This is a genomic window from Flavobacterium sp. EDS, assembly GCF_020991525.1.
Taxonomy (GTDB): domain Bacteria; phylum Bacteroidota; class Bacteroidia; order Flavobacteriales; family Flavobacteriaceae; genus Flavobacterium.
Map to the genome: position 1 here is coordinate 519,044 of NZ_JAJMOZ010000001.1, position 115,343 is coordinate 634,386.

Here is a 115,343-nt window from a genome sequence, read left to right on the forward strand (position 1 = left end):
GTGAGTGGTAAAAAAAATAAGCAGAGAGACAAATATACATTTAAATTTTCATCTTTAAATAAGCCAATCTAAAGCAATACTATTCACTTCAGATTTTTCTTATTTTGAGTATTTGGATTTAATGTAGTGTTATATTCCTTAGCCGAAATTTTATATTATTGAGATTGATGTTTTCTTTAAATGCACGTTGGCTTATTAGATAAATATAGTGTTTTAATGTAGTTTTTTTACGACGTATATGAAAAAATGAATGAGTTTTAGGATTAAAATAATAACGAATAAATAATAATCTATGTATTTGTTTGGTTTTTAATGATTTATTGCTGGTTTTTAGAAGGATAAATTATGTTAAATATAAATCTTGCATTATAAATTAATGAAGTTTGTACATAAAAAGAGAACAGAAACATATTAATTATCAAATCATGGAAGAACTAAATTTTACTTAAATTGAAATAAATGATTCGATATTTAATAAATAGCAACTATTCTTATAAGGGCTTGAGAATTTATTGTTGCGATATAACCATAACGTATGGTTAGAAACTGTATAAAAAAAATGCTTAAGAATTTAATTCTTTATAAACAGCCCCCATAATTTTTAATCCTTCAGTAAGTTCCTCCTTGTTTAGAGAACCATAACCAAGTCTTAAGGAATTAGAAGATTGGTTGTTTATATAAAAACTTCCTGGAGGTACAATTTGAACTCCTTTTTGCTCAAGTAGCGCAATATATTGGATGAGGTCTATCGGCTCATTAAATTTTACCCAAAAAGCGAGTCCTCCTGTTGGTTTATTAAAACTAATGGCATTTCCAAAATTTTCATGTAAACAAGATTCCATTAAATCACGCCTTTCTTTGTATGTAGCTACTACTTTGCGAGCATGTCTTTTTATGGTTCCGTCTTCCATTAATTCAGCTATAGCATGTTCAAGAATAGTATCTCCTTGACGATCAATTTGCACACGCAGGTTTACTAGAGATTCCATAAAGGTTGCAGGACCTGTAACGTAACCCACACGTATTGCAGGTGCTATGAGTTTACTTAGCGAACTAATATATATGACATTAGCTGATTTCTCACTACTGGCTAATGCGAGTTTGTTTCCTGCACCAAAATGATATTCGTGGTCATAATCATCTTCGATTATAGCAAAATGATATTTTAAAGATAGTTCAAGTAATTGTATTCTTCGTCCCGCTTTCATAGTAATTGTAGTGGGGAATTGGTGGTGAGGAGTGACATATACTGCTTTGATTCTTGTCTTGAGGCATAATGCTTCAAGTTCCTCAATATTAATTCCATCATTATCTATTTCGACTGTTTTTAAAATAGCTCCTGTTTCTCGAAATATCTTTTGAACGGCATAATAAGAGGGATTTTCGACTACCACAGTATCGCCAGATTTAATAAGAACCTTGGCAACAAGATATATCGCCATCTGACTTCCTCTGGTTACACATATCGTTTCTGGGTTTACATTAAGGCCTCTATCTCTCGAAAGCATTAGTGAGAGCATTTCTCGGAGTTTATGATCTCCTTTTTCGCTGCTATAACCAAGTAATCCCCATTTTCCTTTGCGTTGAAAGATACGTTTGTATGCTCTCGATAATTCTTTAAGCGGGACCAGTCGGGTATCTGGAGCACCTTCATTAAAAACAATGCGACTTCCTTCAAGTGTACGGTCGGTAAGATAAAAAGGATTGTAATGTATGTGTTCAAAAGTGGCTGCTTTTTTTTGAACTGCAGGTTGCTGTTTTTCTATTAATGGTAAATTCTCGGATACAAATGTTCCAGATTTGTATTTACTCTCTAACCATCCTTCCTCGATGAGGGCTTCGTAAGCAAAAACAACAGTTTTTCGGTTTACTCCAATATCATCAGCTAAAATTCTGGTGCCCGGTAATGGTGCTCCTCTTTCAAGCCTTCCTTTAATAATTTCTTTTCGAATTACGTTGGTTATTTGTTCTACCAAAGTTTGATCGGAATTAAACGAAATATTGAAAATTGTTTTCCAGGGTCTTAACATTGGTGTTTTTATTTTATTAGAATATCCTTTGGATTCAAATTTAGCCATTTTATAGTGACTTACTTTATCTGGACCTATTTGTTTGTAAAAACTGGATTAATTAAACACTCCTGTAATGCAAGACATTTGCTCTTTTATAAATCATTAATTAAAAATATTAAATTATGAAACACATTGAAATTGCTACATTAGATCATTTGGATGAATTTGCTGAATTATTCAATAGTTACCGCGTTTTTTATAGACAGCCGTCTAATGTCGAGATAGGGAAAGTTTTTCTTAAAGAACGAATCAGTAACAATGAAACAACTACTTTCTTAATTAAAGCCGATGGTAAATTTGTAGGATTTGCACAATTATATTCATTATATCACTATAAGGCATTACAACGACAATGGCTATTAAGTGATTTATTTGTTGCTCCCGATTTTAGAGGCCGAGGTTTTTCTAAGGACTTAATTGATAGATGCAAACAATTTTGTGATGAAACGGATGCTTGCGGTTTGTTATTAGAAACAGAAAAGACAAACGAAATCGGTAATATTTTATATCCTAAATGTGGTTTTGAATTAGATCAGGATCATAATTATTACAACTGGTGGAAGAATGCTTAATAAGCTTAAATAAAATACCACAATAAATTGTAGATTAAAAGAGCTGTTCAAATTATGTTGAACAGCTCTTTTGGCTTTGAATTGATTTGAGGTTTTATTTATAACGTCAAGGTTATTTAGTTGCCTGTTGATTATCTTTCATAAACTTCTGGAAGTTTTCTTCAGAGGCAAAATAAGCGACATTGCCTTCTTCGTTTAAGGAGACAATATATGCCGAGGCTTTATCTATTTTTTCTCCTGTAAATGGGTCTGTTGCTTTACGAACGCTTTCGTCGGTTGGGATACGCTCTACACACATGGCGCAACAGCCATAGTACATTTTTCCATCAAAGGGAACTTCCATTTGCTTTTTTTCCATGTGTTTGTCATTGACCATGCATACCTCATCAGTAGGGACATGTTTTGCAATGTTAGGAGTATTTTGTTGTACAGGTAACTCTTGCGGAGTTTGGGCTACAGTTTGTTCTTTGGCTTCTTTGTCTTTGCAAGAAATTAATACCGCTGCAATTGCGGCTATAATTAGGTATTTGCTATATGTTTTCATTGTTTTATTTTTTAATTTTTGTTCCTTCTACTATTTCTTCAGTTGCTTTTAGGAGTATGTTATCGTCTTCATTTAATTCGCCAAATACTTCTATTTTATCCATTAACGGACGTCCTTTTGAAACGGGTATGTTTTTTGTCATACTGTTTTCGATGCGAATTACATACATACCGATATTACTTTCGACTAAGGCTGTTTTTGGAATGAAAAATGTTGCTTCTTTTGCTTGCAACGGAATCATTGCTTCAACTACCATTAATGGTTTTAGCTCTGGATATACTTTCATTAAATCGGCTTCGATGCGTTCAGAACGAAGTTTGAAATCTAATACTCCTGATTTTCGAGATATTTTTGCCATATACTTTTTCTGAGGAATCGAATTTACTTTGAAATGTATCGAATCTCCTAAGTTTAAATACCCAGTATTGGCTTCAGGAACGGAAAGGGAAACTCTTAATTTCTTGTTATCCTGAAGTACCAATAAAGGTTTGTCGGAGCCTTTTCCTATTGGGCCAACATACGAACCTAAATCGATGTTTCTTTCTGCAATGATTCCGCTAAACGGCGCTCGAATTACCAAATAGTCATTCATAATTTGTATTTCCTGATAAGCTGATTTGGCTGCTTCTAATTGTGCTTGGTCGGCTAGTTTTCTTGCTGTAATCTGGTCTAAAGCATCTTTGGCAATGGCGCCTTTGGTTTCATTGGCTTTAAACATTCGGTCGTAATTGGATTTTGTCGCAATGTATATTGCTTCCTGTGCTTTCCACTTTGATTTTGCAGATGCTAATTGTGCCTGAATCTCTGGTGCTTCGAGTACAAGAATAACTTGTCCTTTAGTTACTACCGAACCAATATCTACAGGAAGTTTCTTAACATAACTGTTTACTTTAGCATAAATAGCCGTTTCCTGATCTGAGACTAATTCTCCAGCTAGTTTTAATGGTACTAGTGGATTGCTTTTTTTGATGGCTATTGTTTCAAAATTTGGCATCATCATCATTGGCATCGCGTCTGTTTTTTCGGCCTTTTTAGTTTCTGAATTGCAGGATGCAAATACAATTCCGATAAGGATATAATAGATTAGTTTCATATGTATTTTATTTTTTTAATGTTAACCGTTGAGTGTAATTAATTTTAACACATAGAAACATAGATTTTATACTCTCAAAAAAGTCGTTCCACTTAGTTAAAAGACACATAGCTATGTTAAAGAAATGTGTTTCTTTTTGTATTCTTTTAATACATAAAAATCTATGTTTCTACGTGTTAAACAATATTTTATAAATTACATCGAAGGGTTTGTTGTTATATAATGTGTACTGTTTTCGTCCTCAGGATCTAATGATGGGGATTGTGTCGATGCTTTGCCTTGTATCCATACGAATACTAATGGTAATAATAGTAATACACTAAAAGAAGACGCGATTAATCCGCCAATTACGGCTCTCCCTAGCGGTGCAACCTGATCGCCACCTTCGCCATGACCAATAGCCATTGGTAACATTCCTGCAATCATTGCCAGTGAAGTCATGATAATAGGGCGAATACGAAGTGATGCTGCCTGAATTGCGGAGCTTAATGCATTTCCGTTTTGCATGCGCAATGTTTCGGCATTACTTATTAATAATACGGCATTGGCAATAGAAACTCCTACGGACATAATGATTCCCATATATGATTGTAGGTTTAAGGTTGAGCCCGTAATTTTCATTAATAGCAACGATCCTAAGATTACAAATGGAACGGTTGTTAGGATTACAAACGAAACTTTGAACGACTGATAATTGGCAGCCAACATCAAAAAGATAACCATAATGGCAATTAATAATCCCAATGCTAAGCTGCTCATGGTTTCATCTAGCACAGGAACCATTCCTGAGATTTGAATGTTTACTCCTTTTGGTAATTCTCCCAAGGATGCAATCGCTGCTTGTACATCTTTTTGCGCACGACCTAAATCGGCATTATGAATATTTGCTGTAACAGGTGTGTAACCCATTGTCCCTAGATTGTAACTTTCTCCCAAAACTTTTGTTGGAGTTATGGTAGCTACATCGCCAAGAACTGGTCGATCAGAGTTTTTTCCTAACGGTACATTAAGCAATTCGTCTTTGCTGGTTAATATATTTTGAGGTGTTTGCACTTGCACATCGTAAGCAATTCCCATCATTCCACCTACCCACATATTTTTGCTTGTATAGCGTGAAGATGCTGTAATTGGCACTAATGAACGGGCAATGTCTTGTGCATCGATTCCTAATTGTGCGGCTCTTAATCTGTCGATATTAATTTCGAAAGCAGGGTAGCTCAACGATTGCGGAATTTGCTGGTCTCTTAAATAGTCAATTTCTTTTAGTTTTGCCAATAATTTATTGGCATACATGATGTTCATTTTTTTCATCATTCCAGAAAAGCGAACTTCAATAGGCGTATTGGTTCCTTGACTAAGAATTTTTTCAGTAAGTTCTATCGGTTCGAAAGAAAAATGCAATTCAGGCATTTTTGTTTTCATATGATGACGGATTTTTTCTTTTAAATCATTGGTGTTTCCGTCAAAATCTTTTAATGCAATTTGCATCAACGCTTCGTGTGGTCCTGCATTGTATAGGTAAATTGGGCTTACCGCAAATGACGATGGGTGCTGACCGATAAATACTGAAGAAATTGCGATATGGTCTTTACCAATTACAGTTTCTAATTCGCGTAATACCTGTTTGATTTTTAGCTCTGTTTTTTCGATTCGAGTTCCTTCAGGCGCTTTTATACGTACCTGAAACTGACTTGAATTTACGGTTGGTAATACATCTTTTCCTGTATTACTATACATTACAAAAATACCTAAGGCAACTACAACAAAACTGGCAATTAAAATCGTTTTACGTTTCTCCATTATAGATTGTAAGAACGTTACAAAACGATTTTTAAATCTATCGAATTTATCTTCTTTGTGTTCGTGATCTTCTTCTTTGGCCTTCATTAACCAGTTTGCCATTACGGGAACAAAGGTTTGTGATAGGAGGAATGATAAAATCATTGAGAACCCAATAGCAAGTGCCAATGGCATGAATAATGAACCTGGAATTCCTGTCATCATAAATGCTGGAGCAAATACTGCCAAAATGCAAAGCAGAATCAATAATTTAGGAAAAGCAATTTCACGACAAGCATCTAAAATGGCTTTGGCTTTTGTCTTGCCCATTGCAAGATGCTGGTGAATGTTTTCTATCGTAACCGTACTTTCGTCAACCAAGATTCCTATGGCTAATGCCAATCCTGATAAGGACATAATATTGATACTTTGTCCAAATAATTTCAGGAATAATACGCCTGAGATAATAGAAATTGGAATCGTTAGTACAACAATTAAAGCGGCTCTTTTATCACGTAAGAATAGCAATACCATTAATCCGGTTAATAAAGCACCTAATACGCCTTCGAGAATTAAACTTTTTACGGCATTGATCACATATACCGATTGGTCAAACTCATAAGAGATAGTAACATCATCCGGTAAATTGTTTTGAATCATTGGGATGGCTTTCTTTAAATTTCTCACCACATCCCAAGTCGATGCATTACCCGATTTTGCAATATTGATATATACTGAGCGTGCTCCGTTAATCAAAGCATAACCTGTTGTAATATCAGCACCATCTTTTACAGTTGCCACATCGCGGATATAAACGTTATCGACTGCACCTTTAAAAATTGGAATATTTCCAAAATCGGCAACTTCTTTAATTGTATTGTTCGTCGGCGTTAAATAATTAATATCATCAATGTATATATTTCCTGAAGGTGAAGTAATATTATTGCGGCTAATAGCCTCTACAATTTGCTCAGGAGTTAATTGGTGGGTACGTAATTTATTCGGGTCGATGTTTATTTCGATTGTTCTTGGGCTTCCGCCAAAGGGAGGTGCGGTGGTTAATCCAGGAATTTTAATCAAAAATGGTCGAGCCGTAAAGTTGGCAATATCTTGCAGTTCGTTATTTGTTTTTGAATTACTCTTGAAAACCAATTGTCCAACAGGTTGCGACGATGCATCAAATCGGATGATGAATGGAGGCGGAGCACCCGGTGGTAAAAATACCTGAGAACGATTGGACAATGCATTGATTTCAGCAATAGCCTGTCCCATATCTGTACCTTCATAAAAGTTTATTTTCATTAGGGTAAGTCCTTGAGTATTCTTGGTTTCGATGCTTTCAATTCCGCTTGTAAACAACATCATGTTTACGTACATCTTTGTAAAATAGCCTTCCATTTGTTGCGGTGTATAGCCATTAAATGAATGGGCAATATACACGACAGGAAGATTCATATCTGGCAGAATATCTACCTTTATATCTTTGGTAGCTTTAATTCCGAAGAATAAAAGCCCTAGCACCATCACCATAATCGAGATGGGCTTGCGCAAGGCAAAACGTATTAAATTCATAATTTATGCTTTAGTAAATGGCGTTTAATAAAATAGACAGATCCCCTTTGGCAGCAGCTTTAATCCATAAGGCTTGCCAGATGTTGTTTTGTGCTATTTCATAGTCTATTTCGGCTCTGTTGAGCGCATAGAAAGATTGTGTCAGATCTACAATAGTCGTTAATCCGTTATTGTATAATGCAGTATGTTGCTGGTAAGCTTTTGTAGCAGCTTTTACTTGCGTTTTGGTTTCTTCAAAATTTTCAAATGCATTTTTTAATTTGTCATCTGCCAATTTTTGTTGCGCCACAAGTTCTTGATTCATATACTCATATTCCTTTTGCAAGGATTGTGTGATGAATTTTTGCTCTTTCTTTTTGGATGACTGACGGTATATATTCATCAGATTCCAACTGATACCAATACCTACAAGATAATTGCTGCGGTCTATGCCAACTCCATCTGAGTAAGATTTAGAAAAAGCGGAATTGTCTTGTACATAATTCCAATCGAAGCCTGAGCCACGACCTTGTATGACTCCAAAGGATGAAATAGTAGGAAGCCCCAGTGTCGATTGTAATTTTTCTTGTTGTACGCTTTTTTGAACCGCACTGTTTTGCCATTCCAAAATAGGATGTTTGCTAGTTTCTAATGAAGATTCAAGAAGCAGCATAGGAGTTTTGTTGGTAAAAAGGCTATCGAGTTCGTACTTACGATATTCTTCGCCCATCATAACAGCCAGTGCTTTGGAGTAATCGAGTTCTAAATCATTGGCTTTTATTACTGCCGATTTAGCATTGGCAACTTCGGCTTTCGCCAAAGAAAAATCGACTTCTGGAATCAAACCGCTATTCGAACGGCTCTCGGTAGTTGTAGCGACAACTGCAGCACGTTCCAGGTTTTTGTCCTGCACAAACTTTACGCGTTGTGCGGCTAAGAGGTTCAAATAAGCAGCGCCAACTTTTACCTGATGTTGGAATTTTAGTTGATCTAAGTCTTTTTGAGCAACAGTTTCATCGGCTTTGGCAATAGCAACCTGATTTTTTATTTTACCAAAAGTAAATAGGTTCCAATTGATATTTGCTAGGTAAAGCGAGCCAAAAGCGGCATTCCAGTTTTGTTCCTGCAAAGGCATAGAAGTCGATGCAACACCCAAACCACCAAAGCCATACATAGGTCCGTTTTGAGCATTTATAGTTCCATAGCTCTGTTGTGCGATCAAGGTAAAATCAGGCAAATATTGACTTTTTTGATATATCACATTTTCTCTCGAAGCAAGTACCATTGCTTCTTTGGCTTTTATTTTTTCAAAATTCTGAACAGAACGTTCAAGAGCATTTGGTAAAGTTACAGTCTGCGCCAAAAGATTACCTGAGGCAAGACCGATGAATACCAATGCAAAGAATTGCATTTTCATACATTTATATTTAAAATTAAACAATAGAAGTCCCATGCTATTCTTTAGAAATAGCACAGTTTATCAATTGAATAAAATCAAATACGGTACACGCAATAGTAGATGTAGAGTAGGGTATTCCTAATAGGAATCGTCGTAAAGACGTATGAGAATCCAGAAGTTTTTAGCTGTGGAAGTTCATAGCCAAAGACCACTTTAAAGAAGTGAAAAGGCAAGGCAACCCCCAAGTATTTTAAAGGAGGATTATCAGAAGCTACTTTCTGGGCCTTTTCTGTTATTTTTAATAATTTGGTTTCATGCTTACAGCAGTCCTTACGTATTTTTTTGTCTTTAAAAGCACATTTGGTACAAGGCTGTCCCTCTTTGTTTTGTGCAAAAAAATAAGTTTCCTGTTGTACTCCTTTGCAGATATGAGTATTCTTGGTAAAGCCACAAGACAATACCAAGTAAAAAAAGGCGAGGAATAGGATTAATGCTTTTTTCATATCAGGGAACAAAGGTTGCTATCTTCTTGCAAATCGTTGTTGCATAATTTTGGTAGATATTTGTAAGATTTACAATTTTATTACTGAAGATGTTTTTACCATTAAGGGATTAAGGGAAATTAAGTTTTAATTGGAACGAGGATTTAAAAATTTACCGCAAAGTGCGAAAGGGTTTACGCAAAGTTTCTCCACGATATTGTCATTCTGAGCGGAGTCGAAGAATCACACGCAGGACGCTATAATCTGTGGTAGAAAATTTAACCGCAAAGAGTGCAGTCCCGATAGCTATCGGGATACACAAAGAGCGCAAAGTTTCTCCACGATATTGTCACCCTGAGGAACGAAGGGTCTCCGCGAGTAACTCGATAATAATAGGACAAGTTTGTGAGAATATGGAGTATATACTCTATGCATACGTTTTTCTCTATTAAGGAGTTAAGAAAATGTAAGTTTAGCGTAATGAAACTTAATCTCTCAAGGATTAGATTTTATTTTGAGATTATCGTTCCAAATAGGTGCTGAGAAAAGTACTTAAATCAACTCGATGGATTTGTTGAGGTGTATTAAGTACTGGTTTTCTAACCAAAGATTCATTAGTTAAATAATAATGCAAACCATCTTCGGTTGCAATACCTTCAATTTGATGAAATGGCAAAGCAAGTTTTATCTTTCGTTTATTCCCCGATAGAAAATCATTGTTTTTATAATCATATAAAAGATATAAAAAAGGCTTCCCAATTTTTGAATGTCCACAAAGGACTATCAGTTTCTTGGAAGGCAAATAAGCAGCACCAGTTACCAATCCTTTTACATCGAGGGTTTCTTTTAGTTGTGCAATATGATTTCCGGGTTTGCTGGGTAAAGCATAAATGCTGGTTTTAGTTTGTTTCCATTGTTTTGTAAACAAATAAATACTGTCGTTTGTAACGATAAAAGCTTCGCAATCAAAGTTGGTTTTGTTTGGACTTTCCTTGGCAAAATTAGTTTGATTGGAATAAGTAAACAAAATGGTATCGATAACAGGTTTTCCTGCTAGAAATGATTCTTTCTCGATTTTAAGGATATGCAAATTGCTTCTGTTTCCCGTATAATTATTTCCAAAATCGCCGATGTATATATGTGTGCTGTCTTGTGAGATTTCTTCCCAGTCGGTATTTATCACTCCCTCCAGTATGATTTTCTTTCTAATCTCTCCTTGATGATTTAGCCCATAAATGGTTTTGTCATGGTCATCATTATGTGTCCACAACAACGAATTAAAAGCTATTAATCCCGAGGTTTCTTTTATAGAATCACTTAGCTTATTAGAATATTCAGGTTTTATTTTTGCTGATTTGTAAACACAACTTCCATCGTTCTCAGTAGCCTTTGGATTGTAGTTTTTAGACAACGGATCGGTACAACCTAAGATTTGCCCATAAGTTGAAGTAATGCATAAAAAGAAAAGCAAAAGGGCTTTTTTCATTGGGATGAATTGTGGTTATCAAAAGTAAAGGAATATTTTTTGATTGTTGGTGTTCAGAAATCTTTCGTAAAATAAAAAACTACAACTTTTTGGGTTGTAGTTTTATGGGGCTTTAGGTTATTTTATAATTCTAAAGGTACTTTGTTGGATTTTAAATTGTAGTTAAAAAAAATGTAATCTGTATTTTTAAGAGAGCATACCTTTTTTTGAAATGTTTTTTTTTCAATAATATTTTCAAACGTAAAAAATATTTTATGATTAAGATTCTTGACCAACAGAAGTTTTTAGATTCCGTTTTTTAAGACAAATAATTTTACTCTCCTTTTCTTTTTATGTTGGATCAAACCATTCTTTTTTCTTGACTACTTCAATTAAATGTTTTATCGTAAGCTTAGATTTTAAAGGATATTTAACTTTATTAAAAAAGAATCGGAAGAAAATTAAACTTTTCCAAGAATAATCAGGATATATAAAATATTTGCTGACAGTGAAATTTGAATAATTAATGTTATATTTCTTAAAAAAAGTTTCCATTAAATTTTCAGCATCTAAGTCAAATATTTTATATTCCTCACTTCCTATGTTTGTGTCTAAATCTATATTTTTTAGACCTGTAGACGATTTAAAGAAATTTATTATTTCTGTTTCTAATTGTGTCATATTTTAAGGGGTAAATCCATTATAAATTATACTACTTCCATGAACCATCATTCCAGCTCCAATTACGGAAGAATTTCTCCCTAAAAACACTCCTAGATTTTTTGTAGGAACCCCCATAACAGTTGGTAAACGAATTGGCATTTTAGCTGTAATACCTAATGTTTTTTGAAAATATACGGAAGATTTCAATGTTGTTTCAGATCCTCCCAAAGCTACTCTTATGCCTAAGCTAGATTTAGATACAGTCGTAAGGCCCATTATTGTTAGTTCTTGTTTTATCATATGTCTTAGAGATTTTATCTCTGTTTTTATTCGCTCCGATTACAAATAAAAAACTAAGAATTATAATAAATAGAATTATCAAAAAACCTCCTTTCTTATCTTTTTTAAAATCTTGTTTTAAAAAACGCATTGGTTTGATAAATAAAAAATAGTTAATTACATGAATAATTAACATTATGAATATGGTTTTCAGTTTGTCATTTGATAAAAAAGATGGAGCTTGGTTTTCTTGAAAAAAATATAAGAATCCAAATATTGTAATTAAAATTACATACAAAATTAAAGAACTTATAAAAGATGTAGTAATCAGAGCTCTTTCATGGCCTTTTTTTGGTGAATCTCTATAATGCCAATACACACGATATAAAAAATAATAATAAGCTTTCATAAATTTAATGTTTAAAAGGTACTGGAAATAATGGGGTTTGAGGGGAACAAGAATTATAAATTACTTTTCCTAAAAAGTGTTTCCATGTACTAAAAAAATGAGAGATATTTTTTTAATGTATTTATATGCTTGCTGTTTCTTTTGAGATTTGTCAAACGTAAGGAGGTAGATTGTGAGTATTCTAAGGTTTTGTTAAGTTGTAAAAAATAGTATTTTATTAATTAAACAACTAAAACAGCATTTTCTATTTTAGTTGTCTAGTTAGTTCTAAAATTCAATTCTTAAACCTATTTGATTTGTACTTGCTAATAAGGTTGTTTTAGGAGCAGGTTTATAATTTTCTACCAAACCATCATTATATTTTGAAAGAGCTGATTTGATTTTTTTAGGATAACCAATTTTAATAGGGATAGAAGCAACAATCAAAGCTCCACCAATAATGGCTGCAGTCATATTTGTTCGTTCAGATTTTACCGAAGGGTTATATCCATTTCCAGGGTAAGATGTAGAACTATTATCTGTATTCATACCGATAATTAAGTTCGTTGCCACAAGACCTATTCCTCCATAAAAAAGAACATTTCCCCATGTTTTTTTGCTTCTCCCTGCATTATAAAGGCTTAGTGCTTCACTATTATTAGCTAAAAGTTGTCGAACTTCATCGGATGATAATCTTTTGTTTTCTGCATTATAAACGGTTCCTCCACTTTTATAAGTAAGCTGTTGCGAAAAGGCTGTTAATGATAATGTTAAAAAAAGACAGGTAATAATTTGTTTCATGAGTTTTTTGTTTGTTATTGGTTTTGTAAATATTTTATTGTTGTGGTTATGATTTTTTTTTTGTGCTATCATTATGTTGATATCTTTATAAAGATACTTTCAAGAGGAATTTCGGTTTTTGTATCACTGATGCAACCAATGATTAAGGGAATTATTGTAGTATATATTAACCTGTTTTCATACTTAACTTTCCTTTGGTTTTATTTTCTTACTATTTAGATGATAGTGAGAGTGTGACTATAAAGGCCATGCGTTTTTAATGATTTTAGATATAAATTCCTGAAATAATGCCGTAAAGATAATTTTTTGAACCAAATAAAAAAATCCCACTTTTACCGATATTTAACATAAATAAACAAGTTTGTCAGTCTTTTAAAATCTCCTTTGATTTCTCGTTGAATATTTTATATTTGTTAGTATTAATACTGTAATAGATATGAAAATAAAAGAAGATTTATTCAATAAAAGAATTATTTCTATAGATGCTTTTCGTGGGATTACCATTTTTGTTATGATTTTTGTCAATGAGTTGGCAAGTATAAAAAATGTACCACAATGGATGAAACACATGCCAGCGGATGCTGATGCAATGACATTTGTTGATTTGGTATTTCCTGCATTTTTATTTATTGTAGGAATGTCTATTCCATTTGCATTTAATGCAAGATTAATTAAAGGAGATACGCCTAAAACAATCTGGACACATACCTTGAAAAGAGCATTGGCGCTAATTATTATCGGAGTTTATATGGTAAATGCCGAATATGGTTATGATGCATCCAAGATGGTAATTTCGGCTGCTTTTTGGGGGCTTTTGGCATATACTATGCCAATTCCTATTTGGAATAAATACGATAAATCATTTCCTAAAATTACTAAAAATATATTGCAATATGGCGGAATGTTGGTTTTGGTATTGTTGTATTTTTTATATGTTCAGGAAAATGGAAATATAGGAATCACGCCAAAGTGGTGGGGGATTCTTGGGCTTATAGGTTGGGCCTATTTAATTTCTGTAGTTTATTACTGGCTGGTTAACGGAAAGTTGATAGCAATGATTGCATTTCTTTTTATTTGTCTTATGGCAAATGTTTTAAATCAAATTCAAGGATCTTTTGTTCATGAAATAAAGTGGATTGGTTTTATTGCTGGGCATATGACGCATGCTACATTGGTTTCAGCAGGAGTAGTGATATCTCTTTTGTTTTTTGAAGGGAAAATATCTGAGAAAATCAATTGGAAAGTAATAGGTTTTGGAGTGTTGTTTTTCGTGCTAGGATATGTATTAAGACCCTATTATGAGGTTTCAAAAATAAGAGGAACACCATCATGGGTATTGTATTCAGCAGGTATTTGTACAGTAGTATTTTATTTCTTGTATTGGTTAATGGAAGTCAAAAAACAAACCAAGTGGAGTAATTTTTTTATGCCAGCTGCCGCAAATCCACTTCTTATTTATATACTTCCTGGAATAATATATTATTTCAATTTAGCATTTAAAATACATATAATTCCAGATTATTTTCGCGAGGGAACCCCAGGAATTATCTGGTCTTTAGTATTCTCAACGATTATGCTATTTGCTATGCGAATTTTTAATAAATACAAGATTCAACTGCATTTGTAAAGTTTCAATTGAATGAGTTTGTATTGAAAGAAATTATTTATATTTTCGATTATATTTTTGAAAATTACATTATGACTGAAGAACAACGCAGACAAATAAAAATTGATAATGACACTATCATAAAACAAAAAGAATACCGAGTAAATGATTGGTTGCCAATTTTGGATGTACCAAAGCTAAGAACTCTAGAAGAGATAAAAGGGAGAATGTCAGTTATGAACGCTTTGATAAACATTGCTTTTGAAGCTCCAACTTATATTATTAAAGAATGGATTGAGAATCATGATTTGACTAAATATTTATCCGATTCAGAAAAAGAAATAATAGAAAAAGAAAATGATGATTTAACTGAATACGAAGTTAATTCCCTAAGATGGTATTTAGAGTCTTTATGGGCTTTTATGTGGGTAACAGAGATGATTTCTGGGCTAGAAGCAGAGGATTATATTGGAGATAATATGGCTTCACTCTTACCAAATCTGGAAAATGGAGATAGTAATCAGAAATTAGAAAGTTTGCAGCGTCTAAAATCAGAAGTTGAGATTTACACTATGCTTGATTATTATTACCGAATTCATTGGTATTGTGTAGATGAAAGGCTAAATGGTCGACAAGCAAAACTTAATGAAGGATTAGTATATGAAAGACGAAAATCATTAGAGTGGATTTATAATCGAGCCGATGATTGGGATAATGTAGAAATGGGTACATAAAACAATAACAAAAACGGGTTTAATCATAGTATTAAATCCGTTTTCATTTTTTTACAAAAAATCATCTCACAAATTATAGTTTTAGGTTTTGAATCTGTACTGATTTGATTTCTAAAATAGCGCCAGAAACAGGATTGTAATTCACGAAATTAAATTTGCAAAGATTATGGATATTCAATGGTTTATCGTTTAGTTTAAAATCTGACCAAGGAATCTTTATTGTAGAAAATTTATCAGGTGAAGCAGGTAAATCTGCCATTGCGTGTGTTCCTCCATGTACACAGCCAGTTCCAGAATCATTTCCTTCGCGAGCCTGTAATTTAATGGCTTGTGATGATTTATAAGTAATGCTTACAAAACTAGAATTGCTAGGTAAATTGGTTGGTTTTCCATCATTAGATTCAGAAGGAGTGATCGTTACATTTAGCTCAATTTCACCAAGAGGAGAGTCTTTTGCAGTTACACGAATAATTCCTTCTTTGTCCCGAATGGTATTAATCATTTCCTGATTTTCTTTGGTGGGCCCTGCAATATACCATGTGTTTGAAATAACTAAATCTGAACTATTAGTAGCGTGTTGAAGTGAGGAAGTTTTGCAACTTGAAAAAAAATAAGAGATTGCAATAAAAATTATAGGTAAAATTCGATTAGTGATTGTTCTATATTTCATAAAGATTAATCTTGTTTTTTTGCTAAAATAAATAATTAACTAATAAGTGGTTATATTATTTTAGAGCCAGTAATAATATTTAGTCTTTGAGGTTGGGATTAGCAGAAAATTTTTAACTTTCCCCAAAATATATAGCTCAATTTTTTCATGCAATTATCAGTAATCATACTTAATTACAATGTGCGTTATTTTCTAGAACAATGTGTTTTAAGTGTTCAGGATGCTCTTTCTTCAATAGAGAGTGAAATCATAGTCATTGATAATAATTCTTCAGATGATAGTTGTGAGATGATTCGCAGTCGTTTTCCCAATATAAAACTGATTCAGAATTCCGAAAATCTAGGTTTCCCAAAAGGAAATAATATAGGAGTTTCTCAGGCTAAAGGCGATTATATATGTATTCTAAATCCAGATACAGTAGTCGCCGAAGATACATTCACAAAAGTATTGGTCTTTGCCAAGGAGCAGCATGATTTAGGAATAGTAGGAGTGAATCTTATTGATGGGGCAGGTAAATTTCTTCCAGAGAGCAAGCGTGGTATTCCAACGCCTTGGGTAGCTTTTACTAAAATTGCAGGATTGTATAAGATTTTCCCCAATTCAAAATACTGCAATAAATATTATGCGCAACATTTACAAGAAAACCAAACAGGAAAAGTCGAAATACTCGTGGGTGCTTTTATGGTAATGAAACGAGATTTATATAATGAAATTGGAGGTTTCGATGAAGATTGCTTTATGTATTCTGATGATATTGATTTATCATATATGGTTTTGAAAAATGGAAAAACGAATTATTATTTTTCTGAAACTACTGTAATTCATTATAAAGGAGAAAGTACAATAAAGGATGAGAAATACATGAAACGCTTTCAGGATGCAATGAATTTCTTTTATAAGAAGCATTTTAAAGTGTCATTTTTATTTTCCCTTTTTATGAAAATAGGGATTGTCTTTTTTTCAATTATCAAAATGATTCAGGGAAATGCAACGGTAAAAACAACTCCTAAAGAGTATTTTTTGTATAGTTCAAATGATAATTTAGCCGAAAAATTGCGTTTAACTTTACAAAATAAAGTTACATTTTACGATTTAAAAAAAGAAAAAATGGTAAATTCGTCCCTGATTTATATAGTAAAAGGAGCTGAAGTAATTTTGGATAATCAATACATATCATTCAAGAAATGTATCGATATCATAAAAACGGAGAGGCATAAGAAGATTACTTTTAAAATTTTACCCAAAACCACTGCTTTTTTAATCGGAAGTGATTCTAGTAATGACAGAGGTAAAATCGTTAAAATCATATAAAAATTATATTTAATGTAATTTATATTTAAAAATTTCAGTAATTTCGCAATCTGAAAATCAAAATCACCTTTGAGGTTAACAATATGGCAAGATTTGAATTAAAACTTCCTAAAATGGGAGAAAGTGTCGCTGAAGCAACAATCACGAACTGGTTGAAAGAAGTTGGAGACAAAATTGAAATGGATGAAGCAGTGCTTGAAATCGCTACCGATAAAGTAGATAGCGAAGTGCCAAGTGAAGTTTCTGGGATTTTGATTGAGCAATTGTTTGGTAAAGACGATTTGGTACAAGTAGGGCAAACTATTGCTATTATTGAAACAGAAGGTGGTTCTTCATTTTTGGTTGATAAAGTAGCAGAAGAAGCAGTTGTTCCAGCAGAAGTTGCAGCTATCGAAAAAACAATCGAAATTGCTAAAGAAGCGGTTGCTCCGACAGATTATACTACATCGGATAAATTCTTTTCGCCTTTGGTAAAAAACATTGCTAAAGAAGAAAATGTCTCTATCGCGGAGTTAGAGAGTATAAATGGTTCAGGAAAAGACGGTCGTGTGACCAAAGAAGATATATTGACTTATATTGCAGGTAGGAAAGACAAACCGGAAGCTCCAAAAACGGAAGCCAAAGTTGCTGTTGCTGCATCAGTTAAAGTGCAGGAGCAGGTAGTTTCAAAAGCAGCGCCAGTTTCTGTGAATGGAGGCGATGAAATCATAGAGATGGACAGAATGCGTAAGCTTATTTCTGGTTATATGGTGGCTTCAGTTCAAACATCAGCACACGTACAATCGTTTATTGAGGTGGATGTAACTAATATTGTAAAATGGAGAGAAAAAGTTAAAACTGCTTTTGAGAAAAGAGAAGGAGAGAAGCTAACTTTTACACCAATTATGATGGAAGCCGTTGCAAAAGCATTAAAAGACTTCCCGGGAATGAATATCTCAGTTGATGGTGATTATATCATTAAAAAGAAAAATATAAATTTAGGGATGGCGGCTGCGTTACCAAATGGAAATTTAATTGTTCCGGTAATTAAAAATGCAGATCAGTTAAACCTTGTTGGAATGGCAAAAGCGGTTAATGATTTAGGTAATCGTGCAAAAGCAGGAAAATTAAAACCAGATGACACACAAGGAGGTACATATACAGTAACTAATGTGGGAACATTTGGAAGTGTTTTTGGAACACCAATTATTAATCAACCACAAGTAGGTATTTTAGCTCTTGGGGCAATTCGTAAAGTACCAGCGGTTATAGAGACTCCAGAAGGAGATTTTATCGGAATTCGCCAAAAAATGTTCCTTTCGCACAGTTATGACCACCGAGTTGTAGATGGGGCATTAGGGGGAAGTTTTGTGAAGAGAGTAGCTGAATATTTAGAGGCTTTTGATGTAAACAGAGACTTCTAGAAAATTCAATCTTATAAATAATTAACCCTTTTAACGTTTTAAATGTTGAAAGGGTTTTCTTTTTGCTGCATTCTTGCGTTACAGATGGTAATCGGCAACTTTCTGAAAAAAACAAGTGAAATTCGGCTTTAAAAATTATATTTGTAAACTTATAAAATTAAAAAATGGAACTGAAACTCAACAAACCAATTTGCTTTTTTGATCTTGAAACTACAGGAATTGACATCGGAAAAGATAGAATAGTAGAAATTTCAATATTTAAAGTTTTTCCAAACGGAAATAAAGAAAGTAAAACTTGGTTGGTGAATCCTACAATTCCAATTCCACCACAAACTACCGCTGTTCATGGTATTACCGACGAAAAAGTAGCCAATGAGCCTACATTTGCAACATTGGCTCCGCAGGTTTATAATATGATAAAAGATAGTGATTTGGCTGGATTTAATTCAGATCGTTTTGATATTCCATTATTGGCAGAAGAATTACTGCGTGCGGGAGTTGATTTTGACATGAAAAATAAATGTTCTGTCGATGTGCAAACTATTTTTCATAAAATGGAAGAGAGAACATTAAGTGCTGCTTTAAAATTTTATTGTGGGAAAAGCTTAGAAAATGCGCATTCGGCAGAAGCGGATACAATGGCGACATATGAAATTCTTAAAGCGCAATTAGATCGTTATCCAGAATTGGAAAATGATATGAAATCATTGTCGGAATTTACAACCAGAAAAAAAATAGCTGATTTTGCAGGAATGATTGCTTTTGATAAAGATGATGAAGAGGTTTTTACTTTCGGAAAGCATAAAGGAGCAAAGGTGGAAAAGATTCTTGAAACAGAGCCAGGATATTTTAGCTGGATACAAAATGCTGATTTTCCTTTGTATACTAAAAAGGTATTAACAGCTATTAAATTAAGAAAGTTAAATACAAAATAAGGTTCTAAGAAAATAAGGTTCTAAGGTTCTGAGTTTTTATGCTTGATTCTCTTAGTGGCTTAGCGACTTAGTGGCTTAATAACTTAAATAGAATGAAGATAATCTGTATCGGTAGAAATTATACCAATCATATCGAAGAGTTGCAAAACGAACGCCCAACGGAGCCAGTTGTGTTTATGAAGCCTGATTCGGCAGTTTTATTAAAGCAACATCCATTTGTAATACCTGAATTTTCTGAGGATATTCATCACGAAATTGAGTTAATTGTTAAGATTAACAAGGTGGGAAAGTATATAGAGCCGAAGTTTGCGCATAAATATTATGATGAAATTAGTGTGGGAATCGATTTTACTGCTAGAGATTTGCAAGCTAAGCTGAAAGAGAAAGGCTTACCTTGGGAGAAAGCAAAAGCTTTTGATGGTTCGGCAGTAATAGGTGAATTTTTGCCTAAGACGCAATTTAGTTCGTTAGAAAATATTACATTTGAGTTAACAAATAATTCTAAGAGCGTTCAGAAAGGAAATTCTAATATGATGTTGTGGAAAATTGATGAGCTTATTTCGTATGTTTCTCAGTATTTTACATTAAAAATTGGAGATATTATTTTTACAGGAACTCCAGAAGGAGTTGCGGCTGTAAAACCAGACGATGTTTTAGAAGGATTTTTAGAGGGAAAAAAATTATTCAGAATACAAGTAAAATAATGGCTTTAAAATACAACCTTTCAAAAGTGTACGCACTTTCAGATAACGATCCGGAATTTGTAAATGAAATTCTTAATTTGTTTGTAACCGAGGTTCCAGAGGATTTAAAACAAATTAAAGAAGGGATAAAAAAGAAAGATCATAAGCATGCCTATGCGTATGCACATAAAATAAAACCAACACTTGATTTATTAGGTCTTAATATGGCTTTTGAGGAGATTCTTCAGGTTGAAGCCTGGACAAAGGCAGAGGGTAAAAAGAAAGCTATTGAAGAGACTTTTAAGAGTGTGAAAAATCAAGTAAAAGAAGCGATTAAAGAAATTAAGAAAGACTTTGATCTGTAAATTTTCCTGAAGTTTCAGGTTAGATTATCTGTTATGTATAAAATTCACTAACCGTATAATTGAATATAAAGGTTAGTGAATTGATTTTCTTTCTTCGTATTACTTCGCGATAAAAAGGATGTCTATTGCTACTCCCTATGCAACTCCTTGCGAGAAATAATCTAATGTAGTAATTTGAACTTCACATACATGAAAGCAACAATAATAACAATTGGTGATGAAATCCTAATAGGGCAAATTGTAGACACAAATTCAGGTTTTATAGCTAAATCTCTAGATAAAATTGGAGTCGAAGTCCATGAAATGATTTCGATAAGCGATGATAAAGAGCATATTTTAAATACATTTTCTCAATTACAAAACAAAGTCGATTTAGTAATTATCACGGGAGGTTTAGGACCGACTAAAGATGATGTAACTAAAAAAACATTCTGTGATTACTTTGAGGATGAATTAGTGGTTGATCTTGGGGTTTTGGAGCATGTTACGGCTATAATCGAAGGCTTTTACAAGCGACCGATCACTCAGATGAATAAAGATCAGGCATTGGTCCCTTCAAAATGTACCGTGCTTCATAATGAGATGGGGACGGCACCAGGAATGTGGATGAAAAAAGAAAATACTGTTTTTGTCTCTCTTCCGGGTGTTCCTTATGAAATGAAATATCTGGTAGAAAGTGTTATAATTCCAAAGGTTGTAAAAGAATATGAACGGCCATATATTATTCATAAAACGATACTTACATACGGTCAAGGCGAAAGTTTAGTAGCGGAGCGTATTGAGGAATGGGAGAATAATTTGCCTGATTTTATAAAATTAGCTTATTTGCCAAATCCAGGAAGAGTGCGATTGCGACTTTCGGCACGAGGTACAGATAAAGAAATGCTAGAAGCGGCTATTGAGGCCAATGTGCAATCGCTAGATGCAATCATTCATGATATTATTGTAGGTTTTGATGATAATGAAACCATCGAGGTAGTGGTTGGGCAGTTACTAGCTAAGAAAGGAAAGACGATAGCAACAGCAGAAAGTTGTACGGGAGGGAAAATCGCGTCACTTTTGTCAGCGGTTTCTGGTGCTTCGAGCTACTTTAAGGGAGGTGTTGTGCCGTATTCAACTGAACTAAAAACTACTATTTTAGGCATTTCAGCGAGTTTGATAGAGGAAAATTCTGTAGTAAGTTCAGAGGTGGCTTCGGCGATGGCTTTGAGTGTAAAGCGCCTAATGAAAACTGATTACGCAATAGCGACAACTGGAAACGCCGGACCGACAAAAGGAGACTCAAATGCAGAAATAGGTACGGTTTTTATTGCAATTGCAACTCCGAGTGATATAATTGTTGAAGAATTTAACTTTGGGCAACCACGTGAAAAAGTGATAGATAGGGCTGTAATTAAAAGTTTAGAAATGTTACAGAAAGAAATTTTAAAAAATGTGCGATAATTTTTTGTTTCAATCGTTTATTTTTCTTTTCTTTGCACCCTGATTTTGAATAACGATAAAACATAAGTATAATGTCAAGAGTTTGTGACCTTACAGGTAAAAGAGCGATGGTAGGAAATAACGTTTCTCACGCTATGAACAAAACTAAGAGAAAATTTTCTGTGAACTTAGTTAAAAAGCGTTTTTATCTTCCAGAAGAAGATAGATGGATTACTCTTAGAGTAGCAGCATCTACGATAAAAACAATTAATAAAAATGGAATTTCTGCAGTTTTGAAAAAAGCGCAGTCAGAAGGATTTATCAAATAATCTTTTCCAAAATAAATATATAGCAAGATGGCAAAGAAAGGTAATAGAATCCAAGTAATTTTAGAATGTACTGAGCACAAGACTTCTGGTGTAGCAGGAACTTCAAGATACATTACAACAAAGAACAAAAAAAATACTCCAGACAGATTAGAGATTAAGAAATTTAATCCAATCTTGAAACGTGTAACTGTTCACAAAGAAATTAAGTAATAATTAGAGATTTTATAAATCTCAATGGTTTTCCATTAGAGCTTTATAAGAACTTCAAATAACATTTGAATCATGGCAAAGAAAACCGTAGCATCGTTACAAACAGCTTCTAAGAGATTATCAAAAGCCATCAAAATGGTGAAATCTCCAAAAACTGGTGCATATACATTCGTAGAATCTATTATGGCTCCTGAAGAAGTTGATACTTTCTTGAAAAAGAAATAATTAACAATTACAATATATAGAAAAGCTACTTTCATTCGGAAGTAGCTTTTTTATTTTTTATATTTGTCTCGAGATATAAGAGAAGCCCAACATTAGTCCTTTTTTTAAGCAATGTACCCGCTTTTGCTTCAATCTTTTGGTTCTGAAACCCAGAACAAAAGGATTTTATCGCAATCGGGGCTAATTAAAGACATTTGTCCTTTTTTAAACTCAAGGATTGTTGTAGATTGTGAGAAGATCTAAATAATTCAAAAAACTAACAACCTATATAAAATGAGTTTTTTTAAAAAAATATTTTCATCCGATAAAAAAGAGACATTAGACAAAGGTCTTGAAAAATCAAAAACCTCTTTCTTTTCTAAATTAAGCAAAGCAGTAGCTGGAAAATCTAAAGTCGATGACGACGTTTTAGATAATTTAGAAGAAATTCTTGTTTCTTCGGATGTTGGAGTAGAGACAACTCTAAAAGTTATTACCCGAATTGAAAACCGTGTAGCGGCAGATAAATATCTTGGAGTTGATGAGTTAAACCAAATCTTGAGAGAAGAGATTGCAGGTTTGTTATCAGAAACCAATACAGGTGAAGCAACCGAATTTGTAATTCCGATTCAGACAAAACCATATGTTTTAATGGTTGTTGGAGTAAATGGAGTAGGGAAGACTACAACTATTGGTAAATTAGCTTATCAGTTTAAAAAAGCGGGCTATAAAGTAGTTTTAGGTGCTGCAGATACTTTTCGTGCAGCAGCGATTGATCAATTGCAAATTTGGGCAGATCGCGTAGATGTGCCTATTGTAAGACAGAATATGGGTAGTGATCCTGCATCAGTAGCATTTGATACCTTGCAATCTGCAGTAGCTCAAAATGCAGATGTAGTAATAATTGATACAGCAGGGCGTTTGCATAATAAAATCAACTTGATGAATGAACTTACGAAAGTAAAACGCGTAATGCAGAAAGTTGTAGCCGATGCACCACACGATGTACTTTTGGTTTTAGATGGTTCTACAGGTCAAAATGCTTTTGAACAAGCCAAACAATTTACTGCAGCAACGGAAGTAACCGCTCTTGCAGTTACTAAACTAGATGGTACTGCCAAAGGTGGTGTTGTAATAGGTATTTCGGATCAGTTTAAAATTCCTGTAAAATATATTGGTGTTGGAGAAGGAATTGAAGACTTGCAGGTTTTTAATAAGTATGAATTTGTTGATAGTTTCTTTAAATAATTTCAAGATGAGTTTTAATACTATTCCCCCAATATATTTTTATTTTGGTAGCATTCTTTCTTTTGTTTTGTCTAATATATTTAGAGAGCAAAATCTAACCGTATATTACATTTTATTGATAATAGGTGTGATTTTGTTTCTTCTTGGTCTTCTTAGAAGGATTCAAACAAAAAGATAATTTAATAAGCAGATATTTTTTAATATCTTTTTATAATATAAAGCCTTTCGTTATTAGGATAAGCTTTGTTTAATATATAAAAAACCAAGGAAAACTTATCGTATTCGTTGGTTTTTTGCTTTATAAATAAGTCTGAATAAATAGAATTGTTTATTGGGTTTTGGCATTTTTTTTCTTCTTTATCAATTTTATAAAGTTAACTTTGTGTTTAACAAAAAACATCCATAATTACCGTGAAGCTTTAGCCTTGATAGAAGCGGTATCCTTTATTATGATTTTTTTTCATAATAAAGATATAGCGAATAGCAAGAAGTAGCTTCTCAAAAAAATTAACTATAATGAAAAACGTATTTAAAATTCTTTTTGTGTCGCTTTTGTTTGTCGCTTGTCAACAAAAAATAGAACCCGCCGATATTGCAAAATTAAATGGATATTGGGAGATCGAAAAAGTTGTTTTTGATAAGGGTGAGGATAAAGATTATGGTATGAACGAAAGCTATGATTATTTTATGATCGGAGCCGATAATACAGGGACACGTCAAAAAGTAATGCCGCAGTTGGATGGAACTTTTGTGACAAATGATGTACATGAGGATGTAAAAGTAAGATTTAAAGACGGTAAAGCTTTTTTAGATTATTCAACACCTTATATGAAATGGAGCGAAGAGTTGATTGCTTTAACAGACAGTGAGTTAGTGTTGTTGAATGCCGAGAAAAAAGAATATCATTATAAGAAAGCAGGACCAATTAATATCAAAGACAATGGCAAAGAGACTAAATAATCAGAGTACCGTTGGGGATATTTTACAAAAAATTATTGAGGTAAATAAACTTCAGTATGGAATGGATGAAATTGATGTAAAGGACGCATGGAGACAACTGATGGGAAATGGTGTGAATAGTTACACAAGAAACGTTATTTTAAAAGGAAGTACGCTTTATGTTGAGCTTACATCTTCTGTTTTAAGAGAGGAACTTACACATGGAAAATCTAAGATTATTACAATGATAAATGAAGAATTACGAAGAGATGTGGTTCGAGATGTAGTTTTGAGATAGATTTTTTTGAAATTCTAAGTTTTTGAGCTTTTGATTAATCTTTTCAAGCTGGATAAAGTTGAAGTAAGATGCAGTAACATGAGTTCAAAGGATCTGAGTTAAATGGTTTTAAACCGACACTATAAAAAAAACAAAACCCGCTTCATTGAAGCGGGTTTTGTTTTTTTATGAATCTTAGAATCTAAAAAGTCTAAGTGTCTAAAATTCTAAGCTAGTCTAAAATTAGAATTGCTCTCTTCCAGCAAAATGGAATGCACCTTCGATAGCAGCATTTTCGTCGCTATCAGAACCGTGAACTGCATTTTCTCCGATAGAAGTTGCATATGCTTTACGAATTGTTCCTTCAGCAGCTTCGGCAGGATTTGTAGCTCCGATTAAAGTTCTGAAATCTTCAACAGCGTTGTCTTTTTCTAAAATTGCAGCAACAATTGGTCCACGAGACATGAATTCTACTAATTCTCCGTAGAAAGGTCTTGCAGCGTGAACAGCATAAAATGCTTGAGCATCAGCTACAGTTAATTGAGTTAATTTTAATGAAACGATTTTAAATCCTCCATTAGTAATCATTGCTAAGATATTTCCGATGTGTCCGTTTTGAACAGCATCTGGCTTAATCATTGTAAAAGTTCTATTTGTTGCCATTTTTGTTTTTATTAAATTTTGTGCAAAAATAGACTTTTTTTGTGAATTGAATTTAATAAATTCATAATTAAAACTACACAGGCTGTCTTTATGATAATTAATATTTAAAAATGTTGTATCGATTAGGATGTACTAGTAGAGACAGACTGTAATGCATCTACATTTTACATATAAACTCAAGGCAAATTAAACCTTAAAAATAAGTTTGTTCTTGTAGAAAATCCATAAAATAAATGTCCAAATAGCAACATATGTGAGTGCTCCAGCTAATGAAGCCGTCATAGGGTTACTGAAAAATGGTGCAATCCCAAAACTATATAAATAATCTAAAAGATTGATTTGTTGATCTGGACTATGTGGATTCTTAAATTGAATCATTACTAATCCTTGTGGGATTATTTGAGAAAAGAAAAAAACGATCATTGGATTTACTCCCCAAATCAAGAATAATTTAATTCCTTTTTTTAAGTTCAGAATGTCAATAAGATAATATAACAATGCTAGACAAACTGTTGCTAATCCTGCAGTATATAATACATATGTACTTGTCCATAAGGATTTGTTTATTGGGAAAACGATACTCCAAATCTGAGCAACGATGATTAGGACTATACCTGCAATTGCCATTTTTTTAGCAATCTCTATTTTGGGTATAGAGCGGTGTAATAACTGACCAATAAGTAAACCAATAATTCCAGTTGCAATTGATGGAATTGTACTTAAAATTCCTTCAGGATCCCATGTTACGGTTCCGCGGTACGTATGGTCTTTTAACAAGACACTATCTATCCAGGAAGCCAGATTAGTTCCTTTATCAAAATTAGCTTCTCCAATTCCAGGAACTGGGATTAATGCCATTACTGCCCAATATCCCAATAATAGGAGAGAAGCAACTAGTATTTGTGTTCTTTGATTTGATTTTAAATACAAAAGGGAGACTACAAAATAGACTATTGCAATACGTTGTAAAACTCCAGGTAATCTCACGTCTTGATATGCTTCGATACCACTATAAGCCAAAAAGAGGTAAATAAATAGAATCGAAAAGGCTAGGATATTTTTTACTTTGGAACTAAAATTCCCCATTAATGCATATCCTACCGCAATAGTTATGATTAATCGACCAATAAGCAACGGAATTCCTTCGAGTCCAAAAAGTTGTATTTTGGCAAAGAAATTAAAGAAAATTCCAAGGCAGAACATTCGTAACGAGCGTACTAGTATTTTATTAAAAGTTGTGCTGTCAAAGGTCTTTGTAGGCATTGCAAAAGAAACGGCGACTCCCATAATGAAGATGAAAAATGGAAAAACCAAATCGGTTGGTGTGCAACCATGCCACTCAGAATGTAATAGAGGAGGATAAATAGCGCTCCAGCTTCCTGGATTGTTGACGATTGTCATTAATAAAATAGTTAATCCTCTGAAGACATCTAGTGAAATCAAGCGCTCTCTGGTCATAATGTTTTGGTAATAGGTTAGTTTTTGTTTTAAAAGTTAATAATTTGGTTTAGTGTGTAATAATCTCAGAAGTAAGCGGTTATTTATTTTCGTATGATTATTACTTTATTGTTTTGTTTTTAAGAAGCTGCCTAAATTTTGAGGAGGTTCTTATATCGTTATAATATTAAAATTAGATTCTAATGGTTTTAATTCTTTAATTAAAAGCGGAATTAATTCTTCACCTTTTTCCATATAAAATTCTGAAAAATTGATTTGACGTTCCTGTAAGCTTTTGTTAGGGAATAATTCATTTTGCAAGTTGGTTATACGTTGCAAAATGTCATTTAGCTTTCTCTTTTGAGCTTTTAATAATCTTTTTTCAAGGTTGTCTAATCCTTTTATTTGTTTGATTTCCTGTGCTTTTACTGCTCCTGTAAACGATTTGTCGGTTTGATTTGCCAATTCATAAAGATATTCGAATTGCTTCTGTAAAATTTCTTTTTGAGGAGTTAAATCAATAGAAAAAGGAGATAATTCTCGTGTGCTTTTGTTAATTAAATTCTCTTGTTTTGAGAATAGATCGCTCCAAGATAAATTTAATTGATCCGCTTTTTTAGCTTGTTTTTCGGTTGCTAAAAGTACCGAGTTTCTAATTAAAAGCATTGGAAAAGTAATCTTAACAGTGTCAAAAAAGGATTTTAATTCTAACCAATAAGCGATTTCTCCACCTCCGCCAATATAGCATAAATTAGGTAAAATAATCTCCTGATATAATGGACGCATAATCACGTTGGGGCTGAATTTTTCAGGATTACTTTCTAATAAATCGAAAATTTCTCGTCCTGTAAATTCAATTCGGGTGTTGTTTACTCTGTATTTTCCATTTTCAAAAACAATACGTTCACGTAATTCATCTTCGATGTAAAATAAATTAATCTCACGCGGATTTACTTGTATCGTATAATCTTTTAGTTTTTCAATGGTTTCCTGAACAGCTTTGTAGGAAGATTGAGATTCTAATTCTTCTTTTATATAAGGGATAAAGGCGCGTTTTAAATCGGCATTATCGGCATCTAAAATTACTAAGCCTTGAGAAGCAAATAAACTATTTGCTAAATAACGAGTTGCATCTGCCAGATTATCATGTTTTAAATAAGCTTCCTTGAATATTTTTTTTAAGACATTAGCATTAGTGCTAGAACCTAATTCTAAAGCATATATTTCGAAAAAATCGTCAAGCCCTTTTGTTGATAATCTGCCTACAGGCCCACTACTTTCAGCATTCCATCTGAATTTTTTACCTTTAAAATTGAAGTAATTAATTTCTTCAAAATCATGATCTTCAGTCGCCATCCAATAAACGGGAACAAAATTATAAGAAGGATATTTTGACTTTAATTCGGTGGTAAGATTAATTGTAGAAATTATTTTATACAAAAAATATAGAGGTCCACTAAATAAGTTTAATTGATGACCAGTAGTAACAGTAAATGTATTTGGGAGAGCTAATGCTTCAATATTTTGCTTGGTTGAATCTGAAAGGTCAATCGTAGCATACTGTTTTTTTAAGACTGAAACTAAAGGTGTTCTATTGTTATCATCAAAATTTTGTTGTTTTTCAATGATTTGTTTTTCAAAGTTTTCCAGTGTTGGAAAATTATTATATAGCGGTTTTAAATCTGATTTTTGCTCTAAATAATCATGTATCAATGTTGAAAAATATCCTGAGGTCTGGTAGCTGATACAGTCGGTTGGCATAAGTATTGGTTTATTTTTGATAGCTGTAAATTTAATCAAAATTTATACTTAAAAATGGATTTAACGATTGCTTATGATTTGATTTTTAAAATTTGTTTCAATTACTTAAAAATCAGAAAGTTAGTTGGTGCATAGGAAAATACTTGTTTTTAAATTTGTTTATTCAAAAAATAATTCGCAAAATTTGCATCAGAAAATAAATCATTAACCAATTAATAACGAAGACAATGTTTGTATTAAACTTTACCTCTCAAAACATCGCATCAGGATTAGATTCTGTTGTCATGTGTCTTCGTGGCTTTTCGCAATCATAGCAAATCAATTTTAGATATATGAATAAGCCCGAAGGAAATTAACTTTCGGGCTTTTTTTATTCTAGACACTTCAAAAAATTCCCGATACCCCGCACTCAATTTATCTATTTGAGATAAAATGCTTTTGTCTTGTATTTTTTAATACTTGACAGGAAAACTATAATTTAAATTTTTTTAAATGGACAATTATCTTTTAGATGATTACATCCAATGTAGTCGTTTAAAGACAAAAAGACAAAAAAAGAGATTAGTTAAAGAGGATTTCGAAAAACAATTAATTCAGTTGAATAAACTCCAAGATGAACTTTGGGAAAAGAAAAGATGTTTGCCTTTAGTTCCCTTAGCAATGCCTTATCAAAAAGGATGGCAACGCTATTTTGTACTAAGGGAAGATATAGCAAGATCTAAAGAGGCATTGTTCTATAAAACAGTATTAGAAAAGATAAATACAGTGCAATATTCTCCTGATAAATCTTTTAAGAAAAAGAAAAAGAGGAAAAGAAAGCATGTATATGTTGAAAAACTTCAGATTATAAAAGAGTTTTCAGAATCGGAATGGAGAAGTCCAAAATTAATATTGACAGAGAAAGAAAAAATACATTTTTATAAAAGGGAACGCTGGTGTCCTAATTGTAAACGCTATAAAGTACATTATATATTTAATGAACCTTGGCGTTATGTATTACGTGTTAGACCCAATATGATAACACATACTAGAATGGTTGATGCAGTTTTGGAAAGTGAAATAGATAGATTAGAAAATTATCTAACAAGAAATTTTCTTAGATATACGATGATGAAAATGAAACATGGAAGTTTGGACAATGGGCAATGGAGAGTGGTCAAACAATTGAAATATATAAATCCTTTAGACTACAAACAAATTCATACCGTAATGGATGAATATTATAAAGAAAAAGAATATCTAAGTAATGGGGGAAGAGACCCTAAAGATAAATAATACAATGGGAAATAAATTATCCGGAAAAGACCTGATTAAAATAGGCTTTCCAAAAAATAATAGTATCAATATCGCCTTGGGGCAGATAAATAGATACCGCAAACGAGAAAAAAAAGAGAGTATATTAAACGAAGCCAAAGAAGTTTTACTGTCACCTGAAAAATTTACAGGACATGGCACTTGGGGTAAAGTTGCTGAAGGATTGGTTAATCCGGTACAGGTAAGAATGCACCAGTTAAATAATACTCGTGCACCATTTTCCATATTTGGAGAAAATGAAATTGATGAGCAGGCTAAGTATCAGTTATATGATGCTTTAAAATTGCCAATTTCAGTTGCAGGTGCGTTAATGCCCGATGCACATTCTGGCTACGGATTACCAATAGGTGGCGTGCTTGCTACAGATAATGCGGTTATTCCGTATGGAGTAGGAGTGGATATTGGCTGTCGGATGAGTTTGTCAATTTTTGATATACCAGCATCTTTTTTTAAAGGAAAAGAGCATCAGTTGCAAGCGATTCTAAAAGACCACACGAAGTTTGGAATGTACGAAACGCATACCATACGAGCAGACCACGAAGTGTTTAGCCGAAGCGAGTTTCAGGATATTCCACTTATAAAAAACTTATTAAGTAAAGCATATAAGCAACTTGGCACATCTGGTGGAGGGAATCATTTTGTTGAGTTTGGGATTGCCAAAATTACCGATCCACTTAATGAATGGAAAATTGGAGTAGGTGAGTATTTTGCAGTGCTTTCGCATAGTGGGTCAAGAGGTTTGGGAGCTAATATTGCCAAACATTATACGTATCTGGCAACCAAACAATGTCCGTTGCCTAAAAATGTGCAGCATTTGGCTTGGTTGGATTTAAATACACACGATGGACAGGAATATTGGCTGGCTATGAACTTAGCAGGAGATTATGCCAAAGCTTGCCATGATGATATTCATCGCCGAATTGCCAAAGCAATTGGTAAACGTGTGGTTGTAACAATCGAAAATCATCACAATTTTGCTTGGAAAGAAATGGTAAATGGTAAGGAAGCTATTGTACATCGTAAGGGGGCAACTCCTGCAAATGTAGGTGAACTTGGAATTATTCCGGGTTCGATGACTGCGCCTGGATTTATTGTTCAGGGTAAAGGAAATGCATCCAGTTTAAATTCTGCATCACATGGTGCAGGACGCCTTTTTTCTCGTAGAAAATGCAAGGAATCGTTTACGCAAAGTGAGATTAATAAAGTCTTAAAAGCAAACGATGTGAGTTTAATTGGTGGAAACATTGATGAAGCACCAATGGCGTATAAAGATATTAATAAAGTAATGGCTAATCAAACAGAATTGGTGGATGTTTTAGGAACATTTACACCAAAAATCGTTCGAATGGACAGATAATTTAAAAAAATAAAAAAGATGAAACGATTTCAAGATGAAAATAAATTTTTAGGAAATTTTGCTAATGAAATTTTGGTAAAATGTCCGAAATGCGATTCAAAATCAGCTGTTAAAAGAGAATATAAAGAAGGATGTAATTGCGGACGTTGTTATGCTGCAGTTTTTGAATGTAAACACTGTTTTTATAAACTCAATGAACCAGTTTATCAATACATTGCCTATGGAAAATCATATTGCAATCATTGTTTTGAAAAATATGAATTTGAATCGCAACCTTTAAAAGAAAAGCCTGAAAAATATAAAGCTAAATGCCCACATTGTAACTTTCAAGAAGAATGGAAACCAAAAATTAAAGCGGTTTTACAAAACTCAAAAGCAAATGATGGTTTAGTAACAGATACATGGTATAATTTACCTCTTTGGTTTCAAAAAGAAGTAGATGGAGAAATATTTTGGGCATACAATCAAGAGCATATCGATTATTTAGAAAGGTATATTGGAGCAGATTTGCGAGAACGAAATTCAAAGATAAATTACAGTTCAAGTTTAGTAGCTCGTTTACCAAAATTTGTAAAAGAAGCTAAGAACAGAGAAAAACTGTTGAAAATTATAGAAAGATGGAAAAAATAATTCAAATAACATCAGGTCGTGGCCCAGCAGAATGTAGCTGGGTTGTGGCTCAGGTTTTAAAAACATTCCTAGAAGAAGCAAATGACAATAAAATAAAGACTACTTTGCTTCAAAGAGAAACAGGAATAGAAAATGGTACAGTAGAAACAGCAACAATTTTACTAGAAAGTAATAACCTTGATGAGTTTGTAAACTCCTGGATTGGAACAATTCAGTGGATAGGACAGAGTCAGTTTAGAAAATTTCATAAACGTAAAAACTGGTTTGTCGGAATTTTTGAAGTAGATAAAAAGACTACAACGCAAATTTCTGAGAATGATATTCAGTATCAGGCAATGCGAAGTTCAGGTGCTGGGGGGCAACATGTAAATAAGGTAAGTTCTGCCGTAAGAGCCACTCATCTTCCTACTGGAATAAGTGTTGTATCTATGGATTCGCGTTCGCAGCATCAGAATAAAAAGTTGGCTACCGAGAGACTATTACAGAAATTTAAGGATGAAACAGTCAAACAATTCAAAGCTGAATTTCAGATGCAATGGATGAACCAATTGCAAATTCAGCGAGGTAATCCGATTCGGATTTTTCAGGGTTCAGATTTTAAAAAACAAAAACAAGCAAAAAATTACAAACAAGAAAGACAAAGATTAAAAAGAGAAGATTATTTAGATAATGATTAATCTTTAGAATCTTGAATTCTTAAATAGAATAAATTATGAAAACAGTAGATAAATATCTTTTTCAGGCATTAGATAGTTATCCATATTCGCTGGAAGAAACCATCGAATCACTGGATTATGCCTTGTCTTATGATGATAAAAACACAATGGCTCTATGCTTATACGGACAGGTTTTAAGCGATCAGTTATTTAAATATGAGGAAGCTAAAGAGTATTTTCAGCAGGCGATTTCGATTAATATTAATTCAATCGAAGTATATCCTTTTTATATTCATACTTTAATTTTGAATGAAGATTACAAAGAAGCAAAGAAACTGATTGACTTTGCATTGACTATTAAAGGGATTAACAAAGTAGAGCTATTTCTTAAGAAAGTAATGCTCTTGGAGAGTCAACAAAAGTTTAAAAAAGCTTTGAAGACTTTGAAAAAAGCAAAACTTGTAACTATAAATTCAGCTTACAATTATGATATTGAAGAGACTGAAAAAAGAGTAAACAAAAAAATAAAAAAAGGTTCTAAAAAAGAGGAACCTGTTAAAAATAAAAAGAAATAATACTAGAAAAGGATGTCATAATAGATATCCTTTTTTATTTCTAGAAACTTATATCTATTAAAAGAATATTTTGAATAACAACTAAGTAGAGTGCTATGTTTTTGTATTAAGTTTTTCACAAACATACTTTAATTTTAAAGATAAATATTTGTTACTTTTAGGAATTAGCCTCATTTTTACATTCTATTTTCTTAAAATACATATAGAATCATATGAAAAATAATTCCAAAAAAATAAATTCTACAAAACACGTTCTTTTTGGTAGCTTAATAGGTACTACAATCGAATTTTTTGACTTTTATATTTATGCCAATGCAGCAGTCTTAGTTTTTCCGCAGTTATTTTTTCCAAGTTCAGATTCGACTATGGCAACATTAGAGTCGTTAGCTACTTTTTCAATTGCTTTTTTATCACGCCCTTTGGGTTCAGCATTTTTTGGGCATTATGGAGATAAAATAGGGCGTAAATTCACTTTAGTTGCTGCCTTGTTAACTATGGGGATTTCGACAGTAGCCATAGGTTTTTTACCAAGTTATGCCAGCATTGGTGTTGCAGCTCCTTTATTATTGATGTTATGTCGATTTGGACAAGGAGTCGGGTTGGGTGGAGAATGGGGAGGAGCAGTTTTGCTAGCAATCGAAAATGCACCACCAAATAAACGGGCTTGGTACGGGATGTTTCCGCAATTAGGTGCGCCAATTGGCTTGCTACTTTCAGGAGGCACTTTTTTATTACTTACAGATTCAATGAGTAATGAAGATTTTATGAATTATGGATGGAGAATTCCTTTTATTGCCAGTTCACTTTTGGTAGTAGTTGGTTTTTATATCCGAACTAAAATTACAGAAACACCTTCTTTTGAAAATTCTAAAAAGGAACAAGAAGAAGTGAAAATTCCATTTTTAACTTTGGTTAAGTCGTATAAAAATCAATTAATTTTTGGAACACTCGCAGCTGTAACAACCTTCTTGGTGTTTTATTTAATGACTGTGTTTACGTTGAGTTGGGCAACTTCTGATTTGGGTTATGCAAAAAGAGATTTCTTATTGATCCAGTTGTTTTCAGTATTGTTTTTTGCTTTATTTATCCCTATTTCTGCTGTAGTAGCAGATAAAATCGGACGCCGTAAAATATTAATTTTAACTACGGGAGCTATTGCTGTTTTTGGTTTTTTCTTTTCCTATTTTCTAAATTCAGGAAATGCAGCGATGGTTACTTTCTTTTTATGCCTTGGAATGGGCTTGATGGGCTTTACTTACGGTCCTTTAGGAACCTTTCTGTCTGAATTGTTTCCCACTGCCGTTCGTTATTCAGGAGCTTCATTAACCTTTAATATGGCAGGAATCATCGGTGCAGCATTTGCCCCAATGATTGCGATTTGGCTAGCAAGTACGTATAATTTAACCTACGTAGGTTTCTATCTTAGTATTGCAGCTTTTATTTCGATGTTATCATTATTAGTAATTAGTAAAAAAGAACATAAGTTTTAAGAATTTAATCCTAATAAAAAAGGGTCGTCTAATTATTTAGACGACCCTTTTTGTTTTATCGTTTTAAGCTAAAGTGGCTTTTGAATTCGGCTCCGTTTAGACGAGTAACTACAAACCAATAGTCTGATGAAGGTTGATTTTGACCAATGTATGTTCCATCCCACGAAGTATTAGTTGCTAATTCTTTAATGAGTTTTCCATAACGGTTAAAAATTTGTATTCTCGTATTTGGCTTTAAATAGCGAAAATCAATTGTCCAAGTATCGTTGTAACCATCATTATTTGGAGTGAAAAATTTTGGAAAAGGAAGTTCGTCGACATAATTAATGCACTCTGTGGTGGTCGGTTCAAGGATATTAATTGTTATTGAAGATCTTTCGCTTTCGCATCCATTAATTGTTTGGGAGGCATAATAAATGATTCCATTTTCTAATGGAGTCGATTCCGATAAATCTGTTCCAGTTGTAAACGAATCGTACCACTTTATGTTTTGACCATTTATTTTTATATCGCTAATTGTAGCATTTTGCTGTGCACAAAAACTTTGATTCCCATTAAGAATTGGAGGTTGAGTATCTTGAATTTTCACATTTACTGCAAGTCTTTCGCTTTCGCAACCATTTATTGTTTGTGTAGCGTAATACGTATCGTTTTGTAGTAAAGTAGTATTTGGTAAAATATTTCCATTCGTTACAGCATCATACCATTTTATGTTGTTTCCCGTAATTTGAATATTGTTTAAAGTTGCATTTTCTTGAATGCAAAAGATTGTAGGATTTAAATTTTCAGGAGTTGGTATAGAATTAACAAAAGGTATTATAGTAGCTTTTATCGCTTCAGAAATACATCCTTTGGAATTTTTTATTTTTAGAGAATATTCTCCTGGATTTAAAAGTGTTGATGTTGCATTATTAGTCCAGGTTAAGCCATTATCAAAACTGTATTTAGATGCTATAGAAAGAATGGTTATTTTTCCTTGACTATTATTACAATTAGGTTGAGTTATACTATTTGTTGGGATAGTTGGGTAATCTGTTGGTGTATTTATGTTGATTGAAATAGCTTCGGATTCACATCCTGCTGCATTTTGAATCTTAATTTTATAATTTCCTACAGCTAAATTCCCAGAATCTGAACTTGTTTTCCATGTTAATCCATTATCAAAACTATACTTTGATGCTACGGTTATAATTGTAATAGTTCCAAAAGGATCAACACAACTATCAGGTTGAGAAATCGTATAAGCAGGGATTTTTATGGCGTCTAAAGGAGGATTGATTGTTGTTTTAGCAGAAAGTGAGGGACAGCTGGTTGTACTGTTTTTAATTTTAACAAAATAAGTGCCGGGATCTAAATTAACAGCTTTAGCATTTGTAGTCCAGGTAAGTCCATCGTCAAAGCTGTATTGATAAGCATTTGTTGATACTGTAATAGTTCCTTTTGTATCCGTACAACTACTTGGCTGTTGAACAGTAACATTTGGTTGCTGAGGCGATGGGTTCGGATTATTTAGTGAAATGTATGTTGAATTCGATTCACATCCTAAAGCATTTCTTATTTTTAAAATATAATTATCAGGAGTTAAATTAGGAAAAGTAGAGTTGTTTTTCCAAGTTTTACCATTATCTATACTATATTCTGAAGCAACTGTAGTGAAAGTTATGGTACCTAAAGATTCACAATTGGGCTGTATTAGTGAGTATAATGGGGAACTAAGGTGAAATTTTGGAATATAAACACTTTGCGTGTACGATTCACACCCTAATTCATTTTTTATCTTTATTGTGTAATATCCTTCATCTAAATTTGTAGCCGTTGGAGTAATTGTCCAATTTACTCCATTATCAAAACTATATAATGAAGCTGGAGTTGTTATTGTAATACTTCCCCCAGTTCCACATATAGGTGGATTTGTAATGTAATTTGGTTTGGGTAAATAAAAAGGATAAAGTGTTTCAACTCTCCACCAGGACTCACAACCTAAATTATTTTTTACTTTTATGGAATAATTACCAGGAGATAAATTTGTGGCTGTGTTGTATTGACTCCAGGTTCTACCATCATCAAAGCTATATTGATCAAATAGGGGATCTATAGTAATGCTCCCTTTATTCTTTGATTCACAAGTAGGTTGAATTACTTGTATATTAAAATTAGATAAATATTCTTCAGTGAAATTTACAGAATAAAGTGTTTCTGAGATACATCCAGATTCATTTTTTATTTTAGGATAATAAAAACCAACAGGTAAATTTGTAGCGGTTGGACTTGTACCCCATGTTTCACCACCATCAAAACTATAAAATGGTGCCGGTGTAGTAATTGTAATAGAACCTCCTTTACCACAGGTGGGATTAGTAACTTTATATTCGGCTGCTTTTATTTTAAAAGGAGTGAATTCAATTATAAGGTTTCCTGACTCACACCCTTCTTTATTTTTTATTTTTAGTTGATATTTAAATCCTATAGGAAGATTTGAAGCAGTAGGATTAGTACTCCAATTTAAGCCGCCATCAAAACTATATAAGGCGGCGGATGTCGTTATGGTAATACTTCCAGTAGCATTACTGTCACAAGTCCTTGGTTGCACTATTGTATAAGTAGGAGTATTAAGGAAATTGAGGTTAAGACCAAACCAATTATGATCACTTATACAGCCTGATTTATTTTTAATCCTAAGATAGCCACTTACGCCACCATTTGGATATTTAGTAAGATTTGGATTCGTACTCCATGTTGCCCCATCATCAAAACTATAAAATGCGGCAGGAGTGGTTATGGTAACACGTCCTGGAGTGGTACAGGTGGGTTCTGTAGCTAAAAATTCGGGAGGACCTAAATAATGAGTATTATTTATATTGGCAATTGCGTAATTGGATTCACAGCCTAAAGAATTTTTTGTTTTTAAGAAGTAAGTCCCATAATCTAAATTAGAAATATTTGGACTTGTACTCCATGTTACTCCTCCATCAAAACTATAAGATGTAGCTGGGCTTGTAATTAAAATACTCCATTTTGATTCCGTTTCACAATTGGGATTTATTATTCTGTATGTAGGCTCATTAAGATAGAAAGCAGGTAAATTGACATATAAAACATCGGATTCACAGCCTACTTCATTTTTAATTTTAATATAATAATAACCCGAAGTTAAATTAGCTGCCGTTGAATTTGTTGTCCATGTTTCTCCATTATCAAAACTATATTCGGATGCGGGGCTGGTAATCGTAATACTTCCGTTTGTTGTACACGCAGGATTTATTGTGGTATAAGTTGGTTTAGATAAATAAAAATTTATTTTAACTGGATAAACATCGGATTCACAACCTAGTTCATTTTTCGTTTTCAGTATGTAATTGCCAGGTTTTAAATTATTAAAAGTAGGTGTTTCCTGCCACGTTAATCCGTTGTCAATGCTATATTTATGTGAAAACTTTGAAAAAATAATACTTCCGGTATTGCTACAAGTATTTGGTTGAGTAACTTTAGTTTCCGGGTATGATTTAGAAAATGGATCAAAATAAATTTGATTAAAATAAGGTTTCGATTCACATCCAAATTTATTTTTAATTCTAACATTATAATAACCAGAAGGTAAATTAGTTGCCGTTGGATTTGTTGTCCATGTTTTTCCATTGTCAAAACTATATTCAGATGCGGCGCTGGTAATAGTTATACTTCCGCCTTGATTACAGCTGGGTTGGATTAAAGTATAGGTTGGAGAATTAATATATGACGGAAAAAGTAAGACGCTTTGAGAATAGGATTCGCATGCGGTACTGTTTCTTATTTTAAGTAAATAATTTCCAGTAGGTAAATTTGTTTTGGTAGCGCTATTTTCCCAAGTCAAACCATTATCAAAACTAAATTGTGACCCTGGGGTTGTGATAGTAATAGTTCCACCAGAACTACAAGTTGGCTGAATAATTGAAAATGTTGGGCGGTCTAATAATATTGGGGGATTAATTGTTACAATCGTAGGTGTAGAAATACAGCCAGAAGCGGTTCTTGTTTGAACATAATATTTGCCATATTCTTTTGTTACAAAGTTGGCATCTGTTTGCCATACTAAATCTTTTGTAACATAATTGTCATCTGAAAGGAAGGCCAGGCCTTTATCAAAACTATATTCTATTCCTAGGTCGTTAACTTTTATATAACCATTTGTATCTTGACATGTAGGCTGAACTACTGTTACAGAAGGATTAAGTATTGAATTGTTTATAGTTAATTTTGAACTTATGAAGCAATCATTTGCATCTTTAACTTTTACAGCATATTCTCCCAAATTTGTTTTAACTGAAGGAATTGGATAAGTTTTATTCGTTGCTCCATTTATCGCTATTCCATTTATATACCATTGAAAAGTTGTTGCTAAATTCATGGTTTTATTCAGATTAGCAGTCAATATTAAATCATTATTGCAGAAATTGCCGCTTTGAGTAATAGTAACACCAAAATTTTCAGCAGTATTTAATCTTAAATTATCATATAAGAAAGAAGGTTCATAATCAGTATTAAATGATGCAGGCAATATCTTTTCTGGCCCTAACATTATTGCGTTAATAGCAGTATTTGTAGTAAAACTAATTGTTATTTCTCCCCAAGTAGTCTGAGGTTGGTATAAAACTTTTCCAATTTCAATCCAAGATGGGTCAAATGAATTTGGATCTGAATTCGTATATAATGGTAAATTATCTTTATTCTTAGATCCATAAAGTGTTATATAAGTTGGCGCTAAAAAATTAAAATCAAAACGTTTACTTAGGTTATTTGTTTCGATACTCATCAATGTAGCAATATTCAATGTTAATTGATAGTTTATTCCGGTACTTAATGGATTTGATAATTTTGTAGCGATATATTCTTTTTTATTGTTTTTGTATACTGCCCTGAAAATTCCTTTACCATCGGGGAAATTTTGAAGATTTTTGGAGTAAATAGTATTAAAAAGATTGCAGTCCTTATTTAAATAATCTGGAGACGGGATTGTTCCTTTTGTCCAATCAATGGTTGTTGGAACGTCTTCATAACCCTGAGGACACATAGTTTTTTCTTCAAAAGAAGAATTTTGTAAAATTGAAACAGTATTATTACAAATACAATCTTCATCATTTAAATCTATTTTTCCATCGCCATCATCATCAATTCCGTTGTTACAATTTTCTTGAGAATAACAAAAAGAGGAAAATATAAACAAAAAGAGGAGTAATGTATGTTTCATAGATTTGGTTTAGTAGATTCGCAAATGTAATTAAATATCTATTAAATAAAATTAAAAGTCTGTGCTTCAAATTATAAATTATTACTCCAAAATCTTTTTGCAAAAACATTATAAATAACCCGTATTTTTGCAGAAAATATTTCCCTTTGAAAACGAAGCTTTTTGTAATTACACCTCCATTTACCCAACTGAATACGCCGTATCCAGCAACTGCTTATATCAAGGGGTTTCTGAATACTAAAAACATTGAATCTGTTCAGGCAGATTTGGGTATAGAAGTAATTTTAGAATTGTTTTCGAAGAAAGGATTACAAGATTTGTTTGAGTTTTGCTCCGCCAGTTTGGCTTCCAGCCTCGGGCCAAGTTCAAAATTAGAAGTTTCAGAGAATACAATTTCAGATAATTCTAAACGTATTTTTGCATTACAAGAGGAATATCTTAAAACTATTGATGCTGTAATTGCCTTTTTACAAGGAAAGAATCCAACATTGGCATTACAAATTTGTCAAGAAGATTTCTTGCCAGAGGCTTCTCGTTTTGCACAATTAGAAGAACTTGACTGGGCTTTTGGAACAATGGGAACACAGGACAAAGCGAAACATTTAGCAACCTTATATCTAGAAGATATTTCGGATTTTATTGTAGAATGTATCGATGAGAATTTTGGTTTCAGTCGCTATGCAGAACGTTTAGGACGAAGTGCCAATTCTTTTGACGAACTGTATCAAGCTTTACAACAAGAACCTACTTATATTGATCAGGTTTTAATTTCGATTTTAAAAGAGCGAATAGAATCGGTAAAACCAACGTTGTTCTTAATATCAGTCCCATTTCCTGGAAATTTATACAGCGCATTTAGATCGGCACAATGGGTAAAAAAGAATCATCCTGAAATTAAAATTTCAATGGGAGGAGGTTTTCCAAATACCGAATTGCGTTCACTTTCAGATCAACGTGTTTTTGAGTTTTTCGATTTTATTACTTTAGATGATGGAGAAGTACCAATTGAAGAATTAATTTTGAGTATCGAAAATCCTGAGATTAATTCGTATAAACGAACTTTTCTGTTGGAAAATGGGGAAGTAGTTTATAAAAATAATTCGCTTAAACAAGATTATAAGCAATCTCAAGTTGGAACGCCAGATTATTCCGATTTGCTTTTGGATAAATATATTTCGGTTATAGAAATTGTAAATCCAATGCATAGAATGTGGAGTGATGGACGCTGGAATAAACTCACCATGGCGCATGGTTGTTATTGGGGAAAATGTACGTTTTGTGATATTTCATTAGATTACATAAAGGTTTATGAACCTGTTGCGGCAAGTTTGTTATGTGATCGAATGGAAGACATGATGACACAAACGGGACAAAATGGATTCCATTATGTAGATGAAGCTGCTCCGCCAGCACTTATGCGTGCTTTGGCACTCGAAATCCTTCGAAGAAAGTTAGCGGTTACTTGGTGGACAAATATTCGTTTTGAAAAAAGTTTTTCAGCCGATTTATGTTTGTTGTTAAAAGCTTCGGGTTGTATTGCCGTTTCAGGAGGTTTAGAAGTTGCTTCGGATAGATTGTTGAAATTAATAGATAAAGGGGTAACTGTAGAACAAGTTGCAAAAGTGACACGTAATTTTACAGAAGCAGGAATTATGGTTCATGCCTATTTAATGTACGGATATCCAACACAAACGGTTCAGGAAACCGTTGATAGTCTTGAAATGGTACGTCAGTTGTTTGAAGCGGGAGTTTTACAATCAGGGTTTTGGCATCAGTTTGCTATGACAGCCCATAGCCCAGTAGGAATGTATCCAGAAAAATTTGGTGTAAAAAAAGCAACAGAAACTATTGGTAGTTTTGCAAATAATGACATCGATTATACTGATTCTACAGGAATCAATCATGATAAATTTAGTTTCGGGTTAAAGAAATCATTATTTAATTTCATGCATGGAATTTGTTTTGATTATGAGCTTCAAGACTGGTTTGATTTTAAAATTCCAAAAACTAAAATTGGATCTGATTTTATTTATGATGCATTACAGGAATCAGAAGATTTTAATATAAAACCTACTGCCAAGATTGTTTGGTTAGGAGGGAAGCCTTTTGTAGAATCTTTTACAAAATCAAAAAAAGGGAATTCTTGGGAAATGCTAACGCTTACTTTTCATGATAAAAAAGAAAGCTTTAGTATTCAGACAAATAAAAACGAAGGAGAATGGTTAGTAGAAATACTACAGAAAATTTCGGTTGCAAAAACTAAAACTTATACATTTCAGGAAATCAAAGCTGATTTTGAAACTAGTTTTGAAGACTTCGAATTATTTTGGTATTCTAAACCTGTGAATACATTAAGAGAGTTTGGATTATTGGTTCTATAGATACTCAACAGATTCACCATCATTTGGAATTGAAGTTTTTGACAAAAGATTATTTGCAGTTAATGCGGCTTTTAATTCTGTTCTGGTTGTTGGACAATGATTTAAAGCCTCTAAATGATTTGCGAATACCTTGCCAGGTGCAAGTGCAATAAATTTTATAATATCATTTATTCTCATCAATAATGGCTGTCCAAAATCTAATCTTGCAGTACCGCAAGCAATAGTTGCGATATCAGGTTTGAGTTCGGTTAATACTTTTTCTACATCTTCGGTAAGAATGGTGTCAGAACTAATATAAATTGATTTTTCATTAAGTAGTTCGATATAAAAACCCATTACATTTCCCATTAGTTTTGCAATAAAACCATACCCATGAACAGCGGGTATGCCCATTATTTTTCCGTCTAAAAAATCTTGTGGCTTCCAATAGTCCAGAGTTTGGATAACGGTTAAGCTTCTTTTAATAAGGGCATTTTTATCTTTGCTATTGCAAATAACAGGAATCGATTTTCTTCTTAAAAAAACCTCACCAGCTTTATCTAGATGATCTGGGTGTAAATGGGTGATGATACAATGTGTGACTTTGCTTAGAATGTCTCTGCTATTTTTTGGCAGATAGGTAAGTGGATTTCTTTTAGGTTTGTAACGAAAAATACTAAAAGGAGCAATGGTCTTCCTTTTACCTAACATTGGGTCAACCAAAATGACATGTTTTTCTGTTTCAATTACTAAAGTGGCATTACGTAAATGATGCAATCTCATATCTGGAATATTTGAATATTAAAAATACAAAATTCTATAAATTTAGACAAGAATTAGATGGTAAATCGGAAACCAATTCCGTGTAGGTTTTCTATAGAAATCCCCTGTTCGTTTACTAAAATTTTACGCAGACGCGAAATGAAAACATCCAAACTTCGCCCCATAAAGTAATCATCATCTCCCCAAAGTGATGTTAGAATCTGCTCTCTCTTTAAAACGGAATTTTTATTGTCAAGAAATAATTTTAATAATTCAGCTTCACGTTGTGTAAGGCCAATTTTTTCATTTTCATTATAAAGGACAAAGTTTTTAGTATCAAAATGGTATTTTCCAATTTTATAGATAGATTTATCTATAGAATCATTTTTTTGCGAACGCTTTAAGAAGATTTCAATTTTTAGAAGTAATTCTTCAATACTAAAAGGTTTTACGAGATAATCATCGGCACCTAGACGTAATCCTTTTATTCTGTCTTCTTTTAATGTTTTAGCTGAAAGGAAAATAATAGGAATATCGGAGTTGTTTTTTCTTATTTCGGTTGCGAGTTCAAAACCATCTATTTTTGGCATCATAATATCCAAAATACAAATATCAAAATTCCCCTTATTAAAAGCTTCCAAACCCAATTGTCCATCGCAACAATGTGTTACTTCGTAATTGTTTTGTTCCAAATTGTCTTTGGTAAGAAACCCTAAGGTTTCATCATCTTCGGTGTAAAGAATTTTGAAAATACTCATTTTTTATATGGAATTGATATGGTTATGGTAATCCCTTTTTTAGGATTGTTAGTAGCATTGATTTTCCATTGATGCAAGTTGCAAATCTTTTTTACATAATACAAGCCCAATCCAAAGCCATTTGACTGGGTGCTTTTTTCATTTGGAATTCTGTAAAACTTATCAAAAATAAAGGAAATGTTTTTGTTTGCAATTCCTATTCCGTTATCTATAAAAGCAATTTTTAACAATTGATTTTCAGTAGTTAAACGAATTATAATTTCAGGCTTAGTATCACAATATTTTATTGCATTATCCAAAAGGTTATAAACGATGTTTGTAAAATGAAAAACATCAGTAATAATAGTATAGTTTGCAGAGTCAGACTCAATTTTTATATCAGTATCAGGATATTTTAGTTTAATATTTTCTATGGTTTCCTCAATGGGAGGAATAATTGAAATGTTTTTTAGCTCTAATTCTAATGGGGTATAATCTGATTTTGCAATACTTAAAATCTTCTCTATATGATTATTTAATTTGCCACTTTGGTTGATGATGATTTCAGTATATTTCTCCAGTTTCTTGTCTTCTTTGATCGGATTTTGTTTAATTAAATAATTTGAAGCAATTAAAATAGAGGCTAAAGGAGTTTTGAACTCGTGCGTCATATTATTGATAAAATCGCGCTGTAATTCGGAGTATTTCTTTTGCTGTAAAAGCATGAAAATCGAATAAATATAAATTAGTAGAATGATAATAAGCATTATCGAAAGTACAAGCCAAAATCGCATTGAGCTGAATATATAGCTCGTTTCATTAGGAAAGCGTACAGCAAAGTAATAAACTAGATCTTTGTGTTTTGGAAAATGAACAGATTGTTTTCCTTTTGATTTTTTGGATAAAGAAATATAATCTCCATATATCATTTCATTGCTTTGGCAATTGTACATGGCGTATTCGAAATCAGTCGTAATATTCATTTTCTTGAATTCCGACTTTAAATAAAATTCTAAGATATCGGGTTCAAAATCATTTTCAATGTTTACAACATAATAGTCATTGGATATTTTTTGAATAGGACTTTGTGCAGGTAACTCGTTACTATTGCTCTCATGTAGTTTTTTTGCAACTTCAAGTAATGCAAGATGTGTTTTCTGGTTTAGCTTCTTTTGCTCAAGGGTAAAAGCTTCTTTTGTCCATAGCAATTGCACGACTAATATGCCGATGATTGCTATAAAACCCAGGATAATAATGCTGTTGAGCCTGTTTATTTTCACTTAAATGCAATTTACAAAGTGTAATATTAATCAAAAATATCTTTAAAAACAGCGATTAACAAGTCGTTAACAAACATTTGAAATCGCTTAACAGCGTTTCATTTTTATCTGATTTACATTTGTAATGTTCAAAATGACAAACCAAATAATCATTTAAAAATTTAAGCTTATGAAAATTATCAGACCATTATTATTAGTATTGACTTTAGGTTTAATGTCTTTCTCAGCAATTGCTCCAGTAGAAACAATAGTAGCAAAAGCTACTGCATTTGCAGGATCAATTACATGGAAAGCAGAAACTATCGATGTTGGGCAAATACCACTGAATGTACCAAAAGAAATTGATTTTGAATTTAAAAACACAGGAAAAACAGCTGTAGTTATTACAAGTGTTCAGGGATCTTGTGGGTGTACTGCAACAAATTACACAAAAGAACCGATTTTACCTGGAAAATCGGCAAAGATTACAGCAACATATAATGCTGCTAACAAAGGCGCTTTTTCTAAAACTGTTACTGTAGTAACAAGTGCAGAAGCAACACCAAAAGTGCTTACTTTAAAAGGAATAGTTTTATAAAAGTAGTTAGTTATAATGCCTAGGCTCCAAATAAGTTAAATTGTTTGGAGTTTTTTTATGTTTAAAACAGAAATGAATCGTTTATTTAGGTAACACATTTATACATTTATAAAAACGATTGCTGTAGTGATTAGAGTCTAATGCGCTAATTGTTACGCTCTTTATTTTTCCAGATGAAGCATGAATAAATTTTGATTTCATACCGTTGGCTTCACAAATTATTCCAACATGACCTATGCTCTTTCGATTTTTATAACCATAAAAAACTAAAATATCTCCGACTTCAAATTCTTCAGGTGATTTTGCCTTGCCTATATTTTTATAAGCACCAGAACTTCGAGGTAAGCTAATATCGAAATATTTAAAAACATAATTGACAAAGCCAGAACAATCAAATCCTTTTTTAGGAGTATTTCCAGCATATAGATAGGGTGTTCCCAGATATCTTTTGGAATAAGTAATAATAGAGTCTCTGTCTATTATAGATTGTATTCCTTGAACTTGATTATTTGTGATTTTTTCATCCTTTTTTATGGTAAATGATGAAAATAGAACTACAACTACAACTGTAAATATATAAATGGTGAATTTCATTTTTTAAGTAAAGAAATGGTTTAATTTATAAAGATATGTGGATGTTCTTTAATATCAAAGGAATATAATATCAAAGAAATGGAAAGTGTTTTTTGATAGGATTAATACAATCTTTAAATGAAGAATTATGTGGGTATTTATGGGGTAATTTTTACAAATAAGTTTCTTTAATTTGTTATCTTTGAGAGACCTCAAAATAAAATATGCTAAGAAATAGCTTTTTTATTAAGAAGGATAATGATTAAAGGTAAGCTGAAAACTTTATAGAGTAAGCATGATTTTAATACATATTTATGGAAAATTCTTTATTTAAAAAAGTAAAAAAAGCTATTGATTACTGGTATATCCCATTGTTAGTGGGCATACTTTTCGTTGGAATCGGAATTTGGTCTTTTATAACACCTTTAGCTGCATACTTAACTCTTGCATTTCTTTTTAGTATTTCATTTCTGGGAAGTGGAATTTTTGAAGTCATTTTTGCACTTTCAAACAGAAAAAAAATAGATAATTGGGGTTGGACCTTAGCATCAGGGATCTTAGGTTTAGTAGTAGGGATATTGCTAATTTCTAATCCATTAATTTCGATTACAATCCTTCCGTTATATGTAGGATTTGTGATCTTATTCCGTTCTATTATGGCTATAGTTATTGCTTTTGATTTAAAGAGCTATGCGGTGCCTGATTGGGCGAATCTTTTGGTTTTAGGGATTCTAGGAATTATATTTTCATTTATATTATTGTGGAATCCTATTTTTGCAGGGCTTTCATTGGTATATTGGACAGCTTTTGCATTTATTGCAATTGGAGTTTTTTATATTTATTTCTCTTTCAAATTGAAAAAAATACATAATATTTCTGAGAAGTTACATTAAAAGATAATTTTATAAAGATTGTTTTGGGATACTCAAAACAATAAAACAATAAATCGAAAGTATTTCAATTAGTATAAATTAATTGTATAATACTTTCGATTTCTTATTTTTACAGAAGTAGAATTAATGTGTTGAGTGCCGTTAAGTTCTTTTCTTTTCAATCTTTAAAATAATAAAATGAAATATAATAGATGCGGAAAAAGTGGTTTGTTATTACCGCAGATTTCTTTGGGATTATGGCATAATTTCGGCTCAGTAGATAATTTTGAGAATGGTGAAAGTATCATTAAAGAAGCTTTTGATAAAGGAATAACACACTTTGATTTAGCCAATAATTATGGACCAGTTCCTGGATCGGCTGAAGAAAATTTTGGGAAAATTCTATGGCATAATTTTCAAGGAAACTTACGAGATCAAATTGTAGTTTCTACCAAAGCAGGTTATACGATGTGGGATGGACCTTATGGTGATTGGGGTTCTCGTAAATATTTGCTATCGAGCTTAGATCAGAGTTTAAAACGTATGAAACTAGACTATGTAGATATTTTTTACTCTCATCGTTTTGACCCCGAAACACCTTTGGAAGAAACAATGATGGCTTTGGATTATGCAGTACGAAGTGGAAAAGCTTTATACGCAGGAATATCCAATTATAATGCTGAGCAAACTAGAGAAGCAACTGCAATTTTGAAACAATTAGGAACACCATGTTTGATACATCAGGTTAAGTATTCTATGTTTGTTCGTGAAGCCGAAGCTGGTTTGCTAGATGTTCTTGAAGAAAAAGGTGTGGGTTGTATTGCATTTTCACCCCTTGCACAAGGACTTTTAACAGATAAATACCTGAAAGGGATTCCAGAGAATTCCAGAGCTTCAAATCCAAACGGCCATTTGCAACTAGAAGAAGTGTCAGAACAAAAAGTGCAAAAAATAATTGCCTTAAATGAGATTGCTAAAAATAGAAATCAATCTTTAGCACAAATGGCATTGGCATGGTTGCTAAAAGACAATCGAATTACATCAGTTTTAATTGGTGCAAGTTCAGTAGGACAGTTAAATAACAATATAAATAGTTTGCAAAATCTTAATTTCTCCCCTGAGGAATTAAAAGCGATTGAAGCCATTTTGGGGTAGGACTAATGTAGAAATGTATTATTCCTCATTTCTAAAAAAAATGTAGTTTTAAAAAAAAACAAAAATCCCAATCTAAATATTCAGATTGGGATTTTTTATTGTTTTAGGCTTAAGCCAAATAAAATTATTTCTTTTTTGTAGGTTTTACAGGTGCATCAAAAATACCTGGAATTGCAGTCATTTCAGCAATTTTCACAATAACATCAGTTGCTTTTTGCATACTTTCTACAGGAACATACTCGTATTTTCCATGAAAGTTATGACCACCAGCAAAAATATTAGGGCAAGGTAATCCTTTGTATGATAATTGTGAGCCATCAGTTCCACCTCTAATAGGTTTAATTAATGGTTTTATGTTTAATTCTTTCATTGCTTTCTCTGCAATATCAACAATATGTTTTACAGGTAAAACCTTTTCTTTCATATTGTAGTATTGGTCATTTATTTCGGTAATTACGATTGGTTCCCCGAATTTTTTAGCAAACTTATGATTGATTTTTTTAGTGATTCTTTCAATTAATTTTTTACGTCTTTCGAATCTTTTTGCGCTATGGTCTCTAATGATAAGCTCAAGAACAGTTTCTTCGATAGTTCCAGTTATGTGATGTACGTGAAAAAAACCTTCATAACCTTTGGTTTCTTGAGGAGTTTCTCCTTTAGGTAATTCGTTAATAAACTCATTAGCAATAAGCAATGAATTAATCATTTTTCCTTTGGCATAACCAGGATGTACACTTTTGCCTTTAAAAGTAATTTTAGCACCAGCAGCATTAAAGTTTTCGTACTCAAGCTCACCAATCTGACTTCCGTCCATGGTGTAAGCCCATTCTGCACCAAATTTTTCTACATCAAAATGATGTGCACCACGACCAATTTCCTCATCAGGAGTAAAACCAACTCTAATTTTACCGTGTTTAATATCTGGATTTTTAATTAGGAATTCCATTGCAGATACAATTTCTGTAATTCCAGCTTTATCGTCAGCGCCTAATAGCGTAGTTCCGTCGGTTGTAATTAAGGTTTGACCTTTATATTGTAATAAATCCTTGAAGTAACTTGGAGATAAAATAATGTTTTGCTCTGCATTCAGTACAATGTCTTTACCGTCATAATTAGGAATAATTTGAGGTTTTACATTGGCTCCTGTAAAATCTGGAGAAGTATCAAAATGAGAAATAAAACCAATAGTAGGTACAGCGTGCTCTACATTACTTGGTAGAGTAGCCATGATATACGCTTTGTCATCGATAGTGACATCATGCATACCAATAGTTTTTAATTCTTCTGCTAGTTTATTAGCAAGGTCCCATTGTTTAGCAGTACTAGGAGTAGATTGTGAATTTGGATCAGACTCTGTATCAATTGTTACATAACTAATAAATCGATCTATAATATGTTGCATTTCTTTATTTTTTTAGCAAATATAGACAATTTTTTTAGCTGTCTTATTTTAGATTAAAAACATCCTGATGGAAATAAAAACCGATTTTCTTTTATGATGGAATCTTTTTTGGACTGATTTTATTTTTAAATGCTCTTTACACATCTAAAACCTAGATGGTTTGCAGGAGAGCGTATTTCACCTTTTCCTCTTGTGCCTACCATATATCGAGTGCAATATCGATCGGTACATAAAAAGGAACCACCGCGATGTACTTTTTTATAAAGACCATGTTCAGACGGATCATTATTCATTTCAGGTCCTTGCGGATTTTTAGTTACTTTTCCAGTTTCAGCTAATGATTTGTAATAGTCTACGCCATACCAATCATTTACCCATTCCCAAACATTTCCGGCCATATCGTATAGTCCGTAGGCATTTGGTGCAAATTGTGCTGTTGGCGCAATTCCTATAAATCCATCTTCTCCAGTATCACCATCCTTAACAGGAAAATGACCTTGATATATATTGGCCTGAAATTTCCCTTTTGGTTTTAAAGTGTTTCCCCATGCATATAATTCTCCAGTTTTGCCACCTCTAGCTGCAAATTCCCATTCTGCTTCACTAGGAAGCCTTTTCCCTGCCCATTTAGCATATGCAAGCGCATCTTCGTAAGTAACTTGTACAACAGGATATTTTTCTTTGCCTTTTATTGTACTTTCAGGTCCTTCAGGATGTCTCCAATTAGTTCCACCAATATAAGCCCACCATTGTAAGAAGTTGTCTAAACTAACAGACGTAGAAGTAGGCGTAAACACTACAGAACCTGTAATTAAATCTTCTTCAGCAACCGTAGGAAATTCTTCTTTAGTTGGTTTTTGTTCAGCAACAGTAATATATCCCGTTGCATTTACAAACTGCTCAAATTGCTCATTGGTAACTTCAGTTTCGTCCATCCAATAGCCATCTACATACACGCGATGTATTGGAGCAGCATCTTTGGTGACTCCTTTTATACTGCATAGGCTTTCGTCAGCAACATTACTTCCCATTGAGAATTCCCCTCCAGGAATCCAAACCATGCCTTTTGGGGCTTTATAAGGAGCTGTCTTTTTGTTTGTAATTGTTGGTTCAAATTTAGGTTCAGATGAAGTTGTTTGAATTTGATTGCATTCTAACGTCAGATTTTCTTCAGCAGGTTTTGTGAATTTTGTATAGCCAAAGCTAATAAATAGAATACCAGAGGCTATTATTCCGAATGACCAAAACTCGCTTACTTTTTTCATTAATTCTATAGATTTAGTATGGTTTTATTTTTAAGAAATAAAAGTACAATAAAAAACTTTATGCAACATAAAATAGTAAGCTGTTTTTTTACATAAATTAGATGCGTTTTAGTATATTATAATTAAATTTGCAGCCACAAAAACAACAACACACTTATGTATAAATTGCTTATTCGTCCGATACTTTTTATGTTTGATCCAGAGGAAGTTCATTATTTTACTTTTTCATTCGTTAGGTTTATTTCAAAAATACCAGGAGTTTCATCGATTATAAAAGCGATCTACAAAGAAAATGACCCTCGTTTAGAACGAGAAGTTTTTGGAATAAAATTTAGTAATCCAGTTGGACTGGCTGCAGGATTTGATAAAGATGCTAAATTATATAAAGAGCTTTCTGATTTTGGTTTCGGATTTATAGAAATAGGTACTGTAACCCCAGTTGGGCAAGAAGGTAATCCTAAAAAGAGATTATTTCGTTTAAAAGAAGATCAAGCAATTATTAATCGAATGGGATTTAATAATGGTGGTGTTATCGAAGCAGTAGAGCGATTAAAACAAAATAAAGGTGTTTTAATTGGAGGAAACATTGGTAAAAATAAAGTGACTCCAAATGAAAATGCAGTCGATGATTATATTATATGTTTTGATGCTTTATTTAATCATGTTGATTATTTTGTAGTGAATGTAAGTTCTCCAAATACACCAAACTTGAGAGCTTTACAAGATAAAGAGCCTTTGACACAATTATTGCAAACATTACAAGATAGAAATGTAACGCATGCAAAACCAAAGCCAATTTTGTTAAAAATCGCACCAGATTTAACCGATGAGCAATTGTTAGATATTATTGATATTATCAAAACAACACAAATTGCAGGTGTAATTGCAACCAATACGACAATTTCTAGAGAAGGATTACAGTCAGCAAATAAAGAAGAAATGGGTGGCTTATCAGGGAAACCGTTAACTCAAAGATCTACAGAAGTAATTCGTTTCCTCTCAGAAAAAAGCAATAAAGCATTTCCTATTATTGGAGTAGGTGGAATTCATACTGCTCAAGATGCTATCGAAAAATTAAATGCAGGAGCAAGTCTGGTTCAGTTATATACAGGTTTTATTTATGAAGGACCAGCTTTGATAAAAGCGATCAATAAAGCCGTTTTAAAAGGATTGTAACATCATTACTTGCACAATTAGACCAGTAAGTAATGCAATTCCGAAACTTAAAAGAGTTCCTATAAGAACGTATTCTGTTAGTTTGCGGTCTTTAGCCTCTTTTAAATCACCAAATCTAAAGATAGATTTTGCAGCTAATAGAAAACCAATAGCTTCAAAATGTCCAGTGATTATAAAACAGAAAACAAATAGACGTTCTAATATGCCAATGTAATTTCCTGCATTGGCAAGAGAATTGTCAGTTCTGTTATTGTTTTCGGGAGTCCAAATAGAGATTAGGTTTCTAATGCAAATGGAAGTTGGTTTAGTTAAAAACAGAATTCCAGTTAGAATAACCCAGAATTGGTTATTAAATCCAAGAAAATCTATTTTTTGCTGATTGTATAAAAGTGCAATTGTAATTAAAACTATAAAATGAGCTATTTGGTCACCAATAAACCAAGCTCTTTTGGTGGATGCTTTCTGAAAATGAAGTTTCAAAAAGTCTATCCCCCCATGTGTAACTGCCAATAAAAGAGCGTACCATCCAAAGGATAATTCACCAACCAAAATCCAAGTTATAATACCGTGCAAAGCGGCGTGTATGTATAAATAAAAGCTTTTTTGTTTCTTAATTTCTTTATCAATAACCCATGAATTAGGTTGAAAAATAAAGTCCCCAAGCAGGTGTGCCAAAAATAATTTTACAAATAGTATCATAAAGTTAATTCTTTTATTTGCGACCTAAAATAAGAGTCTAAATCCATTATTAAATCAAACTGTGCTCGTTTTTGTCTTCTACTTACAGCAGCTTGGTTAATGCCTAATTTTAAACCAATTTCTTCCTGTGATAATGCTGGATTTTGTATGGCGATTACTATAAATTCAGCAGCAGGGACTAGCCAGTTATCCATAAAAGTCAAACTTAAGCGTAACATCAAGTTGAGTTTTGTATCAAAATCGGTATTTCCAGATTTTAATGCCAAAGTTGTTTTTTGTTTTTTTAATCCTTCAAAAAGTTCCCCAGAATATATAAAAGCAGTTCCGTTACTTTCGGATATCTTCTTTTCTTTGTGTGTTTTATCTCCAAAACCAATGCTCATTCTGGCATCAAGCTTTAGAGTTCTCAAATATGCTTTTATTAATAAAGTTGATAATAAGGCATCTTCGGGATTCTTGATCTCTATCTGAAATTCATCACCACGATAAATTTCCCACTCACTTGGATTCTTGCCAAACTGACTAAATAGTTTTTTTAAACCATTAATCCAATCTTTGGGTTTTAGCTGTTTAGAGCCGATAATATCTCCTGTGATTATGCTTGTCATATCCAAATATAATTAAAAATTAAATATCATTTTGTTTGAAACCTTCTTTATTCTATATGTTTGTTCTTTAGTTAGATGAGGTTTAAATTAACATTGTTAGTGTGTGAATATTACAAATATAAGTAATATTATTTGTTATTACGTTTTTATGTAATAGTTAATTTTATTACATTTTTGTGTAATAAAATAAACAAAGCGGATATTTTTTATTTAAATAAAAAAGACAGTAACTTAGCATTCAGAAACAGAGTAGCTTTGAGTAAAGAAATTAAGATTATCGAATGTCCACGAGATGCTATGCAAGGCATCAAAACATTTATTCCTACTAAGAATAAGGTTTCTTATATCCAGTCTTTATTGCGAGTGGGCTTTGATACCATTGACTTTGGGAGTTTTGTTTCTCCAAAAGCAATACCTCAAATGCAGGATACTGCTGCCGTTTTGGCGCAACTAGATTTGTCGCAGACAACTAGTAAGTTACTGGCGATCATTGCAAATACGCAAGGAGCAGAAATGGCCTCAGAGCATAAAGAAATTCATTATTTAGGGTTTCCATTTTCGATTTCAGAGAACTTTCAAATGCGGAATACGCATAAAACAATAGCTGAATCGATAATAACACTTCAGGAAATATTAGAAATAGCGGATAAAAAGAATAAAGAAGTTATAACGTATCTTTCGATGGGATTTGGAAATCCATATGGAGATCCTTGGAACGTGGAGATAGTAGGAGAGTGGACAGAGAAGCTTTCTAAAATGGGAGTAAAAACACTCTCGCTTTCTGATACTGTAGGTAGTTCAACGCCGGATATTATTACCTATTTGTTTTCCAGTCTAATTGCACAATATCCTCAAATTGAGTTTGGCGCCCATTTACATACCACACCAAGTACTTGGTTTGAAAAAATTGATGCTGCTTTTCATGCTGGTTGCCACCGTTTTGATGGGGCAATTCAAGGTTTTGGAGGGTGTCCAATGGCAACAGATAAGCTAACAGGTAATATGCCAACAGAAAAAATGGTATCCTATTTTACGGCACAAAAACAAAATACAAATATAAGAGCAATGAGTTTTGAAAGTGCCTATAATGAAGCTTCAAAACTATTTGGTGCCTATCATTAAACAATCATTAATTTTTTACAAGAAAGTAATAAGTAAGAATTAAAATCCGTTGTTTGCGTTATATTAAACTAAAACTAATTTTGCAATGAAACCGTATCCTCATAATATGTTTCTTAAGCTAATAACCGTTGCGATATTGTTTTGTTCGTGCGCGAGTGATTTAGATTTTGATCAAACTAAAGATCTTACTTTAAAGCCTGCCGTTGTTGCTAATCTAACTTATTTTGATGTTAAAGCAAATGAATTTATTGATAACGGAACAGAGCAAGATGTTTTTTTTGACGCAAAGGATTTTGATATATTTAGAGACAATTTTTTTAGAGATAATTTAAAGAAAGCCGAGTTTAATTTTGATATTGAAAATACAATATCTCGAGCTTACATTGTTAGTTTTGTTTTTTTGGACGAAAACAATCAGGTTATGCATGATACAGAAATAAATGTTCCTGCATACGCAAACATACCCAATAATGTAAAACATACAGATGTCTTCGAAAATGAAACGCTTGATTTGTTAAAAAAATCAATCAAGCTAGAAATAAGAGTCACCATGCTGGCTGGAGCACCATTAACAGCAAATAGTTCAGGGAATTTAAAGTTACGTTCAGGAGCAACCCTTTACTTCGAAATAAAATGAGAAAAATTTATCTGATTTTATTATTAGTGGTAAGTATTTCTGGATTAGCGCAGAACAAGCAGGTTTTGTATAACTTTGCTACTATTCCGCAATCCTTACTTGTAAATCCAGGTACCGATATTTCTTATAAATATTATTTTGGAGTACCACTATTGTCAGGTGTCTCTGCAAATGTTGGTTCGAGTAGTTTCTCAGCATATGATTTATTTGCGAATAACAGAGTCGATTTTAATACTAAATTGAGAAATGCAGTAAATAAAGCATCCAAAAATGATATCGTTTCAGTCAACGAACAAATTGAATTGTTCTCAGGAGGGTTTAAGCTTGGAGGTCTTGAAGACAAAGGGTATATTTCGTTTGGAATTTACCAAGAAGCCGATTTTTTCATGTATGTACCCAAAGATTTAGCGCTATTGGCATTAGATGGGAATCAAAATTATATAGGAAAAAGATTTGATTTAAGTCAGTTAAGTGTCAAGGCCGAAGTACTTTCTGTTTTTCATGTAGGATATCATAAAAAAATAAATAATAAGCTCATTTTGGGAGGAAGGGCTAAGTTATATTCAAGTGGATTAAATGCAACTTCAATCAAAAACTCAGGATATATTTATACGGGAATGTCAAATACAACAATGTATAACCAGATAATTTCTTCTAATTTAGAGTTAAAATCATCTGGAATTGCTGAATATCTCGAAGATGATTATGATGGAAGTATCGCCTCAGATATTGCACATAAAACTTTTTTAGGAGGAAATTATGGAATCGGTTTCGATGCTGGAATAACTTATTATCCAAAAAAAAATATTCAGTTTACTGCAAGTATTATTGATGTTGGATTTATTCGCCATAGCAAAGAAGTAGAGAATTTCACTTATAAAGGGTATTACCAATATGAGGGAGTGAATCCTAATTTTACCAATCCCAATAAGCCAGAAAATGTATTCGATGAATTTGAAGCCGCAATCCCGCGAGATACACTTTATAATAAATACACCACTTGGCGTCCAGTCAAATTTAATTCGTCAATTCAGTATTCTTTTGGAAAATCTAGATCAGATGAAGAATGTAATTGTAAGCCACATAATGAAATAGAATATCTTAACGGATTTGGTGTTCAGTTGTTTGCAATGTCTACGCCTAGAACTCCACTGGTAGCTTTGACAGCATTTTATAGACGGACACTTTTTCAAAACCTACAAGTTAAAGCAACTTATACAATTGATTCTTATTCTTCAAAAAATATCGGATTTGGATTTTCAACCACCTTGGGTAAGTTTAATATGTATGCCATGATCGATAATATTCTGGAATATAAAGATATCACAAAAACGAATAGTGCCACATTTCAATTTGGTTTAAATTTTATTTTCAAAGAAAATTCTGAATACAATTAAGTTGTTTTTTATTAGAAGCTAATCCAGCTATTCACTGTAATCTTTATTGTTTTAAAGAAAAACAATAAAGGATTTTCGTTGCTATCTGGGCTAGGAGACTAGTGATTTTAAGGTCAATTTTAATGGAGATTTATTGTTAGAATTTATAAAAACAAAAATTTATAAATAGTATAACGTGTATGTTTTCAATTTATTTACTATATTTGCACGCAATTCAACTAGAAATTGCACCATGAAAGCACACAACTCCAAGATTATCGGCGAAGGTTTAACTTACGACGATGTATTATTAGTACCTAACTACTCTAATGTGCTTCCTCGCGAAGTGAGTATCAAATCAAAATTTTCTCGAAATATTACGCTAAACGTTCCAATCGTATCTGCAGCTATGGATACTGTTACCGAAAGTGCAATGGCAATTGCTATGGCACAAGAAGGAGGAATTGGTGTTTTACATAAAAACATGACTATCGAGCAACAAGCTGGAAAAGTACGTAAAGTAAAACGTGCAGAGTCAGGAATGATAATCGATCCAGTAACTTTACCATTAAGTTCTACAATAGCTGATGCTAAAATGGCGATGAAAGAATTCGGAATTGGTGGAATCCCAATTGTTGACGAAAACAAAATCTTAAAAGGAATTGTTACCAATCGTGACTTACGTTTCGAAAAAAATGGAGCAAGACCAATTGTAGAGGTTATGACAAAAGAAAATTTGGTAACTGTAGCCGAAGGAACTTCATTAGAACAAGCCGAAGTAGTTTTACAAGGGCACAAAATAGAAAAATTACCAGTTGTTAATGCAAACTATGAATTAGTTGGATTAATCACTTTTAGAGATATCACAAAACTTACACAAAAACCAATTGCAAATAAAGATGTTTACGGGCGTTTGCGCGTTGCGGCTGCAATTGGAGTAACTGGCGATGCTGTTGATAGAGCTGCTGCATTAGTTGCTGCTGGTGTAGATGCTATTATTATTGATACAGCACACGGACATACAGAAGGTGTTGTAAATGTATTGAAAGAAGTAAAAAGCAAATTTCCAGGAATCGATGTTATCGTAGGTAATATAGCAACTCCAGAAGCTGCTAAGTATTTAGTAGACAATGGTGCCGATGGAGTAAAAGTTGGTATTGGACCAGGTTCAATCTGTACAACTCGTATTGTTGCAGGAGTTGGTTTTCCTCAATTCTCAGCAGTGTTAGAAGTAGCTGCAGCTATAAAAGGAACTGGCGTACCAGTAATTGCTGATGGAGGAATACGTTATACAGGAGATATTCCTAAAGCAATTGCAGCTGGAGCGGATTGTGTAATGTTGGGATCATTATTGGCAGGAACAAAAGAATCTCCAGGTGAAACTATCATCTTTGAAGGAAGGAAATTTAAATCTTACCGCGGAATGGGTTCGGTAGAGGCGATGCAAGGTGGTTCAAAAGATCGTTATTTCCAAGATGTTGAGGATGATGTTAAGAAACTAGTTCCAGAAGGAATTGTAGGTCGTGTTCCTTACAAAGGAGAATTAAACGAAAGTATGCTTCAATTCATTGGGGGACTTCGTGCAGGAATGGGGTATTGTGGTTCAAAAGATATTCCTACTTTACAAGAGTCAGGACGTTTTGTTAGAATTACTTCTAGCGGAATTACAGAGAGTCACCCTCATAATGTAACTATTACAAAAGAAGCTCCAAATTATTCAAGATAATTTAGAAGTTTTCATATAAAACAAAAGGCGTAAGATTTTTATTCTTACGCCTTTTTTGCTATTTCTTCGAGTATAGTGTTGTATAGGATATTTGATTCTGATTCATTTAAAACTTTTTTGGGATAGGAATAAACCACTTTTTTAATTGTATTATTGCTTGGTTTTGTAAGGATCCATTTTATTAATTCACTAATTCCAGAAGGAGTAATTATCCCAGAATCATTTTCAAATTTTGGACATTCTACGAAAACCCCACCATTTAGCCTTAGTACTGCTATTCTTTTTTCTGAATTTTGTTCTAAACCATAATGAATACTAAAAGATTGATTTTCTGCTATTATTGTTATTTGATTCCCATCAAATGTAGTTTGATCATATTCATAAAATACCCACCAAAAATAAGTTTTAAAATCTACTATAATTTTACGCTTCCCTTTTTTATTTATAGCCATAATAAAAGTCTTTCTTGGAAACATAAGTCTTTGGTTTTAATGTAAGTGCAATGTCTCAAAATTAAGTTTTAGGAGTTTTTAGTGTGTTTTAAATCAATCCTTTTATTTTGGCATGTTGTAATAATAAAATGGTTTTAGCGTCTTTTATTTCGCCTGTTGCAATCATATTGTATGCTTCATCAAAAGTCATTTCGAGTACTTCGATGTTTTCATTTTCGCTATCAAGTCCTCCGCCTTCACTAACTTTCATGCTTTGGTCATATTCTCCTGTAAATAAATATAAAATTTCGGTTACAGATCCAGGTGACATATAGGTTTCAATTACTTTATCTACATTTTTTAAGCGATATCCTGTTTCCTCTTCAGTTTCTCTAATGATACATTCTTTGGGGTTGTCTTTATCTAATAGCCCAGCACAAACTTCAATCATCATTCCAGAATCATTTCCGTTAAGATAAGTAGGCATGCGAAACTGTCTAGTAAGAACTACTGTTTTCTTTTTTGAATTATAAAGTAAAATTGCAGCTCCATTTCCTCGATCGTATACTTCTCGGGCGTGAGTTTCTGGTACTCCATTATTCTTTTGATAGTCAAAAGTTACTTTGTTTAATATGTACCAATTATCAGATAAAAGCTTAGTTTCTGTTATTTTTATTTTAGGATTGCTCATGTGTCAATTTTTTTTAGCAAAAAAAAACGCTCTGAAATCCAGAGCGTTTAGTTTTTTTATTTAAGTATCGTTTGCTTTCTGTCTGGACCTACAGAAACAATTTTGATAGGTACTTCAACTTCTTTCTCGATAAACTCGATATATTCTTTTAATTCAGCTGGTAACTCTTCATAAGTTGTCATTCCAGTTAAATCTGCTTGCCATCCTTTGAATTCTTTATAAACTGGAGTTACATTTTCAGGTTCGATATTATATGGGAAGTGAGAAATGTTTTTTCCTTTGTAATTATATTCAGTACACACTTTTAAAGTTTCAAATCCAGAAAGGACATCACCTTTCATCATCATTAATTGTGTAACACCGTTTACCTGAACAGCATATTTTAATGCTACTAAGTCTAACCATCCGCAACGTCTTTGTCTTCCTGTTACTGAACCAAATTCGTTTCCGATTTTTGCCATTGTAGCTCCAACTTCGTCAAAAAGTTCAGTAGGGAAAGGACCGCTTCCTACACGAGTTACATATGCTTTAAAAATTCCGTAAACTTCTTTGATTTTGTTTGGTGCAATTCCTAGACCAGTACACGCTCCAGCAGCTGTAGTGTTAGATGATGTTACAAAAGGATATGTTCCAAAATCTACGTCTAATAAAGATCCTTGAGCACCTTCACATAAAATAGATTTACCTGCTTTTTGAGCTTGGTGCATATATTCTTCACTATCAATAAAATCTAATTTTTTTAATTCTTCGATAGCTTCAAAAAACTCTTTTTCAAGTTCTGCTAAGTTGTATTGAATAGCAACATCATAAAAAGCAATCATAGCTTCGTGTTTGTCTGCTAGTGCTCTATAGCGCTCTTTGAAGTCTTCTAATTCGATATCACCAACACGTAAACCATTTCTACCTGTTTTGTCCATGTAAGTTGGGCCAATACCTTTTAATGTAGAACCAATTTTGGCTTTTCCTTTTGAGGCTTCTGAAGCAGCATCAAGTAGACGGTGCGTTGGTAAGATTAAATGTGCTTTTCTAGATATAATTAATTTGCTTTTGATGTCTAGATTGAATTTTTCTAAACCTTCAATTTCTTTTTGAAAAACTACTGGGTCAATTACAACTCCATTACCAATAATGTTAATAGACTTCTCATGAAAAATTCCTGATGGAATTGTTCTTAAAACATGCTTTATTCCGTCGAATTCTAAAGTGTGTCCTGCATTTGGTCCACCTTGAAAACGAGCAATTATGTCATAATTCGAGGTAAGAACGTCTACAATTTTTCCTTTACCTTCATCTCCCCATTGTAATCCTAGTAATAAATCTACGGTCATTCTTTTTTTAATTTTAATTGTCGAGGCGGTTTTGCCACCTGCTCAGATTAATTAGTTGTCTATTTTATTTGAATATTTTTGAGAGCAATCTTTTTATTGATTGTCTATTTTTGTTTTTTGTTTCCGTAAAAATACAATGAATGATTCGTGATTTCAATATCAAATATTTCTTCGATTGTTTTTTTTATGGTCTGGATTCTAGGATCGCAAAATTCGATTACTTCACCAGAATCAGTCATAATGATATGATCGTGTTGTTTATCAAAATATGATTTCTCATAGTAAGCTTGATTTTGTCCAAATTGATGTTTACGAACTAAAGCACAATCTAATAATAATTCTATCGTGTTGTATAAAGTAGCTCTACTTACGCGATAATTTTTATTTTTCATTTTGATATACAAGTTTTCAATATCAAAATGTTCTTCACTATCATATATTTCCTGAAGTATAGCATAACGCTCAGGAGTTTTACGATGGCCTTTTTGTTCAAGATATAATGTAAAAACATTTTTTACAATTTCTTGATTTTTGTTGTTGTCAGTTGAAATGAGTGTCATATCCTGCAAAGATAATTTATTATTTTAAATGAATAAAAGTTTCCTGTTTAAAGTTTCACATTCAAATGTTTAATCGTAAAATTTCAGGGACTTACGTTCTGTATTCTCTGGTTACTTTCTCAACTCCATCAATTTTTTTGATATTGTTAATCATTTTCTTAAGTATTGAGTTGTTTCGTACAATTACGGCAATCTGGCCATGAAAAATCCCTGCATCAGTACTCAATGAGATGCTTTGGATGTTTACGTTCATGTTATTAGAAATTACTTTGGTTAGTTGATTGGTTAGTCCCAAAACGTCCATTCCTGTAATATTTATAACTGCTTTGAATTCCTCTTGTGAAGAGTCAATCCATTTGGCGGTCATAATTCTATAGGCGTAGTTTGATTGCATGCCAATAGCATTAGGGCAATCTTTTTTGTGAACTTTTATCCCTTCATTTATCGTTACAAATCCGAAAACATCATCACCAGGAATTGGGTTACAACATGGTGATAATTTGTAATCAAGTTTATCATGTTCTGTTCCAAAAACCAACATGTCATAATTACTGCTAATTACAGGTTTGTGAATATCTGTATCGGCAGTGGTAGTACTGCTGTTGCGTTTTATTTTGTTTTTGAAGAAATTAATAAACGTATTGCTTTTTTGAGCGGCATAGTCTTTTAATTGCTGATTTTCGATTGCGCCAATTCCAACTCTATAAAATAAGTCTAAACTCGTTTTAAGTTTAAAGAAATTAACTAACTCGTTTATAACTTGTTCGTTAATAGTTATTTTTAAGTGTTTTAGTTTACGCGTAAGTAGTTCTTTTCCTTCCTCGGCAATCTTTTTGGTATTTTCGTTTAATACGTTTTTAATTTTGGTTTTCGCTCGGGATGTGGTTACATAATCCAACCAGTTTATGGTTGGTTTTTGGTTTTGAGAAGTGATTACTTCAACCTGATCTCCACTTTTTAATTCGTAGTTAAGCGGTACTAATCGTCCGTTTACACGTGTCCCACGAGTTTTTATTCCTATTTCGGAGTGAATGCTAAAAGCAAAATCTAATGAAGTTGCTCCTTTTGGAAGCGATTTTATTTCCCCTTTCGGAGTAAATACAAAGATTTCTTTTGAATATAAATTCATTTTAAAATCTTCAACAAAATCTACTGCATTTGTTTCTGAGTTTTCTAAAGCTTCACGAAGCAGGTTTAGCCAAACATCAAGACCACTTTCTTCGGTGGCTCCGTTTTTATATTTGTAATGCGCCGCATATCCCTTCTCGGCGATTTCATCCATACGCTCACTTCGCACTTGTACCTCGATCCAGCGACCTTTCGGTCCCATAACAGTTATGTGTAAAGCCTCGTAACCAGTAGATTTTGGTGATGAAATCCAATCACGCAAACGGCTTGGACTTGGTCGGTAATGGTCGGTTACGATAGAGTATATTTTCCAAGCCAGAAACTTTTCGTCATGTGGATTGGATTTATATACAATTCGAATGGCAAACTTATCGTAAACTTCATCAAAGCTTACGTTTTGTGCACGCATTTTTCTTCGGATTGAATAAATAGATTTCGGACGCCCTTTTATTATGTACTCAATTCCTTCTTCGTCCAAAGATTTCTTTAGCACATCCGAAATATCTTTGATGTAAGCATCTTGTTCTTCTTTAGTTTCTCGAATTTTACTTACGATATCATTATAAACTTCTGGTTCCGTATATTTTAATCCTAAATCTTCTAGTTTAGTTTTGATGTTATACAGCCCTAGGCGGTGAGCTAGTGGTGCATAAATGTATAAAGTTTCTGATGCAATTTTGGTTTGTTTGTATTCGGCCATTGAGTCCATCGTTTGCATATTATGCAAACGGTCGGCTAATTTTATCAATATTACACGAACATCATCATTTAAGGTAAGGATCATTTTGCGGAAATTTTCCGCTTGCATTGATGCATTTAGATCTCTCTGGACCATCGAAATTTTAGTTAATCCTTCTACAAGTTGTGCTACTTTTGGATTAAATAAACGCTCAATATCCTGAACTGTCAGAGGAGTATCTTCGACAACATCATGCAATAAGGCAGCGGCAATTGAGGTAGCTCCCAATCCTATTTCAGAAGCAACGATTTTTGCGACAGCAATAGGGTGGAAGATGTAAGCTTCACCTGATTTTCGTCTTTGTTCTTTATGAGCATCAACAGCAACATCAAAAGCTTTCCGAATTAATTTTTTGTCTGTAGGACTTAAAGTCTGGTAACTAATTCGAAGTAATTCTTTGTATTCCTGCGCAATTGCTTTATTCTCTTTTTCGATATCTATCTCTGTCATATGTACACCTAGTTCAATTCCCTAAAAATAAGAATAAGTTTCAATATACACAAGGGAATGAAAGTGTTTTAAATATTGAAAATAGAATAAAATGTTTAGAAAAACAAAAGCTTTCTAAGCATAAAAAAAAACACTATCCTGAAATAGTGTTTTGATTTTTAGTTTGTTATGTTTTGTTGCTTAAATTTTAAAGATTCAAATAGGCTTGTCTTATAAAGAATTAAAATAAAGAGCTATTAAAATCTCTAAGTATATGCTCTTTTTGAAAGGATTAAATTTACTGAACTTTACTGAAATCCAAATCTTGGAAATCGTAACTAAAATCAGTTAGTTCAGAAATTGCTTGCATCTTTAAGTTAGTAGCTTTTCCATTAGAGTCATATTTAAAAAATAAATGGGCATCGGCATGGAAATAAGCATTATCCCATTTTACCACAAAATTTCCATCTTTGTAAAAGAATACTTCACCTACCAATTGAGGAGAACGTTTTGATGCAAAATATATTTTCCCTTTTTTTTCAGTTATCGTTACATCTCCAAACCAATTGTCTTTGTAAGTTCCAGTGATTTTGGTGAAATCAGTTTTCACTTTGTCTTTCTTGTTTTTTGCTACAACAGCCCAGACTTCATCAGTTACTTTATCTGCTGTTTCTACATTGGCTTTCATACGATTACTGTATAGAGCAACGTAATCTTCAGATTTAATTCCTAAATAACTATCTTTTATGGTATTGGTAATAGCAGTAAATGCTGCGCCAGATTGCTGGTTTGTTAAGACTATAATTCCTAATTGTAGTTCAGGAATTAAAGTAACCTGAGTAACGATTCCTTCTAGACCACCTGTATGAGTAACTTGTTTGTTTCCTTTCACATCGCTTAAAAACCAGCCTAAACCGTATCCGCTAAAATGAGTATTGTATGGTGCTCTAGGTTTTACTGGAATTATAGTTTGCAATTGCCACATTTCGTCATGTTCCTTTTCTGAGAATAATTGCTTGTTTTCGGGACCATATTTACCATTGTTCATTTGCATGATTGCCCATTTACTCAAGTCGTTTACGCTAGAATAAATACCAGCAGCAGCATCAAATAGTTGATTTTTATATCTGGTGATTACTTTTAGTTTCCCATCTATAGGTACATGTGGTGCAATGATATTGGTTGAGTCTTTTAAGCGTAAAAAAGATGCTGCACTATGATTCATTTCTAGTGGTCTCATGATGCGTTCTTCTATAAAATCGCCCCAGCTTTTTCCGCTAACAACATGAACGATTTCACCAGCAACTATATATAATAAATTATCGTAATCGTATTTGGTTCTAAAACCCGAAACAGGTTTTAAATATTGTAAGTTTTGGGTAATATCCTGTACTGTAAAATCACTTCCATCAGGCCATATCATTAAGTCTCCCGCTCCAAGACCTAACCCGCTGCGGTGAGTTAGTAAATCACGAATCGTAAATTCCTGTGTTACATATTCATTGTACATTTTAAAATTTGGAAGGTACTTTATTACCTTATCATCCCATTTGATTTTGCCTTCATCAACTAAGATGGCCAAGGCTGCACTTGTAAAAGCTTTACTATTTGAGGCAATTCCGAATAGTGTATTAGCGTCTACTTTTTCTTTTGTCAAGATAGATTTTACACCATAACCTTGTGCCTGAACGATTTTTCCATCTTTAATAATGGCAACAGCAATTCCGGGAACATTAAATGTTTTTAACGTATTTTCTACCAATGCATCAACCTCTTTATTGGTGATTTGTGCAGAAACTGAGAAACCGAATAATAGTGCTAAAAGCGATAATTTATAGTTCATGCTTTAAATTTTATAATTGATTAAAACCTCGTTGTCTTTTTGCTTCAAAAATTAATATAGCTGCTGCAACCGAAACATTCATGCTGTCTATTTCACCTTCCATGGGGATGATGATATTTTGAGTTGCTGCATCTCTCCATTCTTGAGTTAATCCTGTAGCTTCGGTACCTACAACTAATGCTGTTGGAGTAGTAAAGTCTTGTGTGTGGTAAGAAGTAGAGTTTTGAAGTGTAGCGCAGTAAAAATTAATTTTATTTTCTTTTAAAAAAGAAATGATTTCAGTAGTTGTTCCTGTTGCAATTTGATTCGTAAATAAGCAACCCACACTAGAGCGAACTATATTTGGGTTGTACAAATCGCTTTTAGGATTGGCAATAATTACTGCATTTAAATTGGCTGCATCAGCAGTACGTAGTAACGCACCAATATTTCCAGGCTTTTCTGGAGCTTCGGCAACAAGAATTAATGGATTATCAGATAGTTTTAAATCTGATAATTGCAATGATTTGGTTTTGGCTATAGCCAAAATACCTTCGGTGGTATCGCGATAAGCTAATTTTTGATAGACTTCTTTATTGATTTCGATTAAATTAACTTGTTGGCCAGTTAAATTATTGATCTCGTTTTCAGAAATTAATTCGGGTAAAAATAAAATAGTTTCTATTTTATAATCCCCTTTTGTAGCTAACAAAATTTCACGTTTTCCTTCAATTAAAAACGTTCCGGTTTGCTTACGTGCTTTTGCTTTTTCTTGCAATAACACTAATGATTTTATAAATGGATTTTGTATCGAAGTAATTTGTTTCAAGGGAAAATGTGCTGAGTTTGTAAGTGGCTAAGGTAATAAGATTTTTTAAATTTTAAATTCAATACTATTTTTTAGAAAATGACTAAATTTATTAATTGTAGTTAGCATCTGTTTATAAAGAGGATTTCTTTATTTTTGTCAGAATTATAGATTTTATTTTCATTTTAAAAACATATAAATGTTTAGCTTATTAGATATCATTGGGACAATGGCATTTGCTATGTCGGGTGCATTGACCGCAATGAATAAACGATTGGATCCGTTTGGGGTTTTTATAATTGCCTTTGTAACAGCGGTAGGTGGGGGAACGGTGCGTGATGTTTTAATTGGCAGAACACCAGTAGGATGGATGCTTGATCTAAAGTATGTTTACGTTATTATTTTAGGGTTTATTCTATCTGTTATTTTTAGAAAAAAATTTGATAGACTAAGAACCTCTTTGTTTTTATTTGATACCATAGGCTTAGGTGTTTTTACATTAATTGGATTAGAGAGAGGGATACTTACGGGTTTACATCCTATTATTTGTATTGCATTAGGTACTATGACAGCTTGTTTTGGAGGTGTTACTCGTGATATTTTGTGTAATGAAATACCTGTGATTTTTAGAAGAGAAATTTATGCTACGATTTGTATTCTTGGTGGAATTGTTTTTTTTGTATTAAAAGAATGGAATTTAAATGATGATATTTTGTATCTCGTAACTTGTATTGTTATAATTTTAGTCCGATTAATGGCAGTAAAATATAAATGGTATCTACCAGCATTAGAACACAAACGATAAATGAATTCTAATATCAAATAGTGAAAAACTACACCGTAAAATTATATCAGGAAACAGATTACGAAAAATGGAATGCCTTTATTGGTCAGGCCAAAAATGCTACTTTTTTGTTTCATCGTGATTTTATGGAATATCATAAAGACCGATTTAAAGATTTCTCTTTATTGGTTTATGAGAATGAAAAATTAGTTTCGGTTTTACCTGCAAATAGAGTTAATAATGTAGTGTATTCACATCAGGGACTGACTTATGGAGGTTTGGTTTATGATGAAAAAATAAAATTGGTTTCGGTTATTGAAATCTTTAAAAGTATTTTAATTTTTTTAAACGAGATGGCTGTTGTAAAATTACATTTGAAGACGCTGCCAGCAATTTATCATTTAAAACCTAGTGAAGAAATTCAATATGCTTTGTTTTTAGCTGAAGCAAAATTGGTTCGGCGGGATTCGTTGTCAGTTTTGAATTTATTTCAGGAAAACAAGATATCAAAAGTTAGGAGAAGAGGGATTCAAAAGGCTGTTTTTAATGATTTAGTTATCAAAGAAGAAGATGATTTTGAAGACTTTTGGAACAAAGTTCTGATCCCGAATTTGGATAAAAAGCATCAAGCTAAGCCAGTTCATACTTTAGAAGAAATACAGTTACTAAAAAAAATCTTTCCAGATAATATTCGCCAGTTTAATGTGTATCAGAATGATAAAATAATAGCAGGAACATCAGTTTTTGAAAGTAAGAATGTAGCACATTGCCAGTATATTTCTAAAAATGAAAATCAGGATAATTTAGGGAGCTTGGATTTTTTGTTTGAGTTCCTGATAAAGAAAGTATTTAGCGAAAAACAATTTTTTGATTTTGGAATATCTAATGAAGAACGAGGGAAAAAGCTAAATGAAGGGTTATCATATTGGAAAGAAAGCTTTGGGGCGAGTACAATTGTCCATGATTTTTACGAAGTAGAAACAATAAATTACGGTTTATTAAATAATGTTTTATTATGATTTCTTTTTTAGATTTGAAAAAAGTAAACGAGCCATACAAAAAAGCATTTCAGGAAAAAATGGAAGCAGTTTTGGATAATGGCTGGTATATTTTGGGAAAAGAAGTCAAAGCATTTGAGACATCATTCGCAGCGTATTGTGATGCAAAATATTGTATAGGAGTAGGAAATGGTTTGGATGCTTTAGTCCTGATTTTTAAGGGGTATATTCAGTTAGGAAAACTTAAAAGAGGAGATGAAGTTATTGTACCTGCAAATACATATATAGCTAGTATTTTAGCAATCCTGCAAGCTGATTTGGTTCCTGTTTTAGTTGAACCAAAGTTAGAAACGTATAATCTTAATCCAGATTTAATCCAAAGTGAAATTACACCAAAAACTAAAGCAATTTTAGTAGTTCATCTATACGGACAATTGGCAGAAATGGATGCCATAAATAAAATTGCTGATGTAAATAATCTTTTAGTTGTTGAAGACGCAGCACAATCTCACGGTGCTTTATTAGCAAAAAGCAAAAAGTCAAAAGTCAAAAGTAGGAATGCACAAGCATATAGTTTTTATCCAGGAAAAAATTTAGGTGCTTTGGGAGATGGTGGAGCAATTACAACGAATGATGCTGAATTGGCTAAGATTTTATTTTCGCTTCGAAATTATGGTTCAGAAGTAAAATATTATAATGATTTTGTAGGTATGAATTCGAGATTAGACGAATTACAAGCTGCATTTCTGAATGTGAAATTACCAAATTTAGATGCTGAAAATGAGCAACGAAGAGATATTGCTAAAAGATATTTAGCTGAAATAAAAAACAAAAAAATAGTATTACCATTTTGGGATTTTTCAAATAATCATGTATTTCATTTATTCGTTATTCGAACTCCAAACAGGAATGATTTACAGGCTTATTTATTAGAGAATGGTATCCAAACAATGATTCATTATCCTGTTCCTCCATATAAGCAAAAAGCATTTCCTCAATGGAATGATTTGTCTTTTCCTATCACCGAAAAAATACATAATGAAGTTTTAAGTCTGCCAATAAGTCCTGCTCTATCAGCTGAAGAAGTGAATTTTGTGATCGAAGTAATTAATAAATACTAGTTTGATATTTATTAAAAAATATACTCAAACGAATCTATTTAAAGTTACTTCTTTTAAATAGCTTGAGTGCAATATTAAAAATTGGGATTATAAAACCTTAACAAAATTATAAAAAGCTGAGCTGCTATAGAACAGGTTATAAATCGTTTTCTTTTTCTATTAGAACTTTGTATGTATTTGAGATATAAAATTAATTAGTTAAGAAAATCTTAATTTTTTTTTATTTTCATGCAATTTTATTTAGTACGTTTGGAAGAATTAATCTACAAACCAAACTACAATAAATGAAATCAATTTTTACTCTTTTATTTTCTGGAATATTTATATTAAGTAGTATTACTACAAATGCCCAAATTAGTACTTCTACTGGAGGCGCGGGGAGCATTTTACCAAACTCACCAATTTCTAATACTAATGTTGGTATTGGGACAATTAATCCAACTGCTACATTAGATGTTAATGGTGACATTAAAGTAAAAAATGCTATTTTTTCAGGATCAAGTCTCGCTGATGGTCAAACCTTCATTGACTCTAATGAGCGAAATCAAAAATGTATAGTTTTTAAAGCAGGTAATCTTGTTAATTCTAATAATAGTAGAATGATGAGTTTTTTAGATTTTCCAGCGTCAAATATTAACGCAAAATCTATGTTTTGGTTTTCTATTGATGACAGGTCTGATAATCAGAGATTAAGGATTTATGCAGAAACTGGAGGGTCTAGTACATTTGTACTTAATAATAAAATTCAACAAGAATTTGTGAAAATTTTTGAAGATGGGAATGATAAAGTTTTTATGCATTTTCCTAAACCTAATTCAAGAGTTGTAATCGGTGGATTTGGAGATTATTTGCTTGAGCATAAGTTTGTAGTTAGAGGTAGTGCAAAAATAGAAGGAAATATTTTGACAGATTCTAATATTGGTATCGGAACCTCAAATTTTGTAGACGGAGCAGATACCTATAGACTTTCAGTAAAAGGAAAGATAAGAGCAGAAGAAATAAAAGTTTACAATACTTGGGCAGATTATGTTTTTAGTAAAGATTATAAATTACCTAATTTAAAAGAAGTCGAAAAATATATCGCTGAAAATGGTCATTTGCCAAATGTACCTTCTGCTAAAGAAGTCACAGAAAAAGGTTTAGAGTTAGGTGAAATGGTAAAAATCCAACAGGAAAAAATTGAAGAATTAACTCTTTATTTAATTCAGCAGAACAAAGATATGGAAGAGTTAAAAGCTCAAATGAAGAAAATAATAGAGAAGAAATAAAATTATACTATGAAATATTATTTATCACTAGTCTTGTTAGGATTTGTAATGACAATTAATTCCCAAACAAAAATCACGTTCAACTATGATGCTGCGGGCAACCAAACATTGAGAGAACTATGTCTTTTAGGTTGTACAGCTAAAATGTCTAAAGAAATTCCCAAAGAAATTGAAGCAATTACTGAGGAAGATCTACAAAAATTTTCTCCTGAAGATGTTATTTCTTACTATCCAAACCCTGTAAGAGAAGAATTATATCTTAAATGGGAATTAAAAGACGGTAATAGTGTTTCTTCTATAGTGGTTTATGGTTTAAACGGACAAACACTAAGTACCTATCATAAAGCTGAAAAAATAAATACCCAAAATATTTCTTTTCAAAGTTACCCAACTGGTATTTATATAGTCGCTTTAATTTATACAAGTGGAGATCAAAAAACAATAAAAATTATCAAGCAATAATTATATGAAGCAATTTTACCTACTAATTTTATTTTTTATTACTCATATTTTATTTTCTCAAAATTTTACTGATACCAAAGGAGAATTACAAATTTCGAACTCCGGTACAGCAACCTATACTTTACCTATTGCTATCCCGCCAAGTATAAAAAGCGTAGCGCCAATTATAAACCTTGCCTATAGTAGTGGGATAAGAGGAGGTATTGCTGGGCAAGGCTGGAGCATTAATAGTATTTCTGCGATTAGCCGTATGGCAACCAGAAGGGATATTGATGGCTTTACTGATGGAGTGGATTTTGATGCAGATGATAAACTCGCTCTTGATGGACAACGATTACTATTAAAAACAGGAACGTATTGGGTACCTGGATCAACTTACGAAACAGAGTACAAAAGCAATACTAAAATTGAATTAAAAACAGAAGGAACTACAACTTATTTTGTTGTAACAGCTCCCGATGGTTCAAGAAGTTGGTATGGGTCACAAGGATCCGGAAATCTTCAAAACTCGATTTCTGTAAACTCATGGTATATTGTACGTTATGAGGATCCTAATGGAAATTATATTAGTTATAATTATACAACAGTTTCTTATAAGAATACCAATCAATTGTATATTGATACTATTACATTTAGCGGAAATACTACTGTAGGAATTACTACTCAAAATAAAATAGCTTTTATTTACAAAGATGCTAAAAGAATAGAAAGGGATTATATGAAAGGTGTTCCAATATATGCCACTAAAATTTTAGATAACATTCAGGTTTATTCAAATAATCTTTTATTTAGAAAATACCAACTCACTCAGGAAGCAGACCCTGATTTAGGTTATGAAAGAGTAACTCAGGTACAGGAATTCAATGGACAAAACGAGGCTTCTAATCCTGTTATTTTTGAGTATGAATCCTCTCCTACAAATAATGTAAGGAGGGAAAAAGAGTATTCTAACTCACTTAGTTTTGATAAAATAAGACTTGGAGGTGATTTTGATGGAGACGGAAGGCTAGATTTTGTAGAGGCAAATAAAGTTTATACCAATTTATTTAATGAGGATAGTGGAAATGCCCCTATTACTTTGCCTTTTATTTATGGGACTGAAAAACTAATTGCAGCTACAACTCTATCAAATAATAAACTTAATCAATTTCAATCAGTGGTTAGAGTGATTGAGAAACTAGAGAGTATTGATTTTGAATTCTATAATTTTGCAAATGGAGCTTTCCCAAATGCTTTTACAAAAACAATTACGCTTAATAACAAAGTAACCAATGAATTGGATCCAAGATGCAAGAATGGTCCAAGAGATCAGTATGAAATAAAGTATAATAATTATTACGAAGGTGATTTTAATGGAGATGGAATTTCAGAGGCTTTTATAATTTCAGCAAGAAATGAACAAAATATAGTAGAAGCAGTTCTTGGTGAAGGTGAAGAATTTCAAATTCGATGCCTTTATGAAGTTGTAAATGATGGTTACGATTATTATATAGTAGATTTAAATCCGAACAGTTCAGCGATCATGGGAAGTAAAGGATTCGTAAAACTTAACACGAATATAATACTTAATTCCTTGGATTTTTTTGACTATAAAAATTTAGTCGGAGACTTTAATGGAGATGGCAAATCGGATATTTTATCAATAAATCAAAATGGAAAGTTCTATCAAGTTTTGAGTTTTAAGCAACTAACTGTTGCTCCATGGATTGAAATAGAAATAATTGGTTCTGGAGTTTTAGATAAATATACCCCTTCTAAGCAATTATTATTAGGAGATTTCAATGGGGATGGAAAAACCGATATTATGTTGCCTGACTCTGAAGGAGGAGAAGGTCATGCCCTATGGCATATTTATTATAGTAATCCAAATCCTGCTGGGGGTGATTTTTTCACTAAAGAATCTCATACTATTGTAGAATATAGACCTGATACAAGCAGAGATGGTAGTGATTACTCTACACAGGTGCATTATAGTACTTATTATGCTATGGATGTAGATAAAGATGGTAAATCTGATTTAGTGCGTGTTTGGAGAAAATATTATAAACCAAAATGGACAATAAATGATCATAATACGGAGTGGCAAATAACAGCATTTACTAATAATATAGGAAACACTTTAAGTACTAAAACTTTCCCTTTAACTTATAATTCTGATACTAAACATCCATTTTTAGGGTATGTCCACTTAAATTCTAACTCTCCTGATATTCCTATTCCTTTAGCTTCTAATTTTAGATATAATGGTGCTAATACCGATCTAGTACTTATTAGAGGACATTACAATAGAATTGAGTATTATCAATTTAATAAAAATGTAAATACTGATAACAGATTAAAATCGGTGACAGAGGCTAGTGGAAATATTAAGCAAACTATCGAATATATGCCAATGCAAACTACTGGAAGTGGTTTAGGAGATATCAATGGTTTTTATTCTTCTAGTGAAACTGCTCTTTATCCTGATATAGAAATTATTCGAAATCCAGAGAGTTTTTTAGTTTCTAAACTTACAGCAACAATAAATGGTATTTCAAAATATCAGGATTTTAGATATAGAGGATATGTATCTAATTATAATTACGGTACAGTAGGTTTTACAAAAACTACAAGAAGTAGTTGGTATCTATCTCCATACGATGCTAAAATATGGACTACCCAATACAATGATCCCAATCTTAGAGGGGCTAATACGATTACTTGGTCGAGTACAAACGCATCAACTGTTTTTGCTGCTATCCCAACTGATTTATTGAGTACTAAAACAAATGTTTTTGCAACCTATTCTAAAGGAGGCAATACACCATCTGTTCCCTTGCCTAGTGAAATAAATATTATAAATCCTGTAACTGCTAGTGAAACTACCAAAGCAAGTAATTCGATTACAGCATCATCTGCTATAAATAATGATTTAAATGTTAATTATCTGGCCCCACAAATAATTTTAAAACCAGGATTTAGCGCAAAAGCAAGTGATAATAGTATTTTCAGGGCCTATCCCTTTATAGAAAGCGAAAATGCACCAACAACAAATAGTAGCGTTTATAATGTATTATTAACCAAACAAACTACTGTAGATCATCTTACAGGTATAAAAAATGAAACTACTTTTACCTATGACGGTACTGTTGAGAGCAAAAGTTATTTTGGTTTGGAAACCCGAAGCGTGTCAAAACAATATAGTGGAGGAACCTTACAAGGTACAACAATAGTCGATACTCAATATGATAACAATCCAACAGGAATTGGTAGTGGGTATTATATAGGAAGACCAAAAAAAGTAAATACTTCTTCTACTATTTATACTGGTGACACCCGAACAGCTGAGGAAAAATATGTTTATACAGGAACAAATTTAACTAAAACAGAAAAAAAAGGACATAATACCTATGCCATTATAGAGGATATGACCTATGATACAGTAGGAAATTTATTGACTAAAAAAGTAAGTGCTCCAGCAGCTTCAGTCCCAGTAGCTGCCCGAATGATTACCGATGAATATGACAGTACGAAACGATTTGTAATTAAAAAAACAGATAACCAGGGGTTTGTTACCAATTATGCTTATAACGCATTAGGCCAAGTAACTAAATCTACCGATTATATGGGAGTCGTTAGCGATTTTGTATATGATAATTGGGGTAAATTAACCACTAGTACGATTACCAATGCCTCACAAACGCCTCTTGTTACCAACATTGTGTATGAAAAACGATCTGATGGTGGATATACCACAACTAATACAACTAATATCGATTCTAAAACTATTACAGTTTTTGATGTATTAGGAAGACCCGTTATTACTACTACAAAAGGATTTACCGTTAATTCTATGGTGTCTAAACAGGTTGTTTATGATGCATTAGGAAGGAAGACTAAAGAAAGTGAACCTAGTTTGTCTTCCCCTGGACTATGGACTTTATATGAATACGATCATTTAATGAGGCCAACAAAAATTACATTACCGACTGACAAAATACAGACAATAGCATATAATGGATTAACTACAACTAGCACTGATGATGGAAGAACTACCACAGCTACAGTAGATGCACTGGGTAACAAAATACAAACTACCGATCCTGGAGGTACGATCAATTTTGTTTATTATGCTAACGGAAGCCTTAAAGAGTCCAATTATGAAGGAAATAAAGTAACAGTATCTATTGACGGATGGGGTAATAAAGTTGCCATGACCGACCCAAGTGCTGGTACCTATACTTACTCCTATGATGCATTTGGGCAAATGAAAACAGAAACTACGCCTAATGGTACTACTTCATTTGTGTATGATGATGCAGGGAAAACAACAGAAAAAACAATTAAAGGTACGAATACCGATAGTAAAACTACTTATGCCTATAATGGTTTAAACCAAATTACAAGCAGTACTTTTACAAATACATTTGAGAGCAGCGTTATTACCAATAACTATGAGTATGATACTTATAAAAGATTATCCAGAACTATTGAAACAACTCCTTATGCTACTTTCACAAAAGAACTGACCTATGACACTTACGGAAGAGCTAACAAGGAAACGTCGACAGCTTCAGCAAGTGGCAAAACAAGTGCTAAAACAGTAAAGAACACCTACCAAAATGGTTTTCCTTGGCAAATAGTCGATGATGCAACACAACAAGTTTTATGGCAAACCAATGCTCTAAACGAAAGAGGACAGCTTACAGGTGCTTCTTTAGGAAATGGTATCGTGATTAACAATACGTATGACCAATATGGTTATGCTGAAAAGTTTAAACATGATAAAACAGGAACAGCTCCTGTAAATATTATGACATTAACAACCACTTTTGAACCAAAAAGAGGTAACCTAACCAACCGAACAAATAACTTATTTAACTGGAATGAAAATTTTAAATACGATGAATTAGACCGTTTAACAAGTTATTACAACGCGCAGGGAGTTCCAGAAATTCAGAGTTACGATGTCAAAGGTAAAATTTCTCAAAATAGCGTAGGAACATACAACTATACTGTACCTAATAAAACATATCAAAATAATTCGATTACGTTAACTCCTGAAGCTTTATCCTATTACCAAAACAGAGGATCTGGAGCAAACACAGCTCCTAAAATGGGAATAGAAGTTACTTACAATACTTTTAAAAGTCCTGTAAGAATAAGAGAACAAGGTCGTGATGGAACTTACAACGATTATATAAATTTTGCTTATAATGATGGTAATGATCGTAGCACCATGTTTTATGGCGGATTGCAAGATGATAAATTACAACGTCGCTATCGCAAGCATTATTCTGCCGATGGATCGATGGAGATTAAAGAAGACAAAACAACAGGAACTGTAGAATTCGTAACTTATATAGGAGGCGATGGCTACACGGCATCTATTGTTTTAAAATCGGATGGCATAAATTCTGCAAATTATTTATATTTACATCGTGATTATCAGGGTAGTATTATCGCTATTACAGATAATAACGCAACTATTGTCGAAAAACGTCTTTATGACGCTTGGGGAGCGATAATCAAAGTACAAAATGGTACAGGTGTAACTCTGGATGGCTTAACAGTTTTGGATCGTGGTTATACAGGACATGAGCACATACAAAGTATGGGGCTTATCAATATGAATGGCCGTTTATATGACCCGAAATTGCACCGTTTTTTACAACCAGATAATTTTATTCAGCAAATTGAAAATACACAAAACTATAATCGTTACGCTTACGTTCTTAATAACCCGTTAAAATATACTGATCCGAGTGGGGAAGAAATCACTTTAGGAGTTGCAATAGGCATCGGAGCAGCCATAGCAGCATTAACCTATACTGTAACTGCATTACTAGCCGATGTGCCATTTACTGTTGGTGGCTTAGTAAAAGCTACGTTTATAGGTGCAGCAAGTGCAGCAGTTACTTTTGGTATCGGTAGTGGAGCTGAAAATCTATTTACGAATTTCTATTCACAAGCAGCATTTCAGGCTGTTTCGCATGGTACTTTTCAAGGAACTATGACGGCAATTTCTGGAGGTAAATTCTGGAGTGGTTTTGCTGCAGGAGCATTGAGTAGTATTGCTGCGAGTGCATGGAGTGGAGGTGAAACCATTACCGATAATGGTAATTATACAATGTCAATGGCAAAACATGCAGGTCTTGGAGCAGGGACTGGAGACTTAGGTATGATTGCTTTTGGGACTGTTTCTGGTGGAGCAGGTGCTGCGCTTACAGGAGGGAACTTTTGGCAAGGAGCAGTAACAGGATTAGTAGTTTCTGGACTGAATCACGCAGTGCATAAAATGGAAGAAAGAAGAGAATTACTCTCAAGGTTTAAAAAAGGAAGTAGTATTAAACCATTTGGTAAACCTGATTTTAGTCAAAAGGGTATTAGAGATATAAATGGAGCTGTTGATGGACTAGGTAATGATTTTGTTAAAGCAGGTAGTCCAGAAGTAAGTTTTGATTTAATTGGTAGAGATACTGCTCATACCACAGATGGGCACGTATATATTAATCCAAGTAAAATAACTACTAATTATAAATATGCTTCTATTTTATTTCACGAGTATCGACACGCATATCAATATTTTGCACCTTATTTAGGTAGTTCTTCAAGAGTTGAACATTGGAAAAAACTTTATGGGAATGATTATGGTGGAGAGGGTGGATATAGAGATGCGATGGAGTATGATGCATATTCTCATCAATATAGAATGGGGGATGCAAGTCCATATGTAAATGATGGTCTTGGAATGTATTATAACAGAATGGTTATGAAATGGAATAAGGCTAGAAATTAATACTAATAAAAATGAAACATTTAATAGAAACTTTAATCTTCGTATTTAGTATATCTTGTTTATATAATTGTACTGAAAAAAAATCTATTTCAAAGAATGATTTAGAAATAACTTTTAAAAACGATAGCCTTTATACATTTTCAGATAAGAGTTCAAAAGATACAGTTAACATAATTCGTTATTCGATAAAGAATAATTCTTCTAATATATATTATATAAATAAAATGATAAGAGGGGCAGAAGTTTATAAAGAAGGGATTTATAAAAATGGAGTAAATATTTTTGTTTTTGATAGCAATACTAATAAAGAAGTAAAGTATAAACAAGATTTGACTGATTATGGCAATTTTGATACAAAATCATTTTATGATTTTATAAAAAATGAAGCGGACTCAACAAGTAAATGGTTGGGATACAAATACACTTTGGATTATTTTGAAACATTTGATATTGAAGATAAAAGAATTTTTATTCATCCAAATGAAGAACTTTATTTTGAGTATCCAATTTTTATAAAAAAGTTTCAAAAATTCGATGGGAATCGTATAGGATTTGTGAATTTAAATTCTAATAAAAATTATTATGCAACAATATCAATTGCTAGTGATAGATTGATTTCTAGTAATAAATTACCAAGAGATATTTTGAAAACAATAGAAATTAATAATGCTAAAATTTATCACGGTATTCTTGAATCTAAAAATAAAGTACCAATAAAAGTTTTAGAGTAAAAGTGGAAAATAAAGAAATGATATTTATTTAACAATTTGAAGACTAGAACTTAAAGTGTAATCTTTCTGAGTGCGTTTTACATAAGAACATTCCATAAAAATAGTTTTTTGTGTATCATCATTTCTGGACGGTACACTTTTAAAAAAGTCAAAATTGAGAAACAAAAGAATACACGAAAATTCAGAGTAAACTAGTAAATGGTAAAAAAAAAATCCGGACCTGGTTTACTTCCTTAAAAAACAATAAAACTTTAAAATGGGAATATCCCAAGGTTGATGTACAGCTATTTATTAAACCAGTTTTAAAAAACGTTGGGCAAATGCAAATTAAGCCTGAAATTTTAAATAAAGAAGATCCAAAAGAAAAATTAGTAACTCATTTTGCAAGTAGATTGTTTTTGAAAAATGTAGAAATTAATGAGAAATTATTGAGGTATAGGGATAGAATAATTCAAAATATAATAGATGATTGTATTGTTTTATTATCTTCAGAAACATACCAGTATGAAATATATTTGTTTTCAAAAAAAATTGACAAAACTTGTAGAGTGTCTATAAAATATTCAGACAATAAAAGATTTTGATATTTTGTTAATGATAGTGGAAAAAGGATAGATATAGTGAATTAATGTCTATGATGTTTTTTTGACAAGGTGAGGTACCAGATTGTTAGTTAGTGGACTAAATATTATGTTCATAGAATAGTTTAAAGGCAAGATATCGTAGGGCGTTTAAAAGCAGCTGGGTATGCTACCCCAATACATATGCAAATCTTTGGAATAAATTATTGAACGGTTTTAAATAAAATTTCATGAAAAAAATATTTTTATTATTATGTGTTCTATTTTTAAATTTTTCTGAATATAAAAATTTAGATATTGAATTACATATAGTCAACACGAAAATAAAAAATAGGGAAATGATTACTTTTCAAATAAACAACAATTCAAATACAAATTATTGTTTTATAATGGATACTCTTTTCCCTGATAGAGGGAAAGAGTATTACTATTATCAAAAGCAATTTATAAATCCTCAACTACTTATTTCGGATAATAAAAACAAAGAAAATTCAGTCTGGGTTAAAGATATCTCATATGATGAAAAACAATATGAAAAATTAAAAATAAAAAAACACTCTCTTCATGATAAAATAAGTCTAATTTTTATAAAAAAAAAGAGCAAAGTAAAATTTAATTTGACTTTTGATTTAATTCAAAAAATAGATGAAGAAACAATTATGTATTACAAATTAAATAAGAAGGAAAAATATAAATGTGAAATTGAATATTTTATTAAACAAGAATTTATCGATAGTAAATTTCCCAAAAAAAAGATAGATTCTATCAAACAGAAAGGATACAAGTTTTTTATAGGTAACTTAAAATCCAACAAAGTGCCATTAGAATTATAACAATGACTAGAATAATCGTAAAGCTATACCTCTGAAGGGGATATGTCAAACGGAACGATAGTGCAGAAATTCTTTCCATGTTCACAATAATAAAATATTTACAAAATTAATAACAAACATAAAATTCATGAAACAAATTATTACCTGCTTATTTTTAACATTATCATTAACAGCTTTTTCGCAACAGCTTACTTATAAAAGTGGAGGAACCGTTTATAATGGAGAAAACAAAAGATTATCATCCGATGAAGTTCGACAACTTTTAGCTAATAATAGTGACGCACTAAGCCTTTATAATGCAGGGAGAAGCAAAAAAACATGGGGGAATGTTCTTTTTTATGGGGGAATAGGTCTTGTGGCAACGAACTTAATTATCGGTATGAATACAGATAATAGTACTACATCTTATCCTGGAAATGGATATTACCCTTCAGTAAAATCTGAACCAACAAATATGACTGCTGCCATTATTGGTGGAGCTTTGATTGTTGCTTCTATCCCTATTAAAATTGGTTTTCCTAAAAAAATCAAATCAGCTCTTTCAAAATACAATGACGGCTTGGTAGATAATTATAAACCTGCTCCTAAAACAACCTTATTAGCAAGTATAAATCAAATAGGTTTAAGAATTGAATTTTAGGGTTATTATTTTTTTAAATTGAGGCATTATAGTGTAACAATTGTAGAATCAGGAACAAATTTACGTATGTTTAATATTTTAGACTATCCCAGTTAAAATACACATCCATTGCCAATATCTGTATTTCATATGGGAGACAGGAATGCTAAAACCCGTTTTCAATTTCGATTAGAAACTAATGGATATAGACAGTTTATAATGAATAATAAAAGCCTAGCAGAAATAGTCAAAATTTATGAAGATGGAAAAGATAATGTATAAATGCAGTTAGGAAAAGCAAACAATCGTGTTGTAATTGGAGGATATTCTAATCACCTCGAGTAGCTTAACAATAAAATATTTGTTCAAGGAGGTAATGCTAAGGTATAAGGAAACATTTTAACAGACTCTAATTTAGGTATAGGAACATCAAACTTTACGGATGGAGCGAATACTTATAGATTATCAGTAAAAGGAAAGATAAGAGCAGAGGAAATAAAAGTTTATACTACTTGGGCAGATTATGTTTTTAGTAAAGATTATAGATTACTTAATTAAAAGAAGTTGAAAAATATATAGCTAAAAATGGCCATTTACCCAATGTGCCTTCTGCTAAAGAAGTCACAGAAAAGGGTTTAGAACTTGGAGAAACGGCAAAAATACAACAGGAAAAAATAGAAGAGTTAACTCTTTATTTAATTCAGCAAAATAAAGAAATGGAACAGCAAAGTAAAGATATTCAAGAGCTTAAAAATCAAGTAAAGGATTTATTAGGAAAGAAATAAGTGTCATTATTTAAATTTGGTATTTTTGAAAAAACTATATAAATGACTTTATTATATTTTGATCTAATTTTAGTGGGAAATTGTTTAGTTTTGGCTGTAGTTGTTGCAGATGACTCAATGTTTTCAAGATAATTAACTATTATAATTATTTTTGATAGGATGAAAAATAATTATAATAGTTAATTATCTTACTACTTTACACAAGCAAGAGGCCTTCCCACAATGGAATAATTTATCTTTTCCTATTACTGAAAAGATACATAACGAGGTTTTGAGTTTGCCGATTAGTTCTGTTTTGACAGATAATGAAGTGAGTTATATAGTTGATATTTTAAACCAATATTAAATGGATTTTGCAAAAAGGCATGAACTTAAATTAAGTATTAAACGATATGTACCAGAAAAAATCTGGCTTTCATTTTTTAAAATATATGAATCGTTAAAACTTAGATACATCTATAAAGAATATTTAATTAAAAAAGCACCTGATAGACATAGAAATGCACTTGAAATTGTTAGAAAAAAAGAAAAAATAAGAGTCGCTTTCTTTTTGACGCATGAATCAGTATGGAAATATGATATGCTTTTTAATTTAATGTTAGAGCATCCAAGATTCGAACCAGAAATATTTGTTTGTCCAATTGTTAATTATGGTGTGGAAAATATGCTTTTTGAAATGGACAAATCGTTTAAATCATTTAAAAATAAAGGATATAAAGTTATCAAAACATATAATAATGAAACAGGAAAGTATTTAGACATAAAAAAGAGCTTTTCACCTGATATAGTATTTTACACTAGTCCTTATAAAGGGATACAAGATTACAGATACTATATAAATCAATTTTCAAACACCTTAACATGTTATGTACCTTATAGTATCCCAACGGTTAATTATGAGTTTACCTATAATTTAGATTTTCACAATCTAGTTTGGAAAATTTTTTCGGAAACAGAGATTCATCAAAAAATGGCATCCAAAGAGCAAAGAAATAAAGGGATTAATAGAATTGTAACAGGTTATCCAGCATTTGATCCGCTTTTAATTAATAAACGTCCAAAAGAAGTTTGGAAAAATAAGAATCCCGCCTTAAAAAGAATTATATGGACACCACATCATTTAATGAACGAGTTAAGTAAAGTATCTAATTTTTTGGAGTACTATGATTTCTTTTTAGAATTGGCGATTAATTATAAGGATAAAATACAAATTGCATTCAATCCGCATCCTTTATTAAGAGTTAAATTGGAAAATGACCCAAATTGGGGTAAAGAAAAAACCGATTGTTACTTTAATAAATGGATAAATATCGAAAATGGTCAGTTTGGAGATGGTTATTATATTGATCTTTTTTTGACATCAGATGCACTAATACATGATAGTGGTTCATTTATGGCAGAATATCTTATTACAGGAAAACCATCGCTTTTCATGATTAGAGATGAATCGGTAATGGACTATTGGAATGCTTTCGGAGAAAAAGCAATCGAAGCACATTATCAATCTAGAAACAAAGAGCAAGTTATAGATTTTATTGAAAATGTTGTGCTGAATGAAAACGATTGTATGAAAGAGCAACGTAATAATTTTGTGCAAAATAACCTGATTCCTAAAAATAAATTAACTGCATCTGAAAACATATTGGATTATTTAGAGAGCCAGATCTTTCAATAATTTAAGACTGTTTTTTAGCTTAAGATTTTATTTATAATTAGTAAAGAGTATAATGATATTTTGATTGAACAAATTAAAAAAAAATAAATTAAACATTTAATAAATGGATAAGATCTCTTTAAAAGCAATAGCTACTAAAGGAATTATTTGGTCTGCCGTAGATAAATTTGCTGCTCAGTTCGGTCAATTTGTTGTAGGTGTAATACTTGCACGCATTTTATTGCCTGAAGACTTTGGTTTAATAGGGGTGTTAACTATTTTTATAGCGCTATCACAGACTTTTATCGAAAGTGGATTAGGAATAGCTTTAATTCAACGTCAAAATAGATCTAAAGTTGATTTTTCGACTCTATTTGTATTCAATTTAGTTATAAGCAGTTTTTTTTATTTGGTATTATTTTTCTCAGCACCTTTTATATCTTCTTTTTTTAAGCAACCTCAATTAATTGATTTGACAAGAATCTTAGGTTTGGTTTTGTTTTTAAATGCTTTTGCAATAGTTCAACGAACTAAACTGACAATTGAGATTGATTTTAAGTCCATTGCAAAAAGTAATGTTGTTGGAATTATTACTGGCGGATTGTGTGGAGTAGTAGCTGCAATGAATGGATATGGAGTTTGGTCATTAGTTATTCAAATGCTTATTGGAGCTTTTAGCTCATCTTTATCTTTTTGGTTTTTAAGTAATTGGAAACCTTCTGTTATTTTTTCAAAAACGGCATTTAAATCTTTATTTGGTTATGGATCAAAATTATTAATTGCTGGTTTGTATGCCCAAGTTCTTAATAATATATATAATATTTGTATAGGTAAGTTTTATCCAATTACTTCACTAGGCTATTATACAAGAGCAAAGAATTTTGCCGATTTATCGGCTGGAACTATAGTCAGCATCTTGCAACAAGCTACTTTTCCAGTTCTTGCATCATTACAAAATGATAAAGAAAAACTAGTTTCTGTTTACAGTCGTATGATTCGAATGTCAGCTTTTTTTATTATTCCTTTAATGACTCTGATTGCTTTGTTGGCCAAACCAATTGTTATATTATTACTTACAGAAAAATGGATCTCTTTAATTCCACTTTTGCAATGGATGGTTTTTGCTCGTGTTTTTTTTCCTATGAGTGCAATTAATATGAATTTATTGAATGCAATTGGTCGCTCAGACTTATTTTTAAAAGTTGATCTGTCTAAATTACCTTTAACTATCTTAGCAATGATAATTACAATTCCATTAGGTATAAAATCAATTATTATTGGTCATGTTATTACATCAGCGATATCATTCATAATAAATGCATATTTGCCAGGTAAGTTTTATGGTTACGGGGCAATGCAACAATTAAAGGATATGCTACCCATTTTTACAGCAACAATAGGAATGGCAGTTTTAGTATTTGCGATATGTTACTTTATAGATAATTTAATATTTCAATTATTTTTAGGAACTATTTTTGGGGTTTCAGCGTATTTATCCATTTGCTGGATATTAAAACTAGAAGAGCTAAAAGAAATTTTTAAATTATTTTTGAGTTTAAAAAAAGATAATACTTTAAAAATTTAATATGTTATAATAGTTATGAGTTTGTTGAATGCATATTTATGAAAATAATCTTTATAGCATAGGGAGATATAGGCTTTCTAATTAAAAATAAGACTTAAAGACTATGTTAGAGAAACGTGTTTCTTTTGATTTTATAATTTGAAGTGTTTATTTCAGGAAAGATCATTTTATTTTTTTGCTGAATATAATAATGTAAAAAATATGAAAATTCTTTTATTAGGTGAATATAGTGCTCTTCATTATACATTAGCAGAAGGGTTAAGAGTATTAGGGCATGATGTTGCAGTAGCTTCTGATGGGTGCAAATGGATGGGAAATGATAGAGATATTGATTTGTTTCGCCCTGGATACGATTTTTTCAACTCAGTAAAATACTTGGGCCGAGTACATAATATTTTTAAGAAATTTACAGGTTATGATATCGTACAGATTAATAACCCTTCATTTTTGGATTTAAAGATTAAAAGAAATCTTCATTTTTACAGATTTTTATTAAAAAATAATGATAAAGTTTTTTTAGGTGCATTTGGGACTGATTATTTTTGGGAGAAGTTATGTTTAGAAAATAAAACACTTAGATATACTGATTTATTTATCGGAGAAAAGCCTCTTGATATTTATAAGTGTGAATGGTTAGGAAATCAATTTCAAGATGCAAATATTGAAATTGCAGAAACGTGTACTGGTATAATCTCATGTTTGTACGAGTATTATAAAGCGTATGAACCTTACTATAAAGATAAATTAGAATATATTCCTTTGCCTATTAATACTGACTTGCTTCAGTATAAACAAAAAGGAATTCAAGAGGATAAAATCAAAATTTTTATTGGTATTCAAAAGTTTAAAACGAAATTGAAAGGCACTGATTTATTTCTTGAAGAAGTGATGAAAATTCAGCAAGCTTACCCCAAAGAGGTTGTAGTAAATAAAGTTACTTCCTTACCTTGGATGGAATATGTGAAAATTATGTCGGAATCAGATGTTTTATTAGACCAGGTTTATTCATACACTCCTGGTATGAATGGTCTAATTGGTATGGCGCAAGGTTTGGTTTTAATAGGAGGAGGAGAACCAGAAATGTACGAATTGTTAAATGAAAATAATAATCGTCCAATTATTAATGTATTTCCTGTGAAAGAGGATATTTACAGCCAATTGGAAAAACTAATAGAGAATAAAATGATTATTTCTGAAATTTCAGAAAATAGCAGAAGATTTGTAGAGCAGCATCATAATTATATACAAGTGGCTCAACAATATGTTGATTTTTGGAATAGTAAATAGTAATTTATTCTCCAAAAAAGTGTTATAAATACCTAATCATTCTAATATGTTGTCTTTTTATAATTAATAATTCCTTGTTTTTTTCTGTAATTCTGCTTTGTTTTATTTTCAAAATAACATCTATATTTGTAAGCATATAATTAAAAATGATAAAGACTTTTCTGGAAAATGACATTGAGATTTTAATTTCTACAATGAATCAAGATTCATTGGATTTTTTGGTTGCGATGTTTCCGTTTATACATTTTTCTAATTTTTCTATTTTAATTATTAATCAAACTCAAAATGAGAAAATTCTAACTTCGAGTTATTCTAAAGTAAGAGTTATAAATTCGTTTGAAAAAGGTTTGGCAAAAAGCAGAAATTTGGCTCTTGATAATGCTATTGGAAAAATTCTTGTTATTGCTGATGATGATATTGTTTATCAGGGAGGATTTACAGCTAAAGTAATGAATGCTTATAATAAGTTTCCTCAAGCGGCTGTAATAAATTTTTCAGTGATAAATTCAAATAGAGATTTAATTAAAAAATATCCTTCTGGTTCTAAAGTTAATTTGAATATCTTCGATATACTGAATGTGAGCTCAATAGAAATGACATTGAACAAAGCGATTGTTGACGCATCTAATATTCGATTTGATGAACGTTTTGGTTTAGGAGGAACTTTTGAAATGGGTGAGGAAGCTGTTTTTCTATCTGATTTAAAAGCAATACATCAACAGCTTATTTTTGATTCGCAAATAATTGTAATGCATGAAAGTCAAACTTCTTCAGAAAAGAAAAATATAACTAATAAGTATTACATTCAAGGTGCGCTATTTTCAAGAATATTTAAAAATAAATATATTTTTTGGATTTTTATCAAATTATTTTTTGATTTAAAACAGAAAAAAATACGATTAAAAAATATTAAAACTGCTTTGAAAAGTGCAAAAAGAGGGCATGAAAAATTTGATATGACGAAGTATGGAAATAAATAATAACAGGATACAAATTATCTCAATTCCTAAAATAGAAGAGCGAAGAGGAAATCTCTCCGTAATAGAACACGACACAGTTCCCTTTGATATTAAAAGAGTGTATTACCTGTATGATGTTCCAAGTGGGGCAGAAAGAGGAGGGCATGCTCATAAAAATTTGCAACAATTTTTAGTTGCATTAAGCGGTAGTTTTGATGTTGTTTTAAATGATGGGAGAGAGTCAAAAAATATTACTTTGAATAAACCATTTGAAGGTTTGTTGATTAAACCTGGAATTTGGAGAGAACTGCAGAATTTTTCTTCAGGTTCTGTTTGTTTGGTAGTGGCTTCGGAGGTCTATATAGAAACTGATTATATAAGAGATTTTGAGGAGTTCATTAGTTATTCTACTCATAAATAGAAAAGTATAGCCCCTTTTTTTTTAGATAATTTTTTACTTTAAAAAGTATACGCAAAGAAAAACTGGGTAGATTTAATAAAAATTGAATCTTTAAATTAATATTTTGTTTATCAACATCTTTTAAATAAAAATTTTTTTCGGTTTTATATCCAAATGTATGATAACGTAAGCTGTATTCAATTCTGTATAAATCCAAAAAAAATTTAAGAGAAGGGTTTTGCTGTTCAGGTATTTTAAACTGCTGAAAATCCATTAATTTCATCGTATTAATGTTCTTTTTAGATAAACTATTAGGTATGTCATAATTATAAATAGTTGTAATTTTATTACTAATTGCTACATTGTGATGAATGCCTATTTTTGTCCATAATTCTAAATCTTGACCATTTGTAACTCCAGGTGTAAAACCTTCAAATTTCAATAGTATTTCCTTTGGAATTGCTAAGCTCGAAGTCCATGTTGTTCGAAATGGGGTATTCGAATAAAAATAGTTTTCGATAATCCCTGAAAATGACTTTTCGACTCCCTTGTGATGTGGTATTAAAAATTGCTTTGATATTGTTTTTATTTTGTAGCGAGAGCAATAAATACCGCAGTTGGAGAAGTCATTATATAATTTAAATAGTGTTTCTAAGTGATTAAAATACCAATAATCATCTGCATCTAGAAAAGCAATTAATTTTCCCTTAGATTTTTCGATTCCTAAATTTCTTGCAACAGAGACACCTTGGTTTTGTTGGTTGTATAAACTTATTTTAGGGTTCTTTAAGCTGAGAACCTTGATTTTGCTATCATCACTAGATCCATCATCTATTATAATAATTTCATAATCTGTAAAGGTTTGGTCGAAAACACTCTTTAAAGTATTTTCAATATGACTAGATGCATTGTATAACGGAATAACGACTGAAAAAAAAGGCATATATTTAGTTTTTTAAAGTGCAATAAAAACCCAACCGATATAGGTCAAAAATAAAAAGTGAGGGATTATTACTCAATAAGTTTTTGTTTAATGATGATTTTAAAAGCAAAAATAATTTTCCATAAATTACAGAAAGTTTATACTTGTCTATCATTTTATGATAATACGAAAGTTTGACATATTCTATATCAATAAGCTTTTTGTCAACTAGATATTTTAATCCACTTACAGATTCTTCCGATTTTTTTAAGAAAGTTTCACTGTTTTCAATTCCTAGGTGATAAACAGGATTATTAATATGGATTATTTGAATGTCATTTTGCTTTAATTCGAAAGAAAATAAAGTATCTTCATGTCTTAAATTTGGAATTTCTTCATTGAAACATACTTTTTTAAAGATTGATTTTGTAATCAAAAAGTTTAATGTTAATAAGGAAATATGTGGATTTTCTTGTCTTTTCTCAACTACTAATGCTTCTCTTGATTTTCCATAAACCCATCTTAGGACTTCAGATTTTATGGGTTTCTCTTTTTGATATTGGATTCCACCGTAAACTACTTTTTCTTCGATATTTATTTGAAGAATATAATTAGAGATAAAATTAGAATGAATTGGTAATGTATCAGCATCAAGGAAAAGGAGGTTTTCAAAGTAAGCTTTCTGAGCCAATACATTCCGAATAGCACTACGACCTATATTATGTTCTAAAATAGTATAAGAAGTATTCTTTAATAAGTTTATTTCGTTATTTTCAATTAAGTATTGATTTGATCCATCATCCTGACAAATAATCTCAAATTCGATTTCAGATTCTAAACATTGCCTATGTAACTCCTTGATAAGAGGACAAATATTGTAATTATATACTGGAATAAGAATGGAAAGCATTAATTGTCGTTTTTTAAAATATATTTGTAAAGAAAATACTTTTTATTAAAAAAATCTCTTTGTTAATAAAAATGATATCAAGTTTATATAAAAGTAAAACACTGAAAATGAATTTAAGATCTGTTTATTATTTTATTTCTCCAAAATCAAGACTTGTTGCACGAAAAATATATTACTCTCCTTTTGATCTGTTCAATTCATTAAGTGGACGTAAAAAGAAAATGGTTCCAAATAAAGGAGATATTTTATTGGCTCGGGAGACTTCGTAGAGCAAGGGAAACATCATCTTAAGCTTCTAATAGAGTATGCAAAGCTAAAACCAAATCATTCGGTTCTGGATGTTGGATGTGGTATTGGTAGAGTTGCAGTTCCACTTACTAACTATTTATTAGCTGATAGTAGCTACGAGGGATTTGATTTGGTTAAGAAAGGCATTAGTTGGTGTAAAAATAATATAACGATAAATTTTCCTAATTTCAATTTTCAGCATATCCCTTTAAACAATGATTTGTATAGCTTAACAAATCAAAAAGCTGAAAACTTTACGTTTCCTTATCTTGATAATTCTTTTGATACTGTGTTTTTATTTTCAGTTTTCACACATATGCAACCATTAGAGATTCAAAATTATCTTAATGAAATTTATAGAGTATTAAAGCCTGGTGGAAGATGTTTAGCTACATTTTTTGTTTATGATGAAATTAATGAGAGTATGATTTCAAACAATAACGGAACTTATATTTTTCCATATAAAAATGAAGGATATAGATTGATGAATGAAAAAGTACCATCAGCTAATATCGCTTTTAATGAAAAGTATTTATATAAAATGGCAGGGCTAAGTAAATTAAAAATTGAGAATAAAATATACGGAACTTGGTCTAAAAGAGGAGATAAGCCCCTATTAGATTTTCAAGATATCTTAGTTTTTGAAAAATAATTTAAAAGTGTATTACACCGTTCTCTGAACTACTTCAAAAATTCTGGCATCTTCACATTTTAATGTTTTTGAAGGGAATTTCATTAATAATGCATAATCGTGTGTTGCCATGATAATGGTTTTTCCAAGTGCATTGATGCTTCTTAAAACTTCAAGAACTTCTGAACTTGTTTGAGGATCTAGGTTTCCTGTAGGCTCATCAGCAAGAATAAATTCAGGATCGTTTAGTAAAGCTCTTGCAATTGCAACACGTTGTTGCTCTCCACCAGAAAGTTGATGAGGCATTTTTTGAGTAAATTCTTTCATACCAACTTTATCAAGAACTTCATCGATTTTACGTTCCATTCCTTCTTTATCAACCCATCCCGTTGCTTTAAGTACAAAAAGCATGTTATCTTGTACAGTTCTGTCTGGAAGTAATTTAAAATCTTGAAATACAATCCCAATTTTACGTCTCAAATACGGAATGTCATTTTCTTTTAGGGTAGCCAAATCAAAGTCAACAATATGACCTTCACCTTCTGTTAATGGTAAGTCGCCATATAAAGTTTTCATGAAACTACTTTTTCCAGAACCTGTTTTTCCGATGATATAAATAAACTCTCCATGTTTTACTTCTAAATTTACATGAGATAAAATATTTTTTCCTTCTTGATAAATAGCTACATCTTTAAGAGACAGTACGGTTTGTGACATGATAAAATTAATTTGAATGGTAAAAGTAATAAGTTAACGGCTGTATTCAAAATAAAATTTCCTCATTTAAAGAAATAGTCCTTTATATACCATTATTTAAGGCTATAAGTGTGTGGATGTTGGCTTTTATAAGAGTGTTAAATGATGATAGTTGTGGTTTTGTTTATAATAAATACTAAAACCAATTCGTTATACCCAGTAGAAAATGATACATTTGAAAATTAAATTAAAATCACAATGCACAAACTTTCACGGTTAATTTTTATACTAGTTTTCCTTTTATCGATTAAGGTTTCGGCACAAAAGTCGGCTATTTATACCTATGATTTAAAGGATTTTGACAAAGCAGTTTCTTTATATAATGACAAACAATATGCATCGGCTCAGATTATTTTCGAAAAAGTAAAAGAAAAAGATGCGAGAGAAGAAGTAAAGGCAGATTGTACTTATTATATTGCTAATTGCGCCATAAGAACCAATCAGCCAAATGCTGATGAGCTTATGGAGCGTTTTGTTGAGGATTACCCAATAAGCACCAAACAAAATCAAGCTTACATTGAAGTAGCTCATTATTTTTTCGACCAGGCAAATTATCCAAAAGCATTGCAGTGGTTTGATCGTGTAGATGAAAGCTATATGAGCAAGAGCGATTTAGATAAATTTAACTTCCAGAAAGGATACAGTTACTTTAATTCTAAAAAGAAAAAAGAAGCAACAACTTATTTTAATAAGGTGGTGAATTCTCCTGAATATGGTTCTCAAGCCAAGTATTATTTAGGATTTATGGCTTATGAAGGCGATGATTATAAAGAAGCAACCAAATATTTTGATGAGGTTTCAGGAGAAGAGAAATACAAAGAAAAGCTTTCGTATTATCAGGCTGATATGAATTTTAAATTAGGGAATTTCCAAAAAGCAATTGATTTAGGGCAAAAAGCAATGCCGAAATCAAATGAAATCGAAAAGTCAGAATTGAATAAGATTATCGGAGAGAGCTATTTTAATTTAAAAGCATATGATAAGGCAATTCCGTTTTTAGTACAATATAAAGGTAAAAAGGGGAAATGGAATAATACTGATTTTTACCAATTAGGATATGCTTACTATCAGCAAAAAGATTACGAAAATGCTATCTCACAATTCAATAAAATTATTGAAGGAAAAGATTTTGTAGCACAAAATGCATATTATCATTTAGGTCAGAGTTATTTAAATACTGATAAAAAGCAACAAGCTTTAAATGCATTTAAGAATGCTGCCGAAATGGATTATGATAAAGCAATTCAAGAAGATGCAAGTTTAAATTACGCTAAGCTGAGTTACGAAATTGGGAATTCATACCAAAATGTACCAGTAGTATTGCTTGATTTTTTGAAGAAATACCCAAATAATTCTAGTAAATCTGAAGTAGAGAAGTTATTGATAGATTCTTATATTTCGTCTAAAAATTACAGTGAAGCTTTAAGCTTATTAGAAAAAAATAGATCTCCAGAGAATAGATTAGCTTATCAAAAAGTGCTTTTTTACAGAGGTTTAGAATTGTATAATGATAATAATTATCAAGAAGCTTCTAAGATGTTTGTGAAATCTCTTAACGAACAAAAAAGCCCTGAGTTTACAGCTCGTGCTACTTTTTGGAAAGGAGAAACAGAGTATCTGAATGATGATTTTAAAAATGCTTTAATCAGTTATAAACAATTTACAGGTTTGGCAGCTGCCAAAGCAACTCCGGAGTTTAAAAATGTTAATTATAATATTGCTTATACGTATTTTAAACTAAAAGAATATGATAATGCAGCCAATTCATTTCAAGCTCAAATTGATAATTCAAAAGAGGATACTTCAAGGCTACATGATTCTTACTTAAGATTAGCTGATTGTCGATTTGTAACCTCTAAGTATGCATTGGCACTGGAAGCTTATACAAAAGTGATGAGTTTTAAAGGAGTTGATGCTGATTATGCTTATTTTCAAAAAGCCATTTGTTATGGTTTTATGAATAAAAACGACAAAAAAATCGAAGAACTTAATGGGTTTCTTCAGATGTATAAAAAATCAGAATATCGTGATGATGCTATGTTTGAGTTAGCAAATACATATGCTGCAGTGAAAAAACAAGAGCAGGCAATTAAAATGTATGATCAATTGGTTGCTGAGTTTAAAAATGGAGCTTTCACAGCAAAGTCTATTTTACGTGAAGGACTAATTTATTATAACTCAGATAGAGATCAATTGGCTTTGGCGAAATTTAAAAAAGTTGCAGCTGATTTCCCTAGAACTCCAGAGGCTCTTGAAGCAGTTTCTACAGCGAGATTAATTTATGTAGATAATGGAAAAGTAGATGAATATGCAACTTGGGTACGTACGCTGGATTTTGTTGCAGTTACAGATGCCGACTTGGATAACGATACTTTTGAAGGGGCTATAAAACAATATGATCAAAATTATACTAAACAAGCGATTGTAGGTTTGAGTAGCTATGTGAGTAAATTTCCAAAAGGAATCCATGCACTGGAAGCGAATTTTAAATTAGCGCAAGCATATACGGCAGAAGGCTCAGAAACTAAATCGATCCCTAATTATCAATATGTAATCGAGCAGCCTCGTAGTGAATATACAGAGCAATCTTTAATGCGATTGGCTCAGATATTCTTAAAAGCTAAAGATTGTGACAGCGCAATTCCTGTTTTATCTCGTATAGAAAACGAAGGAGATTCTTTTCAAAATAAAACATTTGCGCAAGCGAATCTGATGAAATGTTATTATGATAAAAATGATTATAGTAACTCGGTTGTATATGCAGAAAAAGTATTGCAAAACCCTAAAACAGATGAAAATGTAAAAAGTGATGCTCAAATTATTGTAGCAAGAGCAGCAATTAAATCTGGCGATGAAGATAAGGCTAAAACAGCTTATGCAAAATTGGCTACAACATCAAAAGGAGAGTTGGCAGCAGAATCATTGTATTATGATGCTTATTTTAAAAATAAAGAAAATAAGTATGATGCTTCAAATGCAGCAGTACAAAAATTAGCTAAAAACTATTCATCATTTAAATATTTTGGAGCAAAAGGATTGGTGCTAATGGCGAAAAATTTCTATGGGCTAAAAGATAGTTATCAAGCGACTTATATTTTAGAAAATGTAATTCAGAATTTTACAGCTTATCCAGATGTGGTTTCTGAAGCTGAAAAAGAATTAAGTGCTATTAAAGCAGAAGAATCTAAAACCAATTCATCGATTACAAAGTAGAAAATAGAACAAAGAATATAGAATAAAGAGAATAGATATTGAAATCTATTTTCTATCCTCTTTTCTCTATTTTCTCAAAAAAATAAAATATGAAAATCAATTTCCAAAATAAACATATCGCTTTTCTTTTACTGCTAAGTTCACAGTTGACTTTGGCACAAAAAAAGGATGAAACAAAAAAGAAAGAAGAAACAATTGGAACCGAAGAAGTAAATGTGGTAAAAGCATATTTGCCTACAATTTCAGATGCTTTTAAGGTAAAAGAAATCCCTTCTTTAAATGATGAAGGGAATGCTCCTAAAGAAACGATTAAATATACTATTTTTTCTTTTCCAGTAGCATCGACTTTTACGCCTTCTAAAGGAAATGCCCAAGGAGTAGATAAGGCTAAAAAAGAGCATTTATTTACTAATTATGCAACTGCAGGAGTTGGGAATTATGGTAATTTAAATGCTGAATTATTTGTTGCGCAGGAATTAGGAAACAATGATTATATAGCAGGAATGTTTAAGCATCAATCATCACAAGGAGGAATAAAAGGAATAGATCTTAATGACAAATTTTATGATACTTCATTAGATGTGATCTATGGAGTAAAAAATAGAGATATGTCTTGGAGTATTGATTTAGGATATCAAAATCAGATTTATAATTGGTATGGACTACCAGTTGATTTTGGTTCAACTTTAACTCCGCAGGATCGTGGAATGCTGCTTAGTAGTATAAGTCCAAAGCATTCGTATAACGGAATTAATCTTGGAGGGAATATTGATTTCAGTGATGGGATTTTTACTAAAGCAAGTATGAAATATAGTCACTTTTCGGATGGTTTGAAATCTTCTGAAAATAGATTTTACATAAAGCCGTCTTTTAAAGTAGAGATAATGGATCAATCTATTAATACAGATGTAATTGTAGATTATGTAGGTGGAAGTTTTGAGAATAATTACGAGAAAACAAATTTACAGCCTATAAAATACGGTTTTACAAATTTTGGATTATCACCGAGTTTTGTAATGCAACAAGATGATTGGACGCTGAATTTAGGAGCTAAATTATTTTATAGTTTAGATAATGAAAATAGTAATAGTAAAATTTTAGTGTATCCAAATGTGACTGCTTCGTATAAGGTAGTTGGTGATTTAATGATTTTTTACGCTGGAGCGGAAGGGAATTTAGAGCAAAATACTTATATGGACTTTGTGGATCAAAACCCATTTTTATCTCCAACATTAAATATTAATCCAACAGATAAACAGTTTGATATTTTTGCAGGTTTAAAAGGGAAATTAGCAAATAATGTAAGTTATAAAGTTCAGGGGTCATATGTAAACGAAAGAAATAAAGCATTGTTTAAAAGCAATAATTATACAGAAGATATAGCTAATGAGAATTATGCTTTTGGAAACTCTTTTCAAGTAGTGTATGATGATATGACAACAATGCGTTTTTATGGAGAGTTAAAAGCCGATTTTTCAGAGAATGTTTCTTTCGGAATCAACGGAACTTTTAATAGTTATAGTAATGATCACCAAAGTGAAGCTTGGAATTTGCCAACAATGAAATTAAGTACAAGTTTAGATTTTAATGTTACTAAACAATGGTATGCAGGTTTTAATTTATTTTATGTAGGAGAAAGAAAAGACGAGCAGGTAAATACTAGCTTAGGAATAGATGCAAGTCCGATTACATTAAAAAGCTATTTCGATTTAAATGCGCATGTAGGGTATAAATACAGCGAAAGATTGACTTTCTATTTAAAAGCAAATAATATTACCAATCAGGCTTACCAAAGATGGTTAAATTACCCAGTTCAAGGTTTTCAGATTATGGCTGGGGCAAACTATAAATTTGATTTTTAAGAAGACTTAACCGCAAAGATTTACGCAAGTTTTGCAAATGTTTTAGCCTTGTATTCAGGAATGAATTTATTTTATTCCTGAATACAAGGCTAAGTTTTTTTTAATATATTAATTTGCGACCTTTGCGTGAGCCTGATATACTTTGTTGTTAGAAAAAAAACTTAGTATCTCAGTGTCTAAGAAACTTAGTACTTTAAAAAAATGACTTTCAAACAAAAAATACATACTTATTATTTACAAATGGTTCAGGATCGAATAGATGTTTTTAAAGACATGATTTCGGCATTAACTGAAGATTCTAAAAATGATGCTAAAGGTTCAGCAGGAGATAAGCATGAAACAGCTTTGTCAATGATGCATATTGAACAAGAAAAACTAACTAATAAATTAAAAGAAGCGATTGCTCAAAAGGCAATTCTGGATAGAATAGATGCTGATTTTGTTTCTTCAACTATTATTATTGGAAGTTTAGTTCAGGCAAACGGTATTTATTTGTACTTGAGTGTAGCTTTACCAAAAATAACAATTGATGGAGTTAATGTTATTGCATTGTCGCCTCAATCTCCACTAGGAGCTCATTTGATGGGAAATAAAGTTGGTTTTAAATTTGAGATTAACAAAACGTATTATACGATTGAGAGTGTTTTGTAATAAAAAGGCCTATCGCTTCTAATAATATTTAGACTATTTTTGTTTTAATAATGTGATTAGATTCTGATTTAAGCTTTTAGTATTTATGCCTAAAATAGAAAAGAATTTTTTGTCAAAAGCTTCTACAGTCACAATTGCTTTTTTTGTAATTTCTCTTCCTATTTCAGTTAGTACAACAATTTTAGCTCTGGTATCTGTAACGTGTTCTTGTCTGGTAATAAGATTTTTTTGTTGTAATGTTCTTAATACAGTAGAAGTCGTCATTGGATCTATTTTAGTATGAGATGACAATATAATTTGAGTTACTTCTTGTTTATGAAGTGTAAGCCAATGTATACTTGCCATAAGCACAAATTGAGAATGAGTAATATTGTATTGTTCTAAAGCCTTTTTGATTTCGCGTTGCCAAAGATTAGTTACTTGCCACAACAAAAAACCAGAACTTTCTTCTGGTTTTTCTACACTAAAAGTATTGTCTGTTGATTTACTCATTTTTAAGTTTTTTTATTTTGAATTTGTTGTATCATTTTTATCACAAATCATTTTTGAAGTTATAAAGTTAAAATCATTTTCATTGATTTCAAAGAAACCGTATCGGAATGGATAACCCCAGTATTTTTTGTCTGAGATAAATTCAAGATTTTCAATCATTGGAATTATCGAAATTTGATTGCATTTCATGAACTCAATATTTCTTCTGAAAGGCTTAAACTCTTCTGTCATTTCAAAGGAATACGTATGATCATCAATTACTCTTCCTAGTGCGGTAAACATTTGACACTTTTTATTTTCTTTCATTGTTATTTTAGAAGAATATATTATAATGTAATCATCTTTTGTCATTCTTTTCAGAGGTGCTTTTTTTCCATGACAAACCTGAATAAAATTGCCTTTTATAGCCAATTCTGTATGCTCTTTTGAAATAGCAGCAATCCAGTATTTACTCATGGTTAATTTTTTTTGCATTTTTAATTTGATTTTCAATATCAGCCGGTAAATGATTAACAATTTCTTTGGCAACTAATTTTACCCATAAAAAAGACAAAATCCCTTTAACAGTCATTGTAATACAAATTTTCAGACCTTCTTCAGTCTCTTCATAAGTATGTTCTCCATACATTTTAGCAAACGGGAAAGTGGTTAAATCTGTGAATTTTTTATTTTCTAAAATCTCAATCAGTTTAATTTTTATTCTTGGGCCTCCTTTTGGTTTAAGAATAAAATAGTTTCCAACTTTAAACTCTCCTATAAGCTCGGAATGTTCAACAGTATCATCCCATTTTTTCCAATTATTAATGTCTGTTGTTAATTTCCATATTTGTTCCTTAGTTATTTCTGTTGTAATTACAGAATAAGATTTTGTCCACATAAATTTTCTTGTTTTATTTTGTAAGTGCAAATATAGTAAGTGTACTTATTATAATGTAAATAATTTTGATATAAAATAGGGATGTTTTTTTTGAAAGTGTTTAAGTGTTTGAAATAGTGATATTTATTTATGTCTCTATTTTTTTATGTTAAAAATATATTCTTAGCTCTTTATAGTATTTACTCTTTAGAATTTAATAATGTTTGTCTAGTTATTATAGATTTTAATTCCAAGATTTCTTTTAAAATTTGCATTTCAGCACTTTGATTAGCCTAAAAATTGAAATCTTCAAGTTTGAGGCTTTCTTTAGTGTTAAAATTTTACATTTTAGATGTAAAAACAATTTTATGGTTACAGAATGAAACTAAAATAGCTATATGTGTTTTGTATTTGTAACTGTTATCGCATATTTGCCTTATCAAAATAAATAAAAATATAAAAATATATAGTTATGTGTGGAATAGTATGTGCCTTTGATCTAAAACAAAAAGCCGAAACCTTAAGACCTCAAGTATTAGAAATGTCTAAAATTATTCGCCACCGCGGACCAGATTGGAGCGGTATTTATAGCAATGATAAAGCAATCTTATCACATGAGCGTTTGGCAATTGTAGATCCGGCTTCAGGAAAACAGCCTTTGTTTACAGAAGATAAGAAATTAGTTCTGGCTGCAAATGGTGAAATATATAACCACAGAGAGTTACGTAAACAATTTGAAGGAAAATATAACTTTCAAACAGAAAGTGATTGCGAAGTTATCTTAGCACTTTATAAAGAAAAAGGACCTCATTTTTTAGATGAAATGAATGGTATTTTCGGATTTGCAATATATGATGTGGAAAAAGACGAGTATTTTATCGCTCGTGATCATATGGGGATTATTCCGTTGTATATTGGGTGGGATCAGGATGGAACTTTTTATGTAGCTTCAGAATTGAAAGCTTTAGAAGGGTATTGTACAAAAATACAGTTGTTTCCTCCAGGGCATTATATGACAAGTAAAGAAGGTGAATTTGTACAATGGTACAAAAGAGATTGGATGGAGTATGATGCTGTAAAAGATAATGAAACAAGCATTCCTGAAATTAAAAAAGCATTAGAAGCAGCAGTTCACAGACAATTAATGAGTGATGTGCCTTACGGAGTTCTACTTTCAGGAGGTTTAGATTCTTCTATAACATCGGCTGTAGCCAAAAAATATGCTCAAAAACGCATAGAGTCTGATGATACAACAGATGCTTGGTACCCGCAATTACATTCTTTCTCAGTAGGATTAGAAGGTTCGCCAGATTTAGCTGCAGCTCAAATAGTAGCAAAACATATAGGAACAATTCACCACGAGATTAAATTCACGATTCAAGAAGGTTTAGATGCGGTTCGAGATGTGATTTATAACTTAGAAACTTATGATGTAACTACAGTTAGAGCATCAACTCCAATGTGGTTAATGGCAAGAGTTATTAAGTCAATGGGAATTAAAATGGTGTTGTCTGGTGAAGGAGCTGATGAGTTATTTGGAGGGTATTTATACTTTCACAAAGCACCAAATGCAAAAGAATTTCACGAAGAAAACGTTCGTAAGTTAAGTAAATTACATATGTATGATTGTTTACGTGCAAACAAAAGTTTAGCCGCTTGGGGAATTGAAGGGCGTGTGCCATTCTTGGATAAAGAATTTATGGATGTAGCTATGCGTATCAACCCACAAGATAAAATGATCAATAAAGAGCATCCTATGGAGAAATGGGTAGTTCGTAAGGCTTTTGAAGATATGTTGCCAGAAAGTGTTGCTTGGAGACAAAAAGAACAGTTTTCTGACGGAGTGGGATATAGTTGGATTGATACTTTGAAAGAAGTAGTAGCAAAAGAAGTTTCGGATGAGCAATTGGCGAATGCAAAATATAAATTCCCTTTACAGACACCAACTTCTAAAGAAGAGTATTACTATCGTTCTATTTTTACAGAACATTTTCCAAGTGATGCAGCTGCCTTATGTGTGCCTCAGGAAGCAAGTGTAGCTTGTAGTACAAAAATTGCTTTGGAGTGGGATGAAGCTTTCAAAAACATGAATGACCCTTCTGGAAGAGCAGTTGCAAGTGTTCATGATGATGCATATGTTAAAGCATAAAAGAAATAAAATTATATCAAGGAAAACGCTCTCAATTTTTTGAGAACGTTTTCTTTGTTTTTTTTAAGTAAAAACTGATAATTTAGTGGTTAAAAGAGAATTTTTAGCCATATTTGTTACAGCAAATTTTTTAAACTATTAAAAAGATATAGTTATGTGTGGAATATTAGCCATTATTGGAAAAGGAAAAGACCCGCAACTTGTAAAAGAACTTTCGAAAAGAATGTCACATCGTGGTCCAGATGAAAGTGATTTGCATATAATGGAAAAGGGGCATATTATGAGTCATGAACGTTTGTCGATTATAGATCTACATTCGGGAAAACAACCTATTCAAGGAACATCTTCTGCTTGGATGATTCATAATGGCGAAATATATAATCATCAAGAATTACGTGATGGAATTTTGAAAGCACATACTTTTAGAACAAAATCAGATTCAGAAGTAATCGTTCATTTGTACGAGGAGTTTGGTTATGATTTTTGTAATATGCTCGATGGGGATTGGGCTTTTGTTGTAATTGATGGAGATGATTTTATTGCAGGAAGAGATCCGTTGGGAGTAAAACCGCTGTATTATGGTTTGGATGAAAGAGGAAGAATTTATTTTTCGTCAGAAATGAAGCCTATTGCAGATCAATGCAAGTCATTTTCAACATTTCCTCCAGGACATTATTACACACCAAAAACTGGTTTTGTAAAATATTATCAACCTGAATATGAAGATTATTTAAAGGCTGATCAAAACTTAAATTTGGAATTAATTCGAGAAACTTTGACTGAGGCAACTCGTAAGCGTTTGATGAGTGATGTGCCAATTGGAGTATTACTTTCAGGAGGATTAGATTCGTCTTTAACATCGGCAATCGCAGCAAGATTATTAGCAGAACGAGGAGAGAAATTACATTCGTTTTCAATTGGTTTAGATGGAGATGCGCCAGATGCAAAAGCGGCTAAAAAAGTAGCAGATTTCTTAGGAACAGAGCATCATGAAATACATTTTACAATAGAGCAAGGAATTGAAGTTCTTGATAGATTAATTTGGCATTTAGAGACTTATGATGTAACATCTGTTCGTGCAAGTACACCAATGTATTTCTTGTCTAAGGCAATTGCGGATTTAGGAATAAAAGTAGTGCTTTCGGGAGAAGGTGCAGATGAGATTTTTGGAGGCTATTTGTACTTTAGAAATGCTCCTTCTGCTGAAGAATTTCAAAAAGAAACTATCGAAAGAGTTCAGAAATTATTTACTGCCGATTTATTAAGAGCAGATAAGTCAACAATGGCTCACGGATTAGAAGCAAGAGTACCGTTTTTAGACAAAGCTTTCTTGGATGTGGCAGTTCGTATTAAACCAGAAGAAAAACAGCCTAAAACACATCAAGGAAGTGAAAAATATATATTAAGGAAAGCATTTGATACTCCAGAAGATCCTTATTTACCAGATGAAGTGTTGTGGAGGCAAAAAGAGCAGTTCTCAGACGGAGTAGGTTATAATTGGATTGATGAGTTAATTGAATATTGTTCTTCGAATGTTACTGATGAGCAATTAGCTGGAGCAACAACAGAGTTTCCTTATAACTCGCCCACTACAAAAGAAGCTTATTTTTACAGATCAATATTTCATAAATACTATCCACAGGTTAGCGCTGCGCAAACCGTTAGAAAATGGATTCCAAAATGGCAAGAAAACCAAGATCCAAGTGGGAGAGCAAATGCAGCTCACGTAAAAGCAGATACAGAAATTTCTAAATCGGGAGTTGTAGTTTGATAAAATGAGTTTCATTTTGAGTTAGAAATAATTAAGTAAGTCAATTAGCAAAATTTCAAAACAGCATTTAAAATGTTCGTTTTGGAATTTTGTTATTTATAATAGTTGGAGATTTTGTTTTTTATACTATAAAAAACGGGTTTTTTTAGTAATATGTTGATAACTTAAGTGCTTTAGATGGTATTTTAACGGATATATAATTTGCGTTTTTATATATTTGCGTGTTAGACAAATATTACATTTTTTAGAATAAATTATATGAGCGAAGAAATCAAGAAGAACAATTATTCAGCAGATAGTATTCAGGCATTAGAAGGAATGGAGCATGTAAGAATGCGTCCATCGATGTATATTGGAGATGTGGGTGTTCGAGGACTGCATCATTTGGTTTATGAAGTTGTGGATAACTCTATCGATGAGGCCATGGGAGGATATTGTGATACTATTAGTGTAGCAATAAACGAAGATGGATCAGTAACTGTAGAAGATAATGGTCGTGGTATCCCAGTAGATTTACATAAAAAAGAAGGAGTTTCAGCATTAGAGGTTGTAATGACCAAAATTGGTGCTGGAGGTAAATTTGATAAAGACTCGTATAAAGTTTCTGGAGGTTTGCACGGAGTTGGGGTTTCGGTAGTAAATGCACTATCGGTTCACATGAGGTCAACCGTTTTTAAAGATGGTAAGGTTTACGAGCAAGAATACGAAAGAGGTAAAGCATTGTATCCTGTTAAGCAAATTGGCGAAACAGATAAAAGAGGTACACGTCAGACATTTTACCCAGATAATACTATTTTTACACAGACAACAGAGTTCTCTTACGACACTTTGTCGGCTCGTATGCGTGAGTTATCTTATTTGAATAAAGGGATAACAATCACATTTACAGATAAAAGAGAGGTTGATGAAAAAGGAGAATTCAAAAGTGAAGTTTTTCATTCTGATGAAGGATTGAAAGAATACATTCGTTACCTAGACGGAAACCGTGAGCCGATTATCTCGCACGTTATCTCTATGGATCATGATAAAGGAGAAATTCCTGTAGAAGTAGCTTTGATTTATAATACAAGTTATACGGAGAATATTTTTTCTTATGTAAATAATATTAATACACACGAAGGAGGTACACACCTGCAAGGTTTTAGAACTGGATTAACCAGATCATTAAAGAAATATGCAGATGCTTCAGGAATGTTGGATAAATTAAAATTCGATATTTCAGGAGATGACTTCCGTGAGGGACTTACTGCAATTATCTCTGTAAAAGTATCTGAACCACAATTTGAAGGGCAAACAAAAACTAAACTAGGAAATAGAGAAGTTGTTTCGCCAGTGAGTCAGGCTGTGAGTGAGATGATTGAGAATTATTTGGAAGAAAATCCAAATGATGCTAGAATTATTGTTCAAAAAGTAATTCTTGCTGCTCAGGCACGTCACGCTGCTAAGAAAGCACGTGAAATGGTACAACGTAAAACCGTAATGGGTGGAGGCGGATTGCCAGGTAAATTATCTGATTGTTCAGAGCAAGATCCTGCACGTTGCGAAGTATATCTTGTCGAGGGAGATTCGGCGGGTGGAACTGCAAAACAAGGACGTGATCGTGCATTTCAGGCAATTTTACCATTACGTGGTAAGATTTTGAATGTTGAAAAAGCAATGCACCATAAAGTATTCGAAAACGAAGAGATTCGTAATATTTTTACAGCTTTAGGAGTAACAGTTGGAACTGCTGAAGATAGTAAAGCATTAAACTTAGATAAACTTCGTTACCATAAAGTAATTATTATGTGTGATGCCGATGTCGATGGTAGCCACATTTCTACATTAATATTAACATTCTTCTTCCGTTTTATGAAAGAGCTAATAGAGGAAGGACACGTATATATAGCTGCTCCACCTTTATATTTGGTTAAAAAAGGAAATAAAAAAGAATATGCTTGGAATGATGTTCAACGTGATCAAGCTAATGAAAGAATGGGTGGAAGCGCAGGAATTCAACGTTATAAAGGTCTTGGGGAGATGAATGCTGAGCAATTGTGGGAAACTACAATGGATCCAAATTTCAGAACTTTGCGTCAAGTAAATATTGATAGTTTAGCAGAAGCAGATAGAGTTTTCTCTATGTTAATGGGGGATGAGGTTCCGCCACGTAGAGAATTTATTGAGAAGAATGCAGTTTATGCTAAAATTGATGCTTAAAAAAGTTTAATTGTTATATTTGTTTAGTTGACTGTTGCTTATATTAGCTGTCAAGTAAATTGATTGTAATAAGCAATTAATCCAATAAAAAATTAACTAATAACCGAATAAATTTTTAAAATATGAAAGTTACCATTGTAGGAGCAGGAAACGTTGGAGCCACTTGTGCTGACGTTATTTCTTATAGAGGAATTGCAAGCGAAGTAGTATTATTGGATATCAAAGAAGGTTTTGCTGAAGGTAAAGCTTTAGATATTATGCAATGTGCTACAAATACTGGTTTTAATACCAAAGTAACTGGGGTAACAAATGATTATTCTAAAACAGCTGGTAGTGATGTAGTGGTAATTACATCTGGAATTCCTAGAAAACCAGGAATGACTCGCGAAGAATTAATTGGAATCAATGCTGGAATTGTGAAAACAGTTGCTGAAAATGTATTGAAGCATTCGCCAAATACAATAATTGTAGTGGTTTCTAATCCGATGGATACAATGACTTACTTAGCGTTGAAATCTACTGGATTACCAAAAAACAGAATAATTGGTATGGGAGGAGCACTTGATAGTTCTCGTTTTAGAACCTATTTGTCTTTGGCATTAGATAAACCAGCTAATGACATTTCGGCTATGGTAATTGGAGGTCATGGAGATACAACTATGATTCCATTGACACGTTTAGCTTCGTATAATGGTATTCCTGTAACAGAATTTCTTTCAGAAGAAGTTTTGCAAAAAGTAGCAGCTGATACTATGGTAGGAGGGGCTACACTTACTGGGCTTTTAGGTACATCTGCTTGGTACGCGCCAGGAGCTTCAGTAGCGTATTTGGTTGACAGTATTTTAAATGATCAAAAGAAAATGATAGCATGTTCTGTTTTTGTTGAAGGCGAATACGGGCAAAATGATATTTGTATTGGTGTGCCATGTATTATTGGTAAAAACGGTGTTGAGGAAATCTTAGACATCAAATTGAATGACCAAGAAAAAGCATTATTTGCTAAAAGCGCAGATGCAGTTAGAGGAATGAATGACGCTTTAAAGTCGATTTTAGTATAAGATTTACGAGTAAATAGGAGAAGACTGCACTTTTGCAGTCTTTTTTTTGAGATTAATTAATAAATAAATTGGTTAATCTTTTCGTTAATTATATATTTGCTCGGTTTAAAAAAATGATGCAATTTATGATTTCGTCATTCTAAATATGAAAACTTGCTCAACGGCTTGATATTGTATGATTTAAAACAAAACAAACTATAAAACATAATTAATTTTTAGTAATAATGCAGAATAAAGGACTTATTAAATTTTTCGCAATTCTATTTGCATTGGTAAGTATTTACCAACTTTCCTTCACTTTTGTCGCTGATAAGGTAAAAAGTGATGCGAAATCTTTCGCAGGAAATGATCCTGATAAAGAAATTAAATATTTGGATTCTATTGGTAAAGAAAAAGTTTTCAATTTAGGATTTACTAGTTTTACTTTTAATGAAGTAAAAGACAAACAAATCAATAAAGGTCTTGACTTAGAAGGTGGAATAAATGTTATTCTTCAGATTTCTGTAAAAGATGTTTTGAAAGGATTGGCTAATAATTCTAAAAATCCAGTTTTTAATAAGTCATTAGCGGATGCAACTGCAAATCAAAAAGGAAATCAAACGTATTTAGATGCGTTTTTTGAAGCATTTGAAGCAAATTCTAATGGAACAGTAAGATTAGCTTCTCCAGACATCTTTGCTAACAGAAGTTTGCAAGGTGAAGGTGGGATTGATTTCCAAATGAGTGATGCTCAAGTTAAAAAAGTAATCAAAAGAAAAGTTGATGAGTCTGTAGATAGTGCTTTTGGAGTACTAAGAAAACGTATCGATAAATTTGGTGTTACACAACCAAATATTCAAAAAATTGGAGAAACAGGAAGAATTCTTGTTGAACTTCCAGGTGCAAAAGATGTTGATAGAATCAAGAAATTATTGCAAAGTACTGCTCAATTAGAGTTTTGGGAAACATACAAAATTGAAGAAATGGGTAATTTCTTAGTGGCTGCAAATGAAGCCTTGAAGAAAACTGAAATCAATAAAGTTGAAACTAAAGCTGTAGTTAAAGATTCATTGAATGATTTACTTACAGGTGGTAAAGATTCACTTGCTACTAAAAAAGGAAACAATCCTTTATTTGATAAAATTATAGGTCAAGGTGGTGGGCCAGTTTTAGGTCTTTTCTCACCAAAAGATACTGCTGTTGTAAACAGTTATTTAAAAAGATCTGACATCAGAGTATTGTTGGCTCCAGATCAACATTACGCAAAATTTGTTTGGGGAAAACCAACAGATGTTAAAGATGCAAAAGGAAAAGAAATTGAAGCAGTTGAATTATATGCTTTAAAAGGAAATAGAGATAACGTTGCTGCAATGAGTGGTGGTGTTGTAACTGATGCTAAAGATACTTTTGACCAAATGGGTAAGCCAGCTGTATCTATGCAAATGAACAGCCAAGGAGCTAGAGCTTGGGAAGAATTAACAGGAAGAGCATATACTCAAAAAAGCAATATAGCTATTGTTCTTGATGATATCGTATATTCTGCTCCAGGAGTTTCTAGTGGTCCAATTTCAGGAGGAAGATCTGAGATTTCAGGTGTATTTGATGTTACAGAAACTAAAGATTTAGCAAACGTATTAAGAGCTGGTAAATTACCTGCAGCTGCTGATATCGTTCAGTCAGAAGTTGTAGGGCCATCCTTAGGTCAAGAAGCTATTGATAATGGAACAACTTCTGCTATCGTAGGTTTACTTTTAGTATCTCTTTGGATGATGATTTATTATGGTAAAGCTGGTTGGTATGCTAATCTTGCATTGGCAGTTAACTTACTTTTCTTATTTGGTATTTTAGCAAGTTTAGGAGCGGTTCTTACATTGCCAGGTATTGCTGGTATCGTGTTGACAATGGGAACAGCAGTAGATGCGAATATCATTATATATGAAAGAGCAAAAGAAGAATTGAGAGCAGGTAAAACACTTGACGAAGCAATTAAAACTTCATATAGCTGGAGAGGTGCAATGTCATCTATTACAGATGCAAACGTTACGCATATTTTAACTGGAGCTGTATTGTTTATATTTGGTTCAGGGCCAATTAAAGGTTTTGCTACTACTTTGTTAATTGGTATTATTACCTCTTTATTTACTTCTATCTTTATTGCTAGAATATTTATTGACAGAAATATTAGCAGAAAGAATGATTTAACATTCGTGACTAATTTCTCTAAAAACATGTTTAATAACTTCCATTTCGATTTCTTAGGAGTTAAAAAATGGACGTACTTATTCTCAAGTGTTGTTGTTGTTGTTAGTATTGCATCATTATGCATAAACGGATTAGATCAAGGTGTAGATTTCGTTGGAGGAAGAACATTCCAAATTCGTTTTGAGAAACCTGTTCAAGCAGAAGTTGTTAAGGATGAATTGGCTGTGGTTTTTGGTAGTGCTGAAGCAAAAGTTTTTGGTAAAGACAACCAATTAAAAATTACAACTAAATATAAAGTTGAAGAGCACGGTATTAAAGCTGACGAAGAAGTAAATAAATTATTGTTTGATAATTTGAAAAAGTACTATTCTGATGGTTTAACTTATGATAAATTCGTTAATGCTTATGAAGGTAAAAAATTAGGTATCGTACAAGCTTCAAAAGTAGGTCCAGCAGTTGCTGAAGATATTAAAACAAATGCATATTGGGCTGTACTTGGAGCAATGGCAATTGTATTCTTGTACTTAATGATTAGTTTTAGAAAATGGCAATTTAGTTTAGGTGCGATTGCAGCTATTGCTCACGACGTTATTTTTGTATTAGGTATTTATTCGTTATGTTATAAATTCATGCCGTTTGGTATGGAAGTAGATCAGCACTTTATTGCTGCGATCCTTACTGTAATTGGATACTCAATGAATGATACAGTAATTGTATTTGACAGAGTTCGTGAATTTTTAGCAGGAAAAACAAAAGGTTCTTTTGAGCAGATTGTAAATGACTCTATTAATACAACAATGTCTAGAACAATTAATACTTCATTAACGATGATCGTGGTATTATTGATCATGTTCATTTTTGGTGGGGAATCAATTAGAGGGTTTATCTTCGCTATGTTGGTTGGTATTATTGTAGGAACATATTCTTCTTTGTTTATTGCAACTCCAGTGTTAGTAGATTCTATCTCTGCAGCTGACAAGATCTCAATCGAAGAAAGACATAAAAATGCGGAATAATACTTCTGTTATTATTTAAGGAAAAAGGATTCAATGAAAATTGAATCCTTTTTTTTATGCAAAAATTTTAGCTATTAAGTTTCATTAAGCTTTGAACTCAATTTTCTTCAATCCATTCAATCTGTGGTGAAAAAATAAATATTAACTGAGTTTCATTAATAAGAGAAACTTAAATTTCTTCATCTCTTAATGGTTAGAGAAAATAAAACATAATGTTTTTAGTTTGAACGATTAAGAGATGAAGTTTCATTAAGCTTTGAACTCAATTTTCTTCAATTCATTCAATCTGTGGTGAAAAAATAAATATTAACAAAGTTTCATTAATAGGGGAAGCCTAAATTTCGTCATCTCTTAATGGTTAGAGGAAATAAAACATAATGTTTTAATTTACAGTCACAGTCGTATTTTGCGGTAAATAGTGAGTAGTTTTTGATTGTCAGTCACAGTTTTCAGTCTTAATGACAAGTTGGTGGTTTGCGGTAAATAACGATCCATTTAGGTGTTTTTAATCTTTCAGTGCGCGGTCCGTAATTCACAGTAAATAGGGAGTAGTCTCGGTTGTCTGTCGCGGAGAGAAGTAGCTACTGGTTAAGAATTTCTGTTTACGGTACTCGACGAGTATTAAATAGTAAACTTATATTGCGAACTTTGCATTGTTATATAAACCGAAATTACAACAAACGATTCACTGTAAGCTTAAGTTGTAAATTGTGACAGATAATTGTAATATGTAAATTGAAAACTGAGCGTAGCGACTGAAATAAACTGTTATAAAAAAAAACGCCCGATGTTCTTATATGAGAATATCGGGTGTTTTATATATTGTGTTTTATTTAGTTCACAGAGGCTTTTTTATTAGCTCTAATCATGAAGTAAGCTCCAACTATTATAAATGGAATACTTAGCCATTGTCCTGTTGAAAATAAGCCTAATTCGCTTTCTATACCGCCTTGGCTTTCTTTTACAAATTCGACTATGAAACGAACTACAAATAAAAGAACTAAAAATAAACCAAATAAATATCCTGGTTTTTGGCTTGCATTTGTTTTCCAGTATAAATAGTAAAGAATAGCGAATACAAAAATGTAGCAAAATCCTTCGTATAGTTGAGTAGGATGTTTTACTGGAACCTGAGCTAATAAATCAGCAAATTTCGGATCAGTTGCTATTGCATTGTATGCTTCTTTTGGATTAGCAATTTGTGTTTTGTTTATAGCATCATTTTTGCTAAAAGTATCATGTAAAAAACGAATTCCAAAAACAGAATCAGTTTCTTTTCCAATGATTTCTGAGTTAAAGAAGTTGCCTAAACGTACAAATATTGCTCCACTAGCAACAGGAAGGACAACTCTGTCTAGGATCCATAATAAGGGACGTTTTAATATTTTTTTGCTGTAATAGTACATTGCAATGATAATTGAAACTGCTGCACCATGACTAGCTAAACCTTGGTAACCTGTAAACTCAAAATTTGGACTAAAACGGAATGGTAAGAAAATTTCTGAAATATGATTTCTGTAATATTCCCAGTCATAAAATAATACGTGTCCTAAACGAGCTCCAATCAAAGTAGCCAAAACTGTCCATATAAAAAGAGAGTCTAATTTGTCGATAGGTTCATTTTCACGTTCGAAAATCCGTTTCATTATGTACCATCCCAATCCAAAGGCGATTACGAACATTAGGCTGTAATATCGAATCATGAAAAAACCTAAATCTATTCCTTCCGAAGGATTCCAAACAATGTTTAAAGCGTGTATCATGTAGTAATATATTTTTATGTTGTAAAAATAAAATTTTAAAATAGAGTTATACTTTATAAAAAGTTAATGTTTTAGATTGCATTTCTTCTCAGGAACGGGGTCGTAGCCACTTCCTCCCCAAGGATTACAACTGAGTATTCGTTTGATCCCTAAATAGCCACCATACAACAAACCGTGAGTTTGCAGTGCCTGTATCATGTAGCTTGAGCACGTTGGTTCAAAACGGCAAGCTGCAGGTGTAAAGGGTGATATCGCATTTTGATAAAACCGTACAAGTAAAACAAATGGATATATTACTATTTTTGATAACATACTTCGTTAGTAATCAGTGTTCAGAAAAAGTATTAAAAGGGTATTTTAATTTTTATAAACTGAGCTAAAAGACTTTTTGCTATACACTAAATGAAGTTCCGTCTTTTCCATCTTTTAATTGAATACCTAATTCAATTAGTTGATCTCTGATTTGATCAGAAAGTGCAAAATTTTTATCAGCTCTTGCTTGATTTCTCATTTCGATTAACATAGTTACAACTCCTTCTAATTTATCATTATTAGCATCTGAAACTTTTTCATCTTTTAAACCTAAAACATCAAAAACAAATGCTCTTAATGAAGTTGACAGGTTGTTTAAATCTTCAGAAGTAATAGTTTCTTTATTGTCTTTTAATAAGTTAACATAACGAACAGCTTCAAATAGCTGTGCAATTAAAATAGGAGTGTTAAAGTCATCATTCATAGCATCGTAGCATAGTTGTTTCCAACTAGCTATATCAATCGATGAAGAAGAATTTGTAGTAATAGAATCTAGAGAGTCAAGAGCCTCCATTAATCTTTTGTATCCTTTTTCGGCAGCAACAATGGCATCATCGGAAAAATCTAAGATGCTTCGGTAATGTGCTTGTAACATAAAAAAACGAGCTACAGAAGCAGAAAATGGTTTACTTAGGATAGTGTTTTCTCCGCTTAAAATCTCACCAGGTAAAATGTTGTTACCAGTAGATTTTGCCATTTTCTTTCCGTTTAGGGTAAGCATATTGGCATGCATCCAATAATTTACTGGGCTTTGTCCTGTACAAGCTTCATTTTGTGCAATTTCGCATTCATGATGTGGGAATTTTAAATCCATACCACCTCCGTGAATGTCAAAATGATTGCCTAGATATTTAGTGCTCATTGCGGTACATTCAAGATGCCAACCTGGGAAACCATCGCTCCAAGGTGAAGGCCATCTCATAATATGTTGTGGTTCTGCTTTTTTCCAAAGAGCAAAATCCTGTGGGTTTCTTTTGTCCGATTGACCATCAAGATCACGGGTATTAGCTAGCATATCTTCGATATTTCGTCCGCTTAAAATGCCGTAATTGTTGGTTTCATTATATTTTACAACATCAAAATAAACTGATCCATTGGCTTCATAACCAATTCCAGTATCAATTATTTTTTTGACAATCTCGATTTGCTCAATAATATGCCCGGTAGCAGTAGGTTCAATACTTGGAGGTAGAAAATTAAAAGCTTTCAGGATTTCATGAAAATCTACAGTATAACGCTGTACAATTTCCATAGGTTCCAATTGCTCTATGCGAGCTTTTTTTGCAATTTTGTCCTCACCTTCATCTACATCATCTACAATATGACCAACATCGGTAATATTTCGCACATAGCGTACTTTATAGTCTAGATGCGAAAAATATCTAAAAATCACATCAAATGACATAAAAGTTCTAACATTTCCTAAGTGAACATTACTGTAGACTGTAGGTCCGCAAACATACATTCCAACATTTCCTTCATGGATTGGATTGAAATTTTCTTTTTCACCTGAAAGTGAATTGTATATTTTTAGATGTTGACTTGTATATAAAGGCATGTTATTTTACTATTTGATTATTGATTTGAAGCTATTCCTGCTGTTCTCCATATCTTTTACTGGCTAAAGAAGTCAGAAAAAGGATGAAGCTTTCATCAGAGCTAGTTCATAAATATAGTTTTGAAAGAGGTTATAAATTAGAACTGAGTTTCTAATTTAATGTAATCTAAAAATTCTCTTCTTGTTTGAGGATCTTTAAATTTACCACCAAATTCAGATGTTACAGTGCTACTTTCAATATCTTTAATTCCTCTTGAGTTTACACAAAGGTGTTTTGCATCTATAACGCAAGCTACGTCTTCAGTACCAAGGGCTCTTTGTAATTCTTGAACAATTTGCATAGTTAAACGCTCTTGAACTTGAGGTCTTTTTGAGTAATACTCAACAATTCTGTTCATTTTTGATAGGCCAATTACTCTTCCGTTAGAGATGTAAGCAACATGAGCTCTTCCTATAATTGGTAATAAATGGTGTTCGCAGGTAGAATAAAGCGTAATGTTTTTTTCAACTAACATTTCGCCATATTTATAATTATTATCAAAAGTAGATGCTTTAGGTTTTCTTACAGGATTAAGTCCTCCAAAAATTTCTTTAACAAACATTTTTGCTACTCTGTTTGGAGTACCTTTTAAACTGTCATCTGTTAAGTCCATTCCAAGTGTAATCAGAATACTTTCAACATCTTTCTTTATCTTTTCAATTTTTTCATCGTCAGTAATTGCAAAAGCATCTTCTCTAATTGGGTTTTGCGCACTTGATCCGATGTGATTGTCACCTATTTCGTCTAAAAAATCTTCGTTATTTATCATTAAAAACTACTATTATAATGGGTATATCTTTTTGAGTGCGTAAAGATAATTAATAAAAGGGAAACAGTTTCTATCGTTTGTATTATTTAATGTACAGTTTTTGGATATACATTAATTTATGTGTACGTATGTGCTTGATACATAAATGGCAACAACGATTAATCGTTGTTGCCATTTGCATATTATTAACTATTTGTTTTTTGTAGTGGTTGCTATTTTTTAGCATTATATACTAGAAGAGCTTCTTTTAAAACTGTAACTGCTTGAATTAAATCTTCTTTGTTTAATACGTAAGCAATACGTACTTGGTTTAATCCCATTCCTGGAGTTGAGTAAAATCCTGCTGCAGGAGCAATCATTACCGTTTTACCATTGTAGTCGTAGCTTTCTAAAAGCCATTGTGCAAAATCATCTGCATTAGTAATAGGTAGTTGAGCAATACAATAAAAAGCACCTTTAGGTTTAGTTACTATTACGCCTTCTATTTTATTAAGCTCTGCTATTAAGGTGTCTCTTCGCCCTCTGTATTCAGAAATTACTTCATCAAAATAGCTTTGCGGTGTATCGATAGCAGCCTCACAAGCAATTTGTTCAACAGTAGGAGGGCTTAAACGTGCTTGAGCAAATTTCATTACTGTAGCAATAACTTCTTTGTTTTTTGAAATTAAACATCCAATTCTTGCGCCACACATACTGTAACGTTTAGAAACTGAATCGACCATGATTACGTTTTGTTCAATGCCTTTTAAGTTCATTACAGAATAATGAATATCTCCATCATAAGTAAACTCACGATATACTTCGTCAGCAATTAAATATAAATCATGTTTCTTAACTAAATTTGCTAGTTGCAAAATTTCAGATTCAGAATATAAATATCCAGTTGGATTTCCTGGGTTACATATTAATATAGCTTTTGTTTTTGGTGTAATCAGTTTTTCGAAAGAAGCAATACTCGGCAGTGCAAAAGCAGTTTCTATACTAGAAATAACTGGAACTACTGTAGCGCCTGTTGATGCCGAAAAAGCATTGTAATTAGCGTAAAAAGGTTCAGGGATAATAATTTCGTCTCCTGGATCGGTAATTGTTGCTAATGCAAAAAGCAAAGCTTCAGAACCTCCAGTTGTAATAATTATATCTTCCTTGTTTACGTTTACGTTTTGATGTTGGTAAAATTGAGCTAGTTTTTTTCTATAACTTTCATAGCCAGCTGATGGGCTGTATTCAATAATACTTAAATCAATATTTTTTATGGCCGAGATGGCGGCTTCGGGTGTCTTTATATCAGGTTGTCCAATGTTTAAGTGATACACTTTATGTCCTTTTTTCTTAGCTATATCAGCATAAGGAGCTAGTTTTCGTATCGGTGATTCGGGCATGTTTTTGCCTTTGTTTGAAATTTTTGGCATGATGTAAATTATTGAAGTGCAAATTTGCGGTTTTTTTTCGAATTTAACGTAAACAATATAAGTAGTTGTTAATTTGTATTAATTAACTAAAATTTTAGTATTTTTATAAGAAATACTCTTAATGAAAAGAAAAATTACTTTGTTTTTTTTGCAAATAATCACCTTTACTGCATTTTCGCAGCAGGGATTTGTTATTGATAAACATATAGATAAGGTTACAATTCCTTTTAAATTAATAAATAATTTGGTTTTTATACCTATTAAAGTAAATGGTATTGAACTTAACTTTTTATTAGATTCTGGAGTTGACGACACCGTGCTTTTTAGTTTAGAAGACAAAAAGGAGCTTAGATTTTTTAATATCAAAAAAATTAAACTTAGAGGTTTAGGTATCGAAGAATCTATTGAAGGTTTAAAGTCTACCAATAATACTTTAGAAGTAGATGGTTTAAAATCTACAGATAACCTTTTGTATGTTATATTGGATCAGGAGTTTAATTTGTCCTCACATATAGGTATTCCTGTAAATGGAATCATCGGCTATCAGTTCTTTAAAGATAATTTGATTGAGATAAATTATCATTCTAAAAAAATTACCGTTCATAGAGCTACCGATAAGTATAATAATAGGTTAGAAAAAAAATTCAAAAAAATCCCGATCACAATCGAGAGAGCTAAGCCTTATCTTTATTCAAATGCAGTTATCGATAGCCTTGGTATTCCTGCAAAGTTGCTTGTTGATACTGGCAATAGCGATGCTTTTTGGATTTTTCAAAATCCGAATATTAAATTACCAGTGAAAAACTTTGAAGATTATTTAGGAAAAGGATTTAGTGGTGATATTGAAGGAAGAAGAGCTAGAATTCCTAAATTTTCTATTGGTGACTTTGATTTTATT

At 32.1% G+C, this 115,343-nt stretch carries 99 protein-coding genes (1 of these 99 cut by a window edge); 59 read left to right on the forward strand and 40 right to left on the reverse strand.

The features are described 5' to 3' along the window. Positions 1 to 563: 563 nt before the first annotated feature. Positions 564 to 2,078: a PLP-dependent aminotransferase family protein gene (locus LPB87_RS02285; protein WP_230604724.1), complete on the reverse strand. Its 1,515-nt coding sequence runs from the start codon at positions 2,076 to 2,078 to the stop codon at positions 564 to 566. Between the two features lie 116 nt (positions 2,079 to 2,194). Here LPB87_RS02285 and LPB87_RS02290 point away from each other — a divergent pair, with 116 nt between their 5' ends. Continuing rightward, complete coding sequence (locus LPB87_RS02290; protein ID WP_129537553.1) at positions 2,195 to 2,644, forward strand: GNAT family N-acetyltransferase; 450 nt, start codon at positions 2,195 to 2,197, stop codon at positions 2,642 to 2,644. Between the two features lie 112 nt (positions 2,645 to 2,756). Here LPB87_RS02290 and LPB87_RS02295 read toward each other — a convergent pair whose 3' ends face one another. The 8 genes from LPB87_RS02295 to LPB87_RS02330 all read right to left on the reverse strand — a co-directional run bounded on the left by LPB87_RS02295 (position 2,757) and on the right by LPB87_RS02330 (position 13,088). Further along, positions 2,757 to 3,188, reverse strand: coding sequence for a hypothetical protein (locus LPB87_RS02295; RefSeq protein ID WP_230604726.1), 432 nt, complete (start codon positions 3,186 to 3,188; stop codon positions 2,757 to 2,759). A 4-nt stretch (positions 3,189 to 3,192) separates the two neighbouring features. Beyond that, positions 3,193 to 4,281, reverse strand: coding sequence for an efflux RND transporter periplasmic adaptor subunit (locus LPB87_RS02300; protein ID WP_230604728.1), 1,089 nt, complete (start codon positions 4,279 to 4,281; stop codon positions 3,193 to 3,195). A 195-nt stretch (positions 4,282 to 4,476) separates the two neighbouring features. Beyond that, complete coding sequence (locus LPB87_RS02305) at positions 4,477 to 7,632, reverse strand: efflux RND transporter permease subunit (RefSeq protein WP_230604731.1); 3,156 nt, start codon at positions 7,630 to 7,632, stop codon at positions 4,477 to 4,479. A 10-nt stretch (positions 7,633 to 7,642) separates the two neighbouring features. After that, entirely contained in the window at positions 7,643 to 9,028 is a 1,386-nt protein-coding gene (locus LPB87_RS02310) for a TolC family protein (RefSeq protein WP_230604732.1), read from the reverse strand. A 984-nt stretch (positions 9,029 to 10,012) separates the two neighbouring features. Further along, on the reverse strand, positions 10,013 to 10,978 hold the full coding sequence (locus tag LPB87_RS02315) for a T9SS C-terminal target domain-containing protein (RefSeq protein WP_230604734.1): 966 nt from the start codon (positions 10,976 to 10,978) through the stop codon (positions 10,013 to 10,015). A gap of 330 nt (positions 10,979 to 11,308) precedes the next feature. Continuing rightward, positions 11,309 to 11,638: a DUF1493 family protein gene (locus LPB87_RS02320; RefSeq protein ID WP_230604736.1), complete on the reverse strand. Its 330-nt coding sequence runs from the start codon at positions 11,636 to 11,638 to the stop codon at positions 11,309 to 11,311. Between the two features lie 3 nt (positions 11,639 to 11,641). After that, positions 11,642 to 11,920: a hypothetical protein gene (locus tag LPB87_RS02325; RefSeq protein ID WP_230604738.1), complete on the reverse strand. Its 279-nt coding sequence runs from the start codon at positions 11,918 to 11,920 to the stop codon at positions 11,642 to 11,644. A gap of 655 nt (positions 11,921 to 12,575) precedes the next feature. Continuing rightward, on the reverse strand, positions 12,576 to 13,088 hold the full coding sequence (locus tag LPB87_RS02330; RefSeq protein ID WP_230604740.1) for a hypothetical protein: 513 nt from the start codon (positions 13,086 to 13,088) through the stop codon (positions 12,576 to 12,578). A gap of 436 nt (positions 13,089 to 13,524) precedes the next feature. On the opposite strand from LPB87_RS02330, the gene LPB87_RS02335 reads away from it, so the two are divergent. Then, positions 13,525 to 14,715 carry a DUF5009 domain-containing protein gene (locus tag LPB87_RS02335; protein WP_230604742.1) on the forward strand — a complete coding sequence of 397 codons (1,191 nt, stop codon included), beginning with the start codon at positions 13,525 to 13,527 and terminating at the stop codon, positions 14,713 to 14,715. 71 nt (positions 14,716 to 14,786) lie between these two features. Next, entirely contained in the window at positions 14,787 to 15,428 is a 642-nt protein-coding gene (locus LPB87_RS02340) for a DUF4272 domain-containing protein (RefSeq protein WP_230604744.1), read from the forward strand. A 73-nt stretch (positions 15,429 to 15,501) separates the two neighbouring features. On the opposite strand, the gene LPB87_RS02345 is transcribed toward LPB87_RS02340, so the two are convergent. Then, a complete protein-coding gene (locus LPB87_RS02345; protein WP_230604746.1) occupies positions 15,502 to 16,098 on the reverse strand; it encodes a hypothetical protein in 597 nt (198 codons plus the stop codon). 147 nt (positions 16,099 to 16,245) lie between these two features. Between LPB87_RS02345 and LPB87_RS02350 the strand changes: the two genes are divergently transcribed. The 12 genes from LPB87_RS02350 (at position 16,246) to LPB87_RS02405 (ending at position 25,445) form a co-directional block, all read left to right on the forward strand. After that, positions 16,246 to 17,409 carry a glycosyltransferase family 2 protein gene (locus LPB87_RS02350; protein WP_230604748.1) on the forward strand — a complete coding sequence of 388 codons (1,164 nt, stop codon included), beginning with the start codon at positions 16,246 to 16,248 and terminating at the stop codon, positions 17,407 to 17,409. 83 nt (positions 17,410 to 17,492) lie between these two features. After that, positions 17,493 to 18,812 (forward strand): dihydrolipoamide acetyltransferase family protein, encoded by a 1,320-nt coding sequence (locus tag LPB87_RS02355; protein WP_230604750.1) that lies wholly within the window; start codon positions 17,493 to 17,495, stop codon positions 18,810 to 18,812. A 164-nt stretch (positions 18,813 to 18,976) separates the two neighbouring features. Next, positions 18,977 to 19,747, forward strand: a complete 771-nt coding sequence (locus LPB87_RS02360; protein WP_129537567.1) for a 3'-5' exonuclease — start codon at positions 18,977 to 18,979, stop codon at positions 19,745 to 19,747. Positions 19,748 to 19,839: 92 nt separating this feature from the next. Continuing rightward, a complete protein-coding gene (locus LPB87_RS02365) occupies positions 19,840 to 20,451 on the forward strand; it encodes a fumarylacetoacetate hydrolase family protein (RefSeq protein ID WP_129537568.1) in 612 nt (203 codons plus the stop codon). Beyond that, positions 20,451 to 20,795 (forward strand): Hpt domain-containing protein, encoded by a 345-nt coding sequence (locus tag LPB87_RS02370; protein ID WP_129537569.1) that lies wholly within the window; start codon positions 20,451 to 20,453, stop codon positions 20,793 to 20,795. The genes LPB87_RS02365 and LPB87_RS02370 overlap by 1 nt, the downstream gene beginning before the upstream one ends. A gap of 189 nt (positions 20,796 to 20,984) precedes the next feature. After that, a complete protein-coding gene (locus LPB87_RS02375) occupies positions 20,985 to 22,238 on the forward strand; it encodes a CinA family nicotinamide mononucleotide deamidase-related protein (protein WP_230604752.1) in 1,254 nt (417 codons plus the stop codon). 71 nt (positions 22,239 to 22,309) lie between these two features. Then, the gene (gene rpmB / locus LPB87_RS02380) at positions 22,310 to 22,546 is read left to right on the forward strand and encodes a 50S ribosomal protein L28 (RefSeq protein ID WP_007805815.1); all 237 of its coding nucleotides are present in this window, start codon (positions 22,310 to 22,312) and stop codon (positions 22,544 to 22,546) included. A 27-nt stretch (positions 22,547 to 22,573) separates the two neighbouring features. After that, positions 22,574 to 22,756, forward strand: coding sequence for a 50S ribosomal protein L33 (rpmG, locus tag LPB87_RS02385; protein WP_017495179.1), 183 nt, complete (start codon positions 22,574 to 22,576; stop codon positions 22,754 to 22,756). Positions 22,757 to 22,828: 72 nt separating this feature from the next. Further along, positions 22,829 to 22,981, forward strand: coding sequence for a DUF4295 domain-containing protein (locus LPB87_RS02390; RefSeq protein WP_072961632.1), 153 nt, complete (start codon positions 22,829 to 22,831; stop codon positions 22,979 to 22,981). Between the two features lie 273 nt (positions 22,982 to 23,254). Next, complete coding sequence (ftsY, locus tag LPB87_RS02395) at positions 23,255 to 24,208, forward strand: signal recognition particle-docking protein FtsY (protein WP_129537571.1); 954 nt, start codon at positions 23,255 to 23,257, stop codon at positions 24,206 to 24,208. Between the two features lie 516 nt (positions 24,209 to 24,724). Continuing rightward, complete coding sequence (locus LPB87_RS02400; protein WP_129537572.1) at positions 24,725 to 25,168, forward strand: lipocalin family protein; 444 nt, start codon at positions 24,725 to 24,727, stop codon at positions 25,166 to 25,168. Continuing rightward, complete coding sequence (locus LPB87_RS02405; protein ID WP_129537573.1) at positions 25,149 to 25,445, forward strand: DUF721 domain-containing protein; 297 nt, start codon at positions 25,149 to 25,151, stop codon at positions 25,443 to 25,445. The genes LPB87_RS02400 and LPB87_RS02405 overlap by 20 nt, the downstream gene beginning before the upstream one ends. A gap of 222 nt (positions 25,446 to 25,667) precedes the next feature. On the opposite strand, the gene LPB87_RS02410 is transcribed toward LPB87_RS02405, so the two are convergent. From LPB87_RS02410 to bshC, 3 genes are all read right to left on the reverse strand, one after another. Continuing rightward, a complete protein-coding gene (locus LPB87_RS02410; RefSeq protein ID WP_035625955.1) occupies positions 25,668 to 26,087 on the reverse strand; it encodes a nucleoside-diphosphate kinase in 420 nt (139 codons plus the stop codon). Positions 26,088 to 26,273: 186 nt separating this feature from the next. Beyond that, positions 26,274 to 27,545, reverse strand: a complete 1,272-nt coding sequence (locus LPB87_RS02415) for a DUF5009 domain-containing protein (protein WP_230604754.1) — start codon at positions 27,543 to 27,545, stop codon at positions 26,274 to 26,276. A 150-nt stretch (positions 27,546 to 27,695) separates the two neighbouring features. Continuing rightward, positions 27,696 to 29,285 carry a bacillithiol biosynthesis cysteine-adding enzyme BshC gene (bshC, locus tag LPB87_RS02420; RefSeq protein ID WP_230604756.1) on the reverse strand — a complete coding sequence of 530 codons (1,590 nt, stop codon included), beginning with the start codon at positions 29,283 to 29,285 and terminating at the stop codon, positions 27,696 to 27,698. Positions 29,286 to 29,777: 492 nt separating this feature from the next. Here bshC and LPB87_RS02425 point away from each other — a divergent pair, with 492 nt between their 5' ends. The 6 genes from LPB87_RS02425 to LPB87_RS02450 all read left to right on the forward strand — a co-directional run bounded on the left by LPB87_RS02425 (position 29,778) and on the right by LPB87_RS02450 (position 35,307). Then, the gene (locus tag LPB87_RS02425) at positions 29,778 to 30,560 is read left to right on the forward strand and encodes a hypothetical protein (protein WP_230604758.1); all 783 of its coding nucleotides are present in this window, start codon (positions 29,778 to 29,780) and stop codon (positions 30,558 to 30,560) included. A 4-nt stretch (positions 30,561 to 30,564) separates the two neighbouring features. Beyond that, a complete protein-coding gene (locus LPB87_RS02430; RefSeq protein WP_230604761.1) occupies positions 30,565 to 31,956 on the forward strand; it encodes an RtcB family protein in 1,392 nt (463 codons plus the stop codon). An 18-nt stretch (positions 31,957 to 31,974) separates the two neighbouring features. Next, positions 31,975 to 32,586: a hypothetical protein gene (locus LPB87_RS02435; RefSeq protein ID WP_129537578.1), complete on the forward strand. Its 612-nt coding sequence runs from the start codon at positions 31,975 to 31,977 to the stop codon at positions 32,584 to 32,586. Further along, positions 32,574 to 33,263 carry a peptide chain release factor H gene (prfH, locus tag LPB87_RS02440; protein ID WP_230604762.1) on the forward strand — a complete coding sequence of 230 codons (690 nt, stop codon included), beginning with the start codon at positions 32,574 to 32,576 and terminating at the stop codon, positions 33,261 to 33,263. Before LPB87_RS02435 ends, prfH begins: the two co-directional genes overlap by 13 nt. 35 nt (positions 33,264 to 33,298) lie before the next feature. Beyond that, on the forward strand, positions 33,299 to 33,817 hold the full coding sequence (locus LPB87_RS02445) for a hypothetical protein (RefSeq protein ID WP_230604764.1): 519 nt from the start codon (positions 33,299 to 33,301) through the stop codon (positions 33,815 to 33,817). Positions 33,818 to 34,029: 212 nt separating this feature from the next. Next, a complete protein-coding gene (locus LPB87_RS02450; protein ID WP_129537581.1) occupies positions 34,030 to 35,307 on the forward strand; it encodes an MFS transporter in 1,278 nt (425 codons plus the stop codon). 55 nt (positions 35,308 to 35,362) lie between these two features. Here the strand turns inward: LPB87_RS02450 and LPB87_RS02455 are convergent, their stop codons facing one another. Beyond that, entirely contained in the window at positions 35,363 to 40,531 is a 5,169-nt protein-coding gene (locus tag LPB87_RS02455; RefSeq protein WP_230604767.1) for a T9SS type B sorting domain-containing protein, read from the reverse strand. 146 nt (positions 40,532 to 40,677) lie between these two features. Here LPB87_RS02455 and LPB87_RS02460 point away from each other — a divergent pair, with 146 nt between their 5' ends. Then, the gene (locus LPB87_RS02460) at positions 40,678 to 42,912 is read left to right on the forward strand and encodes a radical SAM protein (protein WP_230604768.1); all 2,235 of its coding nucleotides are present in this window, start codon (positions 40,678 to 40,680) and stop codon (positions 42,910 to 42,912) included. Here the strand turns inward: LPB87_RS02460 and LPB87_RS02465 are convergent. Genes LPB87_RS02465 through LPB87_RS02475 form a run of 3 tightly spaced genes read right to left on the reverse strand, consistent with a single transcriptional unit; the run spans position 42,907 to position 45,670 of the window. Then, on the reverse strand, positions 42,907 to 43,674 hold the full coding sequence (locus tag LPB87_RS02465; RefSeq protein ID WP_230604770.1) for an MBL fold metallo-hydrolase: 768 nt from the start codon (positions 43,672 to 43,674) through the stop codon (positions 42,907 to 42,909). The two genes, LPB87_RS02460 and LPB87_RS02465, sit on opposite strands and share 6 nt — an antisense overlap. Positions 43,675 to 43,727: 53 nt before the next feature. Then, positions 43,728 to 44,411: a response regulator transcription factor gene (locus LPB87_RS02470; RefSeq protein WP_230604772.1), complete on the reverse strand. Its 684-nt coding sequence runs from the start codon at positions 44,409 to 44,411 to the stop codon at positions 43,728 to 43,730. Then, entirely contained in the window at positions 44,408 to 45,670 is a 1,263-nt protein-coding gene (locus tag LPB87_RS02475; protein ID WP_230604774.1) for a HAMP domain-containing sensor histidine kinase, read from the reverse strand. The genes LPB87_RS02470 and LPB87_RS02475 overlap by 4 nt, the downstream gene beginning before the upstream one ends. Before the next feature lie 169 nt (positions 45,671 to 45,839). On the opposite strand from LPB87_RS02475, the gene LPB87_RS02480 reads away from it, so the two are divergent. Further along, positions 45,840 to 46,247: a DUF1573 domain-containing protein gene (locus tag LPB87_RS02480; RefSeq protein WP_129537587.1), complete on the forward strand. Its 408-nt coding sequence runs from the start codon at positions 45,840 to 45,842 to the stop codon at positions 46,245 to 46,247. Positions 46,248 to 46,328: 81 nt separating this feature from the next. Here the strand turns inward: LPB87_RS02480 and LPB87_RS02485 are convergent, their stop codons facing one another. Further along, positions 46,329 to 46,841, reverse strand: a complete 513-nt coding sequence (locus LPB87_RS02485) for a C40 family peptidase (protein ID WP_230604776.1) — start codon at positions 46,839 to 46,841, stop codon at positions 46,329 to 46,331. 293 nt (positions 46,842 to 47,134) lie between these two features. Between LPB87_RS02485 and LPB87_RS02490 the strand changes: the two genes are divergently transcribed. Together LPB87_RS02490 and LPB87_RS02495 are read left to right on the forward strand one after the other, a co-directional pair. Next, positions 47,135 to 47,713 carry a DUF308 domain-containing protein gene (locus LPB87_RS02490; protein ID WP_129537589.1) on the forward strand — a complete coding sequence of 193 codons (579 nt, stop codon included), beginning with the start codon at positions 47,135 to 47,137 and terminating at the stop codon, positions 47,711 to 47,713. Positions 47,714 to 47,890: 177 nt separating this feature from the next. Then, entirely contained in the window at positions 47,891 to 48,847 is a 957-nt protein-coding gene (locus LPB87_RS02495) for an aldo/keto reductase (protein WP_230604778.1), read from the forward strand. A gap of 124 nt (positions 48,848 to 48,971) precedes the next feature. On the opposite strand, the gene pepT is transcribed toward LPB87_RS02495, so the two are convergent. Together pepT and LPB87_RS02505 are read right to left on the reverse strand one after the other, a co-directional pair. Further along, the gene (gene pepT, locus LPB87_RS02500; protein WP_129537591.1) at positions 48,972 to 50,249 is read right to left on the reverse strand and encodes a peptidase T; all 1,278 of its coding nucleotides are present in this window, start codon (positions 50,247 to 50,249) and stop codon (positions 48,972 to 48,974) included. A gap of 125 nt (positions 50,250 to 50,374) precedes the next feature. Next, complete coding sequence (locus LPB87_RS02505; RefSeq protein ID WP_230604780.1) at positions 50,375 to 51,514, reverse strand: formylglycine-generating enzyme family protein; 1,140 nt, start codon at positions 51,512 to 51,514, stop codon at positions 50,375 to 50,377. Between the two features lie 156 nt (positions 51,515 to 51,670). Here LPB87_RS02505 and LPB87_RS02510 point away from each other — a divergent pair, with 156 nt between their 5' ends. Further along, entirely contained in the window at positions 51,671 to 52,690 is a 1,020-nt protein-coding gene (locus tag LPB87_RS02510; protein WP_129537593.1) for a quinone-dependent dihydroorotate dehydrogenase, read from the forward strand. On the opposite strand, the gene LPB87_RS02515 is transcribed toward LPB87_RS02510, so the two are convergent. Next, a complete protein-coding gene (locus LPB87_RS02515) occupies positions 52,676 to 53,389 on the reverse strand; it encodes a DUF3307 domain-containing protein (protein ID WP_230604782.1) in 714 nt (237 codons plus the stop codon). The two genes, LPB87_RS02510 and LPB87_RS02515, sit on opposite strands and share 15 nt — an antisense overlap. Beyond that, positions 53,386 to 53,997 (reverse strand): hypothetical protein, encoded by a 612-nt coding sequence (locus tag LPB87_RS02520; RefSeq protein WP_129537595.1) that lies wholly within the window; start codon positions 53,995 to 53,997, stop codon positions 53,386 to 53,388. Before LPB87_RS02520 ends, LPB87_RS02515 begins: the two co-directional genes overlap by 4 nt. A gap of 255 nt (positions 53,998 to 54,252) precedes the next feature. On the opposite strand from LPB87_RS02520, the gene LPB87_RS02525 reads away from it, so the two are divergent. The 4 genes from LPB87_RS02525 (at position 54,253) to guaB (ending at position 58,858) form a co-directional block, all read left to right on the forward strand. Continuing rightward, entirely contained in the window at positions 54,253 to 55,119 is an 867-nt protein-coding gene (locus LPB87_RS02525) for a hydroxymethylglutaryl-CoA lyase (protein ID WP_129537596.1), read from the forward strand. A gap of 85 nt (positions 55,120 to 55,204) precedes the next feature. Further along, entirely contained in the window at positions 55,205 to 55,756 is a 552-nt protein-coding gene (locus LPB87_RS02530) for a hypothetical protein (protein WP_230604784.1), read from the forward strand. Continuing rightward, positions 55,753 to 57,153 carry a DUF5723 family protein gene (locus LPB87_RS02535; RefSeq protein WP_230604786.1) on the forward strand — a complete coding sequence of 467 codons (1,401 nt, stop codon included), beginning with the start codon at positions 55,753 to 55,755 and terminating at the stop codon, positions 57,151 to 57,153. Before LPB87_RS02530 ends, LPB87_RS02535 begins: the two co-directional genes overlap by 4 nt. 232 nt (positions 57,154 to 57,385) lie before the next feature. Further along, positions 57,386 to 58,858 carry an IMP dehydrogenase gene (gene guaB, locus LPB87_RS02540; RefSeq protein ID WP_230604789.1) on the forward strand — a complete coding sequence of 491 codons (1,473 nt, stop codon included), beginning with the start codon at positions 57,386 to 57,388 and terminating at the stop codon, positions 58,856 to 58,858. A 44-nt stretch (positions 58,859 to 58,902) separates the two neighbouring features. Here guaB and LPB87_RS02545 read toward each other — a convergent pair whose 3' ends face one another. The 7 genes from LPB87_RS02545 to LPB87_RS02575 all read right to left on the reverse strand — a co-directional run bounded on the left by LPB87_RS02545 (position 58,903) and on the right by LPB87_RS02575 (position 66,815). After that, positions 58,903 to 59,334 carry a hypothetical protein gene (locus tag LPB87_RS02545; protein ID WP_230604791.1) on the reverse strand — a complete coding sequence of 144 codons (432 nt, stop codon included), beginning with the start codon at positions 59,332 to 59,334 and terminating at the stop codon, positions 58,903 to 58,905. Between the two features lie 64 nt (positions 59,335 to 59,398). Next, positions 59,399 to 59,980 carry a GDP-mannose pyrophosphatase NudK gene (gene nudK / locus LPB87_RS02550; RefSeq protein WP_230604793.1) on the reverse strand — a complete coding sequence of 194 codons (582 nt, stop codon included), beginning with the start codon at positions 59,978 to 59,980 and terminating at the stop codon, positions 59,399 to 59,401. A gap of 56 nt (positions 59,981 to 60,036) precedes the next feature. Then, a complete protein-coding gene (locus LPB87_RS02555; RefSeq protein WP_129537602.1) occupies positions 60,037 to 61,308 on the reverse strand; it encodes an adenylosuccinate synthase in 1,272 nt (423 codons plus the stop codon). A 104-nt stretch (positions 61,309 to 61,412) separates the two neighbouring features. Then, a complete protein-coding gene (locus LPB87_RS02560) occupies positions 61,413 to 61,868 on the reverse strand; it encodes a transcriptional repressor (protein WP_035618963.1) in 456 nt (151 codons plus the stop codon). A 91-nt stretch (positions 61,869 to 61,959) separates the two neighbouring features. Next, on the reverse strand, positions 61,960 to 64,185 hold the full coding sequence (locus LPB87_RS02565; protein WP_129537603.1) for a RelA/SpoT family protein: 2,226 nt from the start codon (positions 64,183 to 64,185) through the stop codon (positions 61,960 to 61,962). Between the two features lie 277 nt (positions 64,186 to 64,462). After that, positions 64,463 to 66,007 (reverse strand): serine hydrolase, encoded by a 1,545-nt coding sequence (locus LPB87_RS02570; protein WP_230604795.1) that lies wholly within the window; start codon positions 66,005 to 66,007, stop codon positions 64,463 to 64,465. A 10-nt stretch (positions 66,008 to 66,017) separates the two neighbouring features. Next, positions 66,018 to 66,815 carry an RNA methyltransferase gene (locus tag LPB87_RS02575; RefSeq protein WP_230604797.1) on the reverse strand — a complete coding sequence of 266 codons (798 nt, stop codon included), beginning with the start codon at positions 66,813 to 66,815 and terminating at the stop codon, positions 66,018 to 66,020. A 178-nt stretch (positions 66,816 to 66,993) separates the two neighbouring features. On the opposite strand from LPB87_RS02575, the gene LPB87_RS02580 reads away from it, so the two are divergent. From LPB87_RS02580 to LPB87_RS02665, 18 genes are all read left to right on the forward strand, one after another. Beyond that, the gene (locus tag LPB87_RS02580; RefSeq protein ID WP_230604799.1) at positions 66,994 to 67,599 is read left to right on the forward strand and encodes a trimeric intracellular cation channel family protein; all 606 of its coding nucleotides are present in this window, start codon (positions 66,994 to 66,996) and stop codon (positions 67,597 to 67,599) included. 20 nt (positions 67,600 to 67,619) lie between these two features. Then, complete coding sequence (locus LPB87_RS02585) at positions 67,620 to 68,597, forward strand: GNAT family N-acetyltransferase (RefSeq protein WP_230604801.1); 978 nt, start codon at positions 67,620 to 67,622, stop codon at positions 68,595 to 68,597. Continuing rightward, positions 68,594 to 69,697 (forward strand): DegT/DnrJ/EryC1/StrS family aminotransferase, encoded by a 1,104-nt coding sequence (locus tag LPB87_RS02590; protein WP_230604802.1) that lies wholly within the window; start codon positions 68,594 to 68,596, stop codon positions 69,695 to 69,697. Before LPB87_RS02585 ends, LPB87_RS02590 begins: the two co-directional genes overlap by 4 nt. Before the next feature lie 284 nt (positions 69,698 to 69,981). Then, positions 69,982 to 70,965 carry a hypothetical protein gene (locus LPB87_RS02595; protein WP_230604804.1) on the forward strand — a complete coding sequence of 328 codons (984 nt, stop codon included), beginning with the start codon at positions 69,982 to 69,984 and terminating at the stop codon, positions 70,963 to 70,965. Between the two features lie 9 nt (positions 70,966 to 70,974). Beyond that, positions 70,975 to 71,427, forward strand: coding sequence for a T9SS type A sorting domain-containing protein (locus LPB87_RS02600; RefSeq protein ID WP_230604807.1), 453 nt, complete (start codon positions 70,975 to 70,977; stop codon positions 71,425 to 71,427). Positions 71,428 to 71,431: 4 nt separating this feature from the next. After that, on the forward strand, positions 71,432 to 78,205 hold the full coding sequence (locus LPB87_RS02605; protein ID WP_230604809.1) for an RHS repeat-associated core domain-containing protein: 6,774 nt from the start codon (positions 71,432 to 71,434) through the stop codon (positions 78,203 to 78,205). An 11-nt stretch (positions 78,206 to 78,216) separates the two neighbouring features. Then, a complete protein-coding gene (locus tag LPB87_RS02610) occupies positions 78,217 to 78,936 on the forward strand; it encodes a hypothetical protein (RefSeq protein WP_230604811.1) in 720 nt (239 codons plus the stop codon). A gap of 320 nt (positions 78,937 to 79,256) precedes the next feature. After that, entirely contained in the window at positions 79,257 to 79,520 is a 264-nt protein-coding gene (locus tag LPB87_RS02615) for a hypothetical protein (protein WP_230604813.1), read from the forward strand. A 227-nt stretch (positions 79,521 to 79,747) separates the two neighbouring features. Further along, on the forward strand, positions 79,748 to 80,350 hold the full coding sequence (locus LPB87_RS02620; RefSeq protein WP_230604814.1) for a hypothetical protein: 603 nt from the start codon (positions 79,748 to 79,750) through the stop codon (positions 80,348 to 80,350). 127 nt (positions 80,351 to 80,477) lie between these two features. Continuing rightward, positions 80,478 to 80,990, forward strand: coding sequence for a hypothetical protein (locus LPB87_RS02625; protein WP_230604816.1), 513 nt, complete (start codon positions 80,478 to 80,480; stop codon positions 80,988 to 80,990). 108 nt (positions 80,991 to 81,098) lie between these two features. Next, positions 81,099 to 81,251, forward strand: a complete 153-nt coding sequence (locus LPB87_RS02630) for a hypothetical protein (protein ID WP_230604818.1) — start codon at positions 81,099 to 81,101, stop codon at positions 81,249 to 81,251. A 320-nt stretch (positions 81,252 to 81,571) separates the two neighbouring features. Further along, a complete protein-coding gene (locus LPB87_RS02635) occupies positions 81,572 to 81,754 on the forward strand; it encodes a hypothetical protein (RefSeq protein ID WP_230604820.1) in 183 nt (60 codons plus the stop codon). A gap of 175 nt (positions 81,755 to 81,929) precedes the next feature. Continuing rightward, positions 81,930 to 82,100 (forward strand): DegT/DnrJ/EryC1/StrS family aminotransferase, encoded by a 171-nt coding sequence (locus tag LPB87_RS02640; RefSeq protein WP_230604923.1) that lies wholly within the window; start codon positions 81,930 to 81,932, stop codon positions 82,098 to 82,100. Then, positions 82,101 to 83,429, forward strand: coding sequence for a CDP-glycerol glycerophosphotransferase family protein (locus LPB87_RS02645; protein ID WP_230604822.1), 1,329 nt, complete (start codon positions 82,101 to 82,103; stop codon positions 83,427 to 83,429). 103 nt (positions 83,430 to 83,532) lie between these two features. Next, positions 83,533 to 84,993 carry a lipopolysaccharide biosynthesis protein gene (locus LPB87_RS02650; RefSeq protein WP_230604824.1) on the forward strand — a complete coding sequence of 487 codons (1,461 nt, stop codon included), beginning with the start codon at positions 83,533 to 83,535 and terminating at the stop codon, positions 84,991 to 84,993. Between the two features lie 201 nt (positions 84,994 to 85,194). Beyond that, positions 85,195 to 86,280: a hypothetical protein gene (locus LPB87_RS02655; protein ID WP_230604826.1), complete on the forward strand. Its 1,086-nt coding sequence runs from the start codon at positions 85,195 to 85,197 to the stop codon at positions 86,278 to 86,280. A gap of 146 nt (positions 86,281 to 86,426) precedes the next feature. Then, positions 86,427 to 87,260, forward strand: a complete 834-nt coding sequence (locus tag LPB87_RS02660) for a glycosyltransferase family A protein (RefSeq protein WP_230604828.1) — start codon at positions 86,427 to 86,429, stop codon at positions 87,258 to 87,260. After that, a complete protein-coding gene (locus tag LPB87_RS02665; protein WP_230604830.1) occupies positions 87,247 to 87,660 on the forward strand; it encodes an FdtA/QdtA family cupin domain-containing protein in 414 nt (137 codons plus the stop codon). Before LPB87_RS02660 ends, LPB87_RS02665 begins: the two co-directional genes overlap by 14 nt. Here the strand turns inward: LPB87_RS02665 and LPB87_RS02670 are convergent. Continuing rightward, complete coding sequence (locus LPB87_RS02670; protein WP_230604832.1) at positions 87,647 to 88,582, reverse strand: glycosyltransferase family 2 protein; 936 nt, start codon at positions 88,580 to 88,582, stop codon at positions 87,647 to 87,649. The two genes, LPB87_RS02665 and LPB87_RS02670, sit on opposite strands and share 14 nt — an antisense overlap. A gap of 4 nt (positions 88,583 to 88,586) precedes the next feature. Beyond that, complete coding sequence (locus LPB87_RS02675; protein WP_230604835.1) at positions 88,587 to 89,471, reverse strand: glycosyltransferase family A protein; 885 nt, start codon at positions 89,469 to 89,471, stop codon at positions 88,587 to 88,589. Positions 89,472 to 89,578: 107 nt separating this feature from the next. Here LPB87_RS02675 and LPB87_RS02680 point away from each other — a divergent pair, with 107 nt between their 5' ends. Then, the gene (locus LPB87_RS02680) at positions 89,579 to 89,740 is read left to right on the forward strand and encodes a hypothetical protein (protein ID WP_230604836.1); all 162 of its coding nucleotides are present in this window, start codon (positions 89,579 to 89,581) and stop codon (positions 89,738 to 89,740) included. A gap of 29 nt (positions 89,741 to 89,769) precedes the next feature. After that, complete coding sequence (locus tag LPB87_RS02685) at positions 89,770 to 90,411, forward strand: class I SAM-dependent methyltransferase (protein ID WP_347348920.1); 642 nt, start codon at positions 89,770 to 89,772, stop codon at positions 90,409 to 90,411. Positions 90,412 to 90,423: 12 nt separating this feature from the next. Here the strand turns inward: LPB87_RS02685 and LPB87_RS02690 are convergent, their stop codons facing one another. After that, positions 90,424 to 91,107, reverse strand: a complete 684-nt coding sequence (locus LPB87_RS02690) for an ATP-binding cassette domain-containing protein (RefSeq protein WP_230604841.1) — start codon at positions 91,105 to 91,107, stop codon at positions 90,424 to 90,426. A 237-nt stretch (positions 91,108 to 91,344) separates the two neighbouring features. Here LPB87_RS02690 and LPB87_RS02695 point away from each other — a divergent pair, with 237 nt between their 5' ends. The 3 genes from LPB87_RS02695 (at position 91,345) to LPB87_RS02705 (ending at position 96,872) form a co-directional block, all read left to right on the forward strand. Continuing rightward, complete coding sequence (locus LPB87_RS02695) at positions 91,345 to 94,359, forward strand: tetratricopeptide repeat protein (protein ID WP_230604844.1); 3,015 nt, start codon at positions 91,345 to 91,347, stop codon at positions 94,357 to 94,359. Between the two features lie 89 nt (positions 94,360 to 94,448). Next, positions 94,449 to 96,221 carry a TonB-dependent receptor gene (locus tag LPB87_RS02700; RefSeq protein ID WP_230604845.1) on the forward strand — a complete coding sequence of 591 codons (1,773 nt, stop codon included), beginning with the start codon at positions 94,449 to 94,451 and terminating at the stop codon, positions 96,219 to 96,221. A gap of 201 nt (positions 96,222 to 96,422) precedes the next feature. Continuing rightward, positions 96,423 to 96,872, forward strand: coding sequence for a hypothetical protein (locus tag LPB87_RS02705; RefSeq protein WP_230604847.1), 450 nt, complete (start codon positions 96,423 to 96,425; stop codon positions 96,870 to 96,872). A gap of 33 nt (positions 96,873 to 96,905) precedes the next feature. Here the strand turns inward: LPB87_RS02705 and LPB87_RS02710 are convergent, their stop codons facing one another. Genes LPB87_RS02710 through LPB87_RS02720 form a run of 3 tightly spaced genes read right to left on the reverse strand, consistent with a single transcriptional unit; the run spans position 96,906 to position 98,241 of the window. Then, positions 96,906 to 97,364 (reverse strand): MarR family transcriptional regulator, encoded by a 459-nt coding sequence (locus tag LPB87_RS02710; RefSeq protein ID WP_195735050.1) that lies wholly within the window; start codon positions 97,362 to 97,364, stop codon positions 96,906 to 96,908. A 12-nt stretch (positions 97,365 to 97,376) separates the two neighbouring features. Then, entirely contained in the window at positions 97,377 to 97,820 is a 444-nt protein-coding gene (locus tag LPB87_RS02715) for an EVE domain-containing protein (protein ID WP_230604849.1), read from the reverse strand. Beyond that, a complete protein-coding gene (locus LPB87_RS02720; protein ID WP_230604851.1) occupies positions 97,813 to 98,241 on the reverse strand; it encodes an SRPBCC family protein in 429 nt (142 codons plus the stop codon). The genes LPB87_RS02715 and LPB87_RS02720 overlap by 8 nt, the downstream gene beginning before the upstream one ends. A 451-nt stretch (positions 98,242 to 98,692) precedes the next feature. On the opposite strand from LPB87_RS02720, the gene asnB (LPB87_RS02725) reads away from it, so the two are divergent. From asnB (LPB87_RS02725) to secDF, 5 genes are all read left to right on the forward strand, one after another. After that, positions 98,693 to 100,369 (forward strand): asparagine synthase B, encoded by a 1,677-nt coding sequence (asnB, locus tag LPB87_RS02725; protein ID WP_230604853.1) that lies wholly within the window; start codon positions 98,693 to 98,695, stop codon positions 100,367 to 100,369. A gap of 154 nt (positions 100,370 to 100,523) precedes the next feature. Further along, entirely contained in the window at positions 100,524 to 102,140 is a 1,617-nt protein-coding gene (gene asnB / locus LPB87_RS02730) for an asparagine synthase B (RefSeq protein WP_230604855.1), read from the forward strand. A 258-nt stretch (positions 102,141 to 102,398) separates the two neighbouring features. Then, the gene (gene gyrB / locus LPB87_RS02735; protein WP_230604857.1) at positions 102,399 to 104,339 is read left to right on the forward strand and encodes a DNA topoisomerase (ATP-hydrolyzing) subunit B; all 1,941 of its coding nucleotides are present in this window, start codon (positions 102,399 to 102,401) and stop codon (positions 104,337 to 104,339) included. Between the two features lie 122 nt (positions 104,340 to 104,461). Continuing rightward, positions 104,462 to 105,397 carry a malate dehydrogenase gene (mdh, locus tag LPB87_RS02740; RefSeq protein ID WP_129537624.1) on the forward strand — a complete coding sequence of 312 codons (936 nt, stop codon included), beginning with the start codon at positions 104,462 to 104,464 and terminating at the stop codon, positions 105,395 to 105,397. Between the two features lie 224 nt (positions 105,398 to 105,621). Next, positions 105,622 to 108,594 carry a protein translocase subunit SecDF gene (secDF, locus tag LPB87_RS02745; RefSeq protein ID WP_129537625.1) on the forward strand — a complete coding sequence of 991 codons (2,973 nt, stop codon included), beginning with the start codon at positions 105,622 to 105,624 and terminating at the stop codon, positions 108,592 to 108,594. Positions 108,595 to 109,427: 833 nt separating this feature from the next. On the opposite strand, the gene lgt is transcribed toward secDF, so the two are convergent. The 5 genes from lgt to LPB87_RS02770 all read right to left on the reverse strand — a co-directional run bounded on the left by lgt (position 109,428) and on the right by LPB87_RS02770 (position 114,445). Next, positions 109,428 to 110,357, reverse strand: a complete 930-nt coding sequence (gene lgt / locus LPB87_RS02750) for a prolipoprotein diacylglyceryl transferase (RefSeq protein WP_129537626.1) — start codon at positions 110,355 to 110,357, stop codon at positions 109,428 to 109,430. Between the two features lie 63 nt (positions 110,358 to 110,420). Continuing rightward, the gene (gene yidD, locus LPB87_RS02755) at positions 110,421 to 110,669 is read right to left on the reverse strand and encodes a membrane protein insertion efficiency factor YidD (RefSeq protein ID WP_129537627.1); all 249 of its coding nucleotides are present in this window, start codon (positions 110,667 to 110,669) and stop codon (positions 110,421 to 110,423) included. 79 nt (positions 110,670 to 110,748) lie between these two features. Further along, positions 110,749 to 112,227, reverse strand: a complete 1,479-nt coding sequence (cysS, locus tag LPB87_RS02760; RefSeq protein ID WP_230604859.1) for a cysteine--tRNA ligase — start codon at positions 112,225 to 112,227, stop codon at positions 110,749 to 110,751. A gap of 137 nt (positions 112,228 to 112,364) precedes the next feature. Further along, complete coding sequence (gene folE, locus LPB87_RS02765; RefSeq protein WP_230604861.1) at positions 112,365 to 113,036, reverse strand: GTP cyclohydrolase I FolE; 672 nt, start codon at positions 113,034 to 113,036, stop codon at positions 112,365 to 112,367. Positions 113,037 to 113,248: 212 nt separating this feature from the next. Next, positions 113,249 to 114,445 (reverse strand): pyridoxal phosphate-dependent aminotransferase, encoded by a 1,197-nt coding sequence (locus tag LPB87_RS02770; protein ID WP_230604863.1) that lies wholly within the window; start codon positions 114,443 to 114,445, stop codon positions 113,249 to 113,251. A 121-nt stretch (positions 114,446 to 114,566) separates the two neighbouring features. Here LPB87_RS02770 and LPB87_RS02775 point away from each other — a divergent pair, with 121 nt between their 5' ends. Beyond that, positions 114,567 to 115,343, forward strand: the 5' portion of a protein-coding gene (locus tag LPB87_RS02775) for an aspartyl protease family protein (protein ID WP_230604865.1). Its footprint extends 546 nt past the window's final position; the window shows 777 of its 1,323 coding nt (coding positions 1–777); it begins with the start codon at positions 114,567 to 114,569; its stop codon lies beyond the right edge, outside the window.

Excerpts from the sequence above, each read along its gene's own strand:
- LPB87_RS02285 (WP_230604724.1), bottom strand. The coding sequence starts at position 2,078 with ATGGCTAAATTTGAATCCAAAGGATATTCTAATAAAATAAAAACACCA.
- LPB87_RS02290 (WP_129537553.1), top strand. The coding sequence starts at position 2,195 with ATGAAACACATTGAAATTGCTACATTAGATCATTTGGATGAATTTGCT.
- LPB87_RS02295 (WP_230604726.1), bottom strand. The coding sequence starts at position 3,188 with ATGAAAACATATAGCAAATACCTAATTATAGCCGCAATTGCAGCGGTA.
- LPB87_RS02300 (WP_230604728.1), bottom strand. The coding sequence starts at position 4,281 with ATGAAACTAATCTATTATATCCTTATCGGAATTGTATTTGCATCCTGC.
- LPB87_RS02305 (WP_230604731.1), bottom strand. The coding sequence starts at position 7,632 with ATGAATTTAATACGTTTTGCCTTGCGCAAGCCCATCTCGATTATGGTG.
- LPB87_RS02310 (WP_230604732.1), bottom strand. The coding sequence starts at position 9,028 with ATGAAAATGCAATTCTTTGCATTGGTATTCATCGGTCTTGCCTCAGGT.
- LPB87_RS02315 (WP_230604734.1), bottom strand. The coding sequence starts at position 10,978 with ATGAAAAAAGCCCTTTTGCTTTTCTTTTTATGCATTACTTCAACTTAT.
- LPB87_RS02320 (WP_230604736.1), bottom strand. The coding sequence starts at position 11,638 with ATGACACAATTAGAAACAGAAATAATAAATTTCTTTAAATCGTCTACA.
- LPB87_RS02325 (WP_230604738.1), bottom strand. The coding sequence starts at position 11,920 with ATGATAAAACAAGAACTAACAATAATGGGCCTTACGACTGTATCTAAA.
- LPB87_RS02330 (WP_230604740.1), bottom strand. The coding sequence starts at position 13,088 with ATGAAACAAATTATTACCTGTCTTTTTTTAACATTATCATTAACAGCC.
- LPB87_RS02335 (WP_230604742.1), top strand. The coding sequence starts at position 13,525 with ATGAAAATAAAAGAAGATTTATTCAATAAAAGAATTATTTCTATAGAT.
- LPB87_RS02340 (WP_230604744.1), top strand. The coding sequence starts at position 14,787 with ATGACTGAAGAACAACGCAGACAAATAAAAATTGATAATGACACTATC.
- LPB87_RS02345 (WP_230604746.1), bottom strand. The coding sequence starts at position 16,098 with ATGAAATATAGAACAATCACTAATCGAATTTTACCTATAATTTTTATT.
- LPB87_RS02350 (WP_230604748.1), top strand. The coding sequence starts at position 16,246 with ATGCAATTATCAGTAATCATACTTAATTACAATGTGCGTTATTTTCTA.
- LPB87_RS02355 (WP_230604750.1), top strand. The coding sequence starts at position 17,493 with ATGGCAAGATTTGAATTAAAACTTCCTAAAATGGGAGAAAGTGTCGCT.
- LPB87_RS02360 (WP_129537567.1), top strand. The coding sequence starts at position 18,977 with ATGGAACTGAAACTCAACAAACCAATTTGCTTTTTTGATCTTGAAACT.
- LPB87_RS02365 (WP_129537568.1), top strand. The coding sequence starts at position 19,840 with ATGAAGATAATCTGTATCGGTAGAAATTATACCAATCATATCGAAGAG.
- LPB87_RS02370 (WP_129537569.1), top strand. The coding sequence starts at position 20,451 with ATGGCTTTAAAATACAACCTTTCAAAAGTGTACGCACTTTCAGATAAC.
- LPB87_RS02375 (WP_230604752.1), top strand. The coding sequence starts at position 20,985 with ATGAAAGCAACAATAATAACAATTGGTGATGAAATCCTAATAGGGCAA.
- rpmB (WP_007805815.1), top strand. The coding sequence starts at position 22,310 with ATGTCAAGAGTTTGTGACCTTACAGGTAAAAGAGCGATGGTAGGAAAT.
- rpmG (WP_017495179.1), top strand. The coding sequence starts at position 22,574 with ATGGCAAAGAAAGGTAATAGAATCCAAGTAATTTTAGAATGTACTGAG.
- LPB87_RS02390 (WP_072961632.1), top strand. The coding sequence starts at position 22,829 with ATGGCAAAGAAAACCGTAGCATCGTTACAAACAGCTTCTAAGAGATTA.
- ftsY (WP_129537571.1), top strand. The coding sequence starts at position 23,255 with ATGAGTTTTTTTAAAAAAATATTTTCATCCGATAAAAAAGAGACATTA.
- LPB87_RS02400 (WP_129537572.1), top strand. The coding sequence starts at position 24,725 with ATGAAAAACGTATTTAAAATTCTTTTTGTGTCGCTTTTGTTTGTCGCT.
- LPB87_RS02405 (WP_129537573.1), top strand. The coding sequence starts at position 25,149 with ATGGCAAAGAGACTAAATAATCAGAGTACCGTTGGGGATATTTTACAA.
- LPB87_RS02410 (WP_035625955.1), bottom strand. The coding sequence starts at position 26,087 with ATGGCAACAAATAGAACTTTTACAATGATTAAGCCAGATGCTGTTCAA.
- LPB87_RS02415 (WP_230604754.1), bottom strand. The coding sequence starts at position 27,545 with ATGACCAGAGAGCGCTTGATTTCACTAGATGTCTTCAGAGGATTAACT.
- bshC (WP_230604756.1), bottom strand. The coding sequence starts at position 29,285 with ATGCCAACCGACTGTATCAGCTACCAGACCTCAGGATATTTTTCAACA.
- LPB87_RS02425 (WP_230604758.1), top strand. The coding sequence starts at position 29,778 with ATGGACAATTATCTTTTAGATGATTACATCCAATGTAGTCGTTTAAAG.
- LPB87_RS02430 (WP_230604761.1), top strand. The coding sequence starts at position 30,565 with ATGGGAAATAAATTATCCGGAAAAGACCTGATTAAAATAGGCTTTCCA.
- LPB87_RS02435 (WP_129537578.1), top strand. The coding sequence starts at position 31,975 with ATGAAACGATTTCAAGATGAAAATAAATTTTTAGGAAATTTTGCTAAT.
- prfH (WP_230604762.1), top strand. The coding sequence starts at position 32,574 with ATGGAAAAAATAATTCAAATAACATCAGGTCGTGGCCCAGCAGAATGT.
- LPB87_RS02445 (WP_230604764.1), top strand. The coding sequence starts at position 33,299 with ATGAAAACAGTAGATAAATATCTTTTTCAGGCATTAGATAGTTATCCA.
- LPB87_RS02450 (WP_129537581.1), top strand. The coding sequence starts at position 34,030 with ATGAAAAATAATTCCAAAAAAATAAATTCTACAAAACACGTTCTTTTT.
- LPB87_RS02455 (WP_230604767.1), bottom strand. The coding sequence starts at position 40,531 with ATGAAACATACATTACTCCTCTTTTTGTTTATATTTTCCTCTTTTTGT.
- LPB87_RS02465 (WP_230604770.1), bottom strand. The coding sequence starts at position 43,674 with ATGAGATTGCATCATTTACGTAATGCCACTTTAGTAATTGAAACAGAA.
- LPB87_RS02470 (WP_230604772.1), bottom strand. The coding sequence starts at position 44,411 with ATGAGTATTTTCAAAATTCTTTACACCGAAGATGATGAAACCTTAGGG.
- LPB87_RS02480 (WP_129537587.1), top strand. The coding sequence starts at position 45,840 with ATGAAAATTATCAGACCATTATTATTAGTATTGACTTTAGGTTTAATG.
- LPB87_RS02485 (WP_230604776.1), bottom strand. The coding sequence starts at position 46,841 with ATGAAATTCACCATTTATATATTTACAGTTGTAGTTGTAGTTCTATTT.
- LPB87_RS02490 (WP_129537589.1), top strand. The coding sequence starts at position 47,135 with ATGGAAAATTCTTTATTTAAAAAAGTAAAAAAAGCTATTGATTACTGG.
- LPB87_RS02495 (WP_230604778.1), top strand. The coding sequence starts at position 47,891 with ATGAAATATAATAGATGCGGAAAAAGTGGTTTGTTATTACCGCAGATT.
- pepT (WP_129537591.1), bottom strand. The coding sequence starts at position 50,249 with ATGCAACATATTATAGATCGATTTATTAGTTATGTAACAATTGATACA.
- LPB87_RS02505 (WP_230604780.1), bottom strand. The coding sequence starts at position 51,514 with ATGAAAAAAGTAAGCGAGTTTTGGTCATTCGGAATAATAGCCTCTGGT.
- LPB87_RS02510 (WP_129537593.1), top strand. The coding sequence starts at position 51,671 with ATGTATAAATTGCTTATTCGTCCGATACTTTTTATGTTTGATCCAGAG.
- LPB87_RS02515 (WP_230604782.1), bottom strand. The coding sequence starts at position 53,389 with ATGATACTATTTGTAAAATTATTTTTGGCACACCTGCTTGGGGACTTT.
- LPB87_RS02520 (WP_129537595.1), bottom strand. The coding sequence starts at position 53,997 with ATGACAAGCATAATCACAGGAGATATTATCGGCTCTAAACAGCTAAAA.
- LPB87_RS02530 (WP_230604784.1), top strand. The coding sequence starts at position 55,205 with ATGAAACCGTATCCTCATAATATGTTTCTTAAGCTAATAACCGTTGCG.
- LPB87_RS02535 (WP_230604786.1), top strand. The coding sequence starts at position 55,753 with ATGAGAAAAATTTATCTGATTTTATTATTAGTGGTAAGTATTTCTGGA.
- guaB (WP_230604789.1), top strand. The coding sequence starts at position 57,386 with ATGAAAGCACACAACTCCAAGATTATCGGCGAAGGTTTAACTTACGAC.
- LPB87_RS02545 (WP_230604791.1), bottom strand. The coding sequence starts at position 59,334 with ATGTTTCCAAGAAAGACTTTTATTATGGCTATAAATAAAAAAGGGAAG.
- nudK (WP_230604793.1), bottom strand. The coding sequence starts at position 59,980 with ATGAGCAATCCTAAAATAAAAATAACAGAAACTAAGCTTTTATCTGAT.
- LPB87_RS02555 (WP_129537602.1), bottom strand. The coding sequence starts at position 61,308 with ATGACCGTAGATTTATTACTAGGATTACAATGGGGAGATGAAGGTAAA.
- LPB87_RS02560 (WP_035618963.1), bottom strand. The coding sequence starts at position 61,868 with ATGACACTCATTTCAACTGACAACAACAAAAATCAAGAAATTGTAAAA.
- LPB87_RS02565 (WP_129537603.1), bottom strand. The coding sequence starts at position 64,185 with ATGACAGAGATAGATATCGAAAAAGAGAATAAAGCAATTGCGCAGGAA.
- LPB87_RS02570 (WP_230604795.1), bottom strand. The coding sequence starts at position 66,007 with ATGAACTATAAATTATCGCTTTTAGCACTATTATTCGGTTTCTCAGTT.
- LPB87_RS02580 (WP_230604799.1), top strand. The coding sequence starts at position 66,994 with ATGTTTAGCTTATTAGATATCATTGGGACAATGGCATTTGCTATGTCG.
- LPB87_RS02590 (WP_230604802.1), top strand. The coding sequence starts at position 68,594 with ATGATTTCTTTTTTAGATTTGAAAAAAGTAAACGAGCCATACAAAAAA.
- LPB87_RS02595 (WP_230604804.1), top strand. The coding sequence starts at position 69,982 with ATGAAATCAATTTTTACTCTTTTATTTTCTGGAATATTTATATTAAGT.
- LPB87_RS02600 (WP_230604807.1), top strand. The coding sequence starts at position 70,975 with ATGAAATATTATTTATCACTAGTCTTGTTAGGATTTGTAATGACAATT.
- LPB87_RS02605 (WP_230604809.1), top strand. The coding sequence starts at position 71,432 with ATGAAGCAATTTTACCTACTAATTTTATTTTTTATTACTCATATTTTA.
- LPB87_RS02610 (WP_230604811.1), top strand. The coding sequence starts at position 78,217 with ATGAAACATTTAATAGAAACTTTAATCTTCGTATTTAGTATATCTTGT.
- LPB87_RS02615 (WP_230604813.1), top strand. The coding sequence starts at position 79,257 with ATGCAAATTAAGCCTGAAATTTTAAATAAAGAAGATCCAAAAGAAAAA.
- LPB87_RS02620 (WP_230604814.1), top strand. The coding sequence starts at position 79,748 with ATGAAAAAAATATTTTTATTATTATGTGTTCTATTTTTAAATTTTTCT.
- LPB87_RS02625 (WP_230604816.1), top strand. The coding sequence starts at position 80,478 with ATGAAACAAATTATTACCTGCTTATTTTTAACATTATCATTAACAGCT.
- LPB87_RS02645 (WP_230604822.1), top strand. The coding sequence starts at position 82,101 with ATGGATTTTGCAAAAAGGCATGAACTTAAATTAAGTATTAAACGATAT.
- LPB87_RS02650 (WP_230604824.1), top strand. The coding sequence starts at position 83,533 with ATGGATAAGATCTCTTTAAAAGCAATAGCTACTAAAGGAATTATTTGG.
- LPB87_RS02655 (WP_230604826.1), top strand. The coding sequence starts at position 85,195 with ATGAAAATTCTTTTATTAGGTGAATATAGTGCTCTTCATTATACATTA.
- LPB87_RS02660 (WP_230604828.1), top strand. The coding sequence starts at position 86,427 with ATGATAAAGACTTTTCTGGAAAATGACATTGAGATTTTAATTTCTACA.
- LPB87_RS02665 (WP_230604830.1), top strand. The coding sequence starts at position 87,247 with ATGGAAATAAATAATAACAGGATACAAATTATCTCAATTCCTAAAATA.
- LPB87_RS02670 (WP_230604832.1), bottom strand. The coding sequence starts at position 88,582 with ATGCCTTTTTTTTCAGTCGTTATTCCGTTATACAATGCATCTAGTCAT.
- LPB87_RS02675 (WP_230604835.1), bottom strand. The coding sequence starts at position 89,471 with ATGCTTTCCATTCTTATTCCAGTATATAATTACAATATTTGTCCTCTT.
- LPB87_RS02680 (WP_230604836.1), top strand. The coding sequence starts at position 89,579 with ATGAATTTAAGATCTGTTTATTATTTTATTTCTCCAAAATCAAGACTT.
- LPB87_RS02690 (WP_230604841.1), bottom strand. The coding sequence starts at position 91,107 with ATGTCACAAACCGTACTGTCTCTTAAAGATGTAGCTATTTATCAAGAA.
- LPB87_RS02695 (WP_230604844.1), top strand. The coding sequence starts at position 91,345 with ATGCACAAACTTTCACGGTTAATTTTTATACTAGTTTTCCTTTTATCG.
- LPB87_RS02700 (WP_230604845.1), top strand. The coding sequence starts at position 94,449 with ATGAAAATCAATTTCCAAAATAAACATATCGCTTTTCTTTTACTGCTA.
- LPB87_RS02705 (WP_230604847.1), top strand. The coding sequence starts at position 96,423 with ATGACTTTCAAACAAAAAATACATACTTATTATTTACAAATGGTTCAG.
- LPB87_RS02710 (WP_195735050.1), bottom strand. The coding sequence starts at position 97,364 with ATGAGTAAATCAACAGACAATACTTTTAGTGTAGAAAAACCAGAAGAA.
- LPB87_RS02715 (WP_230604849.1), bottom strand. The coding sequence starts at position 97,820 with ATGAGTAAATACTGGATTGCTGCTATTTCAAAAGAGCATACAGAATTG.
- LPB87_RS02720 (WP_230604851.1), bottom strand. The coding sequence starts at position 98,241 with ATGTGGACAAAATCTTATTCTGTAATTACAACAGAAATAACTAAGGAA.
- asnB (WP_230604853.1), top strand. The coding sequence starts at position 98,693 with ATGTGTGGAATAGTATGTGCCTTTGATCTAAAACAAAAAGCCGAAACC.
- asnB (WP_230604855.1), top strand. The coding sequence starts at position 100,524 with ATGTGTGGAATATTAGCCATTATTGGAAAAGGAAAAGACCCGCAACTT.
- gyrB (WP_230604857.1), top strand. The coding sequence starts at position 102,399 with ATGAGCGAAGAAATCAAGAAGAACAATTATTCAGCAGATAGTATTCAG.
- mdh (WP_129537624.1), top strand. The coding sequence starts at position 104,462 with ATGAAAGTTACCATTGTAGGAGCAGGAAACGTTGGAGCCACTTGTGCT.
- secDF (WP_129537625.1), top strand. The coding sequence starts at position 105,622 with ATGCAGAATAAAGGACTTATTAAATTTTTCGCAATTCTATTTGCATTG.
- lgt (WP_129537626.1), bottom strand. The coding sequence starts at position 110,357 with ATGATACACGCTTTAAACATTGTTTGGAATCCTTCGGAAGGAATAGAT.
- yidD (WP_129537627.1), bottom strand. The coding sequence starts at position 110,669 with ATGTTATCAAAAATAGTAATATATCCATTTGTTTTACTTGTACGGTTT.
- cysS (WP_230604859.1), bottom strand. The coding sequence starts at position 112,227 with ATGCCTTTATATACAAGTCAACATCTAAAAATATACAATTCACTTTCA.
- folE (WP_230604861.1), bottom strand. The coding sequence starts at position 113,036 with ATGATAAATAACGAAGATTTTTTAGACGAAATAGGTGACAATCACATC.
- LPB87_RS02770 (WP_230604863.1), bottom strand. The coding sequence starts at position 114,445 with ATGCCAAAAATTTCAAACAAAGGCAAAAACATGCCCGAATCACCGATA.